Origin of the sequence: Nocardioides proteolyticus, from assembly GCF_051280635.3 — a bacterium.
Taxonomy (GTDB): Bacteria; Actinomycetota; Actinomycetes; order Propionibacteriales; family Nocardioidaceae; genus Nocardioides.
Map to the genome: position 1 here is coordinate 1 of NZ_JBNBPO030000003.1, position 110,858 is coordinate 110,858.

Sequence of the window (110,858 nt, forward strand, 5' to 3'; positions counted from 1 at the left end):
CTGCTCGCCACCCCCCGGGGCGAGCAGCCGCCGGGGCGGCCCGCCGGGCCGGTCGCGGTGATGTGCACCGGCGCCAACGCCTCGGCCGACGAGATCGCCCGCCTCGCCGCCGCCTGACCGGTCGCGGCACGGGCGCGCGGCCGCCCGGCAGTACGGCGCGTCGCCGCTCCTGTGACGCCTGTGACTGGTGATACTGGCAGGGTGTCCCTGATCGCCGTCGACGAGCGTGCCGCCCGGGTCCGCTTCCGGCGCGCGCTGGCGCTGATGGCGATGACCCTGGTGCTGCCCGGGTCGGCGCAGCTGGTCGCCGGCAACCGGCAGGTCGGGCGGCTCGCCGTACGCCTCTGGCTCGCGGTGGTCGCGACGCTGCTGGTCGTGGGCGCGGTCGTCGTGGTCGACCGGTCCTTCGTGCTCCAGCTCGCGTTCAGCCCCACGGTGATGCTGGTGGCCCGCGTCGCGCTGATCGTCGGCGCCGTCGGCTGGGCCGCGCTGTTCGTGGACGCCTGGCGGATCGGCCAGCCGCTCACCCTGCGGCTGCCGCACCGACGTGCCATCGTCGGCGTCAACGGCCTGCTGTGCTTCTCGGTGGCCGGCACGCTGCTCTTCGGAGCCCACCTGGCCGGCGCGCAGCGCGACTGGCTGACCATGTTCGCCGACGGCGAGCTCGGCAAGGCCCACCACGGCCGCTACAACATCCTGCTGCTCGGCGGCGACTCGGGCGCCGACCGGTGGGGGCTGCGCCCCGACTCCCTCACCGTCGCCTCGATCGACGCGACCACCGGCCGCACCGTGATGATCGGCCTGCCGCGCAACCTGCAGGACTTCCCGTTCCGGGAGGGCTCGGTCATGGACGAGGAGTTCCCCGACGGGTTCGACTGCGACGGCTGCTACCTCAACGGCGTGAGCACCTGGGCCCAGGACCACACCGAGCTGTTCGGCGACTCCGCGACGCCCGGCATCGACGCGACGGTGATGGCCGTGGAGGGCGTCACCGGGCTGCGCATCAACTACTGGCTGATGGTCAACATGCGCGGCTTCCGGCGCCTGGTCGACGCGGTCGGCGGCGTGACGCTCGAGGTCCGGCAGCGGATCCCCGTCGGCGGTCTCGGCAGCGACGTCACCGGCTACATCGAGCCGGGCCGGCGCAAGCTCGACGGCCACGACGTGCTCTGGTACGCCCGGGCTCGCGAGGGCTCCGACGACTACTCGCGGATGGCGCGCCAGAAGTGCGTGCTCAACGCGATGCTCACCCAGATCAGCCCGCAGCGGGCGCTCACGAACTTCCGGGAGATCGCGAAGGCCTCGAGCGCGATGATCCAGACCAACCTCCCCGGCGCGGGGCTGGACGACTTCGCCGGCCTCGCCCTGCGCGCACGGGAGCAGCGGATCTCGACCGTCTCGCTGGTCCCGCCGCGGATCGACACCGCCGACCCGGACATCGACCTGGTCCACCGGATGGTCGAGAGGGCCATCGACCGGGCGGAGGGCGAGAAGCCGGCGACGCCGAAGGCGCAGCGGAAGCCGCGGACCGGGCAGGTGACCGGCGGCTCGCTCGGCACGCGCAAGGACGGCTACGCCGCCAACGAGTCCGAGGACCTCGCGGCCGCCTGCTGAGCGCCGCCGTCCGAGGCGCGGGTCAGTGGTCGGCCAGCGCGGCCACCACTGCGTCGTAGGTCTCCCTGTCGGCGGCGCAGACCAGGCCGCCGTGCAGGTCGCGAGGGGTGATCGGGCCGCCCCGGAGGCGCCCGATCACGCCGCCGGCCTCGGTCAGGATCAGGCTGCCGGGCAGGTGGTCCCACGGCATGCTGCGGCTGTAGACCAGCGCCGCCGCGTCGCCGGCGACCAGGTGCGGGTAGTCGACGCCGCAGCAGGCCCAGGTGAGCTCCAGCCGCCCGAGGCCCGGAAGCTCCCGGCCGACCCACTGCCGCCGTGCGGTGCGGTACGGCGCCCCGTCGGGGTCGGCCATCACCAGCCGGTCGCCGTTGAGCCAGGCGCCCGCGCCCCGCTCGGCGACGTACGACGCCTCGTGCTGCGGCTGCCAGATCCACCCGCGGGTGACCTCGCCGGCGCGCACCTCGCCGACCATCACGGCGTGGTCGGGCGAGCCGTTGACGAAGTTCTTGGTGCCGTCGACCGGGTCGACGGTGAAGCCGTGGTCGGCGGCGGCGAACCGCTCCAGCAGCGCCGGGTCGTCGGCCATCGCCTCCTCGCCGAGCACGACGGCGTCCGGGTAGGCCTCCAGCAGCGCCGCGGTGATCAGCTCCTCCGACTCGTGGTCGGCCACCGTCACCAGGTCCCCGGGGTTCTTCTCGGAGACCTGGTCGTCGCCCAGCTGCCGGAACCGCGGCGTGATCACCTCGGCCGCGACGTCCTGGATCAGTCTCAGCACGGCGTCGGTGTCCACGCCTCCACGGTAGTGGCCCGGAGACGACACCGGTGCCGGCGCCCCCGGTCGCCGACCACCGCCGGCGGAGTGGAGCACGACGCGCGGCGAATGGTTGGAGTCGAGGCGTGTGCGTGTGAGGATGACGCGGTGCGTCCGGGACCCCGCAGCATCCTGACCCTGTTCCTCGGCCTGGCAGCAGGGCTCGCCGGGGCGCTCGTCGTCGCGCTCCTCCCCGGGGTGGCGGCAGCGGCACCGCAGGCCACGACGCTGAGCCTGTCCGCGCCGGCGACGTACTCCTACCACGACACGACGGTCACGCTCGTGCTGCGCACGGCCGAGGGTCCCGTCGCGGCAGGGGAGGTGGTGGTCGAGCGGGCGCGCGGCGACGGCTGGGAGGCCCTCGCCGGCCCGCTGACCACCGACGAGAACGGCACGGCCACCTTCCCGGTCCGGGTCAGCAAGTCGGTCTCGCGCAACCGGATCCGCGCGCGCTACGCCGGCGACGAGACGCACGCGAAGGCGGAGCGGACCTACACCGTGCCGCTCAAGGCGCACCCGACGACGGTCACGGTCACCGGGCGCACCAGCGTGGTGGACGAGCGCTACCTCTACCTCGGGCTGACCTGGCGGACCACCGACGACCGCCCCGTCAACGGCGTGGTCGCCCTCCAGCGCTACCTCGACGGGCGGTGGCGGACCTACCGCGACTACCGCACCTACAGCGACGGCTACGTGCGCGTGCGGCTGCGCCCGCGGGTCGACACCCGCTACCGCGCGGTGGGCCGGCCGATGGCCTGGGCCGCCAAGGACATCAGCGGCACCCACCGCGTCGACAACCTGCCACCCGGCATCCGGGTTAAGCTGCCGGCCGGCGCGCCCCGCCCGCGGGTGTCGCTGCCGCGCCAGCCGCGGGCCACCGGCGCGGGCCCCAACCCCGCGATCTCCCGCATCCCCAACGGCGTGTGGCGGAGCATGGTCGGGCGCAGCTGGCACCGGGGCTGCCCGGTGGGGCGCAGCGGCCTGCGCCTGCTGCGCATCAACTACTGGGACTACTCCGGCTACCGCCGCCGCGGCGAGATCGTCGCCGCGGCGAGCGTGGTCCGGCAGATGGCCGGAGCGCTCAGCGACATGTACCGCGCCAAGCTGCCGATGCGCTCGATGTACCGCGTCGACCGGTTCGGCTGGTCGCGCCGCCTGCAGGGCGCCGACGACTACCGGTCGATGGCGGCGGGCAACACCTCCGCCTTCAACTGTCGCTGGGTGGTCGGCCGCCCCGGCGTGCGCAGCCCGCACTCCTACGGTCGCTCGCTCGACGTGAACCCGTGGGAGAACCCCTACCGCTCCAGCCACGGCTGGGTGCCCAACGCCTGGTGGCCCAGCCGCTCGCACGACCGGGTGGCCTGGCGCTCCCGCTCCCACCGGGTGGTGCGGATCATGGCCGACAATGGGCTGCGCTGGACCTACGGCCGCTCCGACCTCCACCACTTCGACGCGGTTCCCCGCGGCGGCCGCCTGATCGTCGTTCCCGGTTGCGCGGACACCGTCTGCCACTGACCGCCGAGTTGGGGTTTCCGCCCCGCGACTTGGGGTTTCCGCCCCGCGACGTGGGGTTTCCGCCCCTGTTCGCGCCGGCGACACGTCGGCGTCACCACGCGGCCGTCGTACGACGCCAGCGTGGTGACGTCCGCACCACGCACCTCACCTCGGGAGAACACCGTGCGCCATCCCCTCCGCCACACCCTCCTGCTCCTCGCCGGCCTCGGCGCCGCAGCCCTCACGCTCGCGCCGCCGGCGGCCGCCGCTGCCGTCGAGGGCGACCAGCCCGAGCACGTGCGGGTGGTCAACACCGCCCACCGCGGCGCGAGCGCCTACGCGCCGGAGAACACCCTCGCGGCGTTCGCCGTCGGCATCGAGCAGCGCTCGGACTGGATCGAGTCCGACGTGCAGCTGAGCAAGGACGGCGTCCCGATCCTGATGCACGACACCACGCTCGCCCGCACGACCGACGTCGAACAGGTCTTCCCCGGGCGGGCGCCGTGGCAGGTCCGCGACTTCACCCTCGCCGAGATCAAGCAGCTCGACGCGGGCTCCTGGAAGGGCGCAGCGTTCGCCGGTGAGCCGGTGCCGACCCTGGCCGAGATGGTCGAGCAGGTCCGGCGCAGCCGCTCGGGCATCCTGATGGAGATCAAGGCCCCGCACCTCTACCCGGGCATCGAGCGGGCGGTGGCCGACGTCTTCGCCGGCTTCCCCGGCTACGTCCGGTCCGCCGTCGCCAGCGGCCGCCTCGCCGTGCAGAGCTTCGACTGGGGCTCGATGCGCACCTACGCCGCCATCCAGCCCGCGGTGCCGGTCGGCCTGCTCGGCACGCCCCGCGTCGAGGAGCTCCCCGCCCTCGCCGCCTTCGCCGAGCAGATCAACCCCAACCACGGCACCTACGACAAGGCGTACGTCGACGCCGTCCACGCCGCCGGCATGACGGTCCACACCTGGACCATCGACGACCCCGCCCGGATGCACGTGGTGCTCGACCGGGGCGTCGACGGGGTGATCACCAACAGGCCCGACGTGCTGGAGCAGGTGCTGGCCGAGCGCCGGCTCGGGGCGGCCGCCTGACCTCGAGCCCGTGTCAGCCATGGCCGCACTAGTGTCGCGGCCATGGCTGACTGCGTCTTCTGTGCGATCGTGGCGGGGGAGGCCGAGGCCGACCTGGTGCTCGACGAGCCGGACCTCGTGGCGTTCCTCGACCGGCGGCCGGTGTTCAAGGGACACGTCCTGCTGGTCCCGCGCCGGCACGTGGTCACGCTGCCGGACCTGCCGGCGACTCTTCGCGACGGCTTCCTGGCGGCCGCCCAGCGCCTCGCGACCGCGGTGGTCGACGGGCTCGGCGCCCAGGGCAGCTTCGTGGCGATGAACAACGTGGTCAGCCAGTCGGTGCCGCACCTGCACCTGCACGTGGTCCCCCGGACCAAGGGCGACGGCCTCCGCGGCTTCTTCTGGCCACGCACCAGGTACGACGCCGGCGAGCCGGCCCGGTACGCCGCGCGCCTGCGCGAGGCACTGTCGGCAGGCGGCCCGGCCGCGAGCTGACCGCGGCCCGGCGGCCCGCGCGCGACCCCCTAGAGTGACCGGCGGTCCCCGCAGCGGGACGACACCCACGAGCTTGCTGAGGAGAACACACCATGGGTCGTTTCGACGGACGGGTCGCTGTCATCACCGGGGCCGCGCGCGGCATCGGCTTCGGCACCGCCACGCGGTTCGCACAGGAGGGCGCGTCGGTCGCGATCCTCGACCTCGACGAGTCGGCGGCCGCCGAGGCCGCCGCCAAGCTGCCCGTCGGTGACGGCGCGAAGGCCGTCGGAATCGGTGCCGACGTCTCCGACGGCGGCTCCGTCGACGCCGCCGTCGGGCGGGTGGTCGCCGAGCTCGGCGGCATCCACGTGCTCGTCAACAACGCGGGCATCACCCGCGACAACCTGCTGTTCAAGATGACCGAGGACGACTGGGACCTGGTCATGGGCGTGCACCTCAAGGGCGCCTTCCTGATGACCAAGGCCGCGCAGAAGCACTTCGTCGAGCAGAAGTACGGCAAGGTCGTCAACGTCTCGAGCATCTCCGCGCTCGGCAACCGCGGCCAGGCCAACTACTCCGCGGCCAAGGCCGGCATCCAGGGCTTCACCCGGACCCTCGGCATCGAGCTCGGGCCGTTCGGCATCAACGTGAACGCCATCGCGCCCGGCTTCATCGCGACCGAGATGACCGACGCCACGGCGGCGCGGCTGAAGATGGACGTGGAGGAGTTCCGCCGGCTCAACGCCGAGGCGAACCCGGTCCGACGCGTCGGCCACCCCGAGGACATCGCGGCGGCGGCCGCGTTCCTGTGCGCCGACGAGGCGTCGTACATCACCGGGCAGACGCTGTTCGTCGACGGGGGCATCTCGCTCGGCACCTGATCCGGCACGTCACGCGCAGCCGGTCAGCGGAGCCACCCCGCGACACGCGGGGGTGGCTCCGCGCCTGTCGGGGCCGGTGGGTCAGACTGTGCCGGTGCGATCCACCAGCAAGCGAACTGCCCTGCCCGCCGCGCTCGTCGCGCTGAGCCTCGTCCTCGCCGCCTGCGGCAGCGACGAGGAGCCCGACGCCGGAGAGGGCACCTCCGAGTCGCCGGCGGCGGAGCCGGCCACCTGGCCGCTGACGGGGCTGGAGGCGGCCGAGGGCGAGTCCGTCGAGCAGGACCACCCGGTGATCGTCGCGAAGATCGACAACTCCGACAGCAGCGCGCCCCAGCTCGGCCTGGGGCAGGCGGACCTCGTCGTCGAGGAGCTCGTCGAGGGCGGCACCACCCGGCTGGCGGCGTTCTACTACTCGCAGATCCCCAGCGACGTCGGCCCGATCCGCTCGATGCGGGCCAGCGACATCGGCATCGTCTCGCCGGTGGACGCCGCCGTGGTGACCAGTGGTGCGGCGCAGGTCACCATCGACCGCATCGAGAAGGCCGGCATCACCTTCTTCGGCGAGGGCGGACCCGGCTTCTACCGCAAGGACGGCCGCAGCGCTCCCTACAACCTCTTCACCGACATGACGAAGGTGGCCGAGGAGACCGAGGACGGCGAGGAGAGCCGGCCGGCCGACTACCTGCCGTGGGGCACGGCGACGGACCTCCCGGAGGGCAAGCCCGCCGCCAGCCTCTCCGCCGGGTTCGGGCGCCACACCACGAACTGGACCTTCCAGGGCGGCAAGTACGTCAACAACAACACCTTCGCGGCCAAGGGCGACCGCTTCCAGGCCGACTCGGTGCTGGTGCTGCGGGTGAAGGTCGTCGACGCCGGCTACAAGGACCCGTCGGGCAACTTCGTGCCCGAGAGCAGGTTCGAGGGCACCGGCAACGCCCAGCTCTTCCACGACGGCAAGGTCGTCGAGGGCACCTGGTCCAAGGACAGCCTCGACTCGCCCCTGGCGCTCGAGACGCCCGAGGGTGAGCTCACGGTGCCGGCCGGCAAGGTCTGGATCGAGCTGGTCCCGGTCGACGCCGACGGCGGCACGGTCACCTTCGGCAAGTGACGCGCTGACGCCGCGCAGCAGAGCGCAGCACCGCGCGCGGCCGTTCTCGGGCCCCGCTACTCCTGCTCGGTACGGCGGTCGCCGCCGGGCGTGAAGGCGCTGGGCATGTCCACGCCGCTCTCGACGAGGGACTGCACGCCGGCCAGCAGGAAGCCGATCGCGCCCTCCACCCGGGCCGCGGCGGCCTCCGGGTCGTCGGCGGTGGAGACCGACTCGCCGGCCGACGACATGGCGCCGAAGAAGATCCGCGCGAACGTCTCCAGCATCTGGTCGTCCAGCTGCCACGAGCCGGCCTCCAGCACCGAGCGGACGATCTCGAGGACGTTGGCGAAGGTGGAGCGCTCCTCCTGCTCGCGGTAGCGCTCGTAGCCGAGGACGGCGGGGCCCTCCTGGATCACGATCCGGCGGTAGCGGGGCTCCTGCACCACCTCGAGGAAGGCCCGCAGACCGGCGAGCGCCTTCTGCCAGGGGTCGCGACGGCCGCGCAGCGCCTTGTTGATCCGCTTGGCGGCGTCGTCCTCGACCCGCTCGAAGACCGACTCGAACAGCGCCTGCTTGCCGGAGAAGTGGTGGTAGAGCGCCCCCTTGGTGACGCGGGCGCCGGCCACGATCGCGTCGAGCGAGGCGGCGGCGTACCCGTTCTCGGTGAAGAGCTGCTCGGCGACCTCGACCAGCGCCCGCTTCGTCGACGCGCTGTACGCCGCGCGCCGCGTCGACCCCGGGACTCCCGGAACGCCCGGGACCTTCGGGACCTTGGGGACGAGCTTGGACACGGACGCCTTCGGCACCGGCCCAGCATAGGCACCCGGGAGTGGCACCCGTCACTGCCCACCGTGCGCCGGATCACGCCCCGAAGGGGTTTGGCGTACCGACGGTCTGCGCCATACTCGAAGTACGTACCAGCGGTATGTCAGATGCCTCCGGGTATGGGACACGGCAGCCGGACCGACCCGCGCTCCGGCCCGGTCCCCGACGACCGCCCACGAGAAGAGGAGCTGACCATGACCTGGAAGGCCTTTCACAACCGCGGCGAGACCCTCCGTGCCGTGATCACCGCCGCCGAGGTGCGCCGCGACGGCATCCTGCCGATGGACGTCGAGGGTGTCGCCGAGACCTTCAGGGACGAGCTCGACCTGCTCGCGGCGCTGCAGCTGAAGTGGCACACCCGGCTCTCGGGCCAGATCGAGCGGATGCAGGTGCACCAACCGCTCGACCTCCGCGAGGCGGTGACCGTCGCGTGGAGCAACACCGCCCACGAGCTGGCCGGCGTCCGGCTGATCCTCGACCACTACCGGGACCACCCGGTCGACGAGGCGATGGCCGAGGCCATGCGCCGCGCCACGGCCAAGGAGCACCACCTGCTGGCCGTGATGGCCGGGCTCGCGGGGCTCGACAGCGACGCGGGCCGGCGCCTCGGCGCCGAGATCGAGGAGGAGGCGCGCCGGCTGCACCGCGGCGCCCCGCTGCTCACCCCCGAGACCCTCGAGGAGCCGGCGCCCCGGGCCGGCCTGCTGGAGCGGCTGCGCTCGGTGATCGCCGCCTGATGCACGAGCCGGCGCCCGCCGGCTCCCTGGACACGGCCCCGGGCCGCGACGCCGCCTCCCTCCCACAGGTGTCGCGCTCGGGGCTGTTGCATGATGGAGGCATGGCAGCCAGCGCGACCGGCCTCGGTGCGGGACAGCTGCTCCTGGCCAGCCCCGCCCTGCTCGACCCCAACTTCGCCGACACGGTCGTGCTGCTTCTGGACGTCAACGACGAGGGTGCGCTCGGCGTGGTGCTGAACCGGCCCACGGCCCTGCCCGTCGCCGAGGTGCTGGGGGAGTGGGGCGACGTGGTGGAGGAGCCGGAGGTGCTCTTCCAGGGCGGACCCGTCGCCACCGACGGCGCCCTCGCGGTGGCGCTCGCCGCGCCGGGCGGGGAGGGCGGAGCCGGCTTCCGGCCGGTGTGGGACCGGGTGGGCCTGCTGGACCTCGACACGCCCAGCGAGCTGGTCGTGGGCACCGTCGACCGGCTCCGGATCTTCGCCGGCTACGCCGGCTGGGGTGCCGGCCAGCTGGAGGCCGAGATCGCCGAGGGCAGCTGGTACGTCGCGCCGGCGCAGGTCGACGACGTCTTCGGCGCCGACACCAGCGACCTCTGGCGCCAGGTGATGAGGCGGCAGCCGGGCGACCTCGCCCTCCATGCCACCCGTCCCGCCGATCCGGAGCTGAACTGAGGCCGCGGGTCGGTCCGGCGACGCGGCCCGGCCGAGTCCTCTGTCCTAGACTGGGGCGGTGACCACGATCGGCTTCTCGACAGACACCGACACGCTCCACGAGCGTCGGACCGTCCCGACCGACGAGGGTGACCACGAGCGCTTCTCCCACTACGTGGAGAAGGAGAAGCTCACCGAGGCGATGGTGATGGGAACGCCCGTCGTCGCCCTCTGCGGCAAGGTCTGGGTGCCGAGCCGCGCCCCCGAGAAGTTCCCGGTGTGCCCGGAGTGCAAGGAGATCTGGGAGAGCCTCTCCGAGGACGGGGCCGGCGGCTCCTCGGGTTCCGACGAGTGACGGGCGGCCCCGAGCACGCGGCCGCCCCCCTCTCCTCGCTCGGTCCGGCGTGGCCGGAGCGAGCGGCCTGGGGCACGGCGCCGTCCCTGCGCGCCTGGCAGGCCGCGGCCCTGCAGGACTACCTCCAGCGCAGCCCCCGCGACTTCCTCGCCGTGGCGACGCCCGGCGCGGGCAAGACCACGTTCGCACTGTCGGTGGCCGCCGAGCTGCTGGGCCGCCGCGTCGTCGACCGGCTGATCATCGTCGCGCCCACCGAGCACCTGAAGATGCAGTGGGCCGAGGCGGCCGCCAAGGCCGGGCTGCCGATCGACCCGACGTACTCGGCGGGCAAGGGCAAGATCTCCAGCGACTACGTCGGGGTAGCGGTGACCTACGCCGGTGTCGGCGTCAACCCGCTGGCGCTGCGGATCCGCACCGAGCGGTTCCGCACCCTGGTCATCCTCGACGAGATCCACCACGCCGGCGACTCACTCTCCTGGGGCGAGGGTGTCCGCGAGGCCTTCGAGCCGGCGACCCGACGGCTCGCCCTGACCGGCACGCCGTTCCGCTCCGACGTCAACCCGATCCCGTTCGTCACCTACGAGCCCGGCCCGGACGGCATCCCGGCGTCCCGTGCCGACTACACCTACGGCTACGCCCAGGCGCTCGCCGACCACGTCGTCCGCCCCGTGCTCTTCCTCGCCTACTCCGGCCAGATGCAGTGGCGCACCCGCGCGGGCGACGAGGTCGCCGCGTCACTGGGGGAGCCGCTCACCAAGGACCTGACGGCGCAGGCGCTGCGCACCGCGCTGGACCCGGAGGGATCCTGGATGCCGTCGGTGCTGGCCGCCGCCGACAAGCGCCTGTCGGAGGTACGACGCCACGTGCCGGACGCCGGCGGGCTGGTGATCGCCTCCGACCAGGACTCCGCCCGGGCCTACGCCAAGCTGCTGCGCTCGATCGCGGGAGAGGCCCCCACCGTGGTGCTCTCCGACGAGAAGGCCTCGTCGAAGAAGATCGCCGACTTCGCCGGCAACGACAAGCGGTGGATGGTCGCGGTCCGGATGGTCTCCGAGGGCGTCGACGTGCCGCGGCTGGCGGTCGGCGTGTGGGCGACCACCACCTCCACCCCGCTGTTCTTCGCCCAGGCCGTCGGCCGCTTCGTGCGCGCTCGCAGCCGCGGCGAGATCGCCTCGGTGTTCCTGCCGTCGGTGCCCACCCTGCTCTCCTACGCCTCCGAGCTCGAGGTCGAGCGCGACCACGTGCTCGGCAAGCCCGAGCGGGCGCCGGAGGGGGACATCTTCGCGGCCGAGGAGGACCTGATGGCCCGCGCCCAGGCCGGCGAGTCCGCGTCGTCGGACCTCGAGGCGGTGCCGTTCGAGGCGCTCGGGTCCGAGGCGCGGTTCGACCACGCGCTGTACGACGGCGCGCAGTTCGGCCACGAGGGCGAGGTCCAGGTCGGCTCGGAGGAGGAGATGGACTTCCTCGGCATCCCCGGGCTCCTCGAGCCCGACCAGATGCGCGACCTGCTGCGGCAGCGTCAGGAGGACCGGCGCCGGGCGAGCAGGCCGGCGCGGGAGGAGCGTGCGGCCGACCGTGCCGACTCCGTCGCCGAGGTGACCACCCACGAGCACCTCGCCGTCCTCCGCCGCGAGCTCAACGGCCTGGTCGCCGCCTGGCACCACCGCACCGGCCAGGCCCACGGCATCACCCACGCCGCCCTGCGCAAGGAGTGCGGCGGGCCGGCGGCCGCGGTCGCGAACGCCGACCAGCTCCAGAAGCGGATCGACCGGATCCGGGAGTGGGCGGTGCGCAAGTCGTCGTGACGGCGCGCCCGATGTGACGTGCGCCGCATGCAAGGCGAGCCTAACTTAGGCTAGCCTTCGCTCCATGTCGACCGACTTCGCGCCGCCGCCCGCCGCCCTCGCCGGCAGCGGCCTGGTGCTGGGCTATCCCGGCACGACGGTGGTGCACGACGTCAGCGTGCAGCTGGTGCCCGGCGCGGTCACCGCGCTGATCGGCCCCAACGGCAGCGGCAAGTCGACGGTGCTGCGGTCGCTCGCGCGCCTGCACAAGGTCGACTCTGGCACCGTCACGGTCGGCGCCGACGACGCCGCCCCGCTGAGCGCCCGGGAGTTCGCCCGCCGGGTCACCCTCCTCTCGCAGTCGCGGCCGCACCCGTCGGGCCTCGAGGTCCGCGACGTGGTCGCCTTCGGACGCCATCCCCACCGTGGCCGGTTCGCCGGCCTCGGCGACGCCGATCGGGAGGCGATGGACCGGGCGATGAAGGTGACCGGGGTGGCCGAGATGGCCGACCGTCCGGTCGACCAGCTGTCGGGCGGCGAGCTCCAGCGGGTCTGGCTCGCGACCTGCCTGGCCCAGGACACCGGCGTCCTGCTCCTCGACGAGCCGACCAACCACCTCGACCTCCGCTATCAGGTGGAGACCCTCGACCTGGTCCGCGACCTGGCGGATCACCACGGGACGGCGCTCGGCGTCGTCCTCCACGACCTGAACCACGCCGCCGCCGTCGCGGACCAGGTCGTCCTGCTGCACCGGGGGCGCGTCCACGCCGTCGGCACACCTGCCGAGGTGCTGACCGGGGAGCACCTCTCCGCGGTCTACGGCCTGCCCATCCGCTGCCTGCGCGATCCCGAGACGGGCGTCGTGCGGGTGGAGGCCCGGGGCAAGCACCACCAACGGCGCCACTGAGCGCGCCGGCAACCACGAATGAAGGAACCGATGAGGACACGATCGATCGCTGCTGCCCTGACGGTGCCGCTGGGACTGCTCCTGGCAGCGTGCGGCACCACCGACACGGCCGACGACGACACCGCACCGAAGGCCAACGACTCCGCGGACTGCGCGGCCGACGAGACCGAGACCTCGACCGGCCCGGTCGAGCTCACCGACTCCTTCGGCCGCAGCGTGGAGCTCGACAAGCCGGCCGAGCGCGTCGCCGTGCTGGAGTGGCAGCAGGCCGAGGACGTGCTGAGCCTCTGCCTCTCGCCGGTGGCCGTCGCCGACGCCGAGGGATTCGCCACCTGGAACACCGCCGAGGAGCTGCCGGAGGGCGTCACCGACGTCGGCACCCGCAACGAGCCGAACCTCGAGACCCTCTTCGGCACCGACCCGGACCTGGTGATCGTCGAGGCCTACACCGCCGAGGACGACATCATCAAGCAGCTCGAGGAGTACGACGTCCCGGTGCTGGCCACCAAGGGGGCCGACACCGAGGACCCGGTGGCCAACATGATCAGCACCTTCGAGCTGATCGCCGAGGCGACCGGCCGCCAGGAGCGGGCCGAGGTGGTCGTCGACCAGTTCCAGGACACGCTGGAGGAGGGCAAGGCGGCGATCGCCGACGCCGGCGTCACCACCGAGTTCGTCTACTTCGACGGCTGGATCCAGGGCGGCAACGTCGCCATCCGCCCGTTCGGGCAGGGCTCCCTGATGGGTGAGCTCGGCGAGGAGCTCGGGCTGCAGAACGCCTGGAAGGGCGAGGTCGACCCGGCCTACGGCCTGGGACAGACCGACATCGAGGGCATGAGCGAGGTCGGCGACGCCACCTTCTTCTACACCGGCACCACCGACCCCGCGGGCGACGTGAACGCCGAGCTGGCGAAGAACAAGGTCTGGCAGAAGATCCCCGCCGTCGCCGAGGACCGGGCCCACGCCTTCCCCGCCGGCATCTGGACCTTCGGCGGCCCCCGCTCGGCCGAGCAGGTCGTCGAGGCCTACGTCGACCTCTTGACCGACTGAGCACGAGCGCCCGGCCGTGACGGTGGAGCAGCAGCGACCGCTCGAGGCGGAGCGCCCGTCCGCGCCCCTCCGGGTCGGCGTGGAGGGCGTGCTCAGCGCCTCGGGGGTGCTGCTGCTCCTCACCGGAGCGCTGGTCGTCGTCTCGGGGTGGCACCTCACCCAGGGAACCTCGGCCGTCGGAGCCGGCGACCTGCTGCGCTGGGCGCTCTCCGGGGGCTCCGACGGCTCGGGAGACGGCGCCGGCACCGGTGACGTGCTGATCGGCTCCCGGGTGCCCCGGCTGGCCGCCGGCGTCGCGGTCGGCTTCGCGCTGGGCGTCGCCGGAGCGCTGTTCCAGTCGCTCGCCCGCAACGCGCTCGCCTCGCCGGACACCCTGGCCGTCACCGGAGGCTCCTACCTGGCCGTCACGGCGGTCGCCGCCTTCGGCCTCGCCGTGCCGCTGTGGGCCTCGGGGGTCACCGCGTTCGCCGGCGGCCTGCTGGCCGCGACGCTGGTGCTCGGCCTGGCCGGCGGAGCCGGTACGGCGACCACCCGGCTGGTCCTCGCCGGGTCCGCCGTCGGCCTGGCTCTGCAGGCCGCCACCTCGGCGCTGCTCATCCTCTTCGACGAGGAGACGACCAGTCTCTTCGCCTGGGGGAGCGGCTCCCTCAGTCAGCTGGGCCTCACCGCGTTCCAGCAGGCCGCACCCGTCGTGGTCCTCGCGACCGCCGGCGCCCTGCTCCTGGGTCGCCGGCTCGACCTGCTGGGCCTCGGCGACGACAGCGCTGCGGTGCTGGGCGTGCCGGTCCGCTCCACCCGGGTCATCGGCACGCTGCTCGCGGTCCTGCTCACCGCGACCGCGGTGTCGCTGGCCGGGCCGATCGGCTTCGTCGGGCTGTTCGCGCCCGTCGTGGTCCGGATCGCCGGACGCGCAGTGCCGGCCATCAACCGGCACGCCGTGCTGGTCCCGGCCGCGGGCCTGATGGGAGCCCTCGTCGTCGTGCTCGCCGACGCGGTGGTCCGGGCGGCCCTCGGCGCCGACGAGGCCATCTCCGTCCCGACCGGCGTCACCACGACGCTGCTCGGCGCGGTCGCGATGGTGGTCCTGGCCCGACGCGGTCGCGACTCGGGGCCGGCGAAGCAGCCGCCGGCGGCGCGGGTGGGGGCGCGCAGCCAGCTCCGCTTCGTCCTCGTGCTGGTGACCACCGTCTCCGCGGTCGCCGGCGTGGCGGTGCTCGGCCTGCTCGGCGGGGACACCTGGCTGCGCACCGGGGACGTGCTGCTCTGGGTCGAGGGCTCCGCCGACCCGCTCGTCCGGTTCGCCCTCGACGAGCGGTTCCCGCGGGTCGCCGCAGCCCTGGTGGCCGGTGCCGCGCTCGCGCTGGCCGGCTCGATGGTGCAGGCCACCTGCCGCAACCCGCTGGCCGAGCCGGGGATCCTGGGCATCACGGGCGGTGCCGGCGTCGGTGCCGTCGTGGTGGTGACCGGGGTCGGGGTCACCGCCGCCGCCACGACCGGTGCCATCCTGGTCGGTGCGACGGTCGGTGCCCTGGTCGCGTTCGCGCTCGTCTACGGGCTGGCCTGGCGGCGGGGGCTGGACGCCGACCGCCTGCTGCTGATCGGCATCGGCACGTGGTACGGGTCGGTCGCGCTGACGACCTTCCTGCTGGTGCGCTCGAACCCGTGGGACACCCCCCGCATCTACACCTGGCTCTCCGGCACCACCTACGGCCGCAGCATCGACCAGGTGGTCCCCGTCGCGGTGGCCCTGGCGGTGGCCCTGCCGCTCGCGTGGGTGGTGCGGCGGGAGTTGGACCTGATGGCGCTCGACGAGGACACGCCACGGCTCGCCGGCGTCCCGCTGGAGCCGGTGCGGATGCTCGTGCTGGTCACCGCGGCGCTGCTCGCCGCGATGAGCGTCGCCGCGGTGGGGGTCGTCGGCTTCGTCGGCCTGGTCGCGCCCCACCTGACCCGTGCCCTCGTCGGCGGTCGCCACGCCCGCTCCATCCCGGTCGCGGTGCTCGTCGGCGCCCTGCTGCTCGGGCTCGCCGACCTCGTCGGCCGCACCGTCGTCGCTCCGGCGCAGGTGCCCGCCGGCCTCGTCGTCGCGCTGATCGGTGCGCCCTACTTCGTCTACCTCCTGGTGCGCTCCCGCGCCTGATGTCGGCCGGGTGCGAGACACTGCCGCCATGCCGACCTACGTCGCGTTCCTGCGCGCCATCAACCTCGGTGCCAAGCGCAAGTTCCCCAAGGAGGCGATCGTCGCCGCCACCGAGGCGGCCGGCGGCACCGGTGTCGCCACCCACATCAACACCGGCAACGTGCTGCTCACCACCCGCCTGCGGTCCCGGGAGCGGGTGGAGCAGACCCTCGAGGCGGCCTACCGCGACCACGCCGGCTTCGAGGTCCCGACCATCGCCTTCCCCGTCGCGGAGCTGCGCGCGGTCGCGGACGACGCCGCCGAGCTCGGCGCCGCGCGTCCCCGGCTCGAGCGGCACTACCTCTACCTGCTCAAGGAGGATCCCGACCCGGCGCGGGTGGCCGAGGTCGAGTCGCTCAGCGACGCGGTCAACGAGGTCGTCGTACGCCGCCGGGTCGCGCACGTGATGCTGGGTCCGGGCTACCAGGAGGGCGGCGTGGACCCCTACCGCGTCGAGCGGTCCCTCGGCGTGGTCGCGACCAACCGCAACGTCAACGTGGTCACCACCCTGGCGCGGAAGTGGTGCTCCTGACCGCCTGTGCCAGCATGGGGGTGTGATGACCGCGAGCCCCGTCATGGTCAGCGCCGTCGAGGTGGAGCCGGAGATCGAGCAGGACCTCACCCCCGACGAGGTCACGCTCGCCGACACTCCCTGGGTGACCGTCGTGTGGAACGACCCGGTGAACCTGATGTCCTACGTCACCTACGTGTTCCAGAAGCACTTCGGCTACTCGAAGAAGAAGGCGGAGAAGCTGATGATGGAGGTGCACGAGGACGGCAGGTCGGTCGTGAGCAGCGGCACCCGCGAGGAGATGGAGCGCGACGTCCAGGCGATGCACGAGTACGGCCTGTGGGCCACCCTGTCGAAGGCGGAGTGAGGCCTGGCATGTCTGGTTTCGTCCGGCACCGCCGCAGCAGGCGGATCCACGCGACGTTCGCGGTGTTCGAGGCCGACCTGCTCCGCTCGCTCGCCGCCCAGCTGGTCGAGCTGCTGCACAACGAGTCGGCGATGGCCCCCTCCGCGCTCGACCCGCTGGAGGCGATGCTCGACTTCTCCGGCCCGACCACCGAGCCCGACGACCCGGTGCTGCGCCGCCTGTTCCCGTCCGCCTATCGCGGCGACGACGAGGCGGCGGCGGAGTTCCGGCGGTTCACCGAGGGCTCCCTGCGGGACGGCAAGGCGAGCGCCGCGGCGACCGTGATCGACACCCTCGAGGAGGCGGGCCTCCCGCCCGAGCCGGGCGAGGAGGACATCACCATCGACGTGGAGCTGGACGAGCCGACGGCCCAGGTGTGGCTGCGGTCGTTCACCGACATGCGGCTGGCGCTCGGCACCCGCCTCGGCGTGGAGGAGGGCGACGAGGACCGCTGGTACTCCCTGCCCGACGACGACCCGCGCGCCCAGGCCCACCACGTGTACGAGTGGCTCGGCTTCCTGCAGGAGACCCTGGTCCGCGCCCTGGACTGAGCCGGGTCCGAACGGGTATCGCGCAGTGTCCGGGGGTCGGGCAGGAGCGGCGGCTCCTGGGCCGCCGATTAGGCTCGCCTCACCGGGACGAGTCCACCGACCCCGATCACCACCAGGGAGTGCACCGTGACCGCCATCGACGACCGCCCCGCCGCGACGCCCGCGCCGAAGGTCACCATGAGTGGCGACACCCAGTCGTGGCCCGAGCGCCTCGCGCTGGCGTCGTTCATCGCGGTCCCGTTCCTCGCCTTCCTGGCCGCCATTCCGGTCGCCTGGGGCGGCTGGCTGGGCTGGAGCGACGTGGTGATCACCGTGGTGATGTACGGCCTCACGCTCCACGGCGTGACGGTCGGCTACCACCGGCTGTTCACGCACAAGTCGTTCAAGCCCAACCGCGCGGTGAAGATCACGCTCGCGATCCTCGGCTCGATGGCGATCGAGGGGCCGGTCATCCGCTGGGTGGCCGACCACCGCAAGCACCACAAGTTCTCCGACCGCGACGGCGACCCGCACTCGCCCTGGCGCTACGGCAACAGCCTGCGCGGGCTCACCAAGGGCTTCGTGTGGGCGCACGTGGGCTGGCTGTTCGACCCCGAGCAGACGCCGATCGAGAAGTACGCGCCGGACCTCGCCAAGGACCGGGACCTGGTGCGGATCTCGCGGACGTTCTGGGTCTGGGTGCTGACCTCGCTCCTGCTTCCCCCGCTGCTCGGGTTCCTGCTCACCTGGTCGTGGCAGGGCGCGCTCACCGCGTTCTTCTGGGGCACGGTCGTGCGGATCGGTCTGATCCACCACGTGACCTGGTCGATCAACTCCATCTGTCACACCCTCGGCGAGCGGCCCTTCGCGTCGCGCGACTTCTCGGGCAACGTGTGGTGGCTGGCCATCCCGTCGGGTGGCGAGTCCTGGCACAACCTGCACCACGCCGACCCGACCTCGGCCCGGCACGGGGTCAAGAGGTGGCAGCTCGACACCTCCGCCCGGGTGATCTGGATCATGGAGAAGCTCGGCTGGGTGCGCGACGTGCGCTGGCCGACGCCGGAGCGGATCGCCGCGAAGTCCGCCCGCCCCGCCGGCTGAGGCCTGTCCGGGCCTCGGCCCGATTCCGGCCGCTGCCGGCCCAGCCCATACCCTTGACAGCGTGTTGCGCATCGACCAGGCGACGTACGACGCCATCGTGGAGCACGCCAAGCGGGACCACCCGGTGGAGGCGTGCGGGATGGTCGTCGGCCCCGCGGGGACCGGCCGACCGGAGCGCCACGTCGAGATGGTGAACGCGGCCGGCAGTCCCACCTTCTACGAGTACGACTCGACCGACCTGCTGCACCTCTACAAGGAGCTCGACGAGCGCGACGAGGAGCCGGTGGTGATCTACCACTCCCATTCCGCGACCGAGGCCTATCCGAGCGTCACCGACATCGACCTGGCCAGCGAGCCGGGGGCCCACTACGTGCTGGTCAGCACCCGCGAGCACGGGAATAACCAGGGCCCCGTGGAGTTCAGGTCCTACAGAATCATCGACGGGGTCGTCACCGAGGAAGACGTCCAGGTCGTCCCCACCCTGGCTACAGAGGAGACTGGCTGACATGGCCATCGAGGTCCGGATCCCGACCATCCTGCGCACCTACACGGGCGGCGAGAAGGCGGTCACCGCCGACGGCGCGAACCTGAGCGCGCTGATCGACTCCCTCGAGGGCGACCACCCGGGGATCAAGGACCGCCTGGTCGACAACGGCGACCTGCGGCGCTTCGTCAACATCTACATCAACGACGAGGACGTCCGCTTCATCGGCAGCCTGGACGCCGAGCTCTCCGACGGCGACCAGGTCGTCATCCTGCCGGCGGTGGCCGGCGGAGCGGGCGGTCGGGCGCTGCCGGCGGCCCGCTGACCGTGACCCGCTACGACAGCCTCCTCGCCTCCGTCGGTGGCACGCCGCTGGTGGGACTGCCGCGGCTGTCGGCGCCGTTCAACAGCGGCGGCGGACCGCAGGTGCGGATCTGGGCCAAGCTCGAGGACCGCAACCCGACCGGCTCGATCAAGGACCGGCCGGCGCTGAAGATGGTCGAGGAGGCCGAGAAGTCCGGCCTGCTCCAGCCCGGGTGCACGATCCTGGAGCCGACGTCGGGCAACACCGGCATCTCGATCGCGATGGCCGCCAAGCTCAAGGGCTACCGCTGTGTCTTCGTGATGCCGGAGAACACCTCGGAGGAGCGCCGCCAGCTGCTGCGGATGTGGGGCGCCGAGATCGTGTCCAGCCCCGCCGCGGGCGGGTCCAACGAGGCGGTCCGGGTCGCGAAGCAGATGGCCGAGGAGCACCCCGACTGGGTGATGCTCTACCAGTACGGCAACGACGCCAACGCGCTCGCGCACGAGGAGGGCACCGGCCCCGAGATCCTGGCCGACCTGCCGTCCATCACCCACTTCGTCGCCGGGCTCGGCACGACGGGCACGCTGATGGGCGTCGGCCGGTTCTTCCGCCGGGCCAAGCCGGACGTCCGGATCGTCGCCGCCGAGCCGCGCTACGGCGAGCTGGTCTACGGGCTGCGCAACCTCGACGAGGGCTTCGTGCCCGAGCTGTACGACGCCGGCCTGATCGACGGCCGGTTCTCGGTCGGCCCGCGCGACGCCGTACGACGCGTGCGCGAGCTGCTCGAGCTGGAGGGCATCTTCGCCGGCATCTCCACCGGCGCCATCCTGCACGCGGCGCTGGGCCAGGCGGCGAAGGCCGCGAAGGCGGGGGAGGCGGCCGACATCGCGTTCGTCGTCGCCGACGGCGGCTGGAAGTACCTGTCCACCGGTGCCTACGAGGGCACCGTCGACGAGGCCGAGGACCGGCTCGAGGGCCAGCTGTGGGCCTGACCCGCCGCTAGCACCAGGCTCGTCGCAGGCCGGTCACCGGCCTACCGCCAGGCCAGGTCCTGCTCCGGGTTCCAACGGCTTCCGGGCACCGGCCCGAGCCCGAGGACGTCCAGGCTCAGGTTGGCCAGCTCGCTGTTGCGGATCGGCTGCACCGGAGCGCTGAGGGTTGGCTGCTCCGTGGCACGCGGCCACGCGCGCCCCGGGTTGAGCCGGTAGAGGGGCTCGTTCGCGACGCCGGCACCCCAGACGGCGAACGGCACGCGGAAGTTCTCCGGGCGCGAGGGGTCCCCGTGCTCCTTGCTGCCGGGCACGCCGCCGTGGTCGCCGGTGAGGACGAGCACCGTGGAGGACCGGAGGTCGGCGTCGCGGCGGATCGTCCGCATCACCGAGCCGACCAGCTGGTCGACCCGCTCCACCGCCGAGAGGTAGCGCCGGCTCATCCAGCCGTGCTCGTGGCCGATGTGGTCCAGCAGCCCGAGGTGGAGGAAGGAGAGGGCCCGCCGGTTGGCGGCGAGGTCGGCGCGCAGCGCGCGGGTGACCGCGGTGTCGTCGTGCACCCGGATGACGTTCTTGTGGACCGAGCCGGGCCAGGAGCGCTCGAACAGCCAGAACTTCCGCTTGGTGGCGAAGACGGCGGTCCGTCCACCCCCGGCGTGCACGCGCTTGAACACCGAGGAGACGCGCTCCCCGGCGGCCTCGTCGACGGTCCTCTTCGTGGCGTCGTCGTTCCAGGTGACGCCGTGCCCGTCGTTGGCGCGGCGGATCGCCCGGCCGGTCACCATCGAGGTGTGGTTGGGGAGGGTGACCGTCATCTCCACCTGGGAGCGCGCGTTGGTCGTGCCCGCGCCCTGGTCGTAGATCAGCTTGTGGAGGTACGGCGTGCGGTCCCGGCCGAGCCGGCTCAGCGCCGACGGGTTGAGCCCGTCGACGGAGACGGCCACGACGTGGCGTCCGTTGACCGCCGTCTCCGCCGCCGTCGACGCCCCGTGGGAGGCCGGCGTCGCCGCGCCTCCGAGGAGTGGCAGGAGCAGGGACAGGGCGAGGGCGAGCGCAACAGCGAGCGGCCGCCCCCCGCGGCACGTCGAGATCACCCGAGAAGGGTAGGCGAGGCGGACGTGATCTCGGTCCTGAATGCCCGACCTGGCTCACCCCACGCCGTAGGCTGGCGGCGTGCGGCCCACCCACGTCGACGTCGAGGCACCGATCGGGATCTTCGATTCCGGGTTCGGGGGCCTCACTGTGGCCCGCTCGGTCATCGACCAGCTCCCGCACGAGTCGATCACCTACGTCGGCGACACCGCGCGACAGCCCTACGGCCCGAAGCCGATCGGCGAGGTCCGCGAGTACGCCCTCGAGTGCCTCGACCACCTCGTCGACCAGGGGGTGAAGGCGCTAGTCATCGCCTGCAACTCCGCCAGCGGAGCGATGCTGCGCGACGCCCGCGAGCGCTACGACGTGCCGGTCGTCGAGGTGATCCTGCCGGCGGCGCGCCGCGCGGTCGCGGCCACCCGCAACGGCCGGATCGGGGTGATCTGCACGCGCTCCACCGCGGAGTCGATGGCCTACGACGACGCGTTCGCCGCGGCCCCCCACATCAGCCTCACCACTCGGGCCTGCCCGCGGTTCGTCGACTTCGTGGAGGCGGGCGTGACCGGGGGCGACGAGCTGATCGCCGCCGCCCACGACTACCTCGACCCGCTGACCGAGCTCGGGATCGACACCCTGATCCTCGGCTGCACCCACTACCCGCTGCTCACCGGCGTCATCTCCTACGTGATGGGGGACGACGTGACCCTGGTGAGCAGCGCGGAGGAGTGCGCGAAGGACGTCTACCGGATGCTCGCCGACACCGGCCTGATGCGCTCGGGCGGCGACCCGGAGTACTCCTTCGCCACGACGGGTGCCCCGGCGGAGTTCGAGACGATCGGGCGTCGCTTCCTCGGGCCCGAGCTGGTCGCGGCCGCACAGTTCGCCGGAGGCCTCGCGTGACGGCCGCTGGACCGCCCGTGCCGGAGCGCACGATGCGGCTGACGGTCGTGGGCTGCTCCGGCTCCTACCCCGGGCCCGACTCGCCGGCCAGCTGCTACCTGGTCCAGGCGGCCGACGGGCTGCGCACCTGGAGCATCGTGCTCGACATGGGCAACGGCGCCCTCGGCGTGCTGCAGCGCTACGTCGACCCGCTCACCGTGGACGCGGTGTTCCTCAGCCACCTGCACGCCGACCACTGTGTCGACATGACCAGCTACTACGTGCTGCGCAAGTACCACCCCAGCGGCAACCAGCCCAGGATCCCGGTCTGGGGCCCCAAGGGGACGGCCAAGCGGCTCGCGAAGGCCTACGACCTGCCCCGCACCCCCGGGATGCGCGAGGAGTTCGACTTCCACCGCTACCGCGAGCCGGTCCGGGTGGGACCGTTCGGCGTCGAGCCGTTCGCGGTCGACCACCCCGTGCCGGCGTACGGCCTGCGGATCACCGCCTTCGGCCGGACGCTCGCCTACAGCGGCGACACCGGCCCGACGCCCGCCCTGCTCGAGCTCGCGGCGGACGCCGACCTGTTCCTCTGCGAGGCGTCCTTCCGCGCCGGCGACGACAACCCCCCGAGCCTGCACCTCACCGGCCAGGAGGCCGGCGAGGTCGCGACGCAGGCCCGCGCGAAGCGACTCGTGGTCACCCACGTGCCGCCGTGGCACGACGCGCAGGGAATCCTCAACGAGGCGACCAAGGCGTACGACGGCCCCACCGACCTGGCGTCGATGGGCGCGATCTACGACGTCTGACCGCCACCCGGCGCCCGGTCGAGCTGGCCGGCGTCGTGCACGCAGATCGCGATCTGCACCCGGTTGGTGACGCCGAGCTTCTCGAAGAGGCGCGACACGTGGCCCTTCACGGTCGGCACCGACAGGTGCAGCGCCGACGCGATCTCGGCGTTGGACAGCCCCCGCCCGACCGCGCGGGCCACGTCGAGCTCCCGGTCGGTGAGCCGAGCGAGGAGGCGCTGCGCCCGGCCGGCGCGGTCGTCCTCGGTGCCCAACCGGATCCGGTCGATCAGCGTGCGGGTCACCGACGGCGACAGCATCGGGTCGCCGTCGGCCACCTTGCGCAGGGCGGCCACGATGTCGGCCGGTGGAGTGTCCTTGAGCAGGAACCCGTCGGCCCCGGCCGCGAGGGCGCCGACCACGTGGTCGTCGGCGTCGAAGGTGGTCAGCACGATCACGTGCGGCGGGTCCGCCGTGGCGTGCAGCTCTCGGGTGGCGGCGAGGCCGTCCAGGCGGGGCATCCGGATGTCCATCAGCACCACGTCGGGGCGCAGCTCGCGCACCAGGGCGACGCCGGCCCTGCCGTCGCCGGCCTCCCCGACGACGGCGATGTCGGGCTGACCGCCCAGCATGAGCGTGAGCGCCGAGCGCACCAACGGGTCGTCGTCGACCACGACCACCCGGATCGGACCGGTCACCGGGTCGCCTCCTCCTTGTCGGCGGCGTCGGCGGCGTCCGCGGCGTCGGCGGCCCAGGGCAGCCAGGCGTGGAGCAGGAAAACCGGGGCGGCGGTACCGCGCCCCTCCACACCGTGCACCAGCCAGCCGCCACGCAGCTCGGCCCGCTCGGCCAGGCCGACCAGCCCCAGTCCGGCGCCCGGCGTCCGGGTCGGCCCGAAACCGACGGCGTTGCGCAGCTCCACGTCCACACCCTCCTCGACGCTGCCGCTCACCCGGATCCGGAGCGTCGAGCGCGGGGCGTGCTTGGCGGCGTTGGTGATCCCCTCCTGCACGATGCGGTAGATGGTGCGGCCGACCACGTCGGGCAGCGGCGCGTCGGGGGCCAGCCCGTCGTCGTACTCGATGATCCCGCCCGCCGCCCGGGCGTCGGCCACCAGCGCCGGGACGTCGCAGTACGTCGGCTGGGGGCCGGTCGCGGCGGCGCCGGCCTCGGTGTCGCGCAACACCCCGAGCACCTCGCGCAGGTCGGTCAGCGCCTCGTGGGCCTTCTCGCGGATGACGCCCGCGCTGCTGCGCATCTCCTCGGCCGTCAGGTCCGCGCGGTAGGTCAGCGCGCCGGCGTGCAGCGAGATCTGCGAGATCCGGTGGGCCAGCACGTCGTGCATCTCGCGAGCGATCCGGGCGCGCTCGGTGGAGCGGGCCTGCGCCGCCCGGAGGTCGCGCTCCGCCTCGGCCGTCTCGGCGCGCTGGCGCAGCGTCCAGATCAGCTCGCGACGGGAGCCGATGAACATCCCCCAGCCCAACGAGGCAGCGATGGCCACGATCGTGACGCTGGCGGTGACCCACCAGGGCTCCGCGTCGGAGACCGGCTGGACGGCGTAGTAGGCGGCGTTCATGACGAGGCTCAGCAGCGCTACGACCAGCAGCTCGCCCCAGCGACGGCGGGTGGCGACCGACACCACGGCCAGGGTGATCGCCCCACCGGCCAACGAGCTGATCGGCGTCAGCAGCACCGCGACGACCGCCACGGTCATCGGCCACCGCCGGCGCCACCAGACCAGCACCAGGGCGAGCACCCCCACGACCAGGTCGAGCCAGAACAGGATCGGGCGATCCTCGACCTGCCGCTCGACGACGGGCAGCCAGGCGACCAGACCGATCAGCAGGGCGAGCGCATAGCGCCACAGGTGGCTGTACCACCGCAGCGGCGGCTGGTAGTCGCGCGGTGCCGGGCCGTCCATGACCCCGAGGCTAGGCGGCCGCGGACCCTCCCGTCAGCGGCGTACGGCTCCGGACGACCCCTACTTTGGTCGGGACCCGGTCGCGACGCGGGTCCCATGCGTCGCCGCAACGCCGTCGGGCAGGCTAGGCCCATGATCACCGTCGATCGCCTCACCAAGACCTACGGCGGCTTCACCGCCGTGGACGACATCAGCTTCGCGTGCCGGCCGGGGCGGGTCACCGGGTTCCTGGGCCCCAACGGCGCGGGCAAGACGACCACGATGCGGGTGATGGTGGGCCTCACGCCCGCAACCCGTGGCTCGGCCACCATCGGGGGCCTCCACTACCACGACATCCCCAACCCGGGTCGCCACGTCGGCACCCTCCTCGACGCCTCCGCCCAGCACGCCGGCCGCACCGGTCGGGAGATCCTGACCCTCGGCGCCCAGACGATGGGCCTGCCGCGGTCCCGCGTCGACGAGATGCTCGAGCTGGTCGGCCTCACCGACACCGAGGCCAAGCGGCGTCTGCGCAACTACTCCCTCGGCATGCGTCAGCGGCTCGGCATCGCGCACGCGCTGCTCGGGGACCCGCAGGTGCTGATCCTCGACGAGCCGGCGAACGGCCTGGACCCGGCCGGGATCCGGTGGATGCGCGGCCTGCTCAAGGGGTACGCCGACCGCGGCGGCACCGTGCTGCTGTCCAGTCACCTGCTGCACGAGGTGGAGCAGATCGCCGACGAGATGATCCTCATCGGGCACGGCCGGATCGTCGCCCAGGGCGACCGCAAGTCGCTGCTGGCGTCGGCGAAGGGCGCTGCCACGGCCCTGGTCACCGCGACCGACAACGAGGCGCTCAGCGCCGCCCTGGCGCGAGCCGGCCACGCCGTCGAGCCGATGGGCGAGGGGCTCCGCGTGCAGGCCACCACCGAGGAGGTCGGCCGGGCGGCACTCGCCGGTGGTGTCGTGCTCACCGACCTGCGCTCCGGCGGGGCCGGCCTGGAGGACCTGTTCCTCGAGCTCACGTCCGGCACCCAGCGCGACGCCGTGCCCGGCGGCGTCCAGCACGCGCACATGCCGCCGATGCCGGCGATGCCGCCCGTCGACTCACCCAGCACTCCGACCGGAGGTTCCCACCGATGACCACCGCACCCACGGCCCCGCCCCCCACCCTCGACGTCTCGGGCACCCCGCCGACCCCGTTCCACCGGCTGGTGCGGGTCGAGTGGCGCAAGATGCTCGACACCCGCGGAGGGTTCTGGCTCCTGGCGAGCACGGCCATCCTCATCGCCCTGACGATGGCGGTGCTGATCCTCATCGTCGCGCTCAACGACAGCGTGATCGAGTTCGACGCCGGCATCCTGGCGCAGATCTTCACCTATCCCATCTCGCTGCTGGTCCCGGTGTTCGGCGTGCTGATCGTCACCAGCGAGTGGAGTCAGCGAACGGCCATGGTGACGTTCGCGCTGGAGCCGAAGCGCGTCAAGGTGGTGGCGGCCAAGCTGGTGGCGGTGGCGCTGCTCGCCGTGGCGACCCTGGCCCTCGCCGTCGTGATCGGGTCGTTCACCAACCTCCTGGTCGCCGCCATCGACGGCTACGACCCGGTCTGGGACCTCGCGGCCGGCCGGTTCTTCTGGATCCTGATGGTCCAGCTGGCGTTCTTCGCGATGGGCTTCGCGCTGGGCACGCTGCTGCTGAACACCCCGGGTGCGATCGCCGTCTACTACGTCGTGGCGCTGATGCTCCCGTTGATCCTGTGGCCCATCCTCTTCGCCGTGTTCGACTGGGCGCGCGACATCCTGCCCTGGGTCGAGATCAACACCGCCTCCGCGCCTCTCACGGCCGGCACGAACTACCTGGGCGAGGAGGTCGAGGTGGGGGCCAAGGAGTACCTCCAGTTCTTCACGAGCTCCTTGCTCTGGGTCGGGCTCCCGCTCGCGCTCGGCATCGCCCGCCTCCTGCGGGCCGAGGTGAAGTAGCCGCTCGCTAGGTTGGGTGCATGAGCACCCGCGAGGACGGCCGCGCCGACGACGAGCTGCGGCCGGTGACGATCACCCGGAACTGGCTCGACCACCCGGCGGGCTCGGTGCTGATCGAGTTCGGCCGGACCCGGGTGCTCTGCGCCGCGTCCGCCTCCGAGGGCGTGCCCCGGTGGCGCAAGGGCTCCGGCCTGGGCTGGGTGACGGCGGAGTACGCCATGCTCCCGGCGGCCACCAACACCCGGTCGGACCGGGAGTCGGTGAAGGGTCGCATCGGGGGCCGCACCCACGAGATCTCCCGGTTGATCGGCCGGTCGCTGCGGGCGGTCATCGACGACAAGGCGCTCGGCGAGAACACCATCCAGATCGACTGCGACGTCCTCCAGGCCGACGGCGGCACGCGGACCGCCGCGATCACCGGTGCCTACGTCGCCCTCGCCGACGCCTGCGCCACGCTGGGCGTCCCGGCCGCGCTGACCGGCTCGGTGGCCGCCATCAGCGTCGGCATCATCGACGGAGTGCCGCGGCTGGACCTCCCGTACGTCGAGGACGTGCGCGCCGAGACCGACATGAACGTGGTGATGACCGGCGCCGGCAGCTTCGTCGAGGTGCAGGGCACCGCCGAGGGCGCGGCGTTCGACCGCGCCGAGCTCGACGCGCTCCTGGACCTGGCCGAGAAGGGCTGCGCCGACCTGACCAGGATGCAGCGCGACGCGCTGGCGGGGTGACGGTGTCGGCACCCACCCTGCTCGTCGCGTCCCGCAACGCCAAGAAGCTCGAGGAGATGCGGCGGATCCTCGCCGGGCACCTCGCGTCCGTGCGGGTCGTCGGGCTCGACGACGTGGAGGCCTTCGCCGAGCCGGTGGAGGACCAGCCGACGTTCGAGGGCAACGCCCTGCTCAAGGCACGCGCAGGCGTGGCGGCGACCGGTCTGCCGACCCTCGCCGACGACTCCGGTCTCTGCGTCGACGCCCTGAACGGCATGCCCGGCGTGCTGTCCGCGCGTTGGAGCGGGCCGCCCCGCAGCGACGACCGCAACAACGAGCTGCTGCTCGCCCAGCTCGGCGACGTGCCCGACGCTCGCCGGTCCGCGCACTTCACCTGTGCCGTCGCCCTCGTCCACCCGGACGGCCGCGAGATCGCCGTCGAGGGGCGGATGGAGGGACGCGTCGTCCGCGCGCCGCGGGGGAGCGGCGGGTTCGGCTACGACGTGGTGTTCGAGGCCGACGACTTCCCGGGCCGGACGACGGCGGAGCTGAGTCGTGCGGAGAAGGACGCCATCTCCCACCGCGGCAGGGCGTTGCGGGAGATCGCCCCGCTCGTCGCGCAGCTGCTCAGCTGAGCCGGTCTCGGCGCACGACTCTCACAACAGCTCGGTCGGCTCCAGGTCGCCGGGGTGTGCCGGCGCCGCGCAGTCCCGGTCCTCCACCGCGCAGTGCCAGGTCCACAGGGCCTGTCCCGCCAGCACCAGGGCCAGCGCCGCCAGCGCCAGCCCGAACGTCGAGGTGGCGACGAACGGCGTGAGCAGGGAGGTCGTCAATGCGTTGAACATCAGCGCGATGAACGACGCGAACGACACGACCGCACCCCGACGGTCCGGGAAGAGGTCGAGCATCAGCAGCTGCGTGGTCGGATAGGTCATGCCGTTGCCCAGCGCCAGCAGGCTCGGGCCGACGATCGCCCACGGCATGGTGGCCTCGAGAGGTGAGGACGCCAGGCCCACCCCGAGCAGCCCGCCGCCCGTGGCGATCCCGCAGCCGAGGGTGACCAGCCGCCGGGCGGTGATCCGGCCGGCGGCCCGGCCGCACAGCCACGAGCCCAGCATCATGGAGCCGATCATCGGCACGAAGAACTTCCAGAAGTCCAGCTCGCCCATGCCGAGCAGGTCGACCACGAAGATGGCCGCCCCGCCGATGTAGAGGAACTGGGCGCCGAAGAGCAGGGCGGTCGCCCAGGCCAGCCGCTGGAACGCCGCCCGCCGCCCGACGTCACCGATGCCACGGCCGACCTCACGCACGCGCAGCGGCACCCGGGCGGCCGGTGGGTGCGTCTCCGGCAGCACCACGAGCACGGTGAGGATGAGGGCGACGCCGAGCGCGCCCTGGAACACGAACACCAGCGGCCACGGCCCGGCCTGGAGGAGCAGCCCGCCGATCACCGGGCCGATCGCCGGCGCGATGCCGAAGATGACCGCCACCCGGCTCATCAGCCGCTGGGCGGTCGGCCCCTCGAAGAGGTCGCGCACGACGGTGCGGCTCACGATCGTCGCGCCGCCCGCGCTGAGGCCCTGGATCGCACGGAAGACCAGCAGCACCCCGAGGCTCGGGGCCAGGGCGCACCCGACCGACGCGGCGACGTACACCACGATCGAGCCGACGATCACCGGGCGGCGCCCCACCGCGTCGGAGAGCGGACCGTGGAACATGCTCATCGCGGCGAACGCGGCGAGGTAGACGGTGACCACGAGCTGCAGCGCACGCGCGTCGACCCCGAAGTCGCGCCCCATCGCGGGGAACGCGGGGAACGGGGTGTCGATGCTGAACGGCCCGAGCATCGACAGCGAGGCGAGGACGACGGGGATCGCGACCGTCAGCCGCAGGGACCTCCGCTCGTCGTGCACCGCGCAAGCCTAGGGGTGCCGGAGGCGGGACTCGAACCCGCACGCCCTGGGGCACAGGTACCTAAAACCTGCGTGTCTGCCAGTTCCACCACTCCGGCGTGGCCGGCGGCACGGGGGCCGCCGGCGGCTGGGTCAATCTGGGTCAATCCTGGGTCGCCCTGGGTCACTCGGCCCACTGCCAGGTCGACAGGATGTCGTCGAACCTGGTCAGCACCTCCTCGTCGCCCTCCTTGAGGGAGGCGGTGATCGAGTAGCCCTTGTCCCCGCTGATCACCAGGTGGGCGCGCTGCTTGACGGCGACGCCCGAGTCGTTGGTGCGGCTGATCTCCACGCCGAGGGCGGTCTGGCCGTCGATCGCCCGGTTGGGGATGTCGGTGACCTGGGCGCTGGGGTCCGACGACACCAGCGCCTTCTTCCAGTCCTCCTTGAGGTCGTTGGGGTCGGTCGAGCCGTACGCCGACTGGGTCTCCACGATGATGTTGCCGCGCGCGGTGTTGAACGAGTCGCCCCACAGGATCACCCGGTCGAGGGTCGCCAGGCCCGGGTTGTTGCTCTTGAACTCCTCGGTGCCGTCCGACCAGCCCTCGGGGACCTGCACGGTGTAGCCGGTGCCCTCGATCGTCGGACCGCCCAGGTCGGTCGGCTCGGTGGTCTCCGACGTCGGGTCGTCGGCCTTGGGGTCGTCGTCCCCGCCGGTGAGGGCGATGATGCCGACGATTCCCGCGATGATCAGGACCAACCCCGCGACCGCCACCCCGACGACCAGTCCGGTCCTGCTCTTCCGCGGTGGCTGCGGCGACCACCCGCCACCGGAGTACGGCGCCTGCGGGCTGCCGTAGCCGGCGCCGCCGGACTGGTGATGCACCCCGGCCGCCGGCGAGTGGACCGGGTGCTGCGGCGACTGGACCGGCGACTGGGCCGGCGACTGGGCCGGCGAGTGGACCGGGTGCTGCGGCGACTGGATCGGCGGCTGGCCCGGCGACTGGCCCGGTGACTGGATCGGCGCCGTCCCCCCGGGACCGTGGTGCGGCGGTGCCGCGGTGGCGGCCTCCGGGTCCAGGCCGGTCACCAGCTGCTCGGGCACCTTGCCCAGGGCGAAGCCGAGCACCGCCACCGCCCACTGGCACCCCCGCACGTCGGCCGAGCCTCGGTCGCGGGCCAGTCGCTGGCCCGCGGACTCCACGGCGTCGGCGGGCGCGGCGCCGCTGCTCAGCATGGTCAGCATGCCGTCGAGCGCTCCGAGGCGGACCGCGTCGGTCAGCAGGTTGATCGTGCCGCTCGACGCCTGGCCCTCGTCGAGGTAGTCGTCGAGCGACCCGCGGAACGCGCCGGCGTCGCGGAACAGCTCGTGCCCGTGGTCGCGCGCGAGGTCGGCGAGGGCCTGGTGCAGCTTCATCGGTGTCCTTCTGTGTTGACCGGGTCGGGGGTCTGGTGCCGGAACGGACCTGTCTGGTTCTACCTGGGTCTTCTTGGATCTTCTTGGACCGAACGGACCTAGGCGGCTGGCCCGGAGAGCCCGAGGTCCTTGCGCAGCTTGGCGACGTGGCCCGTCGCCTTCACGTTGTACTGCGCGACCTCCACCCGTCCGTCGGTGTCGACGACGAAGGTCGACCGGATCACGCCCTGGACGATCTTGCCGTACAGCTTCTTCTCGCCGTAGGCACCGTAGGCCTCGTGGACGGCCAGCTCGGGGTCGGAGAGCAGGGTGATCGTCAGCCCGTCGCGCTCGCGGAACTTCGCGAGCCGGGAGGTGGCGTCCTTGGAGATCCCCACCACGGTGTAGCCGGCGGCCTGCAGAGAGTCCAGGGAGTCGGTGAAGTCGCAGGCCTGCTTCGTGCACCCGGGCGTCATGGCGGAGGGGTAGAAGTAGACGATGACCTTCCGGCCCTCCTTCAGCAAGGAGTACAGGCCCACCTCGTCACCGGTGTCGGAGGGGAGGCTGAAGTCGGGGGCGGGGTCGCCGGGGGAGAGGCGGACCGGGTCGCTCATGGTGCGGACTCCTGACACGGGTGTGTTGTTGCAAGTTCCATGCAATAAGGTGGGGAATGCTCGTGACCATCTAACTACCCCGCGAGCAGCCCCTCGAACACCGGACACAGGAGTGCCGCCCCGATGCACGTCCCCGACGGATTCTTCGACGCACCGACGTCGGTCGCGACCGGAGTCGTCGCCGCCGCCGCCGTCGGCGTCGCGCTGCGCAAGGCCCGTGCCGAGCTCGACGACCGCACCGCGCCCATGGCCGGTCTGGTGGCTGCCTTCGTCTTCGCCGGACAGATGATGAACTTCCCGGTCGGTGCCGGCACGAGCGGCCACCTGCTGGGCGGTGCGCTCGCCGCGGTGCTGGTCGGCCCGTGGACGGCAGCGCTGTGCATCAGCGTGGTGCTGATGGTGCAGGCCCTCTTCATGGCCGACGGCGGCATCACGGCGCTCGGCACCAACATCACCCTGATGGCGGTCGTGGGGGTCCTCGTCGGCTACGCCGTCTTCCGCGCCGCGCTCCTGGTGATGCCGCGTGACGTCGGCTCCGTGCCGGTGGCCGCCGCGGTCGGGGCGCTGCTCTCGGTGCCGGCGGCCGCCGTGGCCTTCACGCTCCTCTTCGCGGTCGGCGGCACGGCCGACATCTCCTTCGGCACCGTGCTGGCCGCGATGGTGGGGTGGCACACCGTGATCGGGTTCGGCGAGGCCGCGATCACCGGCCTGGTGGTCGCGGCGGTCGTCGCGTCGCGTCCGGACCTCGTCCGCGGTGCCCGCGGCATGCGTGGCGCCCGGTCCGCGCTCGTGGTCGACGGCAGCACCGAGGAGGTCGCCGCATGAGCCGGCGCTGGTTCCTCGTCACCGGCGTGGTCATCGCGCTTCTCGTGGCCGGCGTCGGCTCCTACTACGCCAGCGCGCAGCCCGACGGCCTGGAGTACGTCGCCGAGCAGACCGGCTTCCTGGACTCCGCCGAGGACAGCCCTGCCGCGGACAGTCCCTTCGCCGACTACGGCACCAAGGGCGTCGAGGACGCCCGCCTGGGCGGCGGCATCGCCGGCGTCGTCGGCGTGCTCGTCACCCTGCTGCTCGCCGGCGGCCTCGCGCTGCTGCTGCGGCGGCGACCGCGCGAGCAGCGACCCGATGAGGCCTGAGCACCGGATCCTCCTGCTCCTGGCCTTCGTGCTGGTCGTGGTGGCGACGCCACGTGAGTGGTTCCCCGTGTTCGGCGGCTACCTGACGCTGGTGCTCGGCGTCGCCGCGGCGGCCCGCGTCTCCTTCCGCCGGCTGGCGAGGGGCACCGTCATCGAGGTCCCCTTCCTGGTGTTCGCCGCGATGATGCCGTTCGTGGTCCGTGGGCCCGAGGTCGAGGTGCTCGGGGTCGGCCTCAGCGAGCCGGGACTGCTCGCCGCGTGGGGGCTGGCGGCGAAGGGCACCCTCGGGGTGCTCGCGTCCCTCACCCTCGCCGCGACCACCGAGCCGGTCGCGGTGCTGACCGGGCTCCAGCGGCTGCGCGTGCCGGACCTGATCGTGCAGATCATGGGCTTCATGATCCGCTACCTCTCGGTCGTCGCCGGCGACCTGCAGCGGATGTTGACCGCGATGCGGTCCCGAGGCGTCGACCCTCGCTCGCCGCGGCACTGGCCGGCGCTGGCGCGTACGCTCGGTGCGCTGTTCGTGCGGTCCTACGAGAGGGGTGAGCGGGTGCACCTGGCGATGCTGTCGCGCGGCTACGACGGCCGCCTCCCGGAGCGCGCCACGTGACGCCGACCCTGGACGTGCGGGGGCTGGCCTTCGCCTACCCCGACGGCCACCAGGCCCTGTTCGGCGTGGACCTGCACGTGCACCCCGGGGAGCGGGTCGCGCTGCTCGGGCCCAACGGCGCCGGCAAGACCACGCTCGTCCTCCACCTCAACGGCATCCTCTCGGCGGAGTCCGGCAACGGTGCCGGGTCGGTGACGGTCAGCGGCCTCCCGGTCACCAAGCAGCACCTGCTCGAGATCCGCCGCCGGGTCGGCATCGTCTTCCAGGACCCCGACGACCAGCTGTTCATGGGCACCGTGCGCGCCGACGTGGCCTTCGGCCCCGCCAACCTGGGGCTCAAGGGCGCGGCGCTCGAGCGGCGGGTGATGGACGCGCTCGACCGGGTCGGGATGGCGTCGTACGCCGACCGGCCTCCCCACCACCTCTCCTACGGGCAGCGGCGGCGGGTCGCGGTCGCGACGGTGCTGGCGATGGAGCCGGAGATCCTGGTGCTCGACGAGCCGAGCTCCAACCTCGACCCGGCGTCGCGTCGCGAGCTCGCCGACATCGTCCGCAGCCTCGACGTGACGCTGCTGATGGTCACCCACGACCTGCCCTACGCGCTCGAGCTGTGCCCGCGGTCGATCGTGCTGAGCGAGGGCCGGGTGGTCGCCGACGGCTCGACCTACGACGTGCTGACCGACGACGCCCTGATGCGCGCCCACCGGCTCGAGCTCCCCTGGGGGTTCGACCCGCGCTCGATTGATAGCCTGCCGGGGTGAGCAACTCCCCCTCTGAAATCGAGCGTGAGATCGAGGAGGCGCGCGAGCGCCTCGCTGGGACGATCGACCAGCTCCTCTACCGCTCGCACCCCAAGACGATCCTGCAGCGCGAGATCGCCCAGGTGAAGGCGCACTACGTCGATCCGGAGACGGGCGAGCCGCGCACCGACAACATCCTCAAGACGGCGGGCGGCGTGATCGGCGTGGTCGCCCTGATGATCGTCCTGCGCAAGATCACCAGCTAGAGGCGTGTCCGACAAGACCCCCATCAAGATGCTGCACGACCGCATCTTGTGCGAGACCGAGGCCGACGCCGGCGAGCGGCGGTCGACCGGCGGCATCGTCATCCCCGCGACGGCGGCGATGGGTGCCCGGCGCCTCGCCTGGTCGCGGGTGGTCGCGGTCGGTCCCCACTGCCGCACCGTCGTGGTCGGCGACAAGGTCCTCTACGACCCCGAGGACAAGGCCGAGGTCGAGGTGTCCGGCGAGCTCTACGTCGTGATGCGCGAGCGTGACATCCACGCCGTCGCGGCCGAGCGCCTCGGCGACGAGGCCGCCGGGCTGTATCTCTGAGCCACCTCCGCGGTCAGACCCGGAGCCACTCCAGGACCGCCCGCACGCGCCGGTTCGCGTCCATGTCGGCCGGCAGGTCGAGCTTGGTGAAGATGCTGTTGATGTGCTTGGCGACGGCCTTCTCGGTGATGAAGAGACTGGCCGCGATGCCGGCGTTGCTGCGACCCTCCGCCATCTGGGCCAGCACCTCGCGCTCACGGGGCGTGAGCCGGTCGATCGGTGCGTCGCCGCGGCGGGCGAGCACCGTGGCGACCACCTCGGCGTCCAGCACGGTCCCCCCGGCCGCGACCCGGCGCAGGGCGTCGACGAACTCCGCCACGTCGGAGACCCGGTCCTTGAGCAGGTAGCCCACCGCGCCGTCCCCGCTGGCGAGCAGCTCCCGCGCATAGAGGTGCTCGACGTACTGCGAGAGCACCAGCACGGGGAAGCCTGGCCGCCGGGCCCGGGCGGCGATCGCTGCCCGCAGGCCTTCGTCGGTGAAGGTCGGCGGCATCCGGACGTCGACGACGGCGGCGTCCACGTCGGGCTGGAGCAGCGCGGCCTCCAGCGCCGGAGCGTTGTCGACGGAGGCGACGACGGCGAAGCCGTGCCCCTCCAGCAGCTGGGTCAGTCCTGCCCGGAGCAGGGCGTGGTCTTCGGCGAGGACAAGACGCACGGAACCTCCAGGCGGGTCGTCGTCGGGCCACCGGGCGGGCTCGACACGGTCATGGTGCCGTCGAACGCTGCCAGCCGGGCGGCCACCCCTGCCATGCCCGTGCCCCTCCTCGGGTCGGCGCCGCCGATGCCGTCGTCGCCGACGACCGCTCGCATCACCGAGCCGTCGTGGTGGAGGTGCACCCAGGCCCGTCCGGCGCCGGCGTGCTTGGCGGTGTTGGCCAGGCACTCGGCGACGGCGAAGTAGAGCGCCGACTCCACCGGAGCCGGCGGGCGCCCGTCAAAGGCCAGCCGGAGGTCGACCGGGATCGCCAGGTCGAGGGCCAGCGCGCGCACCGCCCCGTGGAGGCCTCGGTCGGCGAGGATCGGCGGGTGGATCCCGCGGACCACGTCGCGCAGCTCGCCGAGGGCCGCCCGGGAGGTCGTCCGTGCCTCGTTGAGCAGCCGCCGGGCCTGCGCGGGGTCGGCCTCGAAGAGGCTGTCGGCCATGCCGAGGCTCAGCGACACCGACGCCAGCCGCGCCTGAGGGCCGTCGTGCAGGTCGCGCTCGATCCGGCGCAGCTCCGCCGCGGAGAGGTCGACCACCCCGGCCCGGGTCTCGGTCAGCTGCTGCACCCGCTGCTCCAGCGCCTCGGTGTGGCCGATGGTGAGGAGGACCCGGTCCACGTGGGCGCGGCCGCGCATGATCGGCCCGACGCCGTACCACCAGATGCCGGTGGTCACCACGCCCAGCAGCGACACCAGCGTCAGCAGGGACGCGGCGACACCGAGCGTCATCGCCCACAGCATCCAGGCGACGTCGCGCCAGGTCGCCGGGTCGAGTGCCTGGATCCGCAGGCGCCGGAGAGGTCCGCCCGCGGTCGGGAGGTACGGCGAGGGCAGCGGCGCGCCCAGCGATCGGCCCGCCGTCCAGCGGTGGACGTCGGCGACGGCGCGGCTCGCGGGGACGACCGCGAGGAGCAGCAGCACGCCGACCCACACCACCACGAGCACGCTGCTGACCACCAGCAGCACGAAGCACAGCGCGACGGGGACGAAGAGGAGCAGGTGGAGGGCGGCGAACCCGGTCAGCGCGAGACGCCCCGCACGCTCGGTCGTCCTCGACCCGACCGGCTCCACCGACTCGACCGGTTCCACTGACGCCACCGGCCCATCCTCTCGTGTCGGACCGACGCGCGCAGTGGTGCTGGCACCACCGCGGCGCGGGACTCCGCACCCCTGACCGCGCCCGGCGGGCTCGCGAGGCTGGCACCACTGGCGCGGGGCCCCGGTCCTGGGCCGTTCCCCCCGTTTCCCGAAGGAGCTCGCCATGTCCCTCAAGGTCCCGCTGACCGCGGTCCCCATCCGTGCTGCCCGATGGAGTGCCCTGCATCCGTGGCGGGCCATCGGCTGCTGGGCCGTGTTCGTGGTCGCCGCCGTCGCGCTGGCCGTCGCGATCCCGACCGAGGAGCCGGCCGACGCCGACTACCGGGTCGGGGAGTCGGGCCGCGCCGATGCCCTGCTCGCCGAGTCCGGCCTCGCTGCCGCACCGTCCGAGAGCGTCCTGGTCACCTCCCGCTCGGGCGGGTCGCTGGACCCGGCGGACGCGCAGGCGGCAGCCGCCGAGGTGGGTGAGCGGCTCCGCGGGCTCGACGGCGTCGTGGAGGTGGGCGACGCCGTGGCGAGCCCGGACGACACCGCCCTCCTGGTGCCCGTCGAGCTCGAGAACGGCGACATGGAAGCCGCCCCGTTGGTCGACGCCGTGGCCGAGGTCCAGGCCGACCACCCCGACCTCGCCCTCGCCACCGCGGGCGACGTCACCGTGGACGCCGCCATCGACGAGCGCGTCGGCGACGACCTCGCCCGCGCCGAGCTGACCAGCATCCCGGTGACGCTGGTGCTGATGCTGATCGCCTTCGGCGCCCTGGTCGCGGCCGGGCTGCCCGTGCTGCTCGCCGGCACCAGCGTCGCGGCGACCCTGGGCATCAGCGCTCCCCTGTCGCACCTGGTGGCGGCAGAGCCCACGGTGAGCAGCATGATCGTGCTGATCGGGATGGCCGTGGGCGTCGACTACTCGCTGTTCTACCTCAAGCGCGAGCGGCAGGAACGCGCGGCGGGCCGGACCACGCTCGACGCCGTGGAGATCGCTGCCGAGACCTCCGGCCACGCCATCCTGGTCTCGGGCGGAGCGGTGATCGCCGCCCTCGCCGGCCTCTACGTGATGGGCGACCCCACCTTCGACTCCCTGGCCACCGGCGCGATCGTGGTGGTCGCGGTCGCGGTGCTCGGCTCGATCACCGTGCTTCTCGCGCTCCTCGTGAAGCTGGGGCGCTGGGTCGACCGGCCGCGGGTCCCGCTGCTGTGGCGCCTGAACCGGCGGATCGGCCACGGTGGGATCAGCAGCCGGCTGCTCGACCCGGTGGTGCGGCATCCCGTCGCCGCGCTGGTCGCCGCCGGCGTGGTGGTCGGCGTGCTCGCCGTGCCCGCGCTCGGCATGAGGACGCACACCGCCAACCTCGAGACCCTGCCGGACGACCTCCCGGCCGCGCAGACACTGCGGACGCTCTCCGCCGCCTTCCCGTCCGAGGGCACCACGGCCGCCGTGGTCGCCACCGCGGAGCCGGGCGAGCAGGCGGACGTCGCTGCGGCCCTCACCCGCCTGGAGTCGTCAGCGGTGGCGACGGGTGACTTCACCGCCGTGGGCGAGGCCCCGACGGCATCGGCCGACTCCACGACCACCGTGCTCAGGCTGGCCATGCCGTACGACGAGTCGGACGACCGCGCCGCGGAGGCGATCACGGAGCTGCGCACGCTGACCAGGTCGGAGCTGGCCGGGGCGGGCGCCGTCGAGTGGGCGGTGGGAGGCGACGCCGCGGAGTCGCTGGACTACACCGAGAAGCAGGGCGACCGGCTGCCGCTGATGATCGGGTTCGTCCTGCTGCTCACGATGCTGATGATGGGCGCTGCCTTCCGCAGCGTCCCGCTCGCACTCGTCTCCACCGTGCTGAACCTCGCGTCGGTGGGCGTCGCGTTCGGGCTGCTGGCCGTGGTGTTCCAGCACGGCGTGGGGGAGTCGCTGCTCGACTTCACCAGCCCGGGATTCGTCATCAGCTGGATCCCGGTCTTCGTGATGGTCGTCCTCGTCGGGCTGTCCATGGACTACCACGTGTTCGTGCTCAGCAGGATCCGCGAGCTCGTCGAGCGCGGCGTGCCCACGCGACTCGCGGTGCGTCGCGGGATCGCGGACACGGCCGGGGTGGTCACCAGTGCGGCGGTGGTGATGGTCTCGGTCTTCGCCCTCTTCGCCACGCTGTCGATGCTGGAGATGAAGATGATGGGCGTCGGCCTCGCCGGTGCCATCCTGCTCGACGCGACACTGGTGCGGCTGGTCGTGCTCCCGGCCGTGCTGGTCCTGCTCGGGGACCGCGCCTGGTGGCCCCGCCGGGTCGGGCGCGCGGCGCTCGCGGGCACCGCACCGGCCGGCGCCGACACCGCACCGACGGCACCCGGGCCGGGGGTGCCCGCGCAGGGGGCGCCCGCCGGGCGGGCGTAACGCACGTCACCTGCCGCGCGTTGCAGGTGCGTGCGAACCCCCCGACTCGTGACGCTGCTCGCCGCCCTCCTCGTCGCCCTCCTGGTCGCACCGCCGCTGGTGGCGGCCGGACCGGCTGACGCGGGGCAGCGACCGACGGCCCGCACCGCCGAGGTGCGGGCCGTCGCCGCGACCGGCTACCGGGCGACGGTGCGGATCACGAGCCACGGCATCCCGCACGTCGTCGCCGACGACTGGGGCTCGCTCGGCTACGGCAGCGGCTACGCCATGGCACGCTCCTCGATCTGCAACCTCGCCGACACCCTGATCACCGCCCGCGGCCAGCGCTCGCGCTACCTCGGACCCGACGGCCGCTACGACGACCGGGTCTCGATGGAGGCCAGCAACCTGCAGGTCGACGCGCTGGTGCGCGACCTGCGCAACCGCAAGGTGGTCGAGGGGTTGCTCTCCTCGCCCGCCGGTCCGAGTGCGCGAGCGCGGAAGATGGTCCGCGGCTACACCGCGGGCATCAACCGATTCCTCCGTGACAACGAGGTGAGCGACCCGGCGTGCCGGGGAGCGGCCTGGATCCGGCCCGACGCGACCGAGCTCGACCTCTGGTACGGCGTCTACCTCGCCAACCTCCTGGCCTCGACCGGGGTCTTCGTCAAGGAGATCGTCGAGGCGGACCCGCCGACGCTCACCGAGCCGGGCCTGCCCGACCTCTCCGCGATCGGCCTCCCCCTGCCGACCTCCGAGCAGGAGGTCGAGGAGTTCGCGGCGAGGGTCGACCAGGAGGCACTGCGCCGCTCCCTCGGCCAGGACGGGGACTTCGGCTCCAACGCCACCGCGGTCGGCGGGGACGCCAGCTCCACCGGACGCGGCATGCTCCTGGGCAACCCCCACTTCCCGTGGGCCGGCCGCTACAAGTTCGCCCAGCAGCACCTCACCATCCCCGGCAGGTACGACGTCGCGGGCGCGTCCCTGATCGGCGCCCCGGTCGTCAACATCGGCTGGAACAAGGACGTCGCCTGGAGCCACACCGTCTCCACGGCGTACCGCTTCACGCCGTACGAGTACCTGACCGTCGGGCCGGGCACGACGTACCTGACGGCCAACGGCCTGGTGAAGAGGGCGGAGCGGCGGTTCGTCGACGTCGAGGTCCGGCGGCCCGACGGCTCGCTGGCGACCGTCCGCGAGGACCTCTACCGGGTGCCGCAGGGCTACGTCATCGACAGCCCGTCGCAGTTCATGGGCTGGAGCCCGCTGAGCTTCTGGGCGATCCGGGACGCCAACGCCGAGCACCTGCGGACCATCGACACCTTCCTCGCCATGGGTGAGGCGACCAGCGCCCGCGACCTGCTGCGGCGGCAGGACGCGGGTGGCGGCATGCCGTGGGTCAACACCACCGCGGCCGACCGCAGGGGAGAGGTGGTCTACGCCGACCACAGCGTCGTCCCCCACGTCACCGATGCGATGGCCGACCGGTGCATGACCGTGATCGGCCGGCTGCTGGACGTGGTCGCCGGACTGCCCGGCCTCAACGGCGCGCTCGCCGACGGCGCCTGCGCATGGGGGGCCGACGCGGACGCGCAGCGGCCCGGCATCCTCGGCCCGGGCCGGCTGCCCGACGTGGTGCGCCGGGACTGGGTGGTGAACGCCAACGACTCCTACTGGACGCCCAACGACGAGGTCCGCCTCGAGGGCTATCCCTCGATCATCGGCTGCGAGAGGTGCGAGCGGACCATGCGGACCCGGATGGTCACCCAGTACGTCGTCGACCGGCTCGCCGTCGGGAAGGAGACCCCGGCGACGCTGCGTGGGCACCAGCACGACAACCGGGTCCGGGCCGCCGAGGTGATGCGGGAGGACGGCAGGCTGGACGCGGTGTGCGACGCCACCGGCGAGGCCGAGGCCTGCGCCGTGCTGCGGGCGTGGGACGGCCGGTCGGACACGTCGTCGGTCGGCTACCACGTCTTCGAGGAGTTCGTGCGCCGCGCGCCGTCGGGCAACGCGCTGTGGTCGGTGCCCTTCGACGCGAACGACCCCCTGCACACGCCGCGCGGGCTGAAGACGTCGAAGCCCGTGGTGGACGCGATGCGGGCGGCGATCGACCACCTGCGGGCCGAGGGGGTGCCGTTCGACGCGTCCTGGGGCTCGCTCCAGGTGGCCGGCGACCGCGGGGCGCCCGCCTATCCGGTCGGTGGCGGAGACGGCGACCTGGCCGGCAACGCGAACGCGGTTGCGTCGCGCAAGCCGGTCGCCAACACCGACCGCTACAAGCCCATCTCCTACGGCTCCTCGCACATCCAGGCGGTCGCCTACCTGCCCGACGGCTCGGTCGACGCGCGCACCATCTTGACCTACGGGCAGTACGAGAACCCGGCGTCGCCGTGGTCGGCCGACCAGACGCTGCTCTTCTCGCAGGAGAAGTGGGTGCGGTTCGCCTGGACGCCCGCGCAGATCAGGGCGGACCTGAAGCGGACCATCGTGCTCTCCGGGTCCTGACTGGGCCTACGCTGCCCCCATGTCCGTCGAGGTGGAGCGACGCGGCGCGGTCACCGTGGTGACCCTGTCGCGCCCGGAGGTGCGCAACGCCGTCGACGCCGAGCACGCACGCGCGCTGACTGCTGCCTTCGAGGCCTTCGACGCCGACGAGGGCTCCTCGGTCGCCGTGCTGCACGGAGCGGGTGGCGTGTTCTGCGCCGGGGCGGACCTGAAGGCGGTGGCCCGCGGCGACGTCGAGGTCGGCGCGCCGGGGGAGGGCCCCGCCGGCATGGGCCCGACGCGGATGCTGCTGTCGAAGCCGGTGATCGCAGCCGTGGAGGGCTTCGCGGTCGCGGGGGGGCTCGAGCTGGCCGTGTGGTGCGACCTCCGGGTGGTCGACCCGGCAGCCAGCTTCGGCGTCTTCTGCCGGCGGTGGGGCGTGCCGCTGATCGACGGCGGCACGGTGCGGCTGCCGCGGCTGATCGGTCACTCCCATGCGCTCGACCTGATCCTGACCGGGCGGGAGGTCGGCGCCGAGGAGGCCCTCCGGATGGGGCTCGCCAACCGGGTCTCGGCACCCGGGGCGGCCCTCGCCGAGGCAGTGGCCCTGGCCGAGCAGCTGGCCGGCTTCCCGCAGATTTGCCTGCGCGAGGACCGGCTCTCCTCCTACGAGCAGCAGGGACTGCCGATCGGCGAGGCGCTCGCCGCGGAGTGGCGCCACGGGCTTCGGTCGCTCGCCGCGGATACTCTCGACGGCGCGGCGCGGTTCGCCGGCGGAGCGGGCCGGCACGGCACGTTCGACACCTGACCAGCCCGACCATCGGAGGACGACGTGGCCAAGGCCCCGGGGCGCGACCAGCGCGGACCGATGGAGCGCCTGGTGCGCATCGCCGCCGTGCTCCGTGCCAAGAGCGAGCTCGGCGTCGAGGGCGACCGGCTCGCCGAGCTCGCCGGCTTCACCGGCGAGGACCGGGCCGACCAGCTCAACCGCGAGCTGCGGCACCTCCGCCGGCAGGGGTGGCAGATCGACAACGTCGCGCCGCCGGGCGCGCCCGCCGTCTACCGGATGACGACCGTCGACAACCGGCTCCGCGTCCGGCTCACGCCGGCCCAGCAGGCAGCGCTCCGCCGAGCCGTGCTGCTGGCCGACCGCGGCGACCTCGTGGCACGGCTCGGCCTGCCCGCGTCGGCCAGGCCCACCGAGGTCGAGGCCGAGGTGCCGACCGCGGTCGCCGCCGCGCGCGACGAGGCCCTGTCGCTCGTCGTGCGCGCCGTGCGCGACCGCTGCCTGCTGACCTTCGGCTACAAGGGCACCCAGCGCGAGGTGCACCCCGAGTCGCTGCGCACCCAGAACGGCAAGTGGTACCTGCGGGGCATCGAGACCGCCGACCTGGTGCCCGACCGGCCCGCGGAGGCGACCGTGAAGCGGTTCGTGGTCGGCCGGATGACGGCCCCGGAGGCGGGGCCTCCCGGCTCGGCGCACCCCGTGCCGCAGGTGCGCCACACCGGCCTGCACCCCATGACCTGGCAGCTCGACCCGCCGGTCGCGGTCACCTTGCACACGACGGCCGACTTCGAGCCCGACGTACGCCGGTGGCTGGGCGACCCGGTGACCGTCGCGCCCGTGCGCGGCTCGGGGGGCGAGGAGGTGCTGCTGCGCTACGAGGTGACGAACCGGTCCGCACTCCGTGCCCGCCTCAACGAGCTGGGCCGGCGGGTCCGCATCGTCGGCCCCGAGGAGGTCCGCGCGGAGGTGGTCGCCGAGCTCGCCCGGGCGGCCCGCGTCGGCGACGGCGGAGGTGCCTCGTGAACGCCACCCCGCGCTACGTCGCCCGCATCGCCCGGCTGCCTCGGGTCTTCGAGCGGCTCGCGACCCACCCCGACGGGCTGTCGCTGAAGGCGCTCGCCGCGGAGTTCGACGTGCCGGCACCCGAGCTGCGCGACGACCTGATGGCCTTCTACACCGCCGACGTCGGACCTGACCTCCTGCTCGGGCTCACCCGGCCCGACGTGCTGGAGTTCCTCGGGCCGGACGGCACCGAGACCGACCCCAACGACGCCCAGGTCGTGCGGCTCGTCAGCGAGAGCCCGGCCGACGAGCTCGGCGTGGAGTACGTCGACGCCGCCGAGCTCGCGCTCGTCTACACCGCGGCGCTGGCGCTGCACGACATCGAGCCGGACAACGACGACCTCGGCGAGGCGATCGACGTGCTCACCGAGACCATGTTCGGCGAGCCGGCGGTGGTGCCCGAGACGGGCGCCTGGACCCAGCCGCTCCAGCCGCTCCAGCGTGCCCAGCGAGAGCGACGGGCCGCCCGCATCGTGTACTCCCGCGCGTGGGAGCAGGGCGTCACCGGCCGCGAGATCCACCCCTACCGGCTCGTGCAGACCCGCCGTGGCTGGGAGGTCGACGCCGGCCCGCCCGACGAGCTGGGGCGGCTGCGCACGTTCCTGCTCTCCAACGTGCGCGAGGTGGAGGTGCTCGAGGAGACCTTCGCCCTCCCCGAGGGCGTCGAGCGGATGCTCGACGAGCAGCGGCTCACGACGCGGGTCCGGGTGCTGCTGCCCCAGGGCGCCCGCTGGGCCGCCGACTTCTACGCCGAGAAGGTCACCTTCGTGGAGGACGACGAGGAGTCCGTCGTCGTCGACCTCGAGCTGCTGCCCCCGCTGGAGCGCAGGGTGGGCATGCTGCTCCTGGCCGCGGGCCCCGACGCGTTCGTCCTCGAGCCCCGCGAGCTGGAGCACGCCGGGGTCGTCCTTGCCGAGGAGCTGCTGGTCCACCACTCCGTGGCGCCGGAGTCCTGAGCCCGAGCCCTCGGGGCCGCTTGACCCTGACGCAGCGTCAACCTCCCACGATGTGCACAGAAAGCGCCGGGGCGGTGCTCGACGCCGGGGCCCGCACGGGAGGAAGGTGGAGGTGTGCTGCTCACGATCGGTCAGCTGGCGTCGTACGCCGGGGTGACGGTGCGCGCCGTCCGGCACTACCACGCCCGGGGACTCCTGCCGGAGCCGGAGCGCGACGCCTCCGGCTACCGGCGGTACGACGCGGGGTCGGTGGTGGAGCTGATCCGGATCCGGACGCTGGCCGAGGCGGGCGTGCCGCTCGCGCGGGTCGCGGAGCTCCTCGCCGCCTCACCCGAGGAGTTCGCCGCCGCCGTCGCCGAGGTCGACCGCCGGATGCGTGCGGAGGTGCGCCGGATTCAGGACAACCGCGCGCAGCTGGCACGCCTCGCCGCGGGGGACAGCCTGGCGCTGCCGCAGCCGGTCACCGGCTATCTCGACGCCCTGCGCGCGCTCGGCATCGACGAGCGGCTCGTGGGAATGGAGCGCGACGCCTGGATCCTCGTCGCGGCGCACGCGCCGGAGCACGTCGAGGAGTGGATGGTCGACAAGGTCGCCACCCTCGAGGATCCCCACGTCGTGCGCCTGTACCAGCTGCTCGGCGAGGCCCTGGACTGGACCGCCGAGGACCCGCGCCTGGAGAAGGTCGCCGACCATCTCGACGACTTGCTGACCAGGGACCTCGAGGCCCATGGCGGGACCCTGCCGGAGGCCGAGATGGACGACTCCTTCGCCGCCCTGCTCGACTCCATGATCGCCGACCACCCGGTCGGACGTCGGCTGGTCGAGCTGGTGCAGGAGCGCGGGTGGAAGGGCTGGGCCCGCATCCAGCGGGCGCCGGACGCGGCGCCGGCGACACGCCCGGTCGCGCCGGGCAGCGTGTGGCGCATGTGACAGCGGGTACCGCCTCTCCATGACGTGACCGACACGAGGGGGATGTGCGTCATGGATATCGAGAACAGCCTGCAGACGGGCTTCGACAAGTTCTTCGGGTTCCTGCCGAACCTGTTGGGCTTCCTGGTCCTGCTTGCCCTGGGCTACCTGGTGGCGAAGATCGTCCAGGTCGCCGTCCGGAAGGGCCTGGAGATGACCGGCGTCGACCGGCACCTGCAGCAGTCCAGCGCGCACGGCTACGTCGAGCGGATGGTGCCGGGGGCCCGCGTCTCCGGTGTCGTCGCGAAGGTCGCCTTCTGGTTCGTGTTCCTCTTCTTTGCCGTGGCCGCGGTGTCCGCGCTGCAGATCCCGGCGCTCACGACGTTCATGAACCAGGTGCTCGCCTACCTGCCCAACATCGTCGTCGCGATCGCCATCTTCGTCGCCGCCGCGCTCATCTCGGGGGCCGTCGCCACCGGCATCACCCGCGTCATGGGCGACACGCCCACCGGCAGGATCGCCGCGACGGTGCTGCCCGCGGTGGTGATGGTCGTGGCGTTCTTCATGATCCTCGAGCAGCTGCAGATCGCGCCCGAGATCGTGCGGATCGCGTTCGCCGCCACGATGGGTGCGCTGGCCCTGGGGCTCGCGCTCGCGTTCGGCCTGGGCGGCCGGTCCGTCGCCCAGCGGATGCTCGAGGACGCCTACGCCAAGGGTCGGGAGCACAAGGAGCAGGCGAAGTCCGACATCCGGACCGGCAAGGCGCGTGCCGAGGCCGAGGCCCACGAGGCGCAGGGACGGTACGGCGACCAGGGCAGCACGGCCGACTCCCCGGCGCCGCAGTACACCGGCGCGTCGTACACGGCGCCGACCACTCACACCGAGGGACCGGAGGCTCGTCACCAGCGGTGACGACCATCGGTCCGACAAGGAGGAAGAACCGTGGCACACGACACCCACCACGGCCGCGGCCTGAAGCCGTGGCAGCGCAACAAGCACCACCACGACGACCACCAGCACGACGAGCACTACGAGGGTCGGCGGACCGCGGCGGGCCAGCACCTGGACCCCGCGGACCGAGCGGCCATCGGTGAGCGCCACGCGCGCGACGAGTACGGCGGGGTCAACCTGGGCGCCGCGTTCTTCGGCTGGCTGGTCGCCATCGCCCTCACCGTGCTGCTCACCAGCATCGTCGGTGCCATCGCCTCGGCGATCGGCGCCAACACCGACTTCAGCCAGAACGACGTGCAGCGCGAGGCGGGCGCGATCGGACTGGGCGTCGCGATCGGGTTCGTGATCGTGATGGCGATCGCGTACTACGCCGGCGGCTACGTCGCCGGCCGGATGTCCAGGTTCGACGGCGGCAAGCAGGGCCTCGCCGTCTGGCTGATCGGCCTGGTCGTCACGCTGCTCGCCGTCGGGCTGGGCTGGGCGTTCGGCAGCCAGTACAACATCCTGGACCGCGTCTCGCTCCCGCGGTTCCCGATCCCGACCGACGCAGCCACCGTGGGAGGCATCATCACCGCGGCCGCGCTGCTGCTCGGCACCCTGCTGGCCGCGATGGCCGGCGGCAAGGTCGGCCGTCGCTACCACAGCAAGGTCGACCGGGTGGCGCGCTACTGAGGCATTCACGCCGTAGGGGGCCGGGTGCGGACGAGGTCCGCACCCGGCCCTCGTCGTACGCACGGCCGGAGCGGCCTCCGTGACGGCGGCCGAATCGTGGCGCTACAGTTCGGTCGAACGGCTCAGGACGCGGGCTGTCGGTCCCGGGCCCCAGGCCCCGGCGCCCAGGAGCCCTGTTGCAGCCCCATGGTCAGGTCCTCGTCCGGCTCGCAGACGAGAGCGTCCCCGGCCTGCTCCTCAAGTGGAGCCGCGACCGCGCGAAGGCGCTGGTCACCCACGAGGTGGACGGTCGCGTCCAGACCAGCTGGGTGCCGGCCGAGCAGCTCGTGCCCCTGCCGGACTGAGGAGCCCGGCGTCGTGACCTAGACCGGTCAGCCGTCCTTCGGCCGGTGCCGCTCGTTGGTGGTCTCGACCAGCTCCTGGGCGATGTCGCGCAGCTTGATGTTGCTGGTCGTCGAGGCCCGGACGAGGAACTGGAACGCACGGTCCTCGCCGATCTGGTAGCGCTCCATCACGATGCCCACCGCCGTGCCGATCACCTGCCGTGACGCGACGGACTCGTTCAGCTGGTGCTCGTAGCGCGCGTGCCCGAGGGCGATCGCGGCGTGGGCGGCGAACAGCTCGGCGATCTGCAGGGCGTCCGGGGCGATGCCCGCGGACCGGGTGGAGTAGAAGTTGAGACCACCGAGGGTCCCCTCGTCGGTGTAGAGCCGCAGGCCCATCTGCGAGCGCAGTCCTCGCTCGAGGGCCTGGGGGATGTAGCGGGGCCAGCGCTCCTCGGCGCGCGCATCCTCGATCAGCAGCAGCGGCTCGGAGCGGACCGAGTCGAAGCAGGGACCTTCCCGCAGCGAGTACTGGAGGTCATCGAGTTCCCACACCAGCTGACCCGTGCCGACCCGGGTCTCGATCTCACCGTTGCCGTGCACGATCGAGATGCCGACGTGCTCGAAGCCGGTCACCGTCTGCTGAGCCGCATGGACGATCGCCTCCAGCGTCTCGTCGAGCGATCGGTGGCTGTGGATCGACTTCGCGGCCTCGGTGAGTGCGGCTGCGACGTCTCGCTGCTGGTCCATTCCGCCTCCGGGCGCTCTGGGGGTGTCCAAGACAGTACTCGACCCGGCCGCCGGCGCCCCGATCCCCGGCGGTCAGCGGCCGCCGGTGGAGCGGACGACCTCCTCGGCGACGGCGCGCAGCGTCACGTCGCTGGTGGTCGCGGCGCGCACCAGGAACTCGAAGGCGCGCGCCTCGCCGAGCTGGTGGCGCTCCATGACGATCCCGACCGCAGTACCGATGACCTGGCGGGACACGACCGACTGGTTGAGGTCGTCCTCGTGGCGCGCGCGTCCGAGTGCGATCGCCGCGTGCGTGGCGAACAGCTCGGCGAGCTCCACCGCATCCTCGTCGATGCCGGTCCTGCTCGTGGAGTAGAAGTTGAGGCCACCTACGGTGCCGTCGTCGGTGTAGAGCTGCAGCCCCATCTGTGACCGGAGGCCCTTCGTGCGCGCCTTCGCCAGGTAGTTCGGCCACCGCTCCTCCGCGTCCGCGTCATGCATCAACCTGACCCCGGCCCCGCGGATCGCGTCGTAGCACGGCCCCTCGCCCAGCTTGTACTGCCAGTCGTCGAGCTCCCAGACCAGCAGCCCCGTCCCGGCAAGGGTCTCGATCTCCCCGTCGGGATGCGCGACCGAGATGCCGACGTCGTCGAAGCCGGGCACCGTCTCGACCGCCGCGCGCACGATCGCGGACAGCGTGTCCTCCACCGAGCGCGGCGCGTGGATCGTCCTCGCGGCGTCGGTCAGTGCTTCGGCGGCGTGCCCGCGTGCGTCCATCGTCGACGACCTCCTGGTTCTCTGCGACCCGGAGGTACCCGGAGGGTGCCTCACCATGCCGTCGCGCCGCACGTCGTGGCCGATCTTTACCCTCGGGTGCTCTGGCCCGTGGGTGGGCGCAGGGTGCGCTGCCGCGCGGCCGCCAGCACGCCGACGACGACGGCGAGCGCCGCCGCCACCGTCGGCACGACGAGCGCGTGCCGGTAGTCGCCCACCGCCGCGGCGGTGTCGCTCGCCGAGAGGACGATGGTGACGCCCGCCAGTCCGAGCGCACCGCCGAACTGGAAGGCGGTGTAGACGACGCCGCCGGCAGCGCCCTGCTCCGCCTCCGCGACGCCCTCCGCGGCGGCGGAGGTCAGCGGGCCGTAGACGAGGGCGAACGCGACCGCCACGAGCAGCAGGCTGGGCAGCAGGTCGGGGTAGGTCCAGTCGTCCTGCAGCCCGACAAGCCGGCCGAACGCCACGGCAGCGGCCAGCAGGCCGGCGGTCATCACCCGCACCACGCCGAAGCGGCGTACGAGAGGCGGGGTGACGATCGGTGCCACGACCAGGTCCAGGCCCATGATCGCGAAGGTGAGCCCGGCCTCGAGCGGGCTCCAGCCGCGCAGCTCCTGCAGGTAGAGGGTGACGGCGAACTGGAAGGCGAAGAAGGCGCCCATGAAGAGCAGACCGGCGACGGACGCGTAGGGCAGGAGGCCTTCGCGGAGCAGGCCGAGCCGCAGGAGGGGCGAGCGGTGCCGTGACTCGATCACCACGAACCCGGACAGCAGCACGACGGCGGCCGCCACCGGCAGCACGGCGTCCCGGATCCCGTGGCCCTCCCCGACGGTGATCACGGCGTACACGATGGCGACCATGCCCGCGGTGACGGTGAGTGCCCCACCCACGTCGGCGCCGCCGACGCCCGGTCCGGTCGGCTCGTCGGGCCGGATCAGCCACGCTCCGGCGGCGAGCAGGACGACGCCCAGCAGGGCCGGCGCGAAGAAGACCCACCGCCAGCTGACGGTGGTCAGCAACCCGCCGGCGACCATGCCGAGCACGAACCCCGCCGCGCCGACGGCGCCGTAGACGACCAGCGCCCGATCGCGGAGCGGGCCCTCGGGGAACGTGGTGGTGACGATGCTGAACCCCGCCGGGGTGAGGAAGCCGGCCGCGACGCCGGTCGCGAAGCGGGCGAGCACCAGGACCCAGTCGGCGTCGGCCACGCCGCCGACGACGGAGAACGCCACGAAGACCGCGAGGGCGAGGAGGAACACCCGCCGCCGTCCGACCAGGTCGGCGGTGCGCCCGCCCAGCAGCATGAAGCCGGCGTAGCCGAGCACGTAGGCGCTGATCACCCAGTGCGCGGACCCGGCGCTCAGCCCGACGTCGTCGGCGATCGCGGGCACGGCGACGTTCAGCATCGCGATGTCGATTCCCTCGAGGAAGAGCGCACCGCAGACGACGAGGAGGAGTCCCCACGCTCGCAGCGTCATCCGCTGTTCGGTCTGCTCCACGACGGGACTGCTGCTCACGGGCTCTCCTCGGTTATGGACGGTGAGTTGGTTACCTCTTGTAACCACCTCCCATCTTGGGGAGGATGGGGCCATGGCGGAAGTAGGCACTTCCTCGTTCCCTGGTTCCCCCGAGGTGACCGCGCCTGACGGGCGGGAGGCGGACTGCGGCTGTTCGGACCCGTTCCAGTGGGACGCGCGTCAGGACTGCGAGGTGCGCCAGATCCTCGACCGGATCGCCGACAAGTGGTCGCTGCTCGTGATCGCGCTGCTGGAGCGGCGCACCATGCGCTTCAACGAGCTGCGTCGCGAGATCGACGGCATCAGCCAGCGGATGCTCACAGTCACCCTCCGCCACCTCGAGCGCGACGGCCTGGTGCGCCGGACCGTCCACGCCGAGGTCCCGCCGCGGGTCGAGTACGAGCTCTCGCCGCTGGGCTGCACCCTGCTGGAGATCATCCAGTCACTCGTGTCGTGGACCGAGCAGCACCAGCACGAGATCGCACACGCTCGCGCCGCGTTCGACGCCCGCGTCGGGGGATGACGCCGGTGCCGGTGCCGGGCCGCCGCGTCGCCCTCACGGCCGGGTGAAGGTCAGGTGGGTGACGCCGCTCGGCGTGGACACCGCCTCGACGTCGTACCCGCCCTCCATCGCCTCGAGCCCGTCCCACAGGCGCACGCCGCGGCCGAGCACGATCGGCACCTGCACGAGGTGGATGTGGTCGACGAGGCCTGCTGCGATGAAGTCGCGCGCGACCGTGGGGCCGCCGCCGATGCGCACGTCGGCTCCGGCCGCCGCCTCCCGCGCCGCGGCGAGCGCCTCGGCCGGCGAGGCGTCGAGGAAGTGGAACGTGGTGCCGCCCTCCATCTCGATCGAGGGCCGCGGCCGGTGGGTGAGCACGAAGGTCGGCGTGTGGAACGGCGGGTTGGGTCCCCACCAGCCCGTCCAGTCGGGGTCGTCCTGCCAGCCCGGCGGGCCGAACTTGCCGGCCCCCATGATCTCGGCGCCGATGCCCTGCTCGTGCTGCTGCGCCAGGGCGGCGTCGGCGCCGGAGGTGCCGCCCTCGCGGCCCACGATCGGAGCCCCGAAGCGCGTCGCGACCAGCCACTCGTGCAGCCGGTGGCCCGCGTGGCCGAAGGGTGACTCGAGGGACTGGCCCTCCCCGGTGGCGAAGCCGTCCAGGGACAGGGAGAGGTTGTGGATCCGGGTGCGTGTCATCTGCTCGCTCGCTGCGCTCGACGGGGTGGTTCGCAGAGCGGACCCCTGCCGGCGTCGAATCTCATCGCCACTGCGACGAGAAAGGTGCCGCCGTGCGCGACGGCGGCACCTCGTCCGGGACGGTCACCGCGTCGTGCGGGACCCGTCGTCCTTCCGGCCGCCGTCGGGCTGGCCTCCGTCGGACCGGCCGCCGTCGAGCTGATCGGCCTCGTGCAGGCGGGCGTCGCGCTCCCGGCGCTCCTTGTCCACGCCGGTGCGCTTGTCGTCGGCGAGGGCCTGGAGGCGGTCCGCCTCGGCCTGAGCGCGCTCCGCATCGGCCTCGAGGCGGCGGGCCTCGGCGTCCTTGGCGGCGATCTTGGGGCTCCTCGCCGCCGCCTCCTCGCGGAGCTGGGCGGCGTGCCGGTGGTCCCACGCGCGCTTCTTCCGCCTGACCATCGCCGCGACGGCCGCGAGGACCAGGAGGGCGACCAGGAGCACCAGCCCGATCCAGACCCAGGTGCTGTTGTCGCTCGCCCACTGCTGGAGGTCTTCGAAGAACTCGGTCATGGCGGTCTCCCCCTTTCCTCGGAGGTAACCGGTGTGGGGGCCGCCATACCCGTCATACCCGCCATGCCCGCCAGGCCGCAGAGGGGGACCGACCGGTGGCCGCACCGCTCCGGCGTCGGCCGGCCGACCGACCGGCTCCGGCCGACCGGCTCCGACTGACCGGCCGCCGATCGGGCACCGCTGGTCCATGGGGGCGGAGATCGGCCGGTCGATGCGGACCGCGACGGCTGCCGTGCTGGCGTGGCTCGCCGTCATGCCGCTGGGCGGGCTGGCGGACGACTACCCGTTCTATGCGCCGCTCGGCGCCGTGGTCGCCGTGACCGCGTCGGTGATCGGCTCGGTGCGCGAGACGCTCCAGACGATCGCGGCGATGACGCTGGGCGTGGCGATCGCGGTGCTCGCCACGCCGCTGCCGCAGGTGTTCGCCCTGCTGGTGGTCGTGGGCATGGGCACGGCGGTGATGACGTCGGTGCCCGGCTTCGAGCGGCTCGGCGACGCCCGGAGCTGGGTCCCGATCACCGGTCTCTTCGTGCTCGTGCTGGGTGGTGACCACCCCTGGGACTACGCCGGGGCCTATGTCGGGCTCACCGCGCTCGGGGCGTTGGTCGGGCTGGCCGTCAACGCGCTGTGGCCGCCGCTGCCGCTGCGTGCGGAGGCGCGCGCGCTCAGCCACGTGCGTGACACGCTCGCCGACCGTCTCGACGCCGTGGCCGACAGCCTGCGGCGCGACGGGCCGCCCAGGCCGGAGGAGTGGCGGGAGCAGACCGGTGACCTCGACGTGCTCGTCGGGCGGATGCGGACAGTGGCGAGCCAGGCCGGCGACGCCCGCCGCGTCAACTGGCGGGTACGACGCTGGGCGACGTCCGCCGACCAGCGCTACCTCGAGGCGCGGGCACTGGAGCGCCTCGCGTTCCTGGTCGAGGACCTGAGCGACCTGCTCGCCGACCAGGAGCACGCCGAGCGGGAGCACGTGGCGCTCGGCCCGGAGCTGCGGCCGTTCGCCGCCGACGCCCTGGACGCCGTCGCCGACGTGCTGCGCACCGTCGAGGACGGCATCGACCTCGACGCCGTCGACCGAGCGCGGGAGACCAGCGAGGAGCTCGTCCGTGCGATGCGGCGGCTGCGCCAGGACACCGGCGACGACCTGATCACGGCCGGGGGAGTGGTGACCGCGATCGACCGGACGCTCTCCTCGCTGCGACCGCTGTGCGACGCTGCGGCGACCGGCCGCTGAGGCGGGGAAATGCTCGAGGGCCCGGTCTGTCGACCGGGCCCTCGAGGTTGGTACACCCCCTCGGACTCGAACCGAGAACCCGCTGATTAAGAGTCAGCTGCTCTGCCAATTGAGCTAGAGGTGCATGCGATGAACGCGAGGAGAGACGTTACCAGCGTAGGGCTGCACGGGCGAAATCGGGGAGCTCCGGCGATCGGCTCCCGACGCCTCGCTGGGCGGCCCTCCCGGCCGGAGCGAGGGGGCCCCGCGACCGCGACGCGGAACTGCGTGGACTAGCGCGACTCCAGCACGGCCTGAGCGGCGTTGTGGCCGCCGAGGCCGGAGACGGCCCCGCCGCGGCGGGCGCCGGAGCCGCAGAGCAGGACGGCGTCGTGCGAGGTCTGGACTCCCCAGCGCTCGGCCGGCGTCTCGAGGCGGGCCCGGTTGGGAGCCCAGGGCCACTCCAGGTGGCCGTGGAAGATGTGACCGCCGGGCATGGCGAGGTCGGCCTCGACGTCCTGCGGGATCTTCGCCTCGATGCAGGTTTGGCCGGTCTCGTCGCGCAGCAGCACCGAGTCGAGGGGCTCGTCGAGGACGGCGTCGAGCGAGGCCAGGGCGCGCCTGACGGCCTCCTCCTTCACCCCGGCGGGGTCGCTGGCGAACAGCGACGCCGGGGTGTGCAACCCGAAGTAGGTGAGCGTCTGCGTGCCCGCCGGCACGTCGCCGAGGATGGAGGGGTCGGTGAGCGAGTGGCAGTAGACCTCGCCCGGCAGCGGGTCGGGCAGCTCTCCGCGGGCAGCGGCCGCCCAGGCCGCCTCGAGCTCCGACCACGACTCCGCCAGGTGCAGCGTGCCGGCGAACGCCACGGCAGGGTCCACGCCGGAGCGCAGCCGCGGCAGCCGGGAGAGCAGCAGGTTGACCTTCAGCTGCGCCCCCTCCGGCTTCGTCGCCGGATCCTCGCCCTCGCCCAGCAGGATGCGCAGCACCCACGGCGCGACGTTGCCCAGCACGTGTCGTGCGGCGACGGTGTGCTCGCGTGCGCCGTCGTGCCAGGTGACCTCGGCGCCGTCGCCGACCACCCGGATCGCGCTGACGCCGGCACCGGTCACCAGCTCGGCCCCGGCGTCGGCCGCCGCGCGGGCCAGGGCGTCGGTCACCGCGCCCATGCCGCCGACCGGCACCCGCCACTCGCCGGTGCCGTTGCCGATGAGGTGGTAGAGGAAGCAGCGGTTCTGGACCAGGCTCGGGTCGTGCAGCGAGGCGAAGGTGCCGATGAGCGCGTCGGTGCCGACCACGCCGCGCACGAGGTCGTCGCTGAACCGACGCTCGATCGCCTCGCCGATCGGCCGGTGCACCACCTCCCGCCACACCTCGGGGTCGACGTCGCTGCTCACCTCGCTCTCGGTGGTCAACGGCTCGACCAGCGTCGGCGCGACCGCCCGGGCCAGCGCGCCGACGCCGTCGTAGAACGCCCGCCAGGCGTCGTACTCGTCGTCGGAGCCGGTCAGCTCGCGGAAGGAGGCCCGCGTCGCCTCGCTCTCGTCGCGCTCGACCAGCAGACCGAGCGGCCGCCCGTCCCGCACGACGGGGGAGTACGACGCCGTCGGGCGGCTCAGGAGCCGGAGGTCGAGGCCCAGGTCGGTCGCGATCCGCTCGGGCAGCAGCGACACGAGGTAGGAGTAGCGGGACAGCCGGGTCGGGAAGGCAGGGAACGCCTGCGCCGAGACGGCCGCCCCGCCCACGTGGTCGAGGCGCTCGAGGACGAGCACGGAGAGCCCGGCTCGGGCGAGATAGGCAGCGGCGGTCAGCCCGTTGTGGCCCGCCCCCACGACGACGACGTCGTATCGGGTCATGGGCCCGACCCTAGTCAGGTCGCGAACGCGGGCGGGGCCTCGGGCACCAGCACCACCGACGTGGGCCCGTGCTCCAGAACGGAGGTGGCGAACGCACCGCTGGCCAGGCTGTCCGGCGCACCCACGGCATGGCGCGGCGCGACGAGCAGGTCCCACTGGTCCGTGCGACCGGCGGCGACCGCGGCCGCGAGGTCGGCGGCGTCGCGCAGCACCACGGAGACCTCGGGGTAAGCCTCCGCGAGGCCGGCGACCACGTCCGACAGCAGGAGGCGCTGCTTCTCGCGCGTCCCGGCGTCGGTCTCGGCCGTGGACGGGTCGCCCATCCCGGCGCGCGCCGCGGCCGCCTCCCACAGCCGGTGCGCGACCGTCAGGGACCCGCCCCGCAGCGCCGCCTGGTCGAAGGCCACCTCGAGCACCGGCCGGGCCTCGGGCCCGTGGTCGGTGCCGACGAGCACGGCCCCCCGGTCCGGGGCGGCGCGCGGCGCGCGGCACAGCATCACCGGGCACGCGGCCTGGGCGCAGACCACGCTGGCCACCGAGCCGAGGTACATGCTCCGCAGCCCGCCGCCGCCCCGGGACCCGAGCACGACCAGCGACGCTCGCTCGGACAGGTCCACGAGCAGCCGGCGGGGATCGGCTCCTGCGGCGAGGGCCTGGATCTCGAGGGCGTCACGGCCCGACGCCGCCAGCGCCGTCGCGTCGGCCAGCACGGCGGGGAGGTGGCCGTCGTCCTCGGCGTAGCCGACGACGACGAGGCACCGGTGCTCGAGGTCGGCCTGGTGGGCGGCCCAGCGGACCGCGTGCTGGGACTGCGGACTGCCGTCGACGGCCACGACGATGCTCGCGGTCCCGATCGTGTGCTGCACGACGGCATTCTCTCGCGTCTAGACCAGTTGCGACAGCCAGGTCCCGGCGAAACCGCGATGACCCGGGGACGACACCCCTCTAGCCTCGCGGTGTGGCCCGGATCTATCGCGACGCCTGCGGCGTCCCCCATGTGCGGGCCACGTCGGCGCTCGACCTCGCCCACGGCCAGGGGGAGGCCACCGCCCGCGACCGGGTGTGGCAGCTGGAGTGGCTGCGCCTGCGGGCGCTCGCCGTCACCGGCCCGGTCCTCGGCGGCGAGCCGGCCGCGGCGTGGGACGACTTCGCGACCCGGATGCGCGTGGAGGAGACCGCTCGTCGGGCGCTGGAGGCCTGTGCGCCCGAGACGCAGGACTTCGTGGCGTCGTACGTCGACGGCGTCAACGCCGGCCTGGCCGCGACACCGTACGACGCGGTGCCGGAGCTGGTCCACCTCCGGCACCGCCCCGGGCGGTGGGAGCCCTGGACGCCGCTGGCGACCTTCCTCGCCCAGCACCTGCTCTTCGGCAGCATCAGCCTGCGCCTCTGGGAGCGCCTGGCCGCCTCCGTGCTCGGCGACGACTGGCGTCTCCTCTCCCACGAGGGGCCGATGTCGTCGGGAAGCAACGCGTGGGCGGTCGGCGGCGCGCGCACCGCCTCCGGCCTGCCGCTCCTCGGCGGTGACCCGCATCGCAACCTCGAGCAGCCTGGCGTCTACCAGCAGGTCCGGCTGGCGTGCGAGGACCCCGCGGACTCCTTCGGCGTCGTCGGGTTCTCGTTCGTCGGCGTGCCCGGCGTGCAGCACTTCGCCCATGCCGGCGAGGTCGCCTGGGCGGTCACCAACGCCGCCGCTGACTACCACGACGTGGTCGACACCGTGCCTGGCGAGCCGCTGCCCGACGACCTGCTGCCGCTGTCGGACCGGCTCGCGGTGCGGACGACGTCGTGGGTGCTCGGCGACCTGGGCTTCGACGCCCTGCTGCCGCTGCTCCGCTCCCGGTCGGTCGACGACGTCGACCGGGCCCTGGACGCGTGGGTGGAGCCGGTCAACAACGTGCTGATCGCCGATCGCGGGGGCCGGGTGCGCTACCGGCTGGCGGGGAAGGTGCCGGTGCGGTCGACGGGCGAGTGGACCGGCTGGCTGGACGACCCGCACCGGCTCGACGCCGGCCCGGAGGAGGCGATCGTCAGCGCCAACGAGCGCCGCGGCCCCGAGAGCGCCCAGGTGGGCTCGTCCTTCGCCCCGCCCTACCGGGCGGAGCGGATCCGGGAGCTGCTCGCCGGGCGCTCCGGCCTGATGCCCGCGGACTTCGCCGAGATCCACAACGACGCGCTGCTCGGGAGCGTGCCGGTGCTGGCACGGCTGGTGCCCGGTGCGTTCGACGACTTCGACGGCGTGATGGCGGCGACCTCGGCGGAAGCGGCCCGGTTCGCAGCGTGGCGCTCGGCACTGGTCCGACGCCTGGCTCGGGAGCCCGTCTTCGCCGGCCTCGCCGACCCGCCGGCCGAGCACCGCCACGGCCCGCTGTTCGACTTCGCGATGCGTCTCGAGCTGCGGCTCGGACTGGCGCTGCCGACGCTCGCCGCCGAGGCCCTGGCCGGACGGGCGCCGTACGGGATCGACCTGTTCCGGCACGCCGAGGCGGCCCTCGCCGCCATCGATCACGCCGAGCTGCCCGCGACCTGGGGCAGCACCCACGTGTCCGCACTGGCGCACGCGATCGACGGCTATGCCACCGGGATCCCCGCGGTGCCCGTGTCCGGTGACCAGGACACCGTGCGGACCATGGGGTCGGCTCCCGGGATCAGCGACGCGGCGACCCGAGGGGCGGTGGCGCGCTACGTGTGGGACCTCGCCGACCGTGAGGCAGGTGGCTGGGTGGTGCCGACCGGCGCGTCCGGACTGCCTGGGCCGTACTACGCCGACCAGCTGCAGTCGTGGGCGGAGGGTGTCCTGACGCCGATCGTCACCGACTGGGCCCTGCTGCGGGAGGAGCCGTGAGGGCCTCCGGCTGCGGACCGGTGCCGCGCAGCCGGAGCAGGCGCTACCAGGTGCGCGCCCAGACGCAGGACTCCGCGCGGCGCAGGTTCTCCACCGCCTCTGCCGACAGGGGCTCGGAGGCGTCGGTGACGACGTAGCCGAGTCGGTCCCGTGTCGAGAGGTGCTGGCCGAGCACGTTGTCGCCCGCGGCGGCGAACACCGCGTTCAGCTCCGCGAGCACCCCGGGCTCGTTGCGGTGCAGGAAGCCGAGCCGCCGGCCGGGCGTGAGCGGTGGCGGCAGCACGTCGGGGAGGTTGACCGACAGTGCGGTGCTGCCCTCCTGGGCGAACCGGGCGAGCTTCTCCGCGACGAACCAGCCGATCTCCTCCTGCGCCTCCTGCGTGGACCCACCGATGTGCGGGGTCAGGATGACGTTGTCCAGGCCCCGCAGGACCGAGTCGAACGAGTCGCCCTGGGCCTTCGGCTCGGTGGGGAACACGTCGACGGCGGCACCGGCCACGTCGCCGGACAGGATCCGGTCGCGGAGGGCGTCGTAGTCGACGACCATCCCGCGCGAGGCGTTGATGAACATCGCGCGCGGCTTCATCTGGGCGAACTCGTCGGCGCCGAAGAAGCCGGCGTTGCCGGGCCGGCCGTCGACGTGGAGGCTGACGACGTCGGCGACCTCCAGCAGCTCCTTCAGCGACCGCATCCGGCGGGCGGTGCCGTGGGCCGGCCGGTCGGCGGTGTCGTAGAACACCACGCGCATGCCGAGCGCCTCGGCGACCGTCGACAGCTGGGTGCCGATGTTGCCGTAGCCCACGATGCCCAGGGTCCGGCCCCGGACCTCGTGGCTGCCCCGGGCCGACTTGTCCCAGACCCCGTCGTGCATCCGCTGGATCTTCTCGGGCAGCCGCCGCGCCAGCGCGATGATCTCCCCGATCACCAGCTCCACGACACTGCGCGTGTTGGAGTACGGCGCGTTGAACACCCCGATGCCCCGCTCGGCGGCGGCGCCGAGGTCGACCTGGTTGGTGCCGATGCAGAAGCAGCCGATCGCCTCGAGCCTCGGCGCCTCCGCGAGGACCCGCGCCGTGACGGTCGTGTTGGAGCGGATGCCGAGCAGGTCGACCTCGGCCAACGACGCGAGCAGCTCCACCTCGGAGAGGGAGCCGGCACGCAGCTCGACCTCGTAGCCCCGGCTCTCGAGGAGCTCGACGGCCGCTGGGTGGATGTTCTCCAGGAGCAGTGCCTTCACGGTGCCACCGTACGGCCAGAGCACGGTGTCGGGTGGACCGCGTCCGTCTCCGCCGGTCACAGCTCCTTGGCGAAGAACGCCTCGGCGTAGGGGTTGTCGTTGTAGCGCTCGATGCGCCGGTAGCCGGCGCGCTCGTACATCGCGACCGCCTCGACGAGCGTGCCGTTGGTGTCGAGCACCACGCGCGAGAAGCCCTGGCTTCCGGCCAGCTGCTCGAGGTGCCGGAGCATCCGGGCGCCGAGCCCCGCGCCGCGCCAGTCGGCATGAACCCACATCCGCTTGATCTCGGCGACGCCCGGTCCGACAGCCGGTCCGCCAGCCGGTCCGACGGCCGGGAGCGGGCGGATGCCGCCATAGGCCACCGGCTCTCCGTCGGAGGTCGCCAGGACGTACGTCGCCCCCGGCTCCGGCGCATCCGGCCCGCCCGGGTCGAAGCCGCCAGGGAAGCGGGCGTCCAGCTCGTCGAAGTAGCGCTGGGTCGCCGCGCGCGCCGCCGGCTCCGCGGGGTCGACGGTCCGCAGCCGGACGGTCGCCGCCCGCACCAGCAGGTCCGCGGTCGACAGCGCCTCGGCGAGGCGCTGCTGCTGGCGCGGCGTGAGCGGCTCGACCAGGCGCGCGGCGAGCCGCTCGGAGCGGCGGTCGAGGTCGTCGTACGCCCGCTGGCCGGCCGGCGTCAGCCGGACCAGGCGCACCCGGCGGTCGGCGCTGTCGGCAGCGGTCTGCACCAGGCCCTCGCTCTCCAGCGCACGGAGCATGCGGGAGAGGTGCCCGGAGTCCAGGTCCAGCCGCTCGCGCAGGGCGCGCGCCGAGGACCCTCCCGCCGAGCCGATCTCGAAGAGCAGCCGCGAGACGGCGACGGGGCGACCGGTGCCGAGGAAGGACTCGTCGAGGACGCCGATCCGCTGCGTGTAGGTGCGGTTGAAGCGGCGCAGCGCGGCGGTCAGCATTCTCGGACCGTAGTCAGAGGATGCGCTCGCCGCAAGCGCGGTCAGTTGTCGTCGACCTCGCCGCCGCGGTCCTCCTCGCCGCCCTGGTCCTGCTCCTCGGGCGCCGTCGAGGACCGGTCGTCGACCGGGTCGTTGGTCACGTCGTTCTGGCTGTCGTCGCCGCAGCCGCCGAGGGTGAGGGCCGCCACGAGGGCGAGCCCGGCAGCCGACCAGCGCGAGCCGTTCCTGTTCCAAGTCACGCCCGTGCAGTACCCGACCAGGCCGTCGGCAGCCGCCGCGGCTCCGGGCGGACGGCAGGCGGCGCCCCACCCGGGGGACACGTCCGGATGGGGCGCCGTGGCCACTGTGGCGTACGGAGCCGGCTGGTGGTGGCTACTTCCACACCTTCACGTAGTCGACCTCCATGGTGGCGGGCAGCGGCACCCGGCCGTCGTAGAGGTTGTGTCCGCCGCCGAGCGTCTGGGTCAGGTTGATGATGAACGGCTTCCGGAAGCTTGCCGCGCCGTCGGTGTTGACCAGGCACGTCTGGCCGTTCACGAGGACGGTGAGCCTGTCCGCGGTCCACTCCAACGTGTAGGTGTGCCACTGCCCTCGCGGGGCGTAGCAGTTCCACGCCGTGTTCAGGCCCGGCACGGACCCGCCGTTGTCGTCGGCGTTGTAGTGCAGGAACGGGACGGCGAGGTCGGGGTGGGAGGAGAACGTCTCGGCGATGTCGATCTCGCCGCTGGCCGGCCACGGGGTGTCGGCGGTGTAGCGGACGTCGGGCCACAGCCAGAACGCCTCGTGCAGGCCGGGGTCGCTGGCGGCCTGCACCCTGACCCGGGCCTCGAAGCGACCGTACTGCTGTCCCCAGCGGTAGTAGGTGCTCAGCCACGCACCGGCGTAGGAGCCGCGCGTCCCGTCGGCGCGGACGGGGCACTGCGCGGTGTCGGTGGTCCGGATCGCGCTGAGCCGCAGCACCCCCGACGTGAGCGAGATCGTCTCCGGTCGGGCCAGGGCGCACAGCTCGCCCGAGCCGGGCTGGGTGATGCCCGTCCACACCTGCGGGTCGAGCGAGGACCCGGAGAAGCTCTCCGCCAGGGTGCAGCTCCAGAACCCCTTCCCCTTCGCGACCCTCGGTCCGCAGGCGTCGCCCTTCGGGCCGGCGGCCGTCGCGGGGCCGGTGAACGGGCCGGGTGCGGTCGTGGCGATGGTCGCCACGAGGCACCCGAGCAACAGGACGACAGCCGAGAGCAGGCGCTTCATCTTCCCCCCAGAGCGGCGGACGACCGTGGCCCGCCGAGGGGAGGATACTGAGGAAACCCCCGCTTCGGGAGGGAATGCCCTGGATTCGGACCGGACGCGACACCCGCCGTCGCCCGAGAGGGAGACGGCCCACCGGCTGTGGGGCGCGGTGGGCCGCCTCCCGGGGACACACCTGCCCCGTCCTTCCCCCCGGATGACGGGACAGGTCGGCGACCGGCGGAGCACCGCCCGCCGCCGGTCTGAAAGTAGAGGCTTTCAGACTCCCCGGCAACCAGCCACGCGAGCGCGCCGGCAACGGAAAAGCCCCACCTGCGTCTTCGCAGGTGGGGCACCGGGGTGAGTAACGGGACTTGAACCCGCGACATCCGCGACCACAACGCGGCGCTCTACCAGCTGAGCTATACCCACCATCGGCCTGACGGCCGGGGACGAGTGTAGTGGCTTCGCCGTCGTGATCAGGAATCGGTGTCCACGGCGGCGTCACCGAGGCCGGTGATGGACCCGCCGTGGCGCGCGGCGACCTCCTTGGCGGCGTCGGAGTCCGGGCCGGGTGGCGGCACGAAGACGGTGTCGCGGTAGTACCGCAGCTCCTCGATGCTCTCCTGGATGTCGGCCAGCGCGCGGTGGTTGCCCCGCTTGGTGGGCGCGTTGAAGTACGCCTTCGGGTACCAGCGGCGGGCGAGCTCCTTGATCGAGGAGACGTCGACGATCCGGTAGTGGAGGAAGGCGTCGAGCCGGGGCATGTCCCGGGCCACGAACCCACGGTCGGTCGCGACCGAGTTGCCGGCGAGGGGAGGGCGGCTGTCCTTCGGGCAGTGCTCGGCGAGGTAGGCCATCACCTGCTCCTCGGCCTCCTGCAGGGTCACCCCGTGCTCGAGCTGGTCGAGCAGCCCGGAGGACTCGTGCATGGTGCGGACGAGGTCGATCATCTGGTCCAGCGACTCCGGCGGCGGCTTGACGACGATGTCGACGCCGTCGCCGAGCACGTTGAGGTCGAAGTCGGTCACCAGGGCGGCCACCTCGATCAACGCGTCGTTGACGAGGTCGAGCCCCGTCATCTCGCAGTCGATCCAGACCAGTCTCTCGTTCACGAGGCTGCACCTTACGCCGTACCGCCCCCAGGACCGCCCCTCCGGAGCGGCCTCTCAGGAGCCGCTCAGCGGAGCCCACTAGCCTCGGTGGAGTGAACGGCGCGCTGGCATGGGTGGGGCTGCTCGCCCGACTGGTCACCGGCGGCGTCTGGCTCGTCGCGGGCGCGCTGAAGATCGACGACCCGGACGCGAGCGTCGCCGCCGTCCGCGCCTACGAGCTGCTGCCGTCCTCGCTCGCCGAGGTCGTCGGTCTCGCGCTGCCCGGCATCGAGGTGGCGGTCGGGCTGGCGCTGGTCCTGGGCGTGGCCACGCGGTTCGCCGGAGCCGCCTCGGCCGTGCTGTTCCTGGCCTTCATCGTCGGCATCGCCTCGGTCTGGGCGCGAGGCATCGAGATCGACTGCGGCTGCTTCGGCGGCGGTGGCGCGCAGCCGGGCGCGGCGTCGGCCTACCCGTGGGAGATCGCCCGCGACGCCGCGCTGCTGGCCGCCTCCCTGGTGCTCGTGGCGCTGCGCCGCACGGCGCTCGCCCTCGATTCCGTACTGTTCGACCGTCGGCCCCGGGACCGCGTCGCCGAGGACCTGGGCCAGGAAGAAGGAGTGATCTGATGTCGTCGAGCTCGAAGGCCACCGCGCGGGCCAGGAAGTCGGCCGAGATGCGCGCGGCCCAGCTCAAGAAGGAGCGGCAGCGGCGGCTGCTGACCATCGGCGGCGTGGTGCTGGCGATGGCGCTGGTCGTCGGCGGCATCATCGGCTACACGGTCTGGCAGCAGAACGAGAAGGAGCAGGACCTCGAGGCGGCGGCAGGCCGGGCGAGCGACTACGGCGTGGCCATCGGACCGGAGGACGCACCGCACACCGTGGTGATCTACGAGGACTTCCTCTGCCCCTACTGCGGCGAGCTCGAGGACCGGACCCGCGACGACCTGGCGGAGCTCGCCGCCGACGACAAGGTCCGGGTGGAGTACCGCCCCTTCGAGCTGCTGAGCCAGGTGGGCGACTACTCCCTGCGCTCCACCAACGCGTTCGCCGTCGTGCTCGACGCGGCAGGTCCCGAGGTCGCGAAGAGGTACCACGACCTCCTCTTCGAGCACCAGCCCCCGGAGTCGGACCCCGACTCGGTCACCGACGAGGACCTGGTCGACCTGGCGGTCGAGGCCGGCGCCGAGGAGGCCGAGGTCCGCGACGGCATCGAGAGCCTGGCCCAGCGGTCCTGGGTCGACCAGGCCACGGCCGAGGCCACGGAGGCCGGCGTGTCCGGCACGCCCACCATCCTGGTCGACGGAGAGGTCTTCAACGACGGGCGCACCGTCGACGAGCTGGCCGCGAACCTGATCGCCGCAGTGGACTGAGGAGCACGCATGGACCTGACGGACTTCATCGCCGCACTGCCCAAGGCCGAGCTCCACGTCCACCACGTCGGCTCGGCGTCGCCTCGGATCGTCGCCGAGCTGGCCGAGCGCCATCCCGGCGTCGTGCCGGCGGATCCCGCCGCCCTCCGCGACTTCTTCGCGTTCCGCGACTTCGCCCACTTCATCGAGGTCTACCTGGCCGTCGTCGACCTGGTGCGCACGCCGGAGGACGTCCGCTACCTCACCTACGAGATCGCGCGCGAGCTGGCCGTCGAGCAGTCGGTGCGGTACGCCGAGCTCACCTGCACGCCGTACACGTCGGTGCTGCCGGACACGACCGACCGGGGCATGCCGATCGAGGCCTACACCGAGGCGATCGAGGACGCCCGGGTCGCCGCCGAGCGCGACCTGGGCATCGTGCTGCGCTGGATCTACGACATCCCCGGCGAGGCGGGCGTGCCGTCCGCGGACGCGACCCTGCGCTTCGCGCTGGACCACCGGCCCGAAGGTCTGGTCGCCTTCGGACTGGGTGGACCGGAGGTCGGCGTGCCGCGCGAGCAGTTCCGCTCCCACTTCGACCAGGCCAGGGCGGCCGGCCTGCACTCCGTGCCGCATGCGGGCGAGACGACCGGTCCCGCGACCATCTGGACGTCGCTGCGCGACCTGGGTGCCGAGCGGATCGGTCACGGCACGTCGGCGGCCCAGGACCCGGAGCTGCTCGCCCACCTCGCCGAGCGGGGGATCCCGCTGGAGGTGTGCCCGTCGTCCAACGTCGCCACCCGCGCGGTGGCGTCCCTGGCGGAGCACCCGCTGCCGCAGTTCGTCGAGGCGGGCGTGGTGGTGACGATCAACTCCGACGACCCGCCGATGTTCGGCACCACGCTGAACCGGGAGTACGAGATCGCAGCCGAGCTGCTCGGTCTCGACCGGGCCGGCGTCGCCGAGCTGGCGCGCGCGGCCGTGCGCGCGTCGTTCGCCCCCGACGACGTCAGGGCGCGGCTGCTCCAGGAGATCGACGACCACGCCTGACCGGCCGCCGAGAAGGGGACGAAGGCGGACGGGGCCCCGCGGATCTCATACTTCCGCGGGGCCACTGTCCTTTGTAGGGCCGCACGTGCCCGCCGAGGCGGAGGCGCGCCGTCCGGCGGGTCAGCCGGCGTCGCGCATCGTCCGCGCGCGGGCGTAGGAGCGCTCACGCAGCCGCTCGACCCAGGTGTACTGCTGCAGGCCGGGCAGGGGGTTGAGCACCGGGTCGAAGGAGACCTGCTCCCCCTCGGGCAGCGGGTCGTCGAGGGTGAGCTCGCCGAGCGTGTGCCAGCCCTTGCCCATCGGGGCCCAGCACAGCTCGTACCCGCGCTCGTCGATCGGCCGGGCGCCGAGCACGACCGGGCCGATCGGGCTGCGGTAGGGGAGGAGGCTGGTGAGCGGCCAGTCGGGGTTCCATGACGGCATCAGCAGGTGGCGGGTCACCCGGTCCCAGCCGGTGGTGGCGAGCAGCAGGTCGCCGTACCTGGTCTGGCCCTTGCGCAGGCGGAGTGCGAGGCCGTGGATGTCGGGAATCGGGTGCGGGAGGCCGATGGCGCGGGAGACGCGGACCAGCACCTCGTCCTGGCCGGGCTGGTCGAACCACGGCACGCCGGTGTTCTCCTCGGACCCCGGGCGCACGAGTCGCCCGCTGAACATCTCCCCGTCGGGATGCAGCGGCTTCTCGCTCGGCCGGATCGCCGCGAGACCGCTGGTGATCGAGGAGAGCGCGCGTCCGGCGGCGTCGGCAGCAGTGGTGATCACGGGATTGGCCATGCCGTGCTCGGTACCCGCTGCCGACGCAGCGATAACGGTCGGCCGACGTGTGGTCGGTCAGCGCCCCCGGCAGGAGTCGAACCCGCAACCAGCCGGGTAGAAACCGGCTGCTCTATCCAATTGAGCTACGGAGGCTCGGCGCGCGCCCAGTATCCCACCGACCGACCGACGGGGAGTGGGAATATACCCGCGGGGGGTATATGTTCGGTGGTCATGAGCCCACGCAACGCCATCGCAGCGAGCGCAACGCTGCACTGCCTCACCGGCTGCGCCATCGGAGAGATCCTCGGCCTGATGATCGGCACCGCGATCGGCCTCTCCGCCGGGGCGACCATCGCCCTGGCGGTCGGCCTCGCCTTCCTGTTCGGCTACCTGCTGTCGTCGCTTCCTCTGCTGCGGGAGGGGATGCGGCTCGGCCAAGCCCTCCGGCTGGTGCTCGCCGCCGACACCATCTCCATCGTGGTGATGGAGGTCGTCGACAACTCGGTGATGGCCGCCGTGCCCGGCGCCATGGACGCCGGCCTGGTGAGCCCGGTCTTCTGGATCGCCATGATCGTCGCCCTCTCCGCCGCCTTCGTCGCGGCGTTCCCCGTCAACCGCTACCTCATCGAGCGCGGCAAGGGGCACGCCCTCCACCACGCCCACCACGGCGGCGGCGACACGTCCCACGCCTCCCACTCGGCGACCGCCCCGCACGACCCCCAGCAGGGTCACGCCGGCCACGGCGGGCACCAGCACCACGGATCGGAGCACTGACCATGAACACCAACACTCTCGCCGCGGGCGTGATCGGCTTCCTGCTCGGCGGGCTCGTGGTCTCCACGGCCGCGTCGCTGCAGGACGACGGCGAGCCGGCCCCCAGCCACGGGGTCGGCCAGCACGTCGTCGTCGAGTCGCGCTGAGCCCCAGGAGTCCCACGGGGCGCACGGGGCGCCCACGGGGGCCGTAGCCTCCCACCGTGCCCACGCGTCACCTCGTCGACCCCGACCTGCTGCCCTTCGTCGACTCGCTGCCGCCCCTGGACCTCGACGCGGAGGCCCTCACCGAGACCCGGGAGCTGTTGGGCCGGATGATCGCGGCCACGCCCCTGGACCATGCTGGCTGCCGCCTGACGCGTGCGACGGCGCGCTCGGCCCAGGAGGAGTACGACGTCCCGCTGGTCGTCGTCCGGCCGGACGCGACCGACCGGCCGGCAGGTCGCGCGGCGCTGGTCTGGATGCACGGTGGCGGCTATCTCGTCGGTCAGGCCGAGCAGGAGGTCCCGTTCCTCGCGGACCTCGCCGTCGAGCTCGGCGTGGTCGGCGTCAGCGTCGACTACCGGCTGGCGCCCGAGCACCCCCATCCCGCGCCGGTCGAGGACTGCTACGCGGCCCTCCGCTGGGTGCACCAGCACGCGGACGAGCTGGGCGTCGACCGCGCGCGGGTCCTGGTCGGTGGCGAGAGCGCCGGCGGGGGACTGGCGGCCGCGCTCAGCACCCTGGCCCGCGATCGAGCGGAGCTGGCCGTCGCCAAGCAGGTGCTCGTCTACCCGATGCTCGACGACCGCACCGCGGCGCCGGGCGCCGAGCTGAGCCCCTTTGCCGGGCAGTTCATGTGGACCCCCGGCTCCAACCGGTTCGGCTGGCGCAGCCTGCTCGGCAGGGAGCCGGGAGGCCCGGGGGTGTCGCCGTACGCCTCGCCGGCGCGCGCGGAGGACCTGCGCGGCCTGCCGCCCACCTATCTCGAGGTCGGCAACCTCGACCTCTTCCTCGACGAGGACATCGCCTACGCCCGCCGCCTGATCCACGCCGGTGTGCCCACCGACCTCCACGTGATCGCAGGCGCGGTCCACGGCTACAAGCACGCCGGCGACCTGCCCATCTGCCGGGCCCACGTGGCGCGGGTCCGGGACGCGGTCGGGTCGGTCGGGTCGGTCGCCTCGGCGTGATCCGCGCCGGCGGGCCCGCTTCGTTGGTCAAGTGACTGGACGCCTGTCCAGTGCGATGCGATGCTGGCCGGGTGACCAGCAGCCCAGCCCAGGACCTGCCCGAGCTCGCCTGCTACGGCCTCGCCGGCCACACCTCGACTCCCCGCGACCTCCTCGGCGAGGTGCGCGAGGCCGAGCGGATGGGCATCGGCTCGTTGTTCCTGTCCGAGCGCTTCAACGTCAAGGACGCCGGCGTGATGGCGGGCGCGGCCGCGGCCGCGTCCGAGCGGATCGGCATCGCGACCGCCGCCACCAACCACAACACCCGGCATCCGCTGGTCACCGCGACCCTGGCGACCACGATGCACCGGCTCACCGGCGGCCGCTACGCGTTCGGGCTCGGTCGCGGCTTCGACCTCCTGTTCGACGTGATGGGGCTGCGTCGGGTGACCGGCGCGCAGCTGGAGGACGCGATCTCGATCTACCGGCGGCTCTGGCGGGGCGAGGCGTTCGGTCACTCCGGTCCTGCGGGCGACTATCCCTACCTCTCCCAGGACCCCTCCTTCGCCGAGGACATCCCGGTGCTGATGATGGCGATCGGCGAGCGGTCCCTGGCCCTGGCCGGCCGGGTGGCCGACGGCGTCGTGCTCCACACCTTCCTCACCGACGAGACCCTCGCGCGCGCCGTCACCACGGTCCGCACGGCAGCCGAGCGGGCCGGCCGCGACCCGGCGTCCGTGCGGATCTGGTCGGTCCTGGCCACGGTGGAGGACTCGATCCCGGAGGAGGCCCGGCTGCGCAAGCTGGTCGGCCGGCTCGCGACCTACCTGCAGGGGTACGGCGAGGTGCTGGTGCGCGCCAACGGATGGTCGCTGGACGCCCTCAAGAGGTTCCGCGAGCACCCGCTCGTCACGGACTCCTCCGGGGCCTTCGACGCGGTCGGCACGGTCGCGGAGCTGTCCCGGCTGCGTGACGAGGCGCTTCCCGTCGAGTGGCTCGAGGCGTCGGCAACCGGTCCGGCGGACCGGTGCGCCCGCCGGATCCAGGACCAGCTCGACGCCGGCGCCGACTCCGTCGTGCTGCACGGTGCGACCCCGAGCGAGCTCGTGCCGGTGGTCGACGCGTGGCGCCCGGAGCGGGACGCGGGTGCCCTCGCCGGCCTGCCCACCAACCCCGGCTGGACGGCCGCCGGACTCGCGGGAGCACGACGATGACCGCGCCGACCGGGCTGCGTCCCAGCCCGGACCTCGTCACCGAGGTCGCCGAGCTGACTCCCGCCTGGCTGAGCGGGGCGCTCGGCGCCGAGGTGACCGCGGTGAGCGCGACGCCGGTCGGCACCGGCCAGATCGGCACCTGCTACCGGTTGGCCCTGAGCGGCGACCCCGCGCTGCCCGCCAGCGTGCTGGCGAAGCTGCCGGCCGTCGACCCTGCGGCGCGGGCGCTGCTCGCCAACCCCTACCGCACGGAGGTGCGGTTCTACGCGAGCATCGCGCCGACGGTCGCGGTCCGCGTCCCGCGCCTGCACTACGCGGCCGTCGCGTCCGACGGCGGCGACTTCGTGCTCCTGCTGGAGGACCTGGCTCCCGCGGCGCAGGGCGACCAGATCGCGGGCTGCTCGGTCGCGCAGGCCGAGGACGCGGTGATCAACCTCGCGGGCCTGCACGGTCCTCGCTGGTGCGATCCCGCGCTGCTCGACATCGAAGGCATGGCCCTCAACGGACCGGAGGACGCGGAGCTGCTGGCGGACCTCCTCGGGCCGGCCGTGGAGCTGTTCCTCGCCAACCTCGGTGACCTGCTGTCGGTCGAGGACGCCGCGACGGTGCGGGACATCCCGTCGCTGATCGCGCGCTGGGCGCTCGGCCGGTCCGAGCGGTTCGGCCTGGTGCACGGTGACTACCGGCTGGACAACCTGCTGTTCCCCGCCGACGGCGGCCCGGGAGTGGTGGCGGTGGACTGGCAGACGCTCTCGCTCGCCCTCCCGGCACGGGACTTGGCGTACGTCGTGAGCACCAGCCTCGACCCCGCGGAGCGGCGAGCGGCCGAGCGGTCGCTGGTCGCGGCCTACCACGCGGCGCTCACGGTTCACGGCGTGGCGTCGTACTCCCTGGAGGAGTGCTGGGACGACTACCGCTTCGCGATGCTCCAGGGGCCGCTGGTCTCGGTGTTCGGGCAGGCCTACGGCACGCGCACCGAGCGGGGGGATCGCATGTTCGCGGTGATGACGGCCCGCTGCTGCGCTGCGATCCGTGAGCTGGGGACGCTCGAGCTGGTCTGAGACGCCGGTGGACGACGCCCGGGAGCCCTCAGCCCTGGAGCCGCGCCATCCACTCCTCGACGGCGTCGGGGGTGCGAGGCAGGGCGGACGACATGTTGCGGACGCCGTCGGCGGTGACGACGACGTCGTCCTCGATCCGGATGCCGATGCCGCGGAGCTCCTCGGGGACGAGCAGGTCGTCGGCCTGGAAGTAGAGGCCGGGCTCCACGGTGAGGACCATGCCCTCGGCGAGGGTGCCGTCGCGGTAGGAGTCGGGCGCGGCCTGGCCGCAGTCGTGGACGTCCATGCCGAGCATGTGGCTGGTGCCGTGGAGCGTCCACCGCGCGTAGACCCGGGAGTCGGGGGAGAGCGCCTCGTCGACGGAGACGGGGAGCAGTCCGAGGTCGCCCAGGCCGTGCGCGAGGACCTCCATCGCCGCCTCGTGGCCGGCGAGGAACCGGGCACCGGGCCGGAGCGCGGCCAGCCCGGCCTCCTGCGCCTGCAGCACCAGGGAGTAGAGGTCGCGCTGGAGGGAGGTGAACGTGCCGGAGACGGGCAGCGTGCGCGTCACGTCGGCGGTGTAGAGGTTGTGGCCCTCGACCCCCATGTCGCAGAGCACCAGCTCGCCCGGGACGATCGGGCCCGAGTTCTCGATCCAGTGCAGCGTGGTGGCGTGGGAGCCGCCGGCGACGATCGAGTCGTAGCCCAGGTCGTTGCCCATCGTGCGGGCCCGGCGGAAGAAGGTGCCCTCGAGCCAGCGCTCGCCGTGCTCGACGACCCGCGGCCACTCGCGCACGCAGTCCTCGAAGCCGAGCACCGTCCAGTCCACCGCGCGCTGCAGCTCGTCGAGCTCCCAGGCGTCCTTGACCAGCCGCATCTCCGACGCGACCCGCGCGAGCTCGCGGTCCCTGGCCTCGTCGGCCGGCACGCTCGAGTCGACCACCGGGGACACCCCGCGCAGCACGCGGGTCTTGGCGGCATCCGACAGGTCGAGCCGGTCGACATGGCGCACCGGCAGGTCGAGGGCGGCCTCCAGCTCCGCGGCCGACGGCCGCTTGCCTGCCCAGAGGGCGCCGTACTGCCGGTCGCGGAAGAACTCGTCGCTCTCGCGGCCCGCCCGGGGTCGCGCGTAGAGCACCGAGGACCCGTCGGGCTCGATCACCAGCACCGCGTCGGAGGTCTGGTTGCCGGAGAAGTAGGCGTGCGCGGTGTCGGCGCGGAAGCGGTAGTCGGTGTCGTAGGCGCGGACCTTGTAGCCGCCGGCGGGCAGCACCAGCCGCTCGCCCGGGAACGCCGCTGCGAGCCGGGCCCGCCGCTCGGCCGCGACCGCGGCGACGGGGTGGCGCTCGACGACCTCGTCGCGGTCGTCCCAGCCCGTGCGCATGAACGCGGCGTACGCCTCCGGGACCGCCGGGTCGTGCTGCTCGACGTTGGTGGTCGGCGTGGTGTCCGGGGTCTCTTCACTCACCCCGCCACTGTACGCCGCGTCCGGGGCGCCCGGTCCGGTCCCGATAGGCTGCCGTCCATGTCAACGTCGTCCCGCGACAGCGTCGCGTTCACCGTCGTGGTGACCGCCGCCGTCGCCGTCGGGGCGCTGGTGACGGTGACCGTGCTCGCGCTCAGTGGCGCGCCCGACATCACGCTGCTCGCGGCGGCGCTGGCAGCCCTGCCGGTCGGGCCGGTCGTCGCGGCCTACCTGTGGCTCGACCGCTACGAGCCCGAGCCCAAGACGAACCTCGCGCTGGCGCTGCTGTGGGGAGCCTTCGTCGCGACCGTCGCCGCCGTCGTCGTCCAGGGACTGGGCGGGCTGCTGGTCGGCTGGACCGACACCTTCTCGCTCGCCGTCGCGGCCCCGGTCGTCGAGGAGGCCACCAAGGGCCTGTTCCTGCTCCTCCTCCTGTGGTGGCGCCGCGCCGAGTTCGACGGGATCCTCGACGGCCTCGTCTATGCCGGGATGGTGGGCGTGGGGTTCGCCTTCACCGAGAACATCCTCTACCTCGCCGCCGCCTACAACGGCACCGACGGCCTCGGGCCCGGCGGCATCGAGGCGGTCACCGGCACGTTCCTGCTCCGGTGCGTGGTCAGCCCGTTCGCGCACCCGCTCTTCACGGCCTTCCTGGGCGTCGGCATCGGCCTGGCCGTGGCCTCCCGCAGCAGGGCCGTACGCGTGCTGGCGCCGGTGGGCGGCTACGCCGCCGCGGTCCTCGCGCACGGGCTGTGGAACGGCTCCACAGTCCTCGGCTTCGGGGGCTTCGCGGTCGTCTACGTGGTGATCATGGCCCCGGCCTTCGTCGGGATGATCGCCCTCGCCTGGTGGTCGCGGGAGACCGAGGCGCACCTCCTGCGGATGGCCCTCGCCGACGCGGCCAGCCGCGACCTGATCCCGGCCACCGACATCGGGTGGGTCGTGGACCTGCGGGCCCGGCGCCTGGCTCGCAGACACGCCCGGGCGACCGGCGGCCCGGCCGCCGAGCGGGCGATGCGTGACTACCAGCAGGCCGCGATCGAGCTCGCCTACCTGCACCATCGCCTGCTCCGCGGCACCGCGCCGCCGGACTGGCAACACCGCGGGCAGGGCTTCCTCGGCCGCATCCAGGCGGCTCGCCCCCGCATCGCGTTCCCCGGACAGGTGGTGCCCCAGCGATGACACCCGGACATCAGGCCTCGACGAGCGGCGTCGACCTCACCGGCGACGAGCTCGCCGGCAAGCTGCTGACCGAGGTGGTCCGGCTGCACGGCTCGCTGCGCAGCGCCCCGCTGCCGCTCGACCTGCCGGGCGTCGGCCCGCTGCGCGAGGCGCGCGAGCAGGTCATCGAGCAGCTCGAGGACTACATCATCCCGCGGCTCACCGAGCTCGGCGCTCCGCTGCTGGTCGTGGTGGGCGGCTCCACCGGCGCCGGCAAGTCCACCCTGGTCAACACCCTGGTCGGCGAGAAGGTCACCACGCCCGGGCTGCTCCGGCCGACCACCATGTCGCCCGTCCTCGTGCACCACCCCGACGACGCCCGGTGGTTCGGGCCCGAGCGGCTGCTGCCGGACCTGCGCCGGGTCGCGCAGCCGACGACCGACCAGAGCTCGATCCAGCTGGTGGCGAGCGCACGCGTGCCCAAGGGGCTGGCGATCCTCGACGCCCCCGACGTCGACTCCGTCGAGACGCGCAACCGCGAGCTCGCGCGCCAGCTGCTGGCCGCCGCCGACCTGTGGCTGTTCGTGACCTCCGCCGCCCGCTACTCCGACCAGGTGCCGTGGGAGCACCTGAAGCTCGCCGTCGACCGCAACACCGCGGTGGCCCTGGTGCTCAGCCGGACGCCGACGGAGGACGCGGCGACCGTGTCGGTGCACCTCGCCCGGATGATGGCGGCCCGGGGGCTCAAGGACAGCCCGCTCTTCGCGGTCGCCCACGGCACGGTGAGCGACGACGGCCTGCTGCCCGCGTCGTACGCCGCGGAGGTGCGGGGCTGGCTCGAGGCCCTGGCGGCCGACGCCGCGGCCCGGCGCGAGATCGTCAACCAGACCGTCGCCGGCGCCGTGCGGACCGTGACCCGGAAGGCGTTCCCCATCGCCGACGCCGCCGCCCTCCAGGTCGACGCGGTCGCCGATCTGCTCGGCCTCGCCGACCGCGTGTACGACGACGCGCAGGCCGGCCTCCTCGCCGCCGCCGCCGACGGCACGCTGCTGCGCGGTGACCTGCTCGCCCGGTGGCAGGAGTTCGTGGGCTCCGGCGAGCTGGTGCGGACGCTGGAGGCGAAGGTGGGCTTCGTGCGCGAGCGCCTCGTCAACGCCATCAAGGGCAAGCCGCAGCAGGCGGAGCGGGTCGGGCTCGCCATCGAGATGGCGCTCGAGACCCTCGTCGCCGACCGTGCCGACCGTGCCGCCGCAGCCGCCGCGAGCGCCTGGCGCGAGAAGGGCCACGGCGAGGCGCTGCTCGCGGCCACCGCCGACGACCTCTCCCGCGCCGGGAGGGGCCTGCGCCGCCGTACCGAGCAGGAGGTCCGTGGCTGGCACGACGAGCTGCAGGAGCTGGTCAAGGGGGAGGCCGACGACGTGCGGCACAGCTCCCGGTTCCTGGCCATCGGGGTCCGCGGCCTCGCGGTGACGCTGGCCGTCGTGGCACTCGGCGGTGACTCGCCGGGCCAGGCGGCCGACTCCGTGCGCCTGGGCAGGGGGCTCCTCGACACCACCCTCGGCCGTGCCGCGGCCGACCGCCTGGTCGAGCAGGCCCGCGGCACGCTCGCGCGCCGGCTCACCACGTTGCTGGGGGAGGAGCGGGCTCGCTACCTTGCCCCGGCGGCGCAGTGGCAGCTGAAGCCGGACGCGCCCGACCAGCTGCGCCAGGCGGCGCGCCGGGTCGACGACCTGCGGTTCGCCGCTGCGAAGAAGGGAACTGGGGGACACCTGTGACGCAACGTCTCGAGGACGCGGTGCCGGCCGACCTGGCGATCAGGGGCACCCCGATCGCCGACCGGGTCGCGGGCCTCGGCGACGCCGTCGTCGCAGCCCGGGGCCGGGTCGAGGAGCCGGTGCTTGACGACGTCGCCGCCAGCGCCGACCGGGCCACCGCACGGCTCAAGCTCTCGGCCCGGCACACCGTGGTCGCGATCGCCGGGGCCACCGGCTCCGGCAAGTCCTCGACCTACAACGCGCTGACCGGCCTCGAGCTCTCCTCGGTCGGCATCCGCCGCCCGACCACGTCGTGGGCCACGGCGACCGTCTGGGGCAGCGAGGGAGCCGAGGAGCTCCTGGACTGGATCGGCATCCCGCCGCGCCACCAGACCATGCGCGACTCGATGCTCGACACCGAGCGCCACGACAAGGACCTCGACGGCGTCGTGCTGCTCGACCTGCCCGACCACGACTCGACCGAGGTCTCCCACCACCTCGAGGTCGACCGGCTGGTGGCCGTCGCCGACCTGCTGGTGTGGATCCTCGACCCGCAGAAGTACGCCGACGCCGCCGTCCACGACCGCTACTTCCGGCCGATGGCCACCCACCAGGACGTCATGCTCGTGGCCCTCAACCACATCGACACGGTGCCGGAGGACCGACGTGCGTCCATGGTGGAGGACGTACGACGCCTCCTCGCCGCCGACGGCCTGCCCGACGTGCCCGTGCTCGCCGTCTCGGCCAAGGAGGGCATCGGCATGGACGCCCTCCGGGAGGAGATCCGGAGCCGGGTCGAGGGCAAGCGCGCCACCACCGCGCGCGCCGAGGCCGACGTCGCTGCGGCGGCCGCCCGGCTGGAGGTCGCCGGGGGCGCCGGCCCGGCGCACGAGCTGACCACCCAGCGGGTCCGCGACCTCGAGGACGCCGCCGCCGACGCGGCCGGGGTGCCGGTCGTGGTCGACGGCGTCGAGCGCACCGTCCGCGCCAAGGCGAGACGAGCGGTCGTGTGGCCGCCGCTGCTCTCGCTGCTGCGCCGGGACCCCGAGCTCGAGGGACTGGACCGGCCCGCCGTGGCGCCGGTCGACCGCGCCACCGTCGACACCGCGATCCGCGGGCTGGTCGACGAGGTGACCGGCGGGATGGGTGCGCGCTGGGCCGGCATGGTGCGCGACGTCGCGACCGGGCGGCTCGACGAGGTCGACGACCGGCTCGACCGCGAGCTCGGACGGGTCGACGTGACCCGCCGGCTCCCGCTCTGGGTCCCCCTGGTGCGGCTGCTCCACGGTCTGCTGCTGCTCGCCCTCGTGGGTGGGCTGGCCTGGTGGGGGCTCGCCGCGGTCCGCGACCGGCTCGGCGACCTGCCCGAGATCGCGGGCTACCCCGTGCCGCCGGTGCTGGCCGTCGCCGGACTGGTGCTGGGCCTGCTGCTCGCGGCGGTCGGTCGGGTGCTCGCCGGCCGGCTGGCGCGCCGGCGCGCGGACGAGATCGAGGACGAGCTGCGCAGCGCGGTGCAGCGGGTGCTCGAGGCGGAGGTGGTCCGACCGGTCCGCGAGGAGCTGGCCGCGTTCGCCGGGTTCCGCCGGGGCATCGCGGCCGCGAAGGGCTGAGTCGCCACACCAGCCCCACCCCGCGCCGCCGCGCCTCCACAGGACCGGGCGTCGTACTCGTCCTGCACAGGGGCCCGCGGCTGCCTGCCCCGGTGTCGGTCCCGCGGCGTGGACTCGGGCGTGACCGGTCACGGAGGTGACCCGGCAGACGAACGAGAGGACAGACGATGGCCAACGACACCATGGTCACCATCCAGGGCTGGATCGGGAACGTGCCGATGATGCGCGACGTCAGCGGTCACCCGGTGCTGAACTTCCGCGTGGGCTCGACCCCGCGGCGGCGCAAGCCGTCGACCAACGAGTGGGTCGACGGGGAGACCCAGTGGTACGGCGTCAGCGCCTGGCGCCGGCTGGCCGAGCACGCCGCGAAGTCGCTCAAGCAGGGCGACCCCGTGCTCGTCCACGGACGGCTGAACCACCGCACCTACGTGAACAAGTCGGGGATCGAGGTGGTCGCCCTCGAGATCGACGCGATCACCCTCGGCCACGACCTGAGCCGTGGTGTGGCGACCTTCCTGAAGGCGTCCCGCGCGCCGGAGCCGCCGGGCGACGCGGTCGCACCCGAGGCCTCCCGCCCGGCCGCCTGAGCCGCGGCGCCCGGCCGTGTCCGGCGACCACCCCGGGCACGGCCGGTCGCCGGTCGCTGCGTAGCCTTGCCCCATGGCGGAATACGTGCTGTCCCTGCGCAACGTGCGGAAGGCCCACGGCGACAAGGTCGTCCTCGACAACGTCACCCTGTCGTTCCTCCACGGCGCCAAGATCGGCGTCGTCGGTCCCAACGGCATGGGGAAGTCGTCGCTGCTCAAGCTGATGGCCGGCCTCGACCAGCCCAACAACGGCGACGTCATCCGCGACCCCGACGCCACGGTCGGGATGCTCCAGCAGGAGCCGCCGCTCAGCGAGGGCCGGACCGTGCTCGAGAACGTCGAGGAGGCCGTCGCCGACATCCTGGCCAAGAAGGCCCGGCTCGACGAGGTCTACGCCGCCATGGGCGAGCCGGACGCCGACATCGACGCGCTCTCCGAGGAGGCGGGCAACCTCCAGAGCGAGCTGGACGCGGCCAACGTCTGGGACCTCGAGAGCCGCCTCGAGCAGGCCATGGACGCGCTGCGCTGCCCGCCGCCCGACGCCCTCGTCGACAACCTCTCCGGAGGTGAGCGACGCCGGGTCGCGCTCTGCAAGCTGCTGCTCCAGCAGCCCGACCTGCTGCTCCTCGACGAGCCCACCAACCACCTCGACGCCGAGTCGGTCCAGTGGCTCGAGGGCCACCTGAAGAGCTATCCGGGCGCCGTGCTGGCCGTCACCCACGACCGCTACTTCCTCGACAACGTCGCCCAGTGGATCGCCGAGGTCGACCGCGGCTCGATCCACGGCTACGAGGGCAACTACTCCACCTACCTGGAGACGAAGAAGGAGCGGCTCAAGGTCGAGGGCGCCAAGGACGCCAAGCGCGCCAAGATGCTGGAGAAGGAGCTGGAGTGGGTGCGCTCCAACGCCAAGGCCCGGCAGACCAAGTCCAAGTCCCGGCTGGCGCGCTACGAGGAGCTGGCGGCCGAGGCCGACAAGGCGCGCAAGATCGACAGCGCGGAGATCAACATCCCGCCCGGTCCGCGGCTCGGTGACGTGGTGCTCGAGGCCAAGGGCCTCACCAAGAGCTTCGACGACCGCACGCTGTGGAACGAGATCTCCTTCTCCCTGCCCCGCGCCGGCATCGTCGGGATCGTCGGCCCCAACGGCGTCGGCAAGACCACGCTGTTCCGGATGATCACCGGCAGCGAGCAGCCCGACGCCGGCGAGCTGGTCGTCGGCCAGACGGTGAAGATCTCCTACGTCGACCAGAGCCGGGGTGGGATCGACCCCGACAAGAACGTCTGGGAGGTCGTCTCCGACGGGCTCGACTTCATCAAGGTCGCCAACTTCGAGATGAACAGCCGCGCCTACGTCGCGTCGTTCGGGTTCAAGGGACCCGACCAGCAGAAGAAGGCCGGCGTCCTCTCCGGTGGCGAGCGCAACCGGCTCAACCTGGCGCTGACCCTCAAGCAGGGCGGCAACCTGCTGCTCCTCGACGAGCCGACCAACGACCTCGACGTCGAGACCCTGTCGTCGCTGGAGGACGCGCTGCTCGACTTCCCCGGCTGTGCGGTGGTCACCTCGCACGACCGGTGGTTCCTCGACCGCGTCGCCACCCACATCCTCGCCTGGGAGGGCACCGAGGACGACGAGGGCGCGTGGTTCTGGTTCGAGGGCAACTTCGCCTCCTACGAGGAGAACAAGATCGAGCGACTCGGTGTCGAGGCGGCCCGCCCCCACCGCGTCACCCACCGTCGCCTCACCCGCGACTGACTCTTCTGGCCGAGCGCGTCTTCGGCGCTGACCAGGCGAGCAAGCTCGCCAGCGGCGCCTCCCGCCGCGCTGCCGGCCGGGTTGCATCTGGCCGAGCGCGTCTTCGGCGCTGACCAGGCGAGCAAGCTCGCCGGCGGCGCCTCCCGCCGCGCTGCCGGCCGGGTTGCATCTGGCCGAGCGCGTCTCCGGCGCTGACCAGGCGAGCAAGCTCGCCGGCGGCGCCTCCCGCCGCGCTGCCGGCCGGGTTGCATCTGGCCGAGCGCGTCTCCGGCGCTGGTTGGGCGAGCCTGGGCGGACCGGCTACCGCTCGTGGCGGAGCTCGCGTTCGGGGTGGTCGGCGATCAGCCGGTCCGCGACCGCGTCCATCACCCGGCGCACGGCCGCGAAGTCCTCGGGCGTCGCCAGGTCCACGAAGTAGTCGCGCACCGTCTCGACATGGTCCGGCGCGGCGGTGGCGAGCAGCTCCGAGCCGCCCCGGGTGAGCTGGGCGACCACGCCCCGGCCGTCGTCGGGCGATCCGGTGCGCTCGACCAGCCCGGCCGCCTCCATCCGCTTGACCGTGTGGGTGACCCGGCTGCGGCTGTGGGCCAGGGCGGCGGCGAGCCGCGCCATGCGCAGCTGGCCGCCCGCCTCGGAGAGCCGCACCAGGATCTCGTACTCGACGGCCGAGATGCCGTGGGCGCGGCGGAGGTCGTCGTCGATGCGGTCGCGCAGCAGCGTCGTGCCGAGCATGAACGCACGCCAGGTCTGCTGCTGCTCCTCGTCGAGCCACCGCGGCTCGTGGCCCGACGCCACGCGCCCGGTGTCCTCGTGATCCACGCGCGCCACTATAAGAGCCGTCCCCACGTCCGGCGGCACCACGCCGTCGGCACCGGCCTCACCGGGCCGCTCCCAGGTCATGCCGCATCAGCACCCGGGGGTGGCCGGAGAGCACCGACGTCGTGTCCGTGACGTAGCGGAAGCCGGCCGCCTCGAAGTTCCTCCGCAGACCCGGATAGGCCATCGTCAGGTCGACCCGGGCACCGCGGTTGTCGAGCGGGTAGGCCTCCAGCGCGGGCGCGCCGTGGTCGCGTGCGAAGTCGACCGCGCCGGAGATCAGCGCGTGCGAGACGCCCCGGCCGCGGTGGCCGGGCCGGACCCGGATGCACCACACCGACCAGACCGGGAGGTCGTCGACCGTCGGGATCCTGCGGTTGCGCGCGAAGGTGGTGTCGGCGCGCGGCGCGACGGCCGCCCAGCCGACGGGCTCCTCGGCGGCCCCGTCGGTTCCGTCGGGCTCATCGGTGCCGGTGGTGGCGTAGGCGATGACGCCCAGCGGGCCCTGCTCCAGCAGCCGGGCGACATAGGCACCGCGGGCGGGTCCGCGGAGCTCGTTGTTGAGCTTGGAGGGGATCCGGTAGCTCAGGCACCAGCAGACGCTCGCGTCGGGCCGCTTGGGTCCCACGAGCGCCCGGACGTCCTCGAAGTCGACGGCGGGCCGCACCTCGATGCTCATGCACCGAGGCTACGGCCCGTCGCCGACAGCTCGGCTCAGCCCAGACGCTCCAGGATCATCGCCATCCCCTGGCCGCCGCCGACGCACATGGTGATGAGGCCGGTGGACTTGTCGTGCCAGTCGAGGGAGTTGAGCATGGTGTTCTGCAGGCGCGCGCCCGTCATGCCGAACGGATGGCCCACCGCGATCGCGCCGCCGTTGATGTTGAGCTTGTCCATGTCGATGCCGAGGTCCTCGGCGGAGGGCAGCACCTGCGCGCCGAACGCCTCGTTGATCTCGACCAGGTCGATGTCGTCGATCGTCATGCCGGCGTACTTCAGCGCGTTGCGGGTCGCCTCCACCGGGCCCAGGCCCATCGTCTCGGGCGAGATGCCGGAGACGCCGGTCGACACGATCCGCGCCAGCGGGGTCAGGCCCAGCTCGGCCGCCTTGGTGTCGGACATGATCACGACGGCGGCGGCACCGTCGTTCAGCGGGCAGCAGTTGGCGGCCGTCACCACGCCGTCGGGACGGAACACCGGCTCGAGGTCCTTGACCTTGTCGTAGGTGACGCCGGCCCGCGGACCGTCGTCCTTGCTCACGACCGTGCCGTCCGGCAGGGTCACCGGAGTGATCTCGCGGGCCCAGAACCCGTCGTTGATGGCCTTCTCGGCCAGGTTCTGCGAGCGGACGCCGAAGTGGTCGAGGTCCTCGCGCTTGAGCCCGCGCAGCCGGGCGACGTTCTCGGCGGTCTGCCCCATCGCGATGTAGATGTCCGGCAGCTCGCCGTCCTGCCGCGGGTCGTGCCAGTCCTTGCCGCCCTTGGCGTACTCCTCGGTGCGCTTCTGGGCGTCCGCGAACTTGGGGTTCTTGGTGTTCGGGATGTGGTCCGAGGTGCCGAACTGGAAGCGGGAGACCGTCTCCACCCCGGCGGAGATGAAGACGTCGCCCTCCCCGGCCTTGATCGCGTGGAACGCCATCCGGGAGGTCTGCACCGAGGACGAGCAGTAGCGGGTGATGGTGGCGCCGGGGATCTCGTAGCCCATCAGCGTCGTCACGACCCGCGCCATGTTGTTGCCGGCCTCACCGCCGGGAAGGCCGCAGCCGAGCAGGAAGTCGTCGACGTCGTTGGGGTCCAGGGCCGGGATCTTGTCCAGGGCGGCCTGCGCGATGAACGCGGTGAGGTCGTCGGGCCGGAAGTCCTTGAGCGAGCCCTTGTTGGCGCGGCCGATCGGCGTGCGGGCGGCGGAAACGATGACGGCCTCGGGCATGGGCACTCCTCGGTGAGCGGGATGTCGGAACCTGGCCAGCGTAGTGGCCGGAGGTGTGACCGGCTGCGGTCGTGGCGGGTATCACATCGGCCGCTGCCGCGGGCGGGGCCTCCGCCGGCGACGACACGGCCGTGGAACGATGCGGCCGTGCGGCACCGGTACCTGTGCCCCCTGCGGTGGGGCGACCTCGACCTCCTCGGCCACGTCAACAACGTGCGCTACGTTGACTACCTCCAGGAGGCGCGCGGAGCCCTGCTCCGCTCCTGCCTCGCCGCAGCGGGCATCGAGCGCGAGGAGGGCGACGCCTACGTCGTCGTCCGTCACGAGGTCACCTTCCAGGCGCCCCTGCTGTTCGGCACCGAGCCGGCCGTCGTCGAGTCGTGGGTCACCGAGCTCCGGTCGGCGAGCTTCACCCTCGGTCACGAGATCTTCCACGAGCACCCCGACGGCACCCGCACCGTCTACCTGCGGGCGCGGACCGTGCTGGCCCCGCTCGTGGAGGCGACCGGCGTCCCACGCCGGGTCACCGACGAGGAGCGGACCGCGCTGGCGCCGTACGCCGAGGACGGCGGCGGGCGCTCGGTGCCCGTGCGCGTCGACGTCTCCCGCGAGCACGCCGCCCACTACCCGGTGCATGTCCGGTTCTCCGACATCGACGTCTACCGCCACGTCAACAACGTGCAGTACTTCGAGTACTTCCAGGAGGCCCGGATCGCGGTCTTCCTCAAGCTGAAGGCGGCGTTGAAGGACTTCCCACGGATCAACGTGGTCGTCGCCCAGACCGACCTCGAGTACGTCGCCCCGATGGTGCTGCGTCCCGAGCCCTACGACTGCTGGTCGGTGGTGTCCCGGATCGGGACCAAGTCGATGACCATCGAGTCGGAGATCCTCGACAGCACGGGTGCCGCGCCGGACGGCCGGGTGCTCGCGCGGTCCCGGGTGGTGCTGGTGTTCTTCGACCTCAGCACCCAGCGCTCGGTGGCACCCCCGGCCGGCTACCGCGAGGCGATCGCTGCTGTGCTCGGTGGTCCGCTCACCACCCCGGCGGCAGGGTCGTGAAGTCGGGCTGACGCCCCTCCGCGAACGCCGCCAGCGCCTCCAGGTTCGCCGGCCCGCCCATCAGCTCCGCGAACGCCGCGTTCTCGCGCTCCCGGGCGGCGCGGATCGCCTCCCGGTGCGGCTCGGTCATCGTGCGCTTGACCGCGACCAGGGAGGAGATCGGCCGGGTGGCCAGCAGCTCGGCGTGGCGACGTGCCTCGGGCAGCAGGTCGTCCGGGTCGCACACCCGCCAGACCAGACCCATCTCGCGTGCCTCCTCGGCGCCGATCCACTCCGCGGACAGCAGGGCCCACGCCGCGTTCTGCCGGCCGACGAGCGCCGGGAGGAGGTACGACGACGCGGCCTCCGGTGCGACGCCCAGTGACGTGAACGGGCACTTGAGCCGCGCCGAGGTCGACATGAACGCCAGGTCGGCGAAGCCGAGGATGGTGGCGCCGATGCCGAGCCCGAGGCCGTTGACCGCGACGACGAGCGGCTTCGGAAAGTCGACCAGGGCGTCGAGCAGGCCGAGGAAGCCGTGCTTGCCGCGCACGAACTCCGGGTCGGTCGCCATCCGGTGCATCTCCAGCAGGTCGGTGCCCGCGCTGAACGCGCGGCCGCTGCCCGTCAGCAGCACCACCGCGACCGCCGGGTCCTCGGCCGCCGCGAGCAGGGCGTCCGCCGTCGCGTCGTACAGGGCCTCGTTGAAGGCGTTGAGGGCGTCCGGACGGTCGAGGGTGAGGGTTCGGACGCGGTGACGGTCCGACACGAGCAGCGACATGCAGCGAAGGATAGAACGCGTTCTAGTCCGCTGTCGTGGCCGGACCCAGCACGGGCGGCCGCACCTCCGCGACGCGGCCCTCCGGGACCATCCGGGCGCGGAGCCTCTTCAGCCCGCGGTGTCGCGCGACTCGCACGGCGACCGCACTCATGCCGAGCGCCTCGGCCGTGGTGGCGATGTCGAGGTCGAGGACCTCCAGGCAGGCGATCACGTCCCGCTCCCGTGGCGGCAGCGAGTCCAGCGCCTGCTGCACCCACTCGTCGGCGATCAGGCGGTGCTCGGGCCCGGGGCCGTGCAGCTCCACACCGGCGGCCAGCGCGGCCGCGCCGCGCGCACGGGTCGCCGTCCGGCGCCACGCGTTCGAGGCGTGGTTGCGGGCGATCCCGAACAACCATCCGGCGAAGTCGGAGGAGTCGCCGGAGAAGTCGGCGATCCGCTCGGCCGCCACCATCCAGGCCGCGGCCGCGAGGTCGTCGGGCGCCTCGCCCCCGGGCACGGCGCGGGACTCCAGCCAGACCAGGAGCCTGCCTGCATGGGCGCGGTAGAGCTCGCGCCATGCGGCGGGGTCACCACGCTTGGCAGCGGCGACGGTCGCGTCGTCGTTGCGCACGGACCAGTCCCACCCCTAGCTGCCTCCCCGAGCCGGGCGAACCGCCCGGACTGTGTGCCCATTGTCGCGCGTCCGAGGCGGCTGCGCCCCGGTTTCGGCCGTTCCGGCTACCGGCGTGAGCCCCTGCCGGGACGCGCCGGGCGGGGGGAGCGGGGCTTGCGCTTCTTGCCGGCCTTCTTGCCTGCCTTGGCCGCCTTCTTGCCTGCCTTGCCCGCCCTCTTGCCCGCCTTCTTGCCCCACTTCGCGGCTGCCTTGTCGGCGGACTTCTTCGCGTAGCCCTGCTGCCCGACGCGCCGGCCGGGCCTGGGCTCGTCGGCGGCGTCGGCGGTGCGCTTCCCCGACCGCGGCGACCCGGCCCGGCGAGGGTCGTCGCGGTTCGACGGACGCTGCCCGCGATCGGCCCGAGGGTCGACGCCGCGCTCGGAGCGGGGGGAGGTGGTGCCCGGCAGCCCCGGGGACAGGGGGCTGCCGGGCAACGTGGATACGCCGGGTTGTGGGGTGCCGACGTCTCCACTGCTCGTGACGCTGGTCTCCTGCTGGACCGGGCGATCGGCGGGCGGATGTGGGGTCCGTACGCCGGTCTGCATGCCCGCTGCCCAGGTCGCCGCCACGATCACGGCCACCGAGGCCGTCGCAGCGATCATCCGGAGACCCGCCGACCGAGCCGCTCGAGGGGCCGCCGGGCGCGAGCGCGCGCCCAGGTCGGCCAGCACGCCGAGGAAGGCAGGATCGGGCTCGAGCGTCGGGGCAGCGACGCGGAGCCTCCGGGTCCGGTGGTGAGCCTTCATCGCCCTCTTCGGGTTCGCCTCGTGGGTGGAACGTGCGCGGAGCCGAGTCCCTGGGAGGAGGACTGTCTCTACCACGTACATGTGCGTCGCGGGGTGCGCTGTTACGTCGCGCCGGGAAATTCCTCCGCACGCGTCGCCTCCTGCGCCGCCACCTCGGTCCGCAGGCGCTTCAGCGCCCGGTGGTGCGCGACGCGGACGGCGACCGTGCTGATCCCCAGCGCGGCGGCCGTGGTCGCCACGTCCATGTCGAGCACCTCGCGGCAGGTCACCACGTCGCGCTCGCGCTCGGGCAGCGCGGCCAGCAGCCGACGCGCCCAGTCGCCCCCCGCAGCGGCCGGCTCGGGCCCCGGATCGGTCTCTGCGGAACCGGCGTCGAGGGAGACGGCCTCCCGCCGGGTGGCGCGCCGACGGACGTTGGTGGCGTGGTGCCGGGCGATCCCGAACAGCCAGCCGGCGAACTCCTCGCTGGTCCCGTGGAAGGTCGCGATCTTCTCCGCGGCCACCAGCCAGGCGGCGGAGGCGATGTCCTCGGGACTCTCGTCCCCGGACCAGCGGCCCTGGAGCCAGACCAGCAGTCGGCTGGCGTGGGCTCGGTAGAGCTCACGCCAGGCCTCGGCGTCACCTTGCTTGGCGGCAGTGACGACCTCGTCGTCGCTGGTCACTTCTCCTGGGCCACCTGCGCTTCCCGCGGCAGGGGGGACCGGCTGGCACCGGTGTCGCGGTCGAGGCCCGGCGCGCGCTCGCGGCCGTTGCCCTGCAGCTCGGCAGGGTCGACCGGCACGCCATCCGGAACGCGATCGAGTCCCGTCGGTTGGGGAACCGGCGGGACGTCGGGCAGTGGGGGAAGGTCGGGCAGCTCGGGCGCCCGGGTCAACCCCGGTGGGTCGCTCGGACGGTTGCCGCGCTCGCCCGGGGTGTCCGTGCTTCCCGACCCGGGGCCGGACGACGGTGAGCCCTTGTCCGGGACTGCGGGAGGTGCGGACTTCCCCTCACCCGCCGGCGGCGAGGTGCGCTCGCCGGCGGGGGACCGGGAGTCGTCGCGCTGTGGCGTCGCGACGTCTCCCGGTGTGGGGTCGGTCGGTTGGTGCGTGATGCGCTCCTCGGGGCGGAACGGTGAGTCCGTCCCGGGCAGGGCACCCGCTGCCCACGAGGTGGCGCCGACGGCGATCGCACCCCCCAGCACGATCGCGAGCCGCGCACCAACCGACCGACCCGGTCGCGGAGCGGGGGAGGCCGAGCCACGGCTCAGCTCCACCAGCTGCGCGAGCAGCACCGGGTCCGGGTCGACGGTGCGCAGGCCTGAGCGCAGCTCGTCGATCCAGTCCGGCCGGGTCATCTGTTCTCTTCCGAGAGTCGGTGTCCGTGACGAGTCACGGACGTGGGGCCGTCGTGGTCCCACATGCAGTACTCGTCACGAGGTGCGCGGGCCGTTACATCGAACCGGAAAACTTCTCCGGGCGCACGCCCCGCTCAGCCGGGGCTGTTGATCATGAAGTTGGCGGCGTGGGTCACGTACGCCCAGAACCGGGCGTCCTGCTCGGGGGTGAGCCCGGCGTCGTCCAGCGCGGCGCGGAAGTGAGCCAGCCACCGGTCGCGGGCGTCCTCGTCGACGGCGAACGACGCGTGCCGCATCCGCAGCCGTGGGTGGCCGCGCTGCTCGGAGTACGTCGTCGGGCCGCCCCAGTACTGCACGAGGAAGTGCAGGAAACGCTCCTCGGCCGGGCCCAGGTCGTCCTCGGGGTACATCGGCCGCAGCACCTCGTCCTGCGCGACACCCTCGTAGAACCTCGCGACGATCTTGCGGAACGTGGCGATCCCGCCGATCTCCTCGAAGAACGTCATCTCCTCGCTCACGGCACCATCATCCCTCGCCACCCGAGGCGGCGCTGCTTCCGGCCGCCGGCGTGGCCGGGCCGGCACCGCCGGAGCCGCGGTCCTCGCGGTGCCACACGACCCGCTGGGCGAACGGGATCTCGATCCCCTCGTGGTCGAAGCGGGCCTTGATCCGCTGCCGGAGGGCCCGCGCGACCGCCCACTGCTCGAGCGGCGCGGTCTTCACCATCACGCGCACGGTCACCGCGTCGGCCGCCAGCATCTCCACCCCGGTGACCTCGGGCTCCTCGATGACCACGCCACGGAACTCGTCGTCCTCCCACAGGTCGTGCGCGATCTCGCGCAGCACGCGCTGCACGCGCACCAGGTCCTCGCCGTACCCGACACCGACGTCGACGACGGCCCGCGACCAGTTCTGGCTCTTGTTGCCCACGCGCACGATCTCGCCGTTGGGGACGTACCAGACCGTGCCGTCGAGCGCGCGGAGCCGGGTCATCCGGAGCGTCACCGCCTCGACGGTGCCGTTGGCCTCACCCAGGTCGATGACGTCGCCGACGCCGTACTGGTCCTCGATGAAGATGAAGATGCCGGCCAGGAAGTCCTTCACCAGCGACTGGGCGCCGAAGCCGAGGGCGATGCCGATGATGCCCGCGCTCGCGATGATGGGCGCGATGTCGACGCCGAGCTCGCTGAGCACCATGGTGCCCACGACGGCGACCACGATGAAGGTGACGATGCTCTTGAGGACGCCGGCCATGGTGCCGGCCCGCTGCTTGCGCCGCGCCGCCACCGGGCTGTCGGCGCGCTCGGGAAGGACCCCCTTCTCGGCGCGGTTCGCGATCCGGTCGACGACCTTGTGCAGCAGCCAGCGGAAGAGCACGCCGAGCAGCAGCAGGCCGACGATCGCGAGCGGCGTGCCGATGAGGACGTCGGACCACTCGGCGAGCCTGCGGTTGCCGCTCCAGTCCCAGGTGAGCTGACAGACCTGGGCGCCGTCGTCGCACGGGGACTCGGCGGCCATCAGGGAGAGGTAGGGGGACAGCACCACGCCAGTGTGGCAAAGGGGAGGGGTCGCGCCCACCCGGCACCACCCGAGCGTCGCGACGCCGGTGCCGATATCCTCGTCCTCGTGACCAGCACTGTCGTACGACGCGTCCTCGGCGGCCTGTCCTTGCTCGGCATCGGCGCGCTGCTCGTCCTGGCGACCGCCGGACCCGCCGCAGCCGACACCCCGGAGCCGCGTCCCGGCGAGTGGGAGCCGAAGCCCGACATCGACGCGCTGGAGGCGCTGCTGCTCCTCGGCGGCGTCCCGCTGCTGGTGTTCGTCGTGGTCACCCTGCTCTACGTGGCCCCCGCGCTCGCGCGGGGCGAGGACCTGAGCCCGGACGCTCGGGAGCCCGAGAACCAGTGGCTCGGCGGCCCGCGGAAGTCCGCGGGTGAGCTCGCCGCACCCGACTCGGAGACCTCGCAGGCCGGCGGCGCCGGCGGCCGCTGGTAGCGCCGGCCAGGATCGCCATGATCACCAGCCGGACCCTGACCGAGGCGCAGCGCGCCGAGCTCGACGTCACCATCCGCAAGGCCGAGCAGGCTTGCCGAGCCGAGATCTCGGTCTTCGTGGGCACTGCGGTCGGCGACCCGCGGGCCTTCGCGACGAGTCTGCACAACACCCTCGTGCTGCCGTCCCGCAGCGTGCTGATCATGGTCGACCCGGACCGTCGGGTCGTCGAGATCGTCACCGGGGGCCACGTCCGCCAGCGCCTCACCGACCACGAGTCCGAGCAGGCCGTCGCGGCCATGACCGAGCAGTTCGCCCAGGGCGACCTCGCGGGCGGACTCCGCCGAGGGATCCAGCTCCTCGGGGAGTTCGCCCGCGACTGAGGGCCGCCCCGCTACCCGGCGTCCCGCTCCTGCGCGGCGAGGGCCCGCGCGACGTCTGCGCGTCCCTCGCGGACGTAGCGCACCGCGCCCGGGTTGACGGACTCGGCGTGCTGCGCGAGCCAGGCGTCGACCTTCTCCAGCGTGGCCGGCGTGGCCAGCACCCGCGGGAAGATGTGCTCGAGCGCGACCGACGCCTTGTGGGTCCCGAGCCGCTCCCACGTGTCGGCGACCTCGGAGAGGTAGGCGTCGACGTACGGCTCGAGCACGGCCTCCTGGCCCGGCTGGAGGAACGAGAACACGACGCTGCGCTGCGTCTCGTTGGGTGTCGACGGGTCGAGCATGGCCTGTCGCCAGGCGCGCTCCTTGGCCGCCGCCGTCGGCATCGCGGCGCGGGCCGCGGCCGCCTTCTCCTGGCCGGAGATCGTGTTGTCCTCCTCGAGCTCGGCGTCGATCCGCGCGTCGTCGACGCGTCCAAGGCGTGCGAGGTTGGTCAGCAGCGTCCAGCGGAGGTCCTGGTCGACGACCAGGCCGTCGAAGGACAGCGAGCCGTCCAGGAGCGCCTCGAGCTCGGCGCCGGCCTCGGCGGAACGCGCCGCGCCGGCGTACCCGCGGGCGAAGGTCAGCTGGTGGTCGGTCCCCGGCTCCGCCTTCTCGAGCAGGTCGCGGAGCCCGCGCTCCCAGCGCTCGGCGAGCGCGGCCCGGTGGGCCGGGGCGCTGTAGAGGTTCACCGCCTGCGCCGCCGACGCGGGGATCCGGCTGACTCCCCAGGAGTCGGTCTCGGACCCGATGTTGCCGAGCACCAGCTCGACGAAGTCGGTGGCCGCGAGCTCCGCGTCCCGTGTCATGTCCCAGGCCGCGCTCCAGACCAGTGCTCGCGCGAGCGAGTCGTCCAGGTCCGAGAGCCGCGCGATCGCGGTGCTGCGCGACCGCTCGTCCAGCCGGATCTTCGCGAAGGCGAGGTCCTGGTCGTTGAGCAGGAGGAGGTCGGGCTGCGTCCGCCCGACCAGCTCGGCCAGCTCGGTGCGCTCGCCGTCGACGTCGACCTCGACGTAGTCGGTGCGCACCAGCCGCCCGTCGGCGTCGCCGTTGTAGAACCCGATGCCGACGCGGTGGCGGCGCAGCGTCGGGTGGTCCGCCGGCGCGGACTGGCGGATGGCGAACGAGGTGTAGCCGCCGTCCTCACCCAGGGTGAACTCGGGCGTGAGGGTGTTGGTGCCTGCCGTCTGCAGCCACTCCTGCGCCCAGCCGGACAGCTCGCGGCCCGACGCCTTCTCCAGCGCGGTCAGCAGGTCGGTGAACTCGGTGTTGCCGAACTCGTGGTCCTTGAAGTACTGGCGCAGCCCCGCGAGGAACGGCTCCAGTCCCACCCAGGCCACCAGCTGCTTGAGGACCGCCGCGCCCTTGGCGTAGGTGATCATGTCGAAGTTCACCTCGACCGCGTGGAGGTCGACGTTGTCGGCCGCGATCGGGTGCGTCGAGGGCAGGGAGTCGGCGCGGTAGCCGGTCTGCTTGCGGGCGTTGGTGAAGCCGGTCCAGGCGTCGGCGTACGACGTCGCGAGCGCCTCGGCGTGGTAGCAGGCCCACTCCGCGAAGCTCTCGTTGAGCCACAGGTCGTCCCACCAGCGCATGGTGACGAGGTCGCCGAACCACATGTGGGCCATCTCGTGCAGGATGACGGAGGCGCGGAACTCGTAGAACGAGCGGGGCTGGCGCGACCGGGGGAGGTACTCGTCACGCAGCGTCACGCAGCCGGCGTTCTCCATCGCGCCCATGTTGTACTCCGGCACGTAGAGCTGGTCGTACTTGCCGAACGGGTAGGGGTAGTCGAAGGCGTCCTCGAAGAACTCGAAGCCCTGCCGCGTGAGGGTGACGATCTCCTCCCGGTCACGGTCGAGGAGCTCCTTCAGCGACTGGCGGCAGTAGTGGCCCAGGGGGATGCTGCCGTGCCTGCCCTCGTAGACGTCCTGGACCTCGTAGTAGTCGCCGGCCACGATCGCGGTGATGTAGGTGGACATCGGCCGAGTCGGTGGGAAGCTCCATACGGCCACGCCCTCGCCGGCCGGGGCGGGCTCCGGCGTCGGCGCGTTGGAGACGACCTTCCAGTGCGCGGGAGCGGTCACGTTGAAGGTGAACGGCGCCTTGAGGTCGGGCTGCTCGAAGGTGGTGAAGACCCGGCGGGCGTCCGGCACCTCGAACTGGGAGTAGAGGTACACCCGGCCGTCGACGGGGTCGACGAAGTGGTGGAGCCCCTCGCCGGTGTGGGAGTAGGTGCAGTCGGCTCGCACGACCAGCACGTTCTCCGCCTGGAGGTTGGGCAGCGCGATGCGGCTGTCGGCGTACGCCGTCGCGGGGTCCAGCGTCTCGCCGTTGAGCGTGATCTCGTGGACCGTCGCCCCGACGAGGTCGGCGAACGTCTCCCGGCCGGGCTCGCGGCAGGTGAACCGCAGGGTCGTCGTCGAGCCGAAGGTCTCGACCCCCTCGTCGACGGCGCGGGTCAGGTCGAGGTCGATCACGTAGGACGTCACGTCGACGAGGGCGGCGCGGGTAGCCGCCTCGTCGCGGGTGAGGTTGGTTCCAGGCATGCCGACATCCTTGCACCCGGCGGTTTTTGTCAGACAACAGCCGCTCAGGGGGGCCGCACGCCATCGGAACCGGGAACTACAAGGGTGTAACTCTCATTTGTCAAAGCGACACGCCTGTGAAAGGTGAGATTTTCGGGGTTTTTGTTGCGCTGTGAGGCGCTTGTGCCCGAAGGTGATCGTCATGCGCAGACGAGGGATCGCCATGCGCTGGGGGAGCTCGCTCGTCACCAGCGCCTTGTTCGCCACCCTCGTGGTGCTGGCCGGGCCGTCGGCACCGGTGCGGGTCGCGACCGACCCATCGGCCGGCAACACCTATCTGTGCAGCGGTTACTCCGGGTGCCGCAGCGCCGGCTACTCCGACGCCGGCTACGGCGCGGTCAACAACCGGATGTACTGGCGGATGTACTCCGGCCACAACTGCACGAACTACGTCGCCTACCGGATCATCGAGAACGGCGGCCCTGCGGAGCGACCCTGGTCCGGTGGTGGCAACGCCAGCGAGTGGGGCCTCCACATGTCGCGGATCACCGACCAGACGCCCAACGTCGGCGCGGTCGCCTGGTGGGGGCGCTACGACAACGGCAGCGGGTCCGCGGGCCACGTCGCCTATGTCGAGAAGGTCATCTCCTCGACCGAGATCGTGGTGTCCGAGGACAGCTGGGGGGGCACCTTCCACTGGCGTCGGATCACCAAGAGCAGCGGCCGCTGGCCCACCGGCTTCATCCACTTCGTCGACAAGACGATCCGACCCACGGCCAAGCCGACCATCTCGGGCACGCCCGCAGTCGGCGGCAAGCTCACGGCGGCCCCCGGCAGCTGGTCGGTCCGGCCCTCGGCGTACTACTACCACTGGCACGTCGACGGCGTCTCGACCGGCGTGCTGACCCGGTCCTACGCGCCGCGGCCGGAGGACCTGGGTCGCACCATCACGGTCAAGGTCCGAGCCAAGCGGTCCGGCTACACCGACGGCGTCGAGTACTCCAGCGCCACCCGGTCGGTCGCTCCGGGCACGTTCGCCATGGGCGACGCCCCGGTGGTGTCCGGGACGCCCTACGTGGACGAGGTCCTCACCGCGACCACGGGCAGCTGGACGCCCCAGCCCGGCTTCATCGGGTTCCGCTGGTACGCCGACGGCGTGAAGATCCCGCGCAACAACAAGGCCCGCCTGCGCCTCACCAAGGAGCTGGTCGGCAAGTCGATCACCGCGGTCGCGGTCGTCCGCGGCGAGGGGTACGACGAGGCGCTGTCGCCGGCGGCCGACGGCGGCAAGGTGCTGGTCGGCACGATCGAGGTGAGCAGCCCGTTCACGGTCACCGGGCGGCCGAGGTACGGCGAGAGGCTGCGGGTCGAGGCCGGCAGCTACACGCCGCAGGACGCCGCGGTGGCCTACCAGTGGCTGCGTGACGGTGTCCCGCTGAAGGGCGCCACCGCGCCGACGTACCGGCTGAAGGCGGCGGACGTGGGCAGGAAGGTCACGGCGCAGGTCACCCTGACGCGCCGCAACTACGCGCCCTGGACCGAGATGCTGCCGGCCCCGGGCGTGGTCACCAGCCCGGCGACGGTCACGCTGGTCACCGACGATCGCAAGGGAAAGGCCTACGTGCGGGTGCGGGTCAGGGCCCGCGGCGTCTGGCCGGTGACCGGGCAGGTCTCGATCAGGGTCGGCGGCTGGCGCGACACGGTGGAGCTCGCCAACGGTGGCGCGAGCGTGCGGGTGCCGGTCAGCCGGCCGGGACGGCGCGACGTGGTGGTGCGCTACCTGGGCTCCACCTCCGTCACGCCCGCCAAGGCGTCGGGCTCGGTCACGGTCCGGTAGGGGAATGCGGGCGGGCCCGCACGCGGTTGCGCCTGCATGACCTCCACCGAGACGAGCAACCGCGCCGACTTCTGGTTCGACCCCGCCTGCCCGTTCGCCTGGATCAGCTCCCGGTGGATCCTGGAGGTGGAGCGGGTCCGGGACGTCCAGGTCGCCTGGCACGTGATGAGCCTCGCCTACCTCAACCAGGACAAGGACATCCCGCAGGAGTACCGCGACTTCCTCGCGCCGGCCTGGGGTCCGGTGCGGGTCCTCGTCGCCGCGCAACAGAAGTACGGCGACGGCGTGCTTCGCCCGCTCTACGACGCGTTCGGCCAGCGCCTCCACGTGGAGGGCCGCGCGCTGCACAAGGAGCCTGACGGCGGCCGGGGGCTGATCGCCGAGGTGCTCGCCGAGGTGGGGCTCGATGCCGCGCTGGTGGAGGCGGCCGACGACGCGTCGTACGACGACGCCGTGGCGCGGTCGCACCACGCGGGCATGGACGCGGTCGGTGACGACGTGGGCACGCCGACCATCCACATCAACGGCTCGGCGTTCTTCGGCCCGGTGCTGTCGAAGATCCCGCGCGGGGAGGACGCCGGCAGGCTCTGGGACGGCTGCGTCGCGGTGGCCTCGTTCCCCTACTTCTACGAGCTCAAGCGCACCCGGACCGGCGAGCTCGACTTCAGCTGATCTGGTTCGCCGGCCGCCCGCGGCGGTCCCTAGAGTTGGCGCCATGACCCACGTGCTCTCCGCCGTCGCCTGGCCGTACGCCAACGGCCCGCGCCACATCGGCCACGTGGCCGGCTTCGGCGTGCCCTCCGACGTCTTCAGCCGCTACCAGCGGATGGCGGGCAACGAGGTGCTGATGGTGTCGGGGTCCGACGAGCACGGCACGCCGATCCTGATCGCGGCCGACGAGGCCGGCATGACTCCCCAGGAGCTCGCGGACAAGAACCACCGGCTGATCGTGGAGGACCTGGTCGCGCTGGGGATCAGCTACGACCTCTACACCCGCACGACGACGCGCAACCACCACGCCGTCGTGCAGGAGCTGTTCCTCGGCGTGCACGCCAACGGCTACTTCGTCGAGCAGACCACCTACGGCGCGATCTCGCCGTCCACGGGCCGCACCCTGCCGGACCGCTACATCGAGGGCACCTGCCCGAACTGCGGGTACGACGGCGCCCGCGGCGACCAGTGCGACAACTGCGGCAAGCAGCTCGACCCCCAGGACCTGAAGAACCCCCGGTCGCGGATCAACGGCGAGACGCCCCAGTTCGTCGAGACCCAGCACTTCTTCCTGGACCTCCCCGCCGTCGCCGAGGCGCTGCAGGCGTGGCTCGACGAGCGGGAGGCGACCGGGCTGTGGCGGCCCAACGTCATCCGCTTCTCGCAGAACATCCTCGAGGAGATCAGGCCGCGGGCGATGACGCGCGACATCGACTGGGGGATCGCGGTGCCGCTGGACGGCTGGCGCGACAACCCGACGAAGAAGCTCTACGTGTGGTTCGACGCCGTCATCGGCTACCTGTCGGCCTCCATCGAGTGGGCGCGCCGGCTCGGGGAGCCGGACCGCTGGCGCGAGTGGTGGAACGACCCCGAGGCGCTGTCCTACTACTTCATGGGCAAGGACAACATCACCTTTCACTCCCAGATCTGGCCGGCCGAGCTGCTGGCCTACTCCGGCCGGGGCAGCAAGGGCGGCGAGCCTCGGGAGTACGGCGTGCTGAACCTGCCGACCGAGGTGGTGTCGTCGGAGTTCCTCACCATGGAGGGCCGCAAGTTCTCCTCGTCCAAAAAGGTCGTCATCTACGTGCGCGACCTGCTGTCGCGCTACCAGCCCGACGCGTTCCGCTACTTCGTGGCCGCGGCCGGTCCGGAGAACCAGGACTCCGACTTCACCTGGGCGGAGTTCGTGCGGCGCACCAACGACGAGCTGGTGGCGGGGTGGGGCAACCTGGTGAACCGCACGACGAACCTGATCGCGAAGAACTTCCGCGAGATCCCGCCGGCGGGTGAGCTGACCGCCGCAGACCGCGCCGTCCTCGCCGCGGTCGAGGCCGCCTTCGGCACTGTCGGCGACCTGATCGGCCGGCACCGCCAGAAGCAGGCGATCGGCGAGGCGATGCGCGCCGTCGCCGAGGTCAACCGGTACGTCTCCGACCACGAGCCGTGGAAGCTCAAGGAGGATGCCCAGCGGGAGCGTCTCGCGACGATCCTCCACGTCACCGCGCAGTGCGTCGCGGACCTCAACCTGGTGCTGAGCCCCTTCCTGCCGTTCTCGGCCAACGAGGTCGACCGGGCGCTCGGCGGCGCGGGCGAGGTGGCGCCGATGCCGCGGATCGAGGAGGTGACCGACCTCGACGACCCGGCGCGCGACTATCCGGTGATCACCGGGGAGTACTCGCGCTTCCCGCAGTGGCGGCGGCACCCGATCGAGGTGGGCCGCGCGGTCGCGAAGCCGTCGCCGGTCTTCACCAAGCTCGACCCGTCGGTGGTGGACGAGGAGCTGGCCCGCCTCGACGCCTGACCCACCGCCTGGTCCGGGGCCGAGTCGCCGGCCGCCCGCTGGGTACCGCAGGGGCATGAGCGCTACAGCCGACCCCCACTTCGACCCCGACTTCGGTCCCGACTTCGACCCCGAGGCGGTGCGCGCGGCGACCCAGGCGGCTGTCGACGCGACCGCGACGATGTACACCACCGACGCGGGCCTCGACGTGGAGCAGCGGCTCCGGATCGAGATGCAGGACCGCGGCCTCGACGTGGACGACGACGACTGGGTCGCCGAGGTCGCCCGCCGGGTGCGCTCCGGCCACGACGTGCGGGTGGGCCTTCCGGGCCAGGAGGAGGGGGACCGGCGATGACGGACCTCACGGCACTGGTGCTGAGCTGCACCCTGAAGAAGTCTCCCGCGGAGTCCAGCTCGGTGCTGATCGGCGAGCGGGTGCTCGCCGCGCTGCGCGAGCACGACGTCGGCGGTGAGCTGGTGCGGGTGGTGGACCATCCGGTCGCGTTCGGCGTGACCACCGACGAGGGCGACGGCGACGCGTGGCCGTCGCTGCGGGCCAAGATGCTCGCCGCCGACATCCTCGTCCTCGCCACGCCGATCTGGCTCGGCCAGCCCGCTGCGGTCTGCAAGATGGTGCTCGAGCGGCTCGACGCCGAGCTCGGCGAGACCGACGACGAGGGCCGGCTGCTCACCTACGGCAAGGTCGGCGGCGTGGCGGTGGTCGGCAACGAGGACGGCGCCCACCACGTCACGGCGGAGGTGCTCCAGGCACTCAACGACGTGGGGTTCAGCATTCCCGCCGCCGCCAGCACCTACTGGGTCGGCGAGGCGATGCACGGCACCGACTACAAGGAGCTCGACCCGCCGCCGGAGAAGACCGAGCAGACCACCAGCACGCTCGCCGCTCACGTGGTCCACCTGGCGCGGCTGCTGAAGGCCTCGCCCTTCCCGCCGGTCTGAGGGATCAGGCCGGTCTCAGGGGTGCAGGGTCGAGCCCTTGACCACCTTGTCGACGGCGTTCCGGGGGCCGTGCACGGCGACGCCGACGAGGTCCAGGTCCGGTCCGCCCACGGCGGCGACCACGGCGCGGTTCGCTGCGTCGTGGCCGGTGCGGAACATCTCGCCGGTGTAGACGGCGAGGGCCAGCCCGCGTCGTACGGCGCGCTCGCGTGCGGTGGCCAGTCCCTCCCTCGTGCCGGCGAAGACGAGCACCGGCATCCCCAGCATCGGCAGGTAGGAGGTCCCGTCCGCATCGGCGTACCGCTCGCCCACCAGCTGCGGGTGCCCGGCGGCGATGCCGCTGGCGAGGAAGGCCGTCACGTTGAGGCGCTGCCAGGTCTGCAGGTCGTCGCGCACCACGATCGCGATCTTGGTGTCGAAGGGGGGAGTCAACGGGTCGGTGTCGGTCACCGCTCCAGCGTGGGCGCGTCGCGCCCGCGCGGTCTTGTACGTTCCTGACATGGAGCCGGCTCCGCGGATCCGCGCGTGGCGTCCCGACGTGCCCGGTGTGGCCGAGGTGCTCCATGCCCGCTTCCCGCGGCACCGGTATCCCATGCACACGCACGACACCTGGGCGCTGCTGGTGGTCGACGCGGGCTCGGTCCGGTACGGCCTGGAGCGCCGCGAGCACGGCGTGCACGGTCCGCTGGTCACCGTGCTGCCGCCCGGGGTGGCGCACGACGGCCAGAACGCCACGCCCGACGGCTTCCGGAAGCGGGTGCTCTACCTCGACGCGGCGCGGATCGACAGCCGGCTGGTGGGCCGGGCGGTCGATCGGCCGGGCTGGCCGGACCCGCTGCTCCGGTCCGACCTCGACCGCCTCCACCGGGCGATCTCCCGGCCCGGCGACGAGCTGGAGGCGGAGTCCCGGCTGGCCCTGGTGGTCGAGCGGCTCACGTCCCACCTCACCGGTGCCGGGCCCGCTGTCGGTGCTCACCGGGCGCCGACCCTGGCCCGCCGGCTCCGTGAGCTGCTCGACGCCCGGGTGGTGGAGGGGCTGACGCTCGCCGAGGCGGCCGGGCTGCTCGAGGCCCACCCGACGCACCTGGTGCGTGCCTTCACCCGGGAGACAGGCGTGCCACCGCACCGCTACCTGGTCGGCCGCCGCCTCGACGCGGCCCGCCACCGCCTGCTGGCGGGGGAGCGGCCGGCCGAGGTCGCGGTCGCGGTCGGCTTCCACGACCAGGCGCACCTGACCCGTCACTTCCGGCGGCTGCTCGGCGTCACGCCAGCGGCGTACGCACGTTCCGGGCGGCGCCCGGCACCCTCGTAGGGTGCCGGCATGGCGCTCTTCCCGCAGGCCCGCAAGGCCGTCGAGCAGTCCCGCGACGAGCTCTCCGTCACCGATCCCGCCTACGACCTCGCGGCCGCCCGTGAGCAGGACCGGCGGACCGCGCTGACCCAGCCGCGCGAGGACGTGGCCGAGGTCCGCGACGTCGACGCCGGTGGCGTCCCGGCGCGGCTCTACCTCCCCGAGGGGTACGACGCCGTGGTGCTCCACGCCCACGGCGGCGGGTTCGTGCTCAACGACGTCGAGGTGCACGACGCAGCGGCGCGTCGACTGGCCAACCGGTCGGGGATGGCGGTGCTGAGCGTCGACTACCGCCGGCCGCCCGAGCACCGCTTCCCCGCCGCCCCCGACGACATGACCGCCGCGGCCGGCTGGCTCGCCGACCAGCCCGAGCTCGCCGGTCTGCCGACCTTCGCTCACGGGGACAGCGCCGGCGGCAACCTCGCACTGGTCGCGGCGCTCCGCCACCCCGGCCGGTTCGCGGGCGCGGCCCTGATCTACCCGTTCCTGGACCCCACGGCGTCCTTCGACTCCTACCGGACCGCCGCAGAGGGCTTCGACCCGGCCGAGGCCGCGTGGTACTGGGAGCAGTACGCCGCCACGCCCGCGGACCTCGAGCACCCGGACCTGGCGCCGCTGCGGTCCGACCGACTGGCCTCGCTGCCGCCGACGCTGGTGATCACCGCCGAGCACGACCCACTGCGCGACGAGGGCGAGCACCTCGCCGGCCTCCTCGCCGAGTCCGGCGTGGAGGTCGTCGCGACCCGCTACCTCGGCCAGGTGCACGGCTTCTGGCGGCATCCGGATGCCTTCGACGCGGCGGAGCCGGCGGTGCGCCAGGTCAGCGGCTGGATGCGGATGGTGGCCGACCGGGTCCGCTGAAATAGACTCAGGGCGCCATGAACCAGCCCGCCGCGCGTCCCGCCGAGTCCGTCGAAGAGGCCGAGGACGCCCTCCTGTCCCGGTGGCCGGAGACCCGGCTGGAGCCCTCCCTCGACCGGATCCGGGCCTTCACCGAGCTCCTCGGCGACCCGCAGCGCGCCTACCGGTCCATCCACCTGACCGGCACCAACGGCAAGACCTCCACCTCGCGGATGATCGACGGGCTGCTGCGCGCGCTGGACCTGCGCACCGGCCGCTTCACCAGCCCGCACGTCGAGCGGATGAGCGAGCGGATCAGCATCGACGGCGAGCCGCTGTCGGACGAGGCCTTCGTGCGCGCGTTCAACGACGTGGCGCCGTACACCCACCTCGTCGACAGCGCCGAGCCGCATCCGCTGAGCTTCTTCGAGACGGTCGTCGGCATGGCCTACGCCGCCTTCGCCGACGCTCCGGTCGACGTGGCGGTCGTCGAGGTCGGGATGGGCGGGTCCTGGGACGCGACGAACGTCATCGACGCCGACGTCGCGGTCGTCACCCCGATCGCCGTGGACCACGCCGCCTACCTCGGCACCACCTCTGCGGCGATCGCCCGCGAGAAGGCCGGGATCATCAAGAGCGGAGCCACCGCGGTCCTCGCCCGGCAGAGTGCCGAGGTGGCGGCCGTGCTGCTGGAGCGCGCCGCCGAGGTCGGTGCCACCGTCGCCCGCGAGGGCCTGGAGTTCGGCGTCGTCTCGCGGGTTCCGGCCGTCGGGGGCCAGGCGCTGACGCTCCAGGGCCTCCGCGGACGGTACGACGACCTCTTCCTGCCGCTCTACGGCGCCCACCAGGCGCAGAACGCCGCCGCAGCGCTGGCCGCGGTCGAGGCCTTCGTCGGTGGCGGCGAGCCGCTCGGTGACGACGTGGTCCGCGGAGCGTTCGCCGAGGCGACCTCGCCGGGAAGGCTCGAGATCGTCCGGCGCAGTCCGACGATCGTGCTCGACGCCGCCCACAACCCGGCGGGCGCGGAGGCGACCGCCGCCGCGCTGGAGGACTCCTTCCAGTTCGACCCGCTGGTCGGCGTGGTCGGCGTGATGGTCGACAAGGACGCCGAGGGGCTGCTCGCCGCGCTGGAGCCGGTGCTGGCCCACGTCGTCGTCACGCAGGCCTCCACCGCCCGGGCGATGTCCGCCGACGACCTGGCGGTGACGGCCCGCGAGGTCTTCGGCGGCGACCGGGTCACGGTCGTCCCGCGGCTCGCCGACGCCATCGACCAGGCCGCCTCGCGCGCCGAGTCCGCCACCGGCGACTCCCTCAGCTCGGGTGCGGTGCTGGTGACCGGGTCGGTCATCACCGTGGGCGAGGCCCGGGTCCTGCTCGGAGGGCGCAGGTGAGCGGCGCGCCGGCGCCCGACGCGTCTGGAGGCGCCTCCCGGGCGAGCTCGCCGCGGCGCTCGATGTGCGCGGCGGTGCTGACCCTCGAGGCGATCACGCTCGGCCTCACCACGCCGGTGATGATCACCCTCAGCGACGTGCGGCCGGCGGTGGCGCTCCCCGTGGGGCTGGGCCTGGCGCTGGCGTGCGTGCTGGTCGCGGGGATGCTCCGCAGGGAGTGGGCCTACTACCTCGGCCACGCGGTCCAGGTCGCCGCGATCGGGCTCGCCGTCGTCGTTCCGACCATGTGGGTGCTGGGGCCGGTGTTCGCCCTGCTGTGGGGCAGCGCCTTCGGCCTGGGCCGCAAGATCGAGCGCGAGCGCGCCGAGGCGTGGGCCGCCTACGAGGCGACGCGGTCCGGCGAGCCTCCGGCGGACCCGCCGGCCGGTCCTCCCGCGAATCTGTAGCGCTCGGCAGCGCTAGGTAGAGTGGCGCCGTGCCAGTGATCATCGACAAGCTCCTCCGCATCGGCGAGGGCAAGATCCTTCGCCAGCTCGAAGCGATCGCCAAGGCCGTCAACGCGATCGAGGACGACTTCGTCGCGATGTCGGACGCGGAGCTGCGCGGCATGACCGACGAGTTCCGCAAGCGGCTGGAGGACGGCGAGACGCTCGACGACCTGATGCCGGAGGCCTTCGCCACCGTTCGCGAGGCCGCGAAGCGGGTCATCGGCCAGCGCCACTTCGACGTCCAGATCATGGGCGGCACCGCGCTGCACATGGGCAACATCGCCGAGATGAAGACCGGTGAGGGCAAGACGCTGGTCTCCACGCTGCCCGCCTACCTCAACGCCCTCGAGGGCAAGGGCGTGCACATCGTCACGGTCAACGACTACCTGGCGAAGTTCCAGTCCGAGATGATGGGCCGGATCCACCACTTCCTCGGGCTCTCGGTCGGCGTGATCCTGCCCAGTATGAGCCCGGCCCAGCGCCGCGAGGCCTACGGCTGCGACATCACCTACGCCACCAACAACGAGCTCGGCTTCGACTACCTGCGCGACAACATGGCGTCCTCGCTCGAGGAGTGCGTCCAGCGCGGCCACAACTTCGCCATCGTCGACGAGGTCGACTCCATCCTCATCGACGAGGCGCGAACCCCGCTGATCATCAGCGGACCGACCCAGGACGAGGTCAAGTGGTACGGCGAGTTCGCCAAGATCGCCGAGAAGCTCACCCGTGACGTCGACTACGAGGTGGACGAGAAGAAGCGCACCATCTCCGTGCTCGAGGCCGGCATCACCAAGGTCGAGGACCACCTCGGCATCGAGAACCTCTACGAGTCCGCCAACACGCCGCTGATCTCGTTCCTGCACAACTCGATCAAGGCCAAGGAGCTCTTCCGCAACGACAAGGAGTACGTCGTGATGGAGGGCGAGGTGCTCATCGTCGACGAGCACACCGGGAGGATGCTCGCGGGTCGCCGCTACAACGACGGCCTCCACCAGGCGATCGAGGCCAAGGAGGGCGTGAAGGTCCGCGAGGAGTACCAGACCCTCGCCACCGTCACCCTGCAGAACTACTTCCGGCTCTACGACAAGCTCTCCGGCATGACCGGCACGGCGCTGACCGAGGCGTCGGAGTTCGACAAGATCTACAAGCTCGGCGTGGTCCCGATCCCGACCAACAAGCCGATGAAGCGGATCGACCAGCCCGACCTCGTGTACCGCACCGAGGAGGCCAAGTACAACGCGGTCGTCGACGACATCGCGGAGCGTCACGAGAAGGGTCAGCCGGTCCTCGTCGGCACCGTCTCGGTGGAGAAGTCGGAGTACCTTTCCAACCTGCTGAAGAAGAAGGGCATCCCGCACTCGGTGCTCAACGCGAAGGTCCACGCCGAGGAGGCGAAGATCGTCGCGATGGCCGGCCACAAGGGCGCGGTCACGGTGGCCACCAACATGGCCGGTCGCGGCACCGACATCATGCTCGGTGGGTCGGTCGAGTTCCTCGCCGACGCCGAGCTGCGCAAGCAGGGCCTCGAGCCCACCGGCGAGACGGCCGACGAGTACGACGCCCGCTGGCCGGAGATGCTGGAGTCCATCCGCAAGCAGGTCGAGGCGGAGCACGACGAGGTGGTCGAGCTCGGCGGCCTCTACGTCATCGGCACCGAGCGCCACGAGTCCCGCCGCATCGACAACCAGCTCCGTGGCCGGTCCGGCCGCCAGGGCGACCCGGGCGAGAGCCGCTTCTACCTCTCCCTGCAGGACGAGCTGATGCGGCTGTTCAAGTCCGACTGGGTCGACCGGGTCCTGCTGCTGCTGAAGATCCCCGACGACGTCCCGATCGAGAACAAGCGCGTCACCAACGCCATCGCCAACGCGCAGGGCCAGGTGGAGTCCCAGAACTTCGAGTCGCGCAAGAACGTCCTCAAGTACGACGACGTGATGGATCGCCAGCGCAAGGTGATCTACGGCGAGCGGCGCGAGGTCCTCGAGGGGGTCAACCTCGAGGAGCAGGTCCGCACGTTCATCGACGACGTCGTCACCGGATTCGTCTCCAGCGCGCTCGACGAGTTCTCCGAGGAGTGGGACCTCGAGCAGCTGTGGACCGACCTCAAGCAGTTCTGGCCGGTGTCGCTCTCCTGGAAGGACCTCGTCGAGGAGGCCGGCTCCCAGGCGGCCCTCGAGAAGGGCGACCTGATCGAGAAGCTCAAGGAGGACGCGCACGCCGCCTACGACCGCCGTGAGGAGGAGGTCGGCGAGGAAGTCATGCGCGAGCTCGAGCGCCGGGTGCTGCTCTCGGTCCTCGACCGCAAGTGGCGCGAGCACCTCTACGAGATGGACTACCTGCGCGAGGGCATCTACCTGCGTGCCTACTCCCAGCGGGACCCGCTGGTGGAGTACCAGCGCGAGGGCTTCGACATGTTCGCCGCGATGATGGACGGCATCAAGGAGGAAACCGTCGGCTTCCTGTTCAACCTCGAGGTGCAGGTTGAGGAGGAGGAAGAGGAGTTCCACTACCACCCCGACGGCACCCGCCACGCGGGTCCGATGCACGAGGGTGCATTGGCGGAGCCGCCCGTCGCGATCGGTGCTGGGGGCCAGGGAGCCGACCTCGCCGCCATCTCGGCCGAGCTGAAGAAGGGGCCCAAGGTCACCGCGAAGGGCCTCGACCCGGCACCGCGGCCGGCGAATCTCTCCTACACCGCGCCCGACGAGACCGGCCAGGAGGAGGTCCGCACGTCCGGGACGGTCCGCAACGACGACGAGTTCGCTGGTGTCAGCCGCAACGCGCTGTGCCCCTGCGGGTCGGGCAAGAAGTACAAGCGCTGTCACGGCGCGCCGGGCGGCCCGACGGGCCAGACGGCGCGGGTCAACGGCTAGCGTTCAGGCGAAGTCCAGGGCGGTACAGGTCCAGCGCTGCCCGATCCGCTCGAACCGGGCGGCCACGGCGCGCGACCGCTCGCCGTACCGCACGTGGACGCCGCACTCCACGACGCCGTCGTCGATGAAGCAGGCGTGGACGCTGCGGACCCGCGGCCGGACGGCCTGCACCCGGGCGAGGCCGGGCTGGTGCCCGCCCGCGCGGGCGACGAGCAGGGCCCTGCGATGCAGGTCGGCGTAGACCTCGGGAGTGGTCCAGCGCACGAGCTGGGAGACGGGTCGGTCGCCGCCGACGATCTCCACCGCGGCCTGGACGAACCGGTGGGTCCATTCCTCGATGCTCCGGCGGAGCCGCCGGTCGATGGGCACGACAGCGGTGCCGGGCCGCCGGCCGGCCGGCGAGGGCGCCGGCGGCGACTGCCGGGGGAGCAGGGCCAGCGCGAGGGTGCCCTGCGTGGGCGCCAGCGGGACGGCGACGCGCGAGCCGACGGGTGCGTGGGGCGTGAGGGTCATGGGTTGCTCCTTCGTGGGGGGTGGTCGCCCGGAGGCAGTCGGAGCTGCTGGCCGGGCACGACGAGGTCGGGATCGGGTCCGATCAGGTCGGCGTTGAGCCGGTGGATCCGCCGCCAGTACGCCGCGACCTCGGGGACGCCTGCCGTCGGCCCCAGGTGCCGGGCGGCGATGCTCCACAGCGAGTCGCCCGCGCGCACCCGCACCACGGGCGTGGTCGCCGACGGACCCGCGGGAGCGGCGTCCGCGGGCGCCCCGGCCGGCCGGTCGGGCAGCGCGAGGCCGTGGAGCGCTCCGGCGGGGAGCGTCGGTCCGGTGCGGCGGCCGGTTCCCGTGTCGTCGGCGGCGGCGGGCGTCGCGGTCAGCGCGGCGACACCGCAGGCGGCGAGGAGGGTGCGGCGGACGGCGCCTGGAACCCGTGCGGCCCGGTCCGGAGCGCACGCGGCGCCGCGCGCGGCATCGACCACGACGCCGCTGGTCACCAGCCACAGCCAGCCGCCCGCGGCGAGCGCGGCGACCGAGCAGAGCTGGACGAGGAGGCCGGTGAAGTCCGCCGCCGGGGAGGTGGCGAGCGCGTGCGCCGGCGGCACCGCGAGCAGGCCGACCCCGGTCAGCACGGCCGTCACGGCCAGCCACAGGGCCGCGGCTCGGAGCCGCACGGTCGCGTCGTGTGTCGAGCGATCCATCCCGAGAGATCCTTGCATTTGCTTCCGTTTGACTCAGGATGCGCGCGCTGAACACCCGCGTCAACCGCCCATCCACAGTCGCCGGCTGCCGGGGTCGTCGGCCGCCGTGCGAGGCTGACGACATGGGTTGGGAACGCGATCTGTTCGCGCTGTTCGACGACCTCGAGGGGCAGGCGGCCGCGCTCTACGCCGCCGAGCGGGACGCCGAGCTCGCCGACCGCAGCCGCGCGGAGTACCAGCAGGTCACCCTCGCCAGCCGGCTGATGGCGACGCTCGGCACCCACGCCACGCTGGGCGTGCAGGGCGTCGGCCCGGTCGCCGGGACGGTGGAGCGGGTGGCCGAGGGCTGGGTCCTGGTGTCGGCCGGCGAGCAGGACTGGGTCGTCAGCCTCGAGGCGGTCGGCACCGTGGCCGGTGCGTCCGTGCGCTCGGTGCCGGAGGTGGCATGGTCGCCGCTCACCCGGCTCGGTCTCGGCTCCGCGCTGCGGCGGATCGCGGAGGCCGGCGAGCGGTGCCTGCTGCACCTGCGCGACGGCAGCCGCCACGAGGGCACGCTGCGCCGGGTCGGGCAGGACTTCTGCGAGCTCGCCGAGGGTGAGGAGCGGCGGATCGTGCTGGTCGCGTTCGGCGCACTCGCCGCCGCGCAGTCACGGGCCTGACGGCGCCCGGCGCCAGGCCGGTCGAGGACGGTCCGGGTCGGCCGAGGAGGTCAGGTCGCCTCGTCGTCGTACGGCGGCCGCTCGCCGGCGGCCAGCGGTGCCTGGCCGGCCGGGTCGGGGTCGTCCTGCACCGCGTCCTCCAGCTCGTCGAGCTCGGCCATCGCCTCCGCGATGTGGCGCCGGACGATGGCGCGCGGGTCGAGATCGGTCAGCTCGAGGTCGGCGTACTCGGGCCCGAGCTCGGAGCGCAGCTCGTCGCGGGCGTTGGTGGCGAAGCGTCGCAGCTGACGCAGGAACCTGCCCGCCTGGCGGGCCAGGTCGGGCAGTCGGTCGGGCCCGAACACCAGGACCGCCACGAAGGCGATCATCACCAGCTCGCCGAAGCCGATGCCGAACACGGCGGGGTCCCGCGCCTCAGCCCGGCGTCAGAACTTGCTCGTGGGGGTGAGCCCGAGCTGTAGCCCGGCGAGTCCGCGGCCGCGGCCGTCGAGCCGGTCGGCGATGCCCTGCAGGGCCTCGGCGGCGGCCGCGGTCGGGTCCGACTCGACGATCGGCTTGCCGGCGTCGCCACCCTCCCGCAGCGAGACGTCGAGCGGGATCCGACCGAGGACCGGGACGTCGTAGCCGAACCGGGCCGAGAGCGTCTGCGCGACCCGGTCGCCGCCGCCGGAGCCGAAGACCTCCAGCCGGTGCTCCTTGCCCTCCGCGGTGCAGTGCGGGCACGGGAGGTAGCTCATGTTCTCGACCACGCCGACGACGCGCTGGTGCATCATCGAGGCCATCGTGCCGGCGCGCTCGGCCACCTCGGTCGCCGCCTCCTGGGGCGTGGTCACCACGACCACCTCGGCACCCGGCAGGTGCTGGCCCATCGAGATCGCCACGTCGCCCGTGCCGGGCGGCAGGTCGAGCAGCAGCACGTCGAGGTCGCCCCAGTAGACGTCGGCGAGCATCTGCACCAGGGCCCGGTCGAGCATCGGGCCACGCCAGGCGACGACCTGGTCGCGGCGCGGCTTCAGCATGCCGATGGAGATCACCGAGACCCCCGAGGGAGTCGGCACGGGCATGATCAGGTCGTCGACCTGGGTGGGCCGCGAGTCGGCGACACCGAGCATCGCCGGCACCGAGTGGCCATAGATGTCGGCGTCCACCACCCCGACCTTGCGGCCCGCCTTCGCGAGGGCAAGCGCGAGGTTGACCGTGACCGAGGACTTGCCGACCCCGCCCTTGCCGGACGCGATCGCGTAGACCTTGGTCAGGGAGCCCGGCTGGGCGAACGGGATCTCCCGCTGGGCCTGGCCGCCGCGCAGCGTCTCGTGGAGGCCGGAGCGCTGCTCGGCCGACATCACGCCCAGGTCGACCTGCACCCGCGTCACGCCGGGCAGCGCTGCGACGGCGTTCGTCACGTCGCGGTTGATGGTGTCCTTCAGGGGACAGCCGGCCACGGTCAGCAGTGCCTTGACGGTCACGGTGGAGCCGCCGTCACCGGGGGCGACGTCGACGCTGTCGACCATGCCGAGCTCGGTGATCGGCCGCTTGATCTCGGGGTCGTTGACCTTGCTGAGAGCGGCCATGACCTGCTCGACCGACGGGGCGTGCGAAGTGCTCACGCTGCCCGAGTCTAGGCAGTGCCCGGCTGCTCCCGGTCGTCGCCGTCCTCGTGAGACTGCGCACGTCCCTCCGCCCGCTCCTCGGCGCGCTCGTCGAGGTCCGCGAGCAGGCTGCGCAGCTCGCTGCGGAGGAAGTCGCGGGTGGCCACCTCGCCCACGGACATCCGCAGCGACGCGACCTCGCGCGCGAGGAACTCCATGTCGGCGTGGGCTCGCGCGTTGGCCTGCCGGTCCTGCTCCGCGATCACCCGGTCCCGGTCCTCCTGCCGGTTCTGCGCCAGCAGGATCAGCGGCGCGGCGTAGGAGGCCTGAGTGGAGAAGAAGAGGTTGAGCAGGATGAACGGGTAGGGGTCCCAGCGCAGACCGAACAGCGCGACCAGGTTCACGGTGATCCACACGATGACGAAGAGCGTCATGTAGAGCAGGAACCGGGCGGTGCCCATGAACCGGGCGAAGCGCTCGGCGAAGACGCCGAAGGCGTCCTTGTCGTAGGCCGGTCGCCGCACCAGCTGCCGCCGGGTCGCCCGCGGGGTGTCGAGCCGCTCCCCAGGGCGGTGGGTGTCGCTCATCGCCGTCCGTCCCCGCGGCCGGGCGCCCGGTCGCGCCAGTTGGCGGGAAGCATGTGGTCGAGCAGGTCGTCGACGGTGACGGCCCCGAGAAGCCGACCGTCGCTGTCCACGACGGGAGCCGCGACCAGGTTGTACGTCGCGAGGTGCGCGGCCACCTGGTCGATCGACGCCTCGGCCCGCAGCGACTCCATCGAGTCGTCCAGCGCGCCGGCCACCAGGGTGGAGGGCGGCTCGCGGAGCAGGCGCTGGATGTGCGCCACGCCCAGCAGCTTCCCGGTCGGCGGCTCCAGCGGCGGGCGGCACACGTAGACCAGCGCGGCGAGCGCCGGCGTCAGCTCCGGCCTCCGCACGTGCGCCAGCGCGTCCGCGATGGTCGCGTCGGGGCCGAGGATCACCGGCTCGGGCGTCATCATCGCGCCCGCGGTGTTCTCGACGTACTTCATCAGCCGCCGCACGTCCTCGGCCTCGTCCGGCTCCATGAGCTGGAGGATCACCTCGGCCGTCTCGGGTGGCAGGTCGGCGACCAGGTCGGCCGCGTCGTCGGCCGACATCTCCTCGAGGACGTCGGCCGCGCGCTCGTTGTCGAGTCCCTTGAGGATCTCGACCTGGTCCTCGTCGGGAAGCTCCTCGAGGACGTCGGCGAGGCGCTCGTCGTCCAGGGCCAGCGCCACCGCCGTACGGCGGTCGGGCGGCAGGTCGTGCAGGATGCTCGCCGCGTCCGCCGGCCGCATCTCGTTGAGCGCCGCCACCAGGTGGGTCGCGCCCTGGCCCTCGTCGCTGCGGGCGAGGCCGACCACGTCGTTCCACTCCACGACGTGGGTCTGGCCGCGGCGGCGGAAGCCCTTCGCCGGCTCCCGGACCGCCACCCGGCTGAGCACCCAGTCGCGGGTGCGCGCCGGCTCCATCGCCACGTCGTAGACGGTGCCGGTGATGTCGCTGCTCTTGATCGTGACGGTGCGGTCGAGCATCTGGCCGATGACCAGGGTCTCGGTGGACCGCTGCTCGAAGCGGCGCATGTTGAGCAGGCCGGTCGTGTAGACGTGGCCGGCGTCGATGTTGGTCACCCGCGTCATCGGCACGAAGATGCGCCGCCGCCCGAACACCTCGGCCACCATGCCCAGCACCCGCGGCTGCGCGCCCTCGGTGCGCATGGTGACGACGAGGTCGCGGACCTTGCCGACCTGGTCGCCCTGCGGGTCGAAGATCGGGAGCCCGACCAGTCTGGCCGCGTACACGCGGGACGGCGTGGTGCTCACGGGCACCCAACCTACCGGGCGGGTGCGTCCGGGCAGGACAGGCGCACAGGCCGCATAGGATGCGGCGCATGACCGTCCGTCTCGCCGCTGCCGCGGTGCTGCTGCTCGCGCTCGCCGGTTGCGGCTCGGACGCCGAGTCACCCGAGGACGGGCAGTCGGCTGCGAGCCCGTCGACGACGGGGTCCGCGACGGACGACGCCTCCTCGCCGGCCCCGTCCAGCAGCGCCCCGGACACGCCGACGATCCCGGCGGACGCGCCCCGGTGCGGAGAGGTCTGGAGCCGCGGCGCGACGCTTCCGGGCAGCTACCGGGGCTGCGTCGCGGGCGAGCGGTACGTGAAGGCGGAGGTGCTGTCGTGCTCCTCCGGGCAGGGCATCGTCCGGTACGACGGGCGGTTCTGGGCGGTGCGCGGCGGCACCGTGTCGCAGGCCGACGACATCATCGAGGACGAGCGGTACCTCGACGCCGTGGCGCGCTGCCGCGGCTGAGCCCGGTGCTGGGGCCGCGGATCGCCTGCAAATCGCGATCTTGGGGCGACGGTCGGTTATCGTGATCCGACGCCCAGGTGCAGGGATCCGGCTCCCGGGCGTCCTCGCCCACTGGGCCCCCTCACACTCGACCGGATCATGGGGAGGTTGCGCAACGTGCGTCGACTCGTCGTTGTTGCCACCGTCGTCGCCTGCCTGGCCACGCTGACCGGTGGGGTCGCCTCGGCGAAGGCACCCACGTCGCCCGTGTCGCCGGTCGCGGCCAGCACGAGCAGCGGCAAGCTCTCGACGGCCGAGGACGACCCGCGCACCACCGCCCGCGCCTACCGGGTGGGCCGGGGCATCACGTTCAACAGTCCGCTGGGCTCCCGGTCGCGCAAGTTCGCGATCCTGCGCAAGATCCACGCCGCGATCAAGAACACTCCTAGCGGCGAGACCATTCGGGTGATGTCGTGGAACATCATGTACATGAGCTCCGTCGACGTGCTGCTCGACGCGCAGCGGCGCGGCGTGAAGCTGTGGATCCTGATGGACGAGGAGAACTACAGCGCGGAGGTGCCCAACCGTCCGTGGCGCGCGCTCAAGTCGGGGATCGCCGCCAACAACCGGAAGATCAAGAAGGCCTCGAAGCGCAGCCGCGCCAAGGTGTGCAACAACGCCTGTCGCCGCGGCGCCACCGGGGCGGCGCACGCCAAGTACTTCATGTTCACCAAGGTCGGCGCCTCCGAGCACGTCGTGATCCAGGGCGGCACCAACCTCACCCTCGCCTCGGCCACGAACCAGTGGAACGAGGTCTACACCTGGGCCGACGACTACGGCGTCTACAAGTTCACCTACGGCATCTTCCGCGAGATGTGGGCCGACCGGACGCCCGACCGGCCGTGGGCGGAGTACGCCGGTCCCGGCGGCAAGTACCGCTTCTACTTCTCGCCGCAGCGCGGCAACTACGACGCCGGCGACGACCCGCTCGAGTGGTACCTCGCCCGCACCCGGTGCCGGGGCGCGACGGGCGCGTCGGGCGACGGCGCCAACCGCACGATCATCCGGGCCGCCCCCGACGTCATCCGCGGCAAGCGGGGGATGCGGGTGGCGCGGCTGATCCGCAAGCGCTGGCTCGAGGGCTGCAACGTCCGCATCGGCTACACGGTGATGGGCAAGGACATCTACCGCTACCTCAAGAAGTCCTCGCCCCGTGGCCCGGTCCCGATCCGGCACCTCGTCCAGGACTTCAACGGTGACAAGGAGTTCGACCGCTACTTCCACCTCAAGGTGTGGACGATCAACGGAGTGGTCAACGGCAACACCGAGGTCTACTTCGCCATGAACGGCTCCAGCAACATCTCCGACTACTCGTCGGCCTCCGACGAGAACATCGGGGTGTTCCGGACCCGTCCCCAGGTGATGAAGTACCAGGAGCACATCGACTACTGGTACCGGAACCCGCCGAAGTCCCGGCCGGTCGTCCGCTCGCTCATCGACGGACCGGTGGATCCCTACCGCAACGTCGACATGGACTGATCGTTGCGGGAGAGGGCCGCGCAGCGCGTCGCTGACCTGCGTGGGCTGGTGGCGTCCGCCCGGGGGACGAGAGTGACCTCCGTCGACACGACCGGCCTCCTGCTCGCTGCCCGGGGGGACGACCGGGTCGTGGACGTGCTGTTCGACGACCGCAGGATCTGGTCCTTCTGGCTGCGCCGGGACACCGTCCAGCAGGCCAGCGGGCTGCTCCTGGCGCCGTGGCCCGACCGCATGGTGCGCTTCCTCGACGGGCGCAGCCGGATCACGGTCCAGGAGCACGTCAGCGAGGCGGTGCTCTTCGACGGCGAGGTCGCCTTCGGGGACTCCGACGACCGGATCGCGTTCGTCAACAACCGGGGGCTGGAGATCAGCCTCGACAAGGCCGGCCGCTTCAGCCCCACGTTCTCGGTACGCAGCGACGACCAGCTGGTCCCGCTGCTGGACGCCATGGAGACGGTCGTCGCGATGCTCGGCGACCTGGGGGTCACCGCGTTCCCGGCGTACGGCACGCTGCTCGGCGCCGTGCGGGAGGGCACCTTCCTCGGTCACGACTCCGACGCCGACCTCGGCTACGTGTCCGCCCACTCGACTCCGGTCGACGTCGTGCGCGAGTCCTTCGTGCTGCAGCGCCGGATCAACGAGCGCGGCTTCCGGACCTACCGCTACAGCGGGGGCGCGTTCCGGATCGACGTCGCGGAGGCGGACGGCTCGGTGCGCGGGCTGGATCTCTTCGGCGGGTTCTTCGACCACGACAGGCTCTACCTGCTGGGAGAGGTCGGCGTGCCGTTCGAGCGGCACTGGATGGAGCCGTTCGGGACGTGTTCGCTGATGGGACGCGAGTTCACCGCGCCGGCGCGGCCGGAGAAGCTGCTCGAGGCGATGTACGGACCGACCTGGCAGGTGCCTGACCCGGCCTACAAGTTCGAGACGCCCGCAGCGGTGACGAGCCGCTTCAACGACTGGTTCCGCGGGTCCGCGGTGTGGCGCCGCGACTGGGAGCGGGAGCTGCTGGCCACGGCGGGGCGCACGCCCGCGCGGAGGCCCTCCGGCCTCGCCCGGCTGGCCGAGCAACAGGCTGCCCCCGGCACCACCATCCTCGACGTCGGCTGCGGCAACGGGCGTGACGCCCTGTGGCTGGCGCGCCGCGGGTTTCGCACCACCGCCTACGACTACGTGCCTCGGGCCGCACGGGGTGCGCTGCGGGCCGCCGAGAAGGAACAGCTGGCGCTGGAGTCGCGGCCGCTCAACCTCACCGAGTGGCGGTCCGTGCTGGCCGAGTGCGCCCGCGTGGCCCGGGAGCCCGGCCCCCGGGTGATGCTGGCGCGGCACGTGTTCGACGCGACCAACCGGGTCGGCCGCGACTCGCTCGGACGCTTCGCCTCCGTCGCGC

116 protein-coding genes and 4 tRNA genes (1 of these 120 running past the window's edge) are annotated in these 110,858 nt (G+C 72.8%); 74 read left to right on the plus strand and 46 right to left on the minus strand.

All coding sequences use genetic code 11. The annotated features are described in order from the left end of the window. Positions 1-201: 201 nt before the first annotated feature. Positions 202-1,614 (plus strand): LCP family protein, encoded by a 1,413-nt coding sequence (locus ACPOLA_RS02290; RefSeq protein ID WP_435768768.1) that lies wholly within the window; start codon positions 202-204, stop codon positions 1,612-1,614. Positions 1,615-1,636: 22 nt separating this feature from the next. On the opposite strand, the gene ACPOLA_RS02295 is transcribed toward ACPOLA_RS02290, so the two are convergent. After that, positions 1,637-2,404, minus strand: coding sequence for an inositol monophosphatase family protein (locus tag ACPOLA_RS02295; RefSeq protein WP_435768769.1), 768 nt, complete (start codon positions 2,402-2,404; stop codon positions 1,637-1,639). Positions 2,405-2,533: 129 nt separating this feature from the next. Here ACPOLA_RS02295 and ACPOLA_RS02300 point away from each other — a divergent pair, with 129 nt between their 5' ends. The 5 genes from ACPOLA_RS02300 to ACPOLA_RS02320 all read left to right on the plus strand — a co-directional run bounded on the left by ACPOLA_RS02300 (position 2,534) and on the right by ACPOLA_RS02320 (position 7,444). Further along, complete coding sequence (locus tag ACPOLA_RS02300; RefSeq protein ID WP_435768770.1) at positions 2,534-3,940, plus strand: M15 family metallopeptidase; 1,407 nt, start codon at positions 2,534-2,536, stop codon at positions 3,938-3,940. Positions 3,941-4,102: 162 nt separating this feature from the next. After that, on the plus strand, positions 4,103-4,999 hold the full coding sequence (locus ACPOLA_RS02305) for a glycerophosphodiester phosphodiesterase (RefSeq protein ID WP_435768771.1): 897 nt from the start codon (positions 4,103-4,105) through the stop codon (positions 4,997-4,999). 42 nt (positions 5,000-5,041) lie between these two features. Beyond that, the gene (locus ACPOLA_RS02310) at positions 5,042-5,473 is read left to right on the plus strand and encodes an HIT family protein (protein ID WP_435768772.1); all 432 of its coding nucleotides are present in this window, start codon (positions 5,042-5,044) and stop codon (positions 5,471-5,473) included. A 92-nt stretch (positions 5,474-5,565) separates the two neighbouring features. Further along, on the plus strand, positions 5,566-6,336 hold the full coding sequence (locus tag ACPOLA_RS02315; RefSeq protein ID WP_435768773.1) for an SDR family NAD(P)-dependent oxidoreductase: 771 nt from the start codon (positions 5,566-5,568) through the stop codon (positions 6,334-6,336). 94 nt (positions 6,337-6,430) lie between these two features. Continuing rightward, positions 6,431-7,444, plus strand: coding sequence for a DUF3048 domain-containing protein (locus ACPOLA_RS02320; protein ID WP_435768774.1), 1,014 nt, complete (start codon positions 6,431-6,433; stop codon positions 7,442-7,444). 56 nt (positions 7,445-7,500) lie between these two features. Here ACPOLA_RS02320 and ACPOLA_RS02325 read toward each other — a convergent pair whose 3' ends face one another. Then, complete coding sequence (locus ACPOLA_RS02325) at positions 7,501-8,232, minus strand: TetR/AcrR family transcriptional regulator (RefSeq protein ID WP_435768775.1); 732 nt, start codon at positions 8,230-8,232, stop codon at positions 7,501-7,503. A 213-nt stretch (positions 8,233-8,445) separates the two neighbouring features. Here ACPOLA_RS02325 and ACPOLA_RS02330 point away from each other — a divergent pair, with 213 nt between their 5' ends. The 14 genes from ACPOLA_RS02330 to ACPOLA_RS02395 all read left to right on the plus strand — a co-directional run bounded on the left by ACPOLA_RS02330 (position 8,446) and on the right by ACPOLA_RS02395 (position 20,241). Then, on the plus strand, positions 8,446-8,988 hold the full coding sequence (locus ACPOLA_RS02330) for a hypothetical protein (RefSeq protein ID WP_435768776.1): 543 nt from the start codon (positions 8,446-8,448) through the stop codon (positions 8,986-8,988). A 101-nt stretch (positions 8,989-9,089) separates the two neighbouring features. Beyond that, positions 9,090-9,659 (plus strand): YqgE/AlgH family protein, encoded by a 570-nt coding sequence (locus ACPOLA_RS02335; protein WP_435768777.1) that lies wholly within the window; start codon positions 9,090-9,092, stop codon positions 9,657-9,659. A 67-nt stretch (positions 9,660-9,726) separates the two neighbouring features. After that, positions 9,727-9,993, plus strand: coding sequence for a DUF3039 domain-containing protein (locus ACPOLA_RS02340; RefSeq protein ID WP_435768960.1), 267 nt, complete (start codon positions 9,727-9,729; stop codon positions 9,991-9,993). Further along, a complete protein-coding gene (locus ACPOLA_RS02345; protein WP_435768778.1) occupies positions 9,990-11,798 on the plus strand; it encodes a DEAD/DEAH box helicase in 1,809 nt (602 codons plus the stop codon). The genes ACPOLA_RS02340 and ACPOLA_RS02345 overlap by 4 nt, the downstream gene beginning before the upstream one ends. Positions 11,799-11,862: 64 nt before the next feature. After that, on the plus strand, positions 11,863-12,684 hold the full coding sequence (locus tag ACPOLA_RS02350; protein ID WP_435768779.1) for an ABC transporter ATP-binding protein: 822 nt from the start codon (positions 11,863-11,865) through the stop codon (positions 12,682-12,684). Positions 12,685-12,714: 30 nt separating this feature from the next. After that, positions 12,715-13,734 carry an ABC transporter substrate-binding protein gene (locus ACPOLA_RS02355; protein WP_435768780.1) on the plus strand — a complete coding sequence of 340 codons (1,020 nt, stop codon included), beginning with the start codon at positions 12,715-12,717 and terminating at the stop codon, positions 13,732-13,734. Between the two features lie 16 nt (positions 13,735-13,750). Continuing rightward, positions 13,751-15,874 (plus strand): iron ABC transporter permease, encoded by a 2,124-nt coding sequence (locus tag ACPOLA_RS02360; protein WP_435768781.1) that lies wholly within the window; start codon positions 13,751-13,753, stop codon positions 15,872-15,874. 28 nt (positions 15,875-15,902) lie between these two features. Next, on the plus strand, positions 15,903-16,445 hold the full coding sequence (locus ACPOLA_RS02365; protein ID WP_435768782.1) for a DUF1697 domain-containing protein: 543 nt from the start codon (positions 15,903-15,905) through the stop codon (positions 16,443-16,445). A 25-nt stretch (positions 16,446-16,470) separates the two neighbouring features. Then, on the plus strand, positions 16,471-16,791 hold the full coding sequence (gene clpS / locus ACPOLA_RS02370; protein ID WP_435768783.1) for an ATP-dependent Clp protease adapter ClpS: 321 nt from the start codon (positions 16,471-16,473) through the stop codon (positions 16,789-16,791). An 8-nt stretch (positions 16,792-16,799) separates the two neighbouring features. Then, complete coding sequence (locus ACPOLA_RS02375) at positions 16,800-17,381, plus strand: DUF2017 domain-containing protein (protein WP_435768784.1); 582 nt, start codon at positions 16,800-16,802, stop codon at positions 17,379-17,381. Between the two features lie 126 nt (positions 17,382-17,507). Further along, positions 17,508-18,461, plus strand: a complete 954-nt coding sequence (locus ACPOLA_RS02380; protein ID WP_435768785.1) for an acyl-CoA desaturase — start codon at positions 17,508-17,510, stop codon at positions 18,459-18,461. 61 nt (positions 18,462-18,522) lie between these two features. Further along, entirely contained in the window at positions 18,523-18,966 is a 444-nt protein-coding gene (locus ACPOLA_RS02385) for a M67 family metallopeptidase (protein ID WP_435768786.1), read from the plus strand. Between the two features lies 1 nt (position 18,967). Further along, positions 18,968-19,270 (plus strand): MoaD/ThiS family protein, encoded by a 303-nt coding sequence (locus tag ACPOLA_RS02390; RefSeq protein WP_435768787.1) that lies wholly within the window; start codon positions 18,968-18,970, stop codon positions 19,268-19,270. A gap of 2 nt (positions 19,271-19,272) precedes the next feature. After that, the gene (locus ACPOLA_RS02395) at positions 19,273-20,241 is read left to right on the plus strand and encodes a PLP-dependent cysteine synthase family protein (RefSeq protein ID WP_435768788.1); all 969 of its coding nucleotides are present in this window, start codon (positions 19,273-19,275) and stop codon (positions 20,239-20,241) included. Between the two features lie 41 nt (positions 20,242-20,282). Here ACPOLA_RS02395 and ACPOLA_RS02400 read toward each other — a convergent pair whose 3' ends face one another. After that, the gene (locus tag ACPOLA_RS02400) at positions 20,283-21,332 is read right to left on the minus strand and encodes an alkaline phosphatase family protein (RefSeq protein WP_435768789.1); all 1,050 of its coding nucleotides are present in this window, start codon (positions 21,330-21,332) and stop codon (positions 20,283-20,285) included. Between the two features lie 79 nt (positions 21,333-21,411). Between ACPOLA_RS02400 and murI the strand changes: the two genes are divergently transcribed. Together murI and ACPOLA_RS02410 are read left to right on the plus strand one after the other, a co-directional pair. Continuing rightward, the gene (gene murI, locus ACPOLA_RS02405; protein ID WP_435768790.1) at positions 21,412-22,230 is read left to right on the plus strand and encodes a glutamate racemase; all 819 of its coding nucleotides are present in this window, start codon (positions 21,412-21,414) and stop codon (positions 22,228-22,230) included. Then, entirely contained in the window at positions 22,227-23,018 is a 792-nt protein-coding gene (locus ACPOLA_RS02410; RefSeq protein WP_435768791.1) for an MBL fold metallo-hydrolase, read from the plus strand. The genes murI and ACPOLA_RS02410 overlap by 4 nt, the downstream gene beginning before the upstream one ends. On the opposite strand, the gene ACPOLA_RS02415 is transcribed toward ACPOLA_RS02410, so the two are convergent. Both ACPOLA_RS02415 and ACPOLA_RS02420 read right to left on the minus strand, forming a co-directional pair. Beyond that, on the minus strand, positions 23,006-23,695 hold the full coding sequence (locus tag ACPOLA_RS02415; RefSeq protein ID WP_435768792.1) for a response regulator: 690 nt from the start codon (positions 23,693-23,695) through the stop codon (positions 23,006-23,008). The two genes, ACPOLA_RS02410 and ACPOLA_RS02415, sit on opposite strands and share 13 nt — an antisense overlap. After that, the gene (locus tag ACPOLA_RS02420; RefSeq protein ID WP_435768793.1) at positions 23,692-24,918 is read right to left on the minus strand and encodes a sensor histidine kinase; all 1,227 of its coding nucleotides are present in this window, start codon (positions 24,916-24,918) and stop codon (positions 23,692-23,694) included. Before ACPOLA_RS02420 ends, ACPOLA_RS02415 begins: the two co-directional genes overlap by 4 nt. A 132-nt stretch (positions 24,919-25,050) precedes the next feature. Here ACPOLA_RS02420 and ACPOLA_RS02425 point away from each other — a divergent pair, with 132 nt between their 5' ends. The 4 genes from ACPOLA_RS02425 to rdgB are packed head-to-tail and all read left to right on the plus strand — an operon-like array spanning position 25,051 to position 28,218. Continuing rightward, a complete protein-coding gene (locus ACPOLA_RS02425; RefSeq protein WP_435768794.1) occupies positions 25,051-26,040 on the plus strand; it encodes an ABC transporter ATP-binding protein in 990 nt (329 codons plus the stop codon). Beyond that, complete coding sequence (locus tag ACPOLA_RS02430; protein WP_435768795.1) at positions 26,037-26,876, plus strand: ABC transporter permease; 840 nt, start codon at positions 26,037-26,039, stop codon at positions 26,874-26,876. Before ACPOLA_RS02425 ends, ACPOLA_RS02430 begins: the two co-directional genes overlap by 4 nt. A gap of 20 nt (positions 26,877-26,896) precedes the next feature. After that, positions 26,897-27,604 (plus strand): ribonuclease PH, encoded by a 708-nt coding sequence (rph, locus tag ACPOLA_RS02435; protein ID WP_435768796.1) that lies wholly within the window; start codon positions 26,897-26,899, stop codon positions 27,602-27,604. Between the two features lie 2 nt (positions 27,605-27,606). Next, entirely contained in the window at positions 27,607-28,218 is a 612-nt protein-coding gene (rdgB, locus tag ACPOLA_RS02440; RefSeq protein ID WP_435768797.1) for an RdgB/HAM1 family non-canonical purine NTP pyrophosphatase, read from the plus strand. 21 nt (positions 28,219-28,239) lie between these two features. On the opposite strand, the gene ACPOLA_RS02445 is transcribed toward rdgB, so the two are convergent. From ACPOLA_RS02445 to bcp, 4 genes are all read right to left on the minus strand, one after another. Then, positions 28,240-29,496, minus strand: a complete 1,257-nt coding sequence (locus ACPOLA_RS02445; RefSeq protein WP_435768798.1) for a multidrug effflux MFS transporter — start codon at positions 29,494-29,496, stop codon at positions 28,240-28,242. A 16-nt stretch (positions 29,497-29,512) separates the two neighbouring features. Next, positions 29,513-29,594, minus strand: a tRNA-Leu gene (locus ACPOLA_RS02450). A 65-nt stretch (positions 29,595-29,659) separates the two neighbouring features. Next, a complete protein-coding gene (locus ACPOLA_RS02455; protein ID WP_435768799.1) occupies positions 29,660-30,892 on the minus strand; it encodes a hypothetical protein in 1,233 nt (410 codons plus the stop codon). A gap of 98 nt (positions 30,893-30,990) precedes the next feature. After that, positions 30,991-31,485 carry a thioredoxin-dependent thiol peroxidase gene (gene bcp / locus ACPOLA_RS02460; RefSeq protein WP_435768800.1) on the minus strand — a complete coding sequence of 165 codons (495 nt, stop codon included), beginning with the start codon at positions 31,483-31,485 and terminating at the stop codon, positions 30,991-30,993. 123 nt (positions 31,486-31,608) lie between these two features. Here bcp and ACPOLA_RS02465 point away from each other — a divergent pair, with 123 nt between their 5' ends. The 6 genes from ACPOLA_RS02465 to ACPOLA_RS02490 are packed head-to-tail and all read left to right on the plus strand — an operon-like array spanning position 31,609 to position 34,565. Further along, positions 31,609-32,310, plus strand: coding sequence for an energy-coupling factor ABC transporter permease (locus ACPOLA_RS02465; protein ID WP_435768801.1), 702 nt, complete (start codon positions 31,609-31,611; stop codon positions 32,308-32,310). Then, positions 32,307-32,621, plus strand: a complete 315-nt coding sequence (locus ACPOLA_RS02470; protein WP_435768802.1) for a PDGLE domain-containing protein — start codon at positions 32,307-32,309, stop codon at positions 32,619-32,621. The genes ACPOLA_RS02465 and ACPOLA_RS02470 overlap by 4 nt, the downstream gene beginning before the upstream one ends. Continuing rightward, positions 32,611-33,231 (plus strand): cobalt ECF transporter T component CbiQ, encoded by a 621-nt coding sequence (cbiQ, locus tag ACPOLA_RS02475; protein ID WP_435768803.1) that lies wholly within the window; start codon positions 32,611-32,613, stop codon positions 33,229-33,231. The genes ACPOLA_RS02470 and cbiQ overlap by 11 nt, the downstream gene beginning before the upstream one ends. Continuing rightward, positions 33,228-33,992, plus strand: coding sequence for an energy-coupling factor ABC transporter ATP-binding protein (locus ACPOLA_RS02480; RefSeq protein ID WP_435768804.1), 765 nt, complete (start codon positions 33,228-33,230; stop codon positions 33,990-33,992). Before cbiQ ends, ACPOLA_RS02480 begins: the two co-directional genes overlap by 4 nt. Next, positions 33,989-34,237 carry a DUF3618 domain-containing protein gene (locus ACPOLA_RS02485; RefSeq protein ID WP_435768805.1) on the plus strand — a complete coding sequence of 83 codons (249 nt, stop codon included), beginning with the start codon at positions 33,989-33,991 and terminating at the stop codon, positions 34,235-34,237. Before ACPOLA_RS02480 ends, ACPOLA_RS02485 begins: the two co-directional genes overlap by 4 nt. A 4-nt stretch (positions 34,238-34,241) precedes the next feature. After that, a complete protein-coding gene (locus tag ACPOLA_RS02490; RefSeq protein ID WP_435768806.1) occupies positions 34,242-34,565 on the plus strand; it encodes a GroES family chaperonin in 324 nt (107 codons plus the stop codon). 13 nt (positions 34,566-34,578) lie between these two features. Here the strand turns inward: ACPOLA_RS02490 and ACPOLA_RS02495 are convergent, their stop codons facing one another. Then, positions 34,579-35,220, minus strand: a complete 642-nt coding sequence (locus ACPOLA_RS02495; protein ID WP_435768807.1) for a LuxR C-terminal-related transcriptional regulator — start codon at positions 35,218-35,220, stop codon at positions 34,579-34,581. Then, entirely contained in the window at positions 35,172-36,365 is a 1,194-nt protein-coding gene (locus ACPOLA_RS02500) for a sensor histidine kinase (protein WP_435768808.1), read from the minus strand. Before ACPOLA_RS02500 ends, ACPOLA_RS02495 begins: the two co-directional genes overlap by 49 nt. A gap of 163 nt (positions 36,366-36,528) precedes the next feature. Between ACPOLA_RS02500 and ACPOLA_RS02505 the strand changes: the two genes are divergently transcribed. The 9 genes from ACPOLA_RS02505 to ACPOLA_RS02545 all read left to right on the plus strand — a co-directional run bounded on the left by ACPOLA_RS02505 (position 36,529) and on the right by ACPOLA_RS02545 (position 46,898). Further along, positions 36,529-38,751 (plus strand): MMPL family transporter, encoded by a 2,223-nt coding sequence (locus tag ACPOLA_RS02505; RefSeq protein ID WP_435768809.1) that lies wholly within the window; start codon positions 36,529-36,531, stop codon positions 38,749-38,751. Between the two features lie 48 nt (positions 38,752-38,799). Beyond that, positions 38,800-41,238: a penicillin acylase family protein gene (locus tag ACPOLA_RS02510; RefSeq protein WP_435768810.1), complete on the plus strand. Its 2,439-nt coding sequence runs from the start codon at positions 38,800-38,802 to the stop codon at positions 41,236-41,238. A gap of 19 nt (positions 41,239-41,257) precedes the next feature. After that, positions 41,258-42,025: a crotonase/enoyl-CoA hydratase family protein gene (locus ACPOLA_RS02515; protein ID WP_435768811.1), complete on the plus strand. Its 768-nt coding sequence runs from the start codon at positions 41,258-41,260 to the stop codon at positions 42,023-42,025. 24 nt (positions 42,026-42,049) lie between these two features. Further along, positions 42,050-43,027 carry a WYL domain-containing protein gene (locus ACPOLA_RS02520; protein WP_435768812.1) on the plus strand — a complete coding sequence of 326 codons (978 nt, stop codon included), beginning with the start codon at positions 42,050-42,052 and terminating at the stop codon, positions 43,025-43,027. Continuing rightward, positions 43,024-44,022 (plus strand): helix-turn-helix transcriptional regulator, encoded by a 999-nt coding sequence (locus ACPOLA_RS02525; RefSeq protein WP_435768813.1) that lies wholly within the window; start codon positions 43,024-43,026, stop codon positions 44,020-44,022. The genes ACPOLA_RS02520 and ACPOLA_RS02525 overlap by 4 nt, the downstream gene beginning before the upstream one ends. A 114-nt stretch (positions 44,023-44,136) precedes the next feature. Then, on the plus strand, positions 44,137-44,952 hold the full coding sequence (locus tag ACPOLA_RS02530) for a MerR family transcriptional regulator (protein WP_435768814.1): 816 nt from the start codon (positions 44,137-44,139) through the stop codon (positions 44,950-44,952). Between the two features lie 51 nt (positions 44,953-45,003). Further along, on the plus strand, positions 45,004-45,843 hold the full coding sequence (locus ACPOLA_RS02535; protein ID WP_435768815.1) for a mechanosensitive ion channel family protein: 840 nt from the start codon (positions 45,004-45,006) through the stop codon (positions 45,841-45,843). Between the two features lie 30 nt (positions 45,844-45,873). Continuing rightward, positions 45,874-46,554 (plus strand): hypothetical protein, encoded by a 681-nt coding sequence (locus tag ACPOLA_RS02540; RefSeq protein WP_435768816.1) that lies wholly within the window; start codon positions 45,874-45,876, stop codon positions 46,552-46,554. Positions 46,555-46,730: 176 nt separating this feature from the next. Beyond that, positions 46,731-46,898: a hypothetical protein gene (locus ACPOLA_RS02545; RefSeq protein ID WP_435768817.1), complete on the plus strand. Its 168-nt coding sequence runs from the start codon at positions 46,731-46,733 to the stop codon at positions 46,896-46,898. Between the two features lie 27 nt (positions 46,899-46,925). Here the strand turns inward: ACPOLA_RS02545 and ACPOLA_RS02550 are convergent, their stop codons facing one another. The 3 genes from ACPOLA_RS02550 to ACPOLA_RS02560 all read right to left on the minus strand — a co-directional run bounded on the left by ACPOLA_RS02550 (position 46,926) and on the right by ACPOLA_RS02560 (position 49,897). Beyond that, entirely contained in the window at positions 46,926-47,627 is a 702-nt protein-coding gene (locus ACPOLA_RS02550; protein ID WP_435768818.1) for a GAF and ANTAR domain-containing protein, read from the minus strand. Positions 47,628-47,699: 72 nt separating this feature from the next. Further along, positions 47,700-48,383 (minus strand): GAF and ANTAR domain-containing protein, encoded by a 684-nt coding sequence (locus ACPOLA_RS02555; RefSeq protein ID WP_435768819.1) that lies wholly within the window; start codon positions 48,381-48,383, stop codon positions 47,700-47,702. A gap of 86 nt (positions 48,384-48,469) precedes the next feature. Then, complete coding sequence (locus ACPOLA_RS02560) at positions 48,470-49,897, minus strand: MFS transporter (RefSeq protein ID WP_435768820.1); 1,428 nt, start codon at positions 49,895-49,897, stop codon at positions 48,470-48,472. 115 nt (positions 49,898-50,012) lie between these two features. Between ACPOLA_RS02560 and ACPOLA_RS02565 the strand changes: the two genes are divergently transcribed. Continuing rightward, on the plus strand, positions 50,013-50,420 hold the full coding sequence (locus ACPOLA_RS02565; RefSeq protein ID WP_435768821.1) for a winged helix-turn-helix transcriptional regulator: 408 nt from the start codon (positions 50,013-50,015) through the stop codon (positions 50,418-50,420). 33 nt (positions 50,421-50,453) lie between these two features. Here the strand turns inward: ACPOLA_RS02565 and ACPOLA_RS02570 are convergent, their stop codons facing one another. Both ACPOLA_RS02570 and ACPOLA_RS02575 read right to left on the minus strand, forming a co-directional pair. Next, on the minus strand, positions 50,454-51,095 hold the full coding sequence (locus ACPOLA_RS02570; protein WP_435768822.1) for a dihydrofolate reductase family protein: 642 nt from the start codon (positions 51,093-51,095) through the stop codon (positions 50,454-50,456). A 123-nt stretch (positions 51,096-51,218) separates the two neighbouring features. Continuing rightward, the gene (locus ACPOLA_RS02575; RefSeq protein ID WP_435768823.1) at positions 51,219-51,641 is read right to left on the minus strand and encodes a hypothetical protein; all 423 of its coding nucleotides are present in this window, start codon (positions 51,639-51,641) and stop codon (positions 51,219-51,221) included. Between the two features lie 187 nt (positions 51,642-51,828). Between ACPOLA_RS02575 and ACPOLA_RS02580 the strand changes: the two genes are divergently transcribed. Further along, positions 51,829-52,875: an FUSC family protein gene (locus tag ACPOLA_RS02580; protein ID WP_435768824.1), complete on the plus strand. Its 1,047-nt coding sequence runs from the start codon at positions 51,829-51,831 to the stop codon at positions 52,873-52,875. A gap of 48 nt (positions 52,876-52,923) precedes the next feature. On the opposite strand, the gene ACPOLA_RS02585 is transcribed toward ACPOLA_RS02580, so the two are convergent. The 3 genes from ACPOLA_RS02585 to ACPOLA_RS02595 form a co-directional block, all read right to left on the minus strand. Next, a tRNA-Lys gene (locus tag ACPOLA_RS02585) sits at positions 52,924-52,999 on the minus strand. A gap of 148 nt (positions 53,000-53,147) precedes the next feature. After that, positions 53,148-54,707 carry a phytoene desaturase family protein gene (locus tag ACPOLA_RS02590; RefSeq protein ID WP_435768825.1) on the minus strand — a complete coding sequence of 520 codons (1,560 nt, stop codon included), beginning with the start codon at positions 54,705-54,707 and terminating at the stop codon, positions 53,148-53,150. A gap of 14 nt (positions 54,708-54,721) precedes the next feature. Further along, complete coding sequence (locus ACPOLA_RS02595) at positions 54,722-55,573, minus strand: universal stress protein (RefSeq protein WP_435768826.1); 852 nt, start codon at positions 55,571-55,573, stop codon at positions 54,722-54,724. 92 nt (positions 55,574-55,665) lie between these two features. On the opposite strand from ACPOLA_RS02595, the gene ACPOLA_RS02600 reads away from it, so the two are divergent. Then, positions 55,666-57,552 (plus strand): penicillin acylase family protein, encoded by a 1,887-nt coding sequence (locus tag ACPOLA_RS02600; RefSeq protein WP_435768827.1) that lies wholly within the window; start codon positions 55,666-55,668, stop codon positions 57,550-57,552. A gap of 43 nt (positions 57,553-57,595) precedes the next feature. On the opposite strand, the gene serA is transcribed toward ACPOLA_RS02600, so the two are convergent. The 6 genes from serA to orn all read right to left on the minus strand — a co-directional run bounded on the left by serA (position 57,596) and on the right by orn (position 62,072). Further along, positions 57,596-58,789 (minus strand): phosphoglycerate dehydrogenase, encoded by a 1,194-nt coding sequence (gene serA, locus ACPOLA_RS02605; RefSeq protein ID WP_435768828.1) that lies wholly within the window; start codon positions 58,787-58,789, stop codon positions 57,596-57,598. 56 nt (positions 58,790-58,845) lie between these two features. Next, positions 58,846-59,736 carry a GNAT family N-acetyltransferase gene (locus tag ACPOLA_RS02610; RefSeq protein ID WP_435768829.1) on the minus strand — a complete coding sequence of 297 codons (891 nt, stop codon included), beginning with the start codon at positions 59,734-59,736 and terminating at the stop codon, positions 58,846-58,848. Positions 59,737-59,777: 41 nt separating this feature from the next. Beyond that, entirely contained in the window at positions 59,778-59,975 is a 198-nt protein-coding gene (locus ACPOLA_RS02615) for a hypothetical protein (protein WP_435768830.1), read from the minus strand. Positions 59,976-60,108: 133 nt separating this feature from the next. Then, positions 60,109-60,981: a glycoside hydrolase family 16 protein gene (locus ACPOLA_RS02620; RefSeq protein ID WP_435768831.1), complete on the minus strand. Its 873-nt coding sequence runs from the start codon at positions 60,979-60,981 to the stop codon at positions 60,109-60,111. A 335-nt stretch (positions 60,982-61,316) separates the two neighbouring features. After that, positions 61,317-61,389 (minus strand) — tRNA-His (locus ACPOLA_RS02625). Positions 61,390-61,436: 47 nt separating this feature from the next. Continuing rightward, positions 61,437-62,072: an oligoribonuclease gene (orn, locus tag ACPOLA_RS02630; RefSeq protein ID WP_435768832.1), complete on the minus strand. Its 636-nt coding sequence runs from the start codon at positions 62,070-62,072 to the stop codon at positions 61,437-61,439. A gap of 92 nt (positions 62,073-62,164) precedes the next feature. On the opposite strand from orn, the gene ACPOLA_RS02635 reads away from it, so the two are divergent. Genes ACPOLA_RS02635 through ACPOLA_RS02645 form a run of 3 tightly spaced genes read left to right on the plus strand, consistent with a single transcriptional unit; the run spans position 62,165 to position 64,449 of the window. Next, positions 62,165-62,677, plus strand: a complete 513-nt coding sequence (locus ACPOLA_RS02635; RefSeq protein WP_435768833.1) for a MauE/DoxX family redox-associated membrane protein — start codon at positions 62,165-62,167, stop codon at positions 62,675-62,677. Beyond that, on the plus strand, positions 62,677-63,420 hold the full coding sequence (locus ACPOLA_RS02640; RefSeq protein WP_435768834.1) for a DsbA family protein: 744 nt from the start codon (positions 62,677-62,679) through the stop codon (positions 63,418-63,420). Before ACPOLA_RS02635 ends, ACPOLA_RS02640 begins: the two co-directional genes overlap by 1 nt. A 9-nt stretch (positions 63,421-63,429) precedes the next feature. Beyond that, positions 63,430-64,449, plus strand: coding sequence for an adenosine deaminase (locus ACPOLA_RS02645; RefSeq protein WP_435768835.1), 1,020 nt, complete (start codon positions 63,430-63,432; stop codon positions 64,447-64,449). Positions 64,450-64,569: 120 nt separating this feature from the next. Here the strand turns inward: ACPOLA_RS02645 and ACPOLA_RS02650 are convergent, their stop codons facing one another. Continuing rightward, a complete protein-coding gene (locus ACPOLA_RS02650) occupies positions 64,570-65,220 on the minus strand; it encodes a hypothetical protein (protein WP_435768836.1) in 651 nt (216 codons plus the stop codon). 61 nt (positions 65,221-65,281) lie between these two features. After that, a tRNA-Arg gene (locus ACPOLA_RS02655) sits at positions 65,282-65,355 on the minus strand. Between the two features lie 78 nt (positions 65,356-65,433). Between ACPOLA_RS02655 and ACPOLA_RS02660 the strand changes: the two genes are divergently transcribed. The 5 genes from ACPOLA_RS02660 to ACPOLA_RS02680 all read left to right on the plus strand — a co-directional run bounded on the left by ACPOLA_RS02660 (position 65,434) and on the right by ACPOLA_RS02680 (position 69,401). After that, positions 65,434-65,976 (plus strand): DUF4396 domain-containing protein, encoded by a 543-nt coding sequence (locus tag ACPOLA_RS02660; RefSeq protein ID WP_435768837.1) that lies wholly within the window; start codon positions 65,434-65,436, stop codon positions 65,974-65,976. A 2-nt stretch (positions 65,977-65,978) separates the two neighbouring features. After that, positions 65,979-66,122 (plus strand): hypothetical protein, encoded by a 144-nt coding sequence (locus tag ACPOLA_RS02665; RefSeq protein ID WP_435768838.1) that lies wholly within the window; start codon positions 65,979-65,981, stop codon positions 66,120-66,122. 56 nt (positions 66,123-66,178) lie between these two features. Beyond that, entirely contained in the window at positions 66,179-67,147 is a 969-nt protein-coding gene (locus tag ACPOLA_RS02670) for an alpha/beta hydrolase (protein ID WP_435768839.1), read from the plus strand. A gap of 71 nt (positions 67,148-67,218) precedes the next feature. After that, entirely contained in the window at positions 67,219-68,340 is a 1,122-nt protein-coding gene (locus ACPOLA_RS02675; protein WP_435768840.1) for a TIGR03857 family LLM class F420-dependent oxidoreductase, read from the plus strand. After that, positions 68,337-69,401, plus strand: a complete 1,065-nt coding sequence (locus tag ACPOLA_RS02680) for a phosphotransferase family protein (RefSeq protein WP_435768841.1) — start codon at positions 68,337-68,339, stop codon at positions 69,399-69,401. The genes ACPOLA_RS02675 and ACPOLA_RS02680 overlap by 4 nt, the downstream gene beginning before the upstream one ends. Positions 69,402-69,429: 28 nt before the next feature. On the opposite strand, the gene ACPOLA_RS02685 is transcribed toward ACPOLA_RS02680, so the two are convergent. Further along, positions 69,430-70,848, minus strand: a complete 1,419-nt coding sequence (locus tag ACPOLA_RS02685; RefSeq protein ID WP_435768842.1) for an aminopeptidase P family protein — start codon at positions 70,846-70,848, stop codon at positions 69,430-69,432. A 57-nt stretch (positions 70,849-70,905) separates the two neighbouring features. Between ACPOLA_RS02685 and ACPOLA_RS02690 the strand changes: the two genes are divergently transcribed. From ACPOLA_RS02690 to ettA, 5 genes are all read left to right on the plus strand, one after another. Then, on the plus strand, positions 70,906-72,027 hold the full coding sequence (locus tag ACPOLA_RS02690; protein WP_435768843.1) for a PrsW family intramembrane metalloprotease: 1,122 nt from the start codon (positions 70,906-70,908) through the stop codon (positions 72,025-72,027). Then, the gene (locus ACPOLA_RS02695) at positions 72,024-73,781 is read left to right on the plus strand and encodes a dynamin family protein (protein ID WP_435768844.1); all 1,758 of its coding nucleotides are present in this window, start codon (positions 72,024-72,026) and stop codon (positions 73,779-73,781) included. Before ACPOLA_RS02690 ends, ACPOLA_RS02695 begins: the two co-directional genes overlap by 4 nt. After that, a complete protein-coding gene (locus ACPOLA_RS02700; RefSeq protein ID WP_435768845.1) occupies positions 73,778-75,370 on the plus strand; it encodes a GTPase in 1,593 nt (530 codons plus the stop codon). Before ACPOLA_RS02695 ends, ACPOLA_RS02700 begins: the two co-directional genes overlap by 4 nt. Before the next feature lie 167 nt (positions 75,371-75,537). After that, positions 75,538-75,957: a single-stranded DNA-binding protein gene (locus ACPOLA_RS02705; RefSeq protein WP_435768846.1), complete on the plus strand. Its 420-nt coding sequence runs from the start codon at positions 75,538-75,540 to the stop codon at positions 75,955-75,957. A gap of 73 nt (positions 75,958-76,030) precedes the next feature. Further along, positions 76,031-77,713, plus strand: a complete 1,683-nt coding sequence (gene ettA, locus ACPOLA_RS02710; protein WP_435768847.1) for an energy-dependent translational throttle protein EttA — start codon at positions 76,031-76,033, stop codon at positions 77,711-77,713. A 300-nt stretch (positions 77,714-78,013) separates the two neighbouring features. Here ettA and ACPOLA_RS02715 read toward each other — a convergent pair whose 3' ends face one another. Genes ACPOLA_RS02715 through ACPOLA_RS02725 form a run of 3 tightly spaced genes read right to left on the minus strand, consistent with a single transcriptional unit; the run spans position 78,014 to position 80,458 of the window. Continuing rightward, complete coding sequence (locus ACPOLA_RS02715) at positions 78,014-78,613, minus strand: MarR family winged helix-turn-helix transcriptional regulator (protein ID WP_435768848.1); 600 nt, start codon at positions 78,611-78,613, stop codon at positions 78,014-78,016. Beyond that, positions 78,591-79,208, minus strand: coding sequence for a GNAT family N-acetyltransferase (locus tag ACPOLA_RS02720; RefSeq protein WP_435768849.1), 618 nt, complete (start codon positions 79,206-79,208; stop codon positions 78,591-78,593). The genes ACPOLA_RS02715 and ACPOLA_RS02720 overlap by 23 nt, the downstream gene beginning before the upstream one ends. Before the next feature lie 35 nt (positions 79,209-79,243). Further along, entirely contained in the window at positions 79,244-80,458 is a 1,215-nt protein-coding gene (locus ACPOLA_RS02725) for an acetyl-CoA C-acetyltransferase (RefSeq protein ID WP_435768850.1), read from the minus strand. 147 nt (positions 80,459-80,605) lie between these two features. On the opposite strand from ACPOLA_RS02725, the gene ACPOLA_RS02730 reads away from it, so the two are divergent. Continuing rightward, positions 80,606-81,517 carry an acyl-CoA thioesterase gene (locus ACPOLA_RS02730; RefSeq protein ID WP_435768851.1) on the plus strand — a complete coding sequence of 304 codons (912 nt, stop codon included), beginning with the start codon at positions 80,606-80,608 and terminating at the stop codon, positions 81,515-81,517. Here ACPOLA_RS02730 and ACPOLA_RS02735 read toward each other — a convergent pair. The 7 genes from ACPOLA_RS02735 to ACPOLA_RS02765 form a co-directional block, all read right to left on the minus strand. Beyond that, a complete protein-coding gene (locus tag ACPOLA_RS02735; RefSeq protein ID WP_435768852.1) occupies positions 81,492-82,277 on the minus strand; it encodes an enoyl-CoA hydratase/isomerase family protein in 786 nt (261 codons plus the stop codon). The two genes, ACPOLA_RS02730 and ACPOLA_RS02735, sit on opposite strands and share 26 nt — an antisense overlap. Before the next feature lie 22 nt (positions 82,278-82,299). Continuing rightward, positions 82,300-82,887 carry an RNA polymerase sigma factor gene (locus tag ACPOLA_RS02740; protein ID WP_435768853.1) on the minus strand — a complete coding sequence of 196 codons (588 nt, stop codon included), beginning with the start codon at positions 82,885-82,887 and terminating at the stop codon, positions 82,300-82,302. Between the two features lie 107 nt (positions 82,888-82,994). Then, positions 82,995-83,531: a hypothetical protein gene (locus ACPOLA_RS02745; RefSeq protein ID WP_435768854.1), complete on the minus strand. Its 537-nt coding sequence runs from the start codon at positions 83,529-83,531 to the stop codon at positions 82,995-82,997. 245 nt (positions 83,532-83,776) lie between these two features. Further along, positions 83,777-84,337, minus strand: coding sequence for an RNA polymerase sigma factor (locus tag ACPOLA_RS02750; RefSeq protein ID WP_435768855.1), 561 nt, complete (start codon positions 84,335-84,337; stop codon positions 83,777-83,779). Further along, complete coding sequence (locus ACPOLA_RS02755; protein WP_435768856.1) at positions 84,334-85,011, minus strand: hypothetical protein; 678 nt, start codon at positions 85,009-85,011, stop codon at positions 84,334-84,336. The genes ACPOLA_RS02750 and ACPOLA_RS02755 overlap by 4 nt, the downstream gene beginning before the upstream one ends. A 134-nt stretch (positions 85,012-85,145) precedes the next feature. Then, positions 85,146-85,517, minus strand: coding sequence for a globin (locus ACPOLA_RS02760; protein WP_435768961.1), 372 nt, complete (start codon positions 85,515-85,517; stop codon positions 85,146-85,148). 19 nt (positions 85,518-85,536) lie between these two features. After that, positions 85,537-86,553, minus strand: coding sequence for a mechanosensitive ion channel family protein (locus ACPOLA_RS02765; RefSeq protein ID WP_435768857.1), 1,017 nt, complete (start codon positions 86,551-86,553; stop codon positions 85,537-85,539). 84 nt (positions 86,554-86,637) lie between these two features. Here ACPOLA_RS02765 and ACPOLA_RS02770 point away from each other — a divergent pair, with 84 nt between their 5' ends. Together ACPOLA_RS02770 and ACPOLA_RS02775 are read left to right on the plus strand one after the other, a co-directional pair. Then, positions 86,638-87,006, plus strand: coding sequence for a hypothetical protein (locus ACPOLA_RS02770; RefSeq protein ID WP_435768858.1), 369 nt, complete (start codon positions 86,638-86,640; stop codon positions 87,004-87,006). A 17-nt stretch (positions 87,007-87,023) separates the two neighbouring features. Further along, positions 87,024-87,386, plus strand: a complete 363-nt coding sequence (locus ACPOLA_RS02775) for a DUF5130 family protein (protein ID WP_435768859.1) — start codon at positions 87,024-87,026, stop codon at positions 87,384-87,386. A gap of 11 nt (positions 87,387-87,397) precedes the next feature. Here ACPOLA_RS02775 and pepN read toward each other — a convergent pair whose 3' ends face one another. Continuing rightward, positions 87,398-89,968 (minus strand): aminopeptidase N, encoded by a 2,571-nt coding sequence (pepN, locus tag ACPOLA_RS02780; RefSeq protein ID WP_435768860.1) that lies wholly within the window; start codon positions 89,966-89,968, stop codon positions 87,398-87,400. Positions 89,969-90,149: 181 nt separating this feature from the next. On the opposite strand from pepN, the gene ACPOLA_RS02785 reads away from it, so the two are divergent. From ACPOLA_RS02785 to ACPOLA_RS02805, 5 genes are read left to right on the plus strand one after another with little or no spacing between them, the layout of a single operon-like run. Then, positions 90,150-91,784: a CHAP domain-containing protein gene (locus tag ACPOLA_RS02785; protein WP_435768861.1), complete on the plus strand. Its 1,635-nt coding sequence runs from the start codon at positions 90,150-90,152 to the stop codon at positions 91,782-91,784. A gap of 36 nt (positions 91,785-91,820) precedes the next feature. Continuing rightward, a complete protein-coding gene (locus ACPOLA_RS02790) occupies positions 91,821-92,456 on the plus strand; it encodes a mycothiol-dependent nitroreductase Rv2466c family protein (RefSeq protein ID WP_435768862.1) in 636 nt (211 codons plus the stop codon). Between the two features lie 43 nt (positions 92,457-92,499). Then, complete coding sequence (metG, locus tag ACPOLA_RS02795) at positions 92,500-94,296, plus strand: methionine--tRNA ligase (protein ID WP_435768863.1); 1,797 nt, start codon at positions 92,500-92,502, stop codon at positions 94,294-94,296. A 55-nt stretch (positions 94,297-94,351) separates the two neighbouring features. Then, complete coding sequence (locus ACPOLA_RS02800; RefSeq protein ID WP_435768864.1) at positions 94,352-94,630, plus strand: hypothetical protein; 279 nt, start codon at positions 94,352-94,354, stop codon at positions 94,628-94,630. Then, positions 94,627-95,235, plus strand: a complete 609-nt coding sequence (locus ACPOLA_RS02805) for a flavodoxin family protein (RefSeq protein ID WP_435768865.1) — start codon at positions 94,627-94,629, stop codon at positions 95,233-95,235. The genes ACPOLA_RS02800 and ACPOLA_RS02805 overlap by 4 nt, the downstream gene beginning before the upstream one ends. Positions 95,236-95,250: 15 nt before the next feature. On the opposite strand, the gene ACPOLA_RS02810 is transcribed toward ACPOLA_RS02805, so the two are convergent. Next, the gene (locus ACPOLA_RS02810; RefSeq protein WP_435768866.1) at positions 95,251-95,685 is read right to left on the minus strand and encodes a DUF2000 family protein; all 435 of its coding nucleotides are present in this window, start codon (positions 95,683-95,685) and stop codon (positions 95,251-95,253) included. A 49-nt stretch (positions 95,686-95,734) separates the two neighbouring features. Here ACPOLA_RS02810 and ACPOLA_RS02815 point away from each other — a divergent pair, with 49 nt between their 5' ends. From ACPOLA_RS02815 to secA, 5 genes are read left to right on the plus strand one after another with little or no spacing between them, the layout of a single operon-like run. Further along, on the plus strand, positions 95,735-96,547 hold the full coding sequence (locus ACPOLA_RS02815; RefSeq protein ID WP_435768867.1) for an AraC family transcriptional regulator: 813 nt from the start codon (positions 95,735-95,737) through the stop codon (positions 96,545-96,547). A 9-nt stretch (positions 96,548-96,556) separates the two neighbouring features. After that, entirely contained in the window at positions 96,557-97,447 is an 891-nt protein-coding gene (locus tag ACPOLA_RS02820) for an alpha/beta hydrolase (RefSeq protein WP_435768868.1), read from the plus strand. 17 nt (positions 97,448-97,464) lie between these two features. Further along, positions 97,465-98,817, plus strand: a complete 1,353-nt coding sequence (folC, locus tag ACPOLA_RS02825; protein WP_435768869.1) for a bifunctional tetrahydrofolate synthase/dihydrofolate synthase — start codon at positions 97,465-97,467, stop codon at positions 98,815-98,817. Continuing rightward, positions 98,814-99,263 carry a DUF4233 domain-containing protein gene (locus ACPOLA_RS02830; protein ID WP_435768870.1) on the plus strand — a complete coding sequence of 150 codons (450 nt, stop codon included), beginning with the start codon at positions 98,814-98,816 and terminating at the stop codon, positions 99,261-99,263. Before folC ends, ACPOLA_RS02830 begins: the two co-directional genes overlap by 4 nt. Before the next feature lie 29 nt (positions 99,264-99,292). Further along, complete coding sequence (gene secA / locus ACPOLA_RS02835; protein ID WP_435768871.1) at positions 99,293-102,175, plus strand: preprotein translocase subunit SecA; 2,883 nt, start codon at positions 99,293-99,295, stop codon at positions 102,173-102,175. A gap of 3 nt (positions 102,176-102,178) precedes the next feature. Here the strand turns inward: secA and ACPOLA_RS02840 are convergent, their stop codons facing one another. Both ACPOLA_RS02840 and ACPOLA_RS02845 read right to left on the minus strand, forming a co-directional pair. Continuing rightward, positions 102,179-102,688, minus strand: a complete 510-nt coding sequence (locus tag ACPOLA_RS02840) for an Rv3235 family protein (RefSeq protein ID WP_435768872.1) — start codon at positions 102,686-102,688, stop codon at positions 102,179-102,181. Then, entirely contained in the window at positions 102,685-103,371 is a 687-nt protein-coding gene (locus ACPOLA_RS02845; protein ID WP_435768873.1) for a LysM peptidoglycan-binding domain-containing protein, read from the minus strand. Before ACPOLA_RS02845 ends, ACPOLA_RS02840 begins: the two co-directional genes overlap by 4 nt. 122 nt (positions 103,372-103,493) lie before the next feature. Between ACPOLA_RS02845 and ACPOLA_RS02850 the strand changes: the two genes are divergently transcribed. Then, positions 103,494-104,030, plus strand: a complete 537-nt coding sequence (locus ACPOLA_RS02850) for a hypothetical protein (RefSeq protein WP_435768874.1) — start codon at positions 103,494-103,496, stop codon at positions 104,028-104,030. 50 nt (positions 104,031-104,080) lie between these two features. Here ACPOLA_RS02850 and ACPOLA_RS02855 read toward each other — a convergent pair whose 3' ends face one another. Genes ACPOLA_RS02855 through ACPOLA_RS02870 form a run of 4 tightly spaced genes read right to left on the minus strand, consistent with a single transcriptional unit; the run spans position 104,081 to position 107,462 of the window. Further along, a complete protein-coding gene (locus ACPOLA_RS02855; protein WP_435768875.1) occupies positions 104,081-104,428 on the minus strand; it encodes a sec-independent translocase in 348 nt (115 codons plus the stop codon). Positions 104,429-104,455: 27 nt separating this feature from the next. Further along, complete coding sequence (locus ACPOLA_RS02860) at positions 104,456-105,601, minus strand: Mrp/NBP35 family ATP-binding protein (protein ID WP_435768962.1); 1,146 nt, start codon at positions 105,599-105,601, stop codon at positions 104,456-104,458. Positions 105,602-105,648: 47 nt separating this feature from the next. Then, positions 105,649-106,206, minus strand: coding sequence for a DUF1003 domain-containing protein (locus tag ACPOLA_RS02865; RefSeq protein WP_435768876.1), 558 nt, complete (start codon positions 106,204-106,206; stop codon positions 105,649-105,651). Next, positions 106,203-107,462, minus strand: a complete 1,260-nt coding sequence (locus ACPOLA_RS02870) for a magnesium transporter MgtE N-terminal domain-containing protein (RefSeq protein WP_435768877.1) — start codon at positions 107,460-107,462, stop codon at positions 106,203-106,205. Before ACPOLA_RS02870 ends, ACPOLA_RS02865 begins: the two co-directional genes overlap by 4 nt. 68 nt (positions 107,463-107,530) lie before the next feature. On the opposite strand from ACPOLA_RS02870, the gene ACPOLA_RS02875 reads away from it, so the two are divergent. From ACPOLA_RS02875 to ACPOLA_RS02885, 3 genes are all read left to right on the plus strand, one after another. After that, on the plus strand, positions 107,531-107,950 hold the full coding sequence (locus ACPOLA_RS02875; RefSeq protein ID WP_435768878.1) for a hypothetical protein: 420 nt from the start codon (positions 107,531-107,533) through the stop codon (positions 107,948-107,950). Between the two features lie 156 nt (positions 107,951-108,106). After that, entirely contained in the window at positions 108,107-109,468 is a 1,362-nt protein-coding gene (locus ACPOLA_RS02880) for a phospholipase D-like domain-containing protein (protein WP_435768879.1), read from the plus strand. A gap of 72 nt (positions 109,469-109,540) precedes the next feature. Further along, positions 109,541-110,858: the 5' portion of a LicD family protein gene (locus ACPOLA_RS02885; protein ID WP_435768880.1), read on the plus strand. The gene runs 197 nt beyond the window's last position; only the first 1,318 of its 1,515 coding nucleotides appear in the window; it begins with the start codon at positions 109,541-109,543; its stop codon lies beyond the right edge, outside the window.

What these genes read in the sequence shown, in the direction of transcription:
- ACPOLA_RS02310 (WP_435768772.1), top strand. Translation starts at nt 5,042, where the DNA reads ATGGCTGACTGCGTCTTCTGTGCGATCGTGGCGGGGGAGGCCGAGGCC.
- ACPOLA_RS02315 (WP_435768773.1), top strand. Translation starts at nt 5,566, where the DNA reads ATGGGTCGTTTCGACGGACGGGTCGCTGTCATCACCGGGGCCGCGCGC.
- ACPOLA_RS02330 (WP_435768776.1), top strand. Translation starts at nt 8,446, where the DNA reads ATGACCTGGAAGGCCTTTCACAACCGCGGCGAGACCCTCCGTGCCGTG.
- ACPOLA_RS02335 (WP_435768777.1), top strand. Translation starts at nt 9,090, where the DNA reads ATGGCAGCCAGCGCGACCGGCCTCGGTGCGGGACAGCTGCTCCTGGCC.
- ACPOLA_RS02350 (WP_435768779.1), top strand. Translation starts at nt 11,863, where the DNA reads ATGTCGACCGACTTCGCGCCGCCGCCCGCCGCCCTCGCCGGCAGCGGC.
- ACPOLA_RS02355 (WP_435768780.1), top strand. Translation starts at nt 12,715, where the DNA reads ATGAGGACACGATCGATCGCTGCTGCCCTGACGGTGCCGCTGGGACTG.
- ACPOLA_RS02365 (WP_435768782.1), top strand. Translation starts at nt 15,903, where the DNA reads ATGCCGACCTACGTCGCGTTCCTGCGCGCCATCAACCTCGGTGCCAAG.
- clpS (WP_435768783.1), top strand. Translation starts at nt 16,471, where the DNA reads ATGACCGCGAGCCCCGTCATGGTCAGCGCCGTCGAGGTGGAGCCGGAG.
- ACPOLA_RS02375 (WP_435768784.1), top strand. Translation starts at nt 16,800, where the DNA reads ATGTCTGGTTTCGTCCGGCACCGCCGCAGCAGGCGGATCCACGCGACG.
- ACPOLA_RS02390 (WP_435768787.1), top strand. Translation starts at nt 18,968, where the DNA reads ATGGCCATCGAGGTCCGGATCCCGACCATCCTGCGCACCTACACGGGC.
- ACPOLA_RS02420 (WP_435768793.1), bottom strand. Translation starts at nt 24,918, where the DNA reads ATGGACGGCCCGGCACCGCGCGACTACCAGCCGCCGCTGCGGTGGTAC.
- ACPOLA_RS02425 (WP_435768794.1), top strand. Translation starts at nt 25,051, where the DNA reads ATGATCACCGTCGATCGCCTCACCAAGACCTACGGCGGCTTCACCGCC.
- ACPOLA_RS02430 (WP_435768795.1), top strand. Translation starts at nt 26,037, where the DNA reads ATGACCACCGCACCCACGGCCCCGCCCCCCACCCTCGACGTCTCGGGC.
- rph (WP_435768796.1), top strand. Translation starts at nt 26,897, where the DNA reads ATGAGCACCCGCGAGGACGGCCGCGCCGACGACGAGCTGCGGCCGGTG.
- ACPOLA_RS02455 (WP_435768799.1), bottom strand. Translation starts at nt 30,892, where the DNA reads ATGAAGCTGCACCAGGCCCTCGCCGACCTCGCGCGCGACCACGGGCAC.
- bcp (WP_435768800.1), bottom strand. Translation starts at nt 31,485, where the DNA reads ATGAGCGACCCGGTCCGCCTCTCCCCCGGCGACCCCGCCCCCGACTTC.
- ACPOLA_RS02465 (WP_435768801.1), top strand. Translation starts at nt 31,609, where the DNA reads ATGCACGTCCCCGACGGATTCTTCGACGCACCGACGTCGGTCGCGACC.
- ACPOLA_RS02470 (WP_435768802.1), top strand. Translation starts at nt 32,307, where the DNA reads ATGAGCCGGCGCTGGTTCCTCGTCACCGGCGTGGTCATCGCGCTTCTC.
- cbiQ (WP_435768803.1), top strand. Translation starts at nt 32,611, where the DNA reads ATGAGGCCTGAGCACCGGATCCTCCTGCTCCTGGCCTTCGTGCTGGTC.
- ACPOLA_RS02505 (WP_435768809.1), top strand. Translation starts at nt 36,529, where the DNA reads ATGTCCCTCAAGGTCCCGCTGACCGCGGTCCCCATCCGTGCTGCCCGA.
- ACPOLA_RS02515 (WP_435768811.1), top strand. Translation starts at nt 41,258, where the DNA reads ATGTCCGTCGAGGTGGAGCGACGCGGCGCGGTCACCGTGGTGACCCTG.
- ACPOLA_RS02535 (WP_435768815.1), top strand. Translation starts at nt 45,004, where the DNA reads ATGGATATCGAGAACAGCCTGCAGACGGGCTTCGACAAGTTCTTCGGG.
- ACPOLA_RS02550 (WP_435768818.1), bottom strand. Translation starts at nt 47,627, where the DNA reads ATGGACCAGCAGCGAGACGTCGCAGCCGCACTCACCGAGGCCGCGAAG.
- ACPOLA_RS02555 (WP_435768819.1), bottom strand. Translation starts at nt 48,383, where the DNA reads ATGGACGCACGCGGGCACGCCGCCGAAGCACTGACCGACGCCGCGAGG.
- ACPOLA_RS02570 (WP_435768822.1), bottom strand. Translation starts at nt 51,095, where the DNA reads ATGACACGCACCCGGATCCACAACCTCTCCCTGTCCCTGGACGGCTTC.
- ACPOLA_RS02575 (WP_435768823.1), bottom strand. Translation starts at nt 51,641, where the DNA reads ATGACCGAGTTCTTCGAAGACCTCCAGCAGTGGGCGAGCGACAACAGC.
- ACPOLA_RS02580 (WP_435768824.1), top strand. Translation starts at nt 51,829, where the DNA reads ATGGGGGCGGAGATCGGCCGGTCGATGCGGACCGCGACGGCTGCCGTG.
- ACPOLA_RS02590 (WP_435768825.1), bottom strand. Translation starts at nt 54,707, where the DNA reads ATGACCCGATACGACGTCGTCGTCGTGGGGGCGGGCCACAACGGGCTG.
- ACPOLA_RS02610 (WP_435768829.1), bottom strand. Translation starts at nt 59,736, where the DNA reads ATGCTGACCGCCGCGCTGCGCCGCTTCAACCGCACCTACACGCAGCGG.
- ACPOLA_RS02620 (WP_435768831.1), bottom strand. Translation starts at nt 60,981, where the DNA reads ATGAAGCGCCTGCTCTCGGCTGTCGTCCTGTTGCTCGGGTGCCTCGTG.
- ACPOLA_RS02640 (WP_435768834.1), top strand. Translation starts at nt 62,677, where the DNA reads ATGTCGTCGAGCTCGAAGGCCACCGCGCGGGCCAGGAAGTCGGCCGAG.
- ACPOLA_RS02645 (WP_435768835.1), top strand. Translation starts at nt 63,430, where the DNA reads ATGGACCTGACGGACTTCATCGCCGCACTGCCCAAGGCCGAGCTCCAC.
- ACPOLA_RS02650 (WP_435768836.1), bottom strand. Translation starts at nt 65,220, where the DNA reads ATGGCCAATCCCGTGATCACCACTGCTGCCGACGCCGCCGGACGCGCG.
- ACPOLA_RS02660 (WP_435768837.1), top strand. Translation starts at nt 65,434, where the DNA reads ATGAGCCCACGCAACGCCATCGCAGCGAGCGCAACGCTGCACTGCCTC.
- ACPOLA_RS02665 (WP_435768838.1), top strand. Translation starts at nt 65,979, where the DNA reads ATGAACACCAACACTCTCGCCGCGGGCGTGATCGGCTTCCTGCTCGGC.
- ACPOLA_RS02680 (WP_435768841.1), top strand. Translation starts at nt 68,337, where the DNA reads ATGACCGCGCCGACCGGGCTGCGTCCCAGCCCGGACCTCGTCACCGAG.
- ACPOLA_RS02690 (WP_435768843.1), top strand. Translation starts at nt 70,906, where the DNA reads ATGTCAACGTCGTCCCGCGACAGCGTCGCGTTCACCGTCGTGGTGACC.
- ACPOLA_RS02695 (WP_435768844.1), top strand. Translation starts at nt 72,024, where the DNA reads ATGACACCCGGACATCAGGCCTCGACGAGCGGCGTCGACCTCACCGGC.
- ACPOLA_RS02705 (WP_435768846.1), top strand. Translation starts at nt 75,538, where the DNA reads ATGGCCAACGACACCATGGTCACCATCCAGGGCTGGATCGGGAACGTG.
- ettA (WP_435768847.1), top strand. Translation starts at nt 76,031, where the DNA reads ATGGCGGAATACGTGCTGTCCCTGCGCAACGTGCGGAAGGCCCACGGC.
- ACPOLA_RS02715 (WP_435768848.1), bottom strand. Translation starts at nt 78,613, where the DNA reads ATGACCTGGGAGCGGCCCGGTGAGGCCGGTGCCGACGGCGTGGTGCCG.
- ACPOLA_RS02720 (WP_435768849.1), bottom strand. Translation starts at nt 79,208, where the DNA reads ATGAGCATCGAGGTGCGGCCCGCCGTCGACTTCGAGGACGTCCGGGCG.
- ACPOLA_RS02725 (WP_435768850.1), bottom strand. Translation starts at nt 80,458, where the DNA reads ATGCCCGAGGCCGTCATCGTTTCCGCCGCCCGCACGCCGATCGGCCGC.
- ACPOLA_RS02735 (WP_435768852.1), bottom strand. Translation starts at nt 82,277, where the DNA reads ATGTCGCTGCTCGTGTCGGACCGTCACCGCGTCCGAACCCTCACCCTC.
- ACPOLA_RS02745 (WP_435768854.1), bottom strand. Translation starts at nt 83,531, where the DNA reads ATGATCGCTGCGACGGCCTCGGTGGCCGTGATCGTGGCGGCGACCTGG.
- ACPOLA_RS02755 (WP_435768856.1), bottom strand. Translation starts at nt 85,011, where the DNA reads ATGACCCGGCCGGACTGGATCGACGAGCTGCGCTCAGGCCTGCGCACC.
- ACPOLA_RS02760 (WP_435768961.1), bottom strand. Translation starts at nt 85,517, where the DNA reads ATGACGTTCTTCGAGGAGATCGGCGGGATCGCCACGTTCCGCAAGATC.
- ACPOLA_RS02775 (WP_435768859.1), top strand. Translation starts at nt 87,024, where the DNA reads ATGATCACCAGCCGGACCCTGACCGAGGCGCAGCGCGCCGAGCTCGAC.
- pepN (WP_435768860.1), bottom strand. Translation starts at nt 89,968, where the DNA reads ATGCCTGGAACCAACCTCACCCGCGACGAGGCGGCTACCCGCGCCGCC.
- ACPOLA_RS02785 (WP_435768861.1), top strand. Translation starts at nt 90,150, where the DNA reads ATGCGCAGACGAGGGATCGCCATGCGCTGGGGGAGCTCGCTCGTCACC.
- ACPOLA_RS02790 (WP_435768862.1), top strand. Translation starts at nt 91,821, where the DNA reads ATGACCTCCACCGAGACGAGCAACCGCGCCGACTTCTGGTTCGACCCC.
- metG (WP_435768863.1), top strand. Translation starts at nt 92,500, where the DNA reads ATGACCCACGTGCTCTCCGCCGTCGCCTGGCCGTACGCCAACGGCCCG.
- ACPOLA_RS02800 (WP_435768864.1), top strand. Translation starts at nt 94,352, where the DNA reads ATGAGCGCTACAGCCGACCCCCACTTCGACCCCGACTTCGGTCCCGAC.
- ACPOLA_RS02805 (WP_435768865.1), top strand. Translation starts at nt 94,627, where the DNA reads ATGACGGACCTCACGGCACTGGTGCTGAGCTGCACCCTGAAGAAGTCT.
- ACPOLA_RS02815 (WP_435768867.1), top strand. Translation starts at nt 95,735, where the DNA reads ATGGAGCCGGCTCCGCGGATCCGCGCGTGGCGTCCCGACGTGCCCGGT.
- ACPOLA_RS02820 (WP_435768868.1), top strand. Translation starts at nt 96,557, where the DNA reads ATGGCGCTCTTCCCGCAGGCCCGCAAGGCCGTCGAGCAGTCCCGCGAC.
- folC (WP_435768869.1), top strand. Translation starts at nt 97,465, where the DNA reads ATGAACCAGCCCGCCGCGCGTCCCGCCGAGTCCGTCGAAGAGGCCGAG.
- ACPOLA_RS02840 (WP_435768872.1), bottom strand. Translation starts at nt 102,688, where the DNA reads ATGACCCTCACGCCCCACGCACCCGTCGGCTCGCGCGTCGCCGTCCCG.
- ACPOLA_RS02845 (WP_435768873.1), bottom strand. Translation starts at nt 103,371, where the DNA reads ATGGATCGCTCGACACACGACGCGACCGTGCGGCTCCGAGCCGCGGCC.
- ACPOLA_RS02850 (WP_435768874.1), top strand. Translation starts at nt 103,494, where the DNA reads ATGGGTTGGGAACGCGATCTGTTCGCGCTGTTCGACGACCTCGAGGGG.
- ACPOLA_RS02860 (WP_435768962.1), bottom strand. Translation starts at nt 105,601, where the DNA reads ATGGCCGCTCTCAGCAAGGTCAACGACCCCGAGATCAAGCGGCCGATC.
- ACPOLA_RS02865 (WP_435768876.1), bottom strand. Translation starts at nt 106,206, where the DNA reads ATGAGCGACACCCACCGCCCTGGGGAGCGGCTCGACACCCCGCGGGCG.
- ACPOLA_RS02875 (WP_435768878.1), top strand. Translation starts at nt 107,531, where the DNA reads ATGACCGTCCGTCTCGCCGCTGCCGCGGTGCTGCTGCTCGCGCTCGCC.